General features: G+C 70.2%; 120 protein-coding genes and 6 pseudogenes (1 of these 126 running past the window's edge). 69 read left to right on the top strand and 57 right to left on the bottom strand.

Annotated features, from left to right (window positions below; all coding sequences use genetic code 11):
* From C6N31_RS16435 to C6N31_RS16420, 4 genes are all read left to right on the top strand, one after another.
* Positions 1 to 254, top strand: the end of a protein-coding gene (locus C6N31_RS16435) for an MOSC domain-containing protein (RefSeq protein ID WP_138352353.1). It extends 574 nt beyond the left edge of the window; the window shows 254 of its 828 coding nt (coding positions 575–828); its start codon lies beyond the left edge, outside the window; it ends in the stop codon at positions 252 to 254.
* 124 nt (positions 255 to 378) lie between these two features.
* Positions 379 to 684, top strand: a complete 306-nt coding sequence (locus C6N31_RS16430) for a hypothetical protein (RefSeq protein WP_138352352.1) — start codon at positions 379 to 381, stop codon at positions 682 to 684.
* The gene (locus tag C6N31_RS16425; protein WP_198357739.1) at positions 681 to 2,672 is read left to right on the top strand and encodes a hypothetical protein; all 1,992 of its coding nucleotides are present in this window, start codon (positions 681 to 683) and stop codon (positions 2,670 to 2,672) included. The genes C6N31_RS16430 and C6N31_RS16425 overlap by 4 nt, the downstream gene beginning before the upstream one ends.
* A 112-nt stretch (positions 2,673 to 2,784) precedes the next feature.
* A complete protein-coding gene (locus C6N31_RS16420; protein ID WP_198357738.1) occupies positions 2,785 to 3,348 on the top strand; it encodes a hypothetical protein in 564 nt (187 codons plus the stop codon).
* Here C6N31_RS16420 and C6N31_RS16415 read toward each other — a convergent pair.
* The 6 genes from C6N31_RS16415 to C6N31_RS16390 form a co-directional block, all read right to left on the bottom strand.
* Positions 3,339 to 4,184 (bottom strand): phosphotransferase, encoded by an 846-nt coding sequence (locus C6N31_RS16415; RefSeq protein ID WP_198357737.1) that lies wholly within the window; start codon positions 4,182 to 4,184, stop codon positions 3,339 to 3,341. The two genes, C6N31_RS16420 and C6N31_RS16415, sit on opposite strands and share 10 nt — an antisense overlap.
* 141 nt (positions 4,185 to 4,325) lie before the next feature.
* A complete protein-coding gene (locus C6N31_RS16410; RefSeq protein ID WP_198357736.1) occupies positions 4,326 to 5,048 on the bottom strand; it encodes a VOC family protein in 723 nt (240 codons plus the stop codon).
* A 172-nt stretch (positions 5,049 to 5,220) separates the two neighbouring features.
* Positions 5,221 to 6,507: a phosphatase PAP2 family protein gene (locus C6N31_RS16405; protein WP_198357735.1), complete on the bottom strand. Its 1,287-nt coding sequence runs from the start codon at positions 6,505 to 6,507 to the stop codon at positions 5,221 to 5,223.
* Between the two features lie 251 nt (positions 6,508 to 6,758).
* Positions 6,759 to 7,439 (bottom strand): class I SAM-dependent methyltransferase, encoded by a 681-nt coding sequence (locus tag C6N31_RS16400; RefSeq protein ID WP_138352346.1) that lies wholly within the window; start codon positions 7,437 to 7,439, stop codon positions 6,759 to 6,761.
* Between the two features lie 160 nt (positions 7,440 to 7,599).
* The gene (locus C6N31_RS16395; RefSeq protein WP_198357734.1) at positions 7,600 to 8,427 is read right to left on the bottom strand and encodes an alpha/beta hydrolase; all 828 of its coding nucleotides are present in this window, start codon (positions 8,425 to 8,427) and stop codon (positions 7,600 to 7,602) included.
* Positions 8,428 to 8,839: 412 nt separating this feature from the next.
* Positions 8,840 to 10,531, bottom strand: a complete 1,692-nt coding sequence (locus C6N31_RS16390) for a putative adhesin (protein WP_138352344.1) — start codon at positions 10,529 to 10,531, stop codon at positions 8,840 to 8,842.
* 178 nt (positions 10,532 to 10,709) lie between these two features.
* On the opposite strand from C6N31_RS16390, the gene C6N31_RS16385 reads away from it, so the two are divergent.
* A complete protein-coding gene (locus C6N31_RS16385; RefSeq protein ID WP_138352343.1) occupies positions 10,710 to 11,240 on the top strand; it encodes a GNAT family N-acetyltransferase in 531 nt (176 codons plus the stop codon).
* A gap of 38 nt (positions 11,241 to 11,278) precedes the next feature.
* Here C6N31_RS16385 and C6N31_RS16380 read toward each other — a convergent pair whose 3' ends face one another.
* A complete protein-coding gene (locus tag C6N31_RS16380; protein ID WP_198357733.1) occupies positions 11,279 to 11,536 on the bottom strand; it encodes a hypothetical protein in 258 nt (85 codons plus the stop codon).
* An 81-nt stretch (positions 11,537 to 11,617) separates the two neighbouring features.
* Complete coding sequence (locus C6N31_RS16375) at positions 11,618 to 11,836, bottom strand: hypothetical protein (protein ID WP_138352342.1); 219 nt, start codon at positions 11,834 to 11,836, stop codon at positions 11,618 to 11,620.
* A gap of 193 nt (positions 11,837 to 12,029) precedes the next feature.
* Between C6N31_RS16375 and C6N31_RS16370 the strand changes: the two genes are divergently transcribed.
* Positions 12,030 to 12,398, top strand: coding sequence for a MarR family transcriptional regulator (locus C6N31_RS16370; protein WP_138352427.1), 369 nt, complete (start codon positions 12,030 to 12,032; stop codon positions 12,396 to 12,398).
* A 58-nt stretch (positions 12,399 to 12,456) separates the two neighbouring features.
* Here the strand turns inward: C6N31_RS16370 and C6N31_RS16365 are convergent, their stop codons facing one another.
* On the bottom strand, positions 12,457 to 13,017 hold the full coding sequence (locus C6N31_RS16365; RefSeq protein WP_138352341.1) for a TetR/AcrR family transcriptional regulator: 561 nt from the start codon (positions 13,015 to 13,017) through the stop codon (positions 12,457 to 12,459).
* 90 nt (positions 13,018 to 13,107) lie between these two features.
* Between C6N31_RS16365 and C6N31_RS16360 the strand changes: the two genes are divergently transcribed.
* The gene (locus C6N31_RS16360) at positions 13,108 to 14,622 is read left to right on the top strand and encodes an MFS transporter (protein ID WP_138352340.1); all 1,515 of its coding nucleotides are present in this window, start codon (positions 13,108 to 13,110) and stop codon (positions 14,620 to 14,622) included.
* A 103-nt stretch (positions 14,623 to 14,725) separates the two neighbouring features.
* On the opposite strand, the gene C6N31_RS16355 is transcribed toward C6N31_RS16360, so the two are convergent.
* Entirely contained in the window at positions 14,726 to 15,526 is an 801-nt protein-coding gene (locus tag C6N31_RS16355) for a helix-turn-helix domain-containing protein (RefSeq protein WP_138352339.1), read from the bottom strand.
* Positions 15,527 to 15,614: 88 nt separating this feature from the next.
* On the opposite strand from C6N31_RS16355, the gene C6N31_RS16350 reads away from it, so the two are divergent.
* Entirely contained in the window at positions 15,615 to 15,983 is a 369-nt protein-coding gene (locus tag C6N31_RS16350) for a nuclear transport factor 2 family protein (RefSeq protein WP_138352338.1), read from the top strand.
* A gap of 41 nt (positions 15,984 to 16,024) precedes the next feature.
* On the opposite strand, the gene C6N31_RS16345 is transcribed toward C6N31_RS16350, so the two are convergent.
* On the bottom strand, positions 16,025 to 16,504 hold the full coding sequence (locus tag C6N31_RS16345; protein WP_138352337.1) for a hypothetical protein: 480 nt from the start codon (positions 16,502 to 16,504) through the stop codon (positions 16,025 to 16,027).
* Between the two features lie 91 nt (positions 16,505 to 16,595).
* Here C6N31_RS16345 and C6N31_RS16340 point away from each other — a divergent pair, with 91 nt between their 5' ends.
* Together C6N31_RS16340 and C6N31_RS16335 are read left to right on the top strand one after the other, a co-directional pair.
* Entirely contained in the window at positions 16,596 to 16,955 is a 360-nt protein-coding gene (locus C6N31_RS16340) for a MerR family transcriptional regulator (protein WP_138352336.1), read from the top strand.
* Positions 16,956 to 17,096: 141 nt separating this feature from the next.
* Positions 17,097 to 17,864 (top strand): maleate cis-trans isomerase family protein, encoded by a 768-nt coding sequence (locus C6N31_RS16335; RefSeq protein ID WP_138352335.1) that lies wholly within the window; start codon positions 17,097 to 17,099, stop codon positions 17,862 to 17,864.
* A 45-nt stretch (positions 17,865 to 17,909) separates the two neighbouring features.
* Here the strand turns inward: C6N31_RS16335 and C6N31_RS16330 are convergent, their stop codons facing one another.
* A complete protein-coding gene (locus C6N31_RS16330) occupies positions 17,910 to 18,101 on the bottom strand; it encodes a hypothetical protein (protein WP_138352334.1) in 192 nt (63 codons plus the stop codon).
* A gap of 278 nt (positions 18,102 to 18,379) precedes the next feature.
* On the opposite strand from C6N31_RS16330, the gene C6N31_RS16325 reads away from it, so the two are divergent.
* Complete coding sequence (locus C6N31_RS16325) at positions 18,380 to 18,637, top strand: SCO0607 family lipoprotein (RefSeq protein ID WP_138352426.1); 258 nt, start codon at positions 18,380 to 18,382, stop codon at positions 18,635 to 18,637.
* A gap of 70 nt (positions 18,638 to 18,707) precedes the next feature.
* Here the strand turns inward: C6N31_RS16325 and C6N31_RS16320 are convergent.
* The 3 genes and pseudogenes from C6N31_RS16320 to C6N31_RS16310 form a co-directional block, all read right to left on the bottom strand.
* Positions 18,708 to 19,037 (bottom strand): annotated as a pseudogene (locus C6N31_RS16320) (aldo/keto reductase); the annotation flags it as partial.
* Between the two features lie 11 nt (positions 19,038 to 19,048).
* Positions 19,049 to 20,224: an epoxide hydrolase family protein gene (locus C6N31_RS16315; protein WP_138352333.1), complete on the bottom strand. Its 1,176-nt coding sequence runs from the start codon at positions 20,222 to 20,224 to the stop codon at positions 19,049 to 19,051.
* A 119-nt stretch (positions 20,225 to 20,343) separates the two neighbouring features.
* On the bottom strand, positions 20,344 to 20,811 hold the full coding sequence (locus tag C6N31_RS16310) for a cupin domain-containing protein (RefSeq protein WP_138352332.1): 468 nt from the start codon (positions 20,809 to 20,811) through the stop codon (positions 20,344 to 20,346).
* 196 nt (positions 20,812 to 21,007) lie between these two features.
* Between C6N31_RS16310 and C6N31_RS16305 the strand changes: the two genes are divergently transcribed.
* A complete protein-coding gene (locus C6N31_RS16305; RefSeq protein WP_198357731.1) occupies positions 21,008 to 21,538 on the top strand; it encodes a GNAT family N-acetyltransferase in 531 nt (176 codons plus the stop codon).
* A 14-nt stretch (positions 21,539 to 21,552) separates the two neighbouring features.
* Here C6N31_RS16305 and C6N31_RS16300 read toward each other — a convergent pair whose 3' ends face one another.
* Positions 21,553 to 22,554, bottom strand: coding sequence for a zinc-binding dehydrogenase (locus C6N31_RS16300; protein WP_138352330.1), 1,002 nt, complete (start codon positions 22,552 to 22,554; stop codon positions 21,553 to 21,555).
* A gap of 224 nt (positions 22,555 to 22,778) precedes the next feature.
* On the opposite strand from C6N31_RS16300, the gene C6N31_RS16295 reads away from it, so the two are divergent.
* Positions 22,779 to 23,027 carry a hypothetical protein gene (locus C6N31_RS16295; protein ID WP_138352329.1) on the top strand — a complete coding sequence of 83 codons (249 nt, stop codon included), beginning with the start codon at positions 22,779 to 22,781 and terminating at the stop codon, positions 23,025 to 23,027.
* Positions 23,028 to 23,081: 54 nt separating this feature from the next.
* Here C6N31_RS16295 and C6N31_RS16290 read toward each other — a convergent pair whose 3' ends face one another.
* Positions 23,082 to 23,681, bottom strand: a complete 600-nt coding sequence (locus C6N31_RS16290; protein WP_138352328.1) for a sigma-70 family RNA polymerase sigma factor — start codon at positions 23,679 to 23,681, stop codon at positions 23,082 to 23,084.
* A gap of 78 nt (positions 23,682 to 23,759) precedes the next feature.
* On the opposite strand from C6N31_RS16290, the gene C6N31_RS16285 reads away from it, so the two are divergent.
* Complete coding sequence (locus C6N31_RS16285; RefSeq protein ID WP_138352327.1) at positions 23,760 to 24,587, top strand: alpha/beta fold hydrolase; 828 nt, start codon at positions 23,760 to 23,762, stop codon at positions 24,585 to 24,587.
* A 25-nt stretch (positions 24,588 to 24,612) separates the two neighbouring features.
* Here C6N31_RS16285 and C6N31_RS16280 read toward each other — a convergent pair whose 3' ends face one another.
* From C6N31_RS16280 to C6N31_RS16270, 3 genes are all read right to left on the bottom strand, one after another.
* Entirely contained in the window at positions 24,613 to 25,179 is a 567-nt protein-coding gene (locus C6N31_RS16280; protein ID WP_138352326.1) for an EF-hand domain-containing protein, read from the bottom strand.
* 141 nt (positions 25,180 to 25,320) lie between these two features.
* Positions 25,321 to 25,806: a TetR/AcrR family transcriptional regulator gene (locus tag C6N31_RS16275; RefSeq protein WP_138352425.1), complete on the bottom strand. Its 486-nt coding sequence runs from the start codon at positions 25,804 to 25,806 to the stop codon at positions 25,321 to 25,323.
* A gap of 246 nt (positions 25,807 to 26,052) precedes the next feature.
* Complete coding sequence (locus tag C6N31_RS16270; protein WP_138352325.1) at positions 26,053 to 26,571, bottom strand: GNAT family N-acetyltransferase; 519 nt, start codon at positions 26,569 to 26,571, stop codon at positions 26,053 to 26,055.
* On the opposite strand from C6N31_RS16270, the gene C6N31_RS16265 reads away from it, so the two are divergent.
* From C6N31_RS16265 to C6N31_RS16220, 10 genes are all read left to right on the top strand, one after another.
* Positions 26,570 to 27,163: a helix-turn-helix domain-containing protein gene (locus C6N31_RS16265; protein WP_138352324.1), complete on the top strand. Its 594-nt coding sequence runs from the start codon at positions 26,570 to 26,572 to the stop codon at positions 27,161 to 27,163. The two genes, C6N31_RS16270 and C6N31_RS16265, sit on opposite strands and share 2 nt — an antisense overlap.
* A 221-nt stretch (positions 27,164 to 27,384) precedes the next feature.
* The gene (locus C6N31_RS16260) at positions 27,385 to 29,373 is read left to right on the top strand and encodes an elongation factor G (RefSeq protein WP_232485268.1); all 1,989 of its coding nucleotides are present in this window, start codon (positions 27,385 to 27,387) and stop codon (positions 29,371 to 29,373) included.
* 365 nt (positions 29,374 to 29,738) lie between these two features.
* On the top strand, positions 29,739 to 31,946 hold the full coding sequence (locus C6N31_RS16255) for a HAMP domain-containing protein (RefSeq protein ID WP_198357730.1): 2,208 nt from the start codon (positions 29,739 to 29,741) through the stop codon (positions 31,944 to 31,946).
* 52 nt (positions 31,947 to 31,998) lie between these two features.
* The gene (gene pgsB / locus C6N31_RS16250) at positions 31,999 to 33,234 is read left to right on the top strand and encodes a poly-gamma-glutamate synthase PgsB (RefSeq protein WP_138352321.1); all 1,236 of its coding nucleotides are present in this window, start codon (positions 31,999 to 32,001) and stop codon (positions 33,232 to 33,234) included.
* Positions 33,231 to 33,713, top strand: coding sequence for a poly-gamma-glutamate biosynthesis protein PgsC/CapC (locus C6N31_RS16245; protein WP_138352320.1), 483 nt, complete (start codon positions 33,231 to 33,233; stop codon positions 33,711 to 33,713). Before pgsB ends, C6N31_RS16245 begins: the two co-directional genes overlap by 4 nt.
* A gap of 25 nt (positions 33,714 to 33,738) precedes the next feature.
* Positions 33,739 to 34,842 carry an NlpC/P60 family protein gene (locus C6N31_RS16240; protein ID WP_138352319.1) on the top strand — a complete coding sequence of 368 codons (1,104 nt, stop codon included), beginning with the start codon at positions 33,739 to 33,741 and terminating at the stop codon, positions 34,840 to 34,842.
* A 40-nt stretch (positions 34,843 to 34,882) separates the two neighbouring features.
* A complete protein-coding gene (locus C6N31_RS16235) occupies positions 34,883 to 35,839 on the top strand; it encodes a hypothetical protein (protein WP_198357729.1) in 957 nt (318 codons plus the stop codon).
* A 112-nt stretch (positions 35,840 to 35,951) separates the two neighbouring features.
* Positions 35,952 to 37,208 carry a glycosyltransferase gene (locus C6N31_RS16230; protein WP_198357728.1) on the top strand — a complete coding sequence of 419 codons (1,257 nt, stop codon included), beginning with the start codon at positions 35,952 to 35,954 and terminating at the stop codon, positions 37,206 to 37,208.
* Positions 37,209 to 37,355: 147 nt separating this feature from the next.
* Positions 37,356 to 37,934, top strand: a complete 579-nt coding sequence (locus C6N31_RS16225; RefSeq protein WP_164292419.1) for a carboxymuconolactone decarboxylase family protein — start codon at positions 37,356 to 37,358, stop codon at positions 37,932 to 37,934.
* Complete coding sequence (locus tag C6N31_RS16220) at positions 37,931 to 38,803, top strand: RNA polymerase sigma-70 factor (protein WP_198357727.1); 873 nt, start codon at positions 37,931 to 37,933, stop codon at positions 38,801 to 38,803. The genes C6N31_RS16225 and C6N31_RS16220 overlap by 4 nt, the downstream gene beginning before the upstream one ends.
* Before the next feature lie 225 nt (positions 38,804 to 39,028).
* Here C6N31_RS16220 and C6N31_RS16210 read toward each other — a convergent pair whose 3' ends face one another.
* Together C6N31_RS16210 and C6N31_RS16205 are read right to left on the bottom strand one after the other, a co-directional pair.
* The gene (locus C6N31_RS16210) at positions 39,029 to 39,277 is read right to left on the bottom strand and encodes a CBU_0592 family membrane protein (protein WP_232485287.1); all 249 of its coding nucleotides are present in this window, start codon (positions 39,275 to 39,277) and stop codon (positions 39,029 to 39,031) included.
* A 10-nt stretch (positions 39,278 to 39,287) separates the two neighbouring features.
* Entirely contained in the window at positions 39,288 to 40,202 is a 915-nt protein-coding gene (locus C6N31_RS16205; protein ID WP_198357726.1) for a cyclase family protein, read from the bottom strand.
* 70 nt (positions 40,203 to 40,272) lie between these two features.
* Here C6N31_RS16205 and C6N31_RS45175 point away from each other — a divergent pair, with 70 nt between their 5' ends.
* The 7 genes and pseudogenes from C6N31_RS45175 (at position 40,273) to cseB (ending at position 45,509) form a co-directional block, all read left to right on the top strand.
* A complete protein-coding gene (locus tag C6N31_RS45175; RefSeq protein ID WP_306664979.1) occupies positions 40,273 to 40,872 on the top strand; it encodes a LysR family transcriptional regulator in 600 nt (199 codons plus the stop codon).
* Entirely contained in the window at positions 40,796 to 41,191 is a 396-nt protein-coding gene (locus tag C6N31_RS45170) for a LysR substrate-binding domain-containing protein (RefSeq protein ID WP_307811415.1), read from the top strand. The genes C6N31_RS45175 and C6N31_RS45170 overlap by 77 nt, the downstream gene beginning before the upstream one ends.
* 32 nt (positions 41,192 to 41,223) lie before the next feature.
* A pseudogene (locus C6N31_RS16195) lies at positions 41,224 to 41,457 on the top strand (hypothetical protein); the annotation flags it as partial.
* A 314-nt stretch (positions 41,458 to 41,771) separates the two neighbouring features.
* Positions 41,772 to 42,998, top strand: coding sequence for a neprosin family prolyl endopeptidase (locus C6N31_RS16190; RefSeq protein ID WP_138352312.1), 1,227 nt, complete (start codon positions 41,772 to 41,774; stop codon positions 42,996 to 42,998).
* A gap of 1 nt (position 42,999) precedes the next feature.
* A complete protein-coding gene (locus tag C6N31_RS16185; RefSeq protein WP_138352311.1) occupies positions 43,000 to 43,257 on the top strand; it encodes a hypothetical protein in 258 nt (85 codons plus the stop codon).
* A gap of 47 nt (positions 43,258 to 43,304) precedes the next feature.
* The gene (locus C6N31_RS16180; RefSeq protein WP_138352310.1) at positions 43,305 to 44,555 is read left to right on the top strand and encodes a neprosin family prolyl endopeptidase; all 1,251 of its coding nucleotides are present in this window, start codon (positions 43,305 to 43,307) and stop codon (positions 44,553 to 44,555) included.
* A gap of 213 nt (positions 44,556 to 44,768) precedes the next feature.
* On the top strand, positions 44,769 to 45,509 hold the full coding sequence (gene cseB, locus C6N31_RS16175; protein WP_269283605.1) for a two-component system response regulator CseB: 741 nt from the start codon (positions 44,769 to 44,771) through the stop codon (positions 45,507 to 45,509).
* Positions 45,510 to 45,938: 429 nt separating this feature from the next.
* Here cseB and C6N31_RS16170 read toward each other — a convergent pair whose 3' ends face one another.
* Positions 45,939 to 46,604: a caspase family protein gene (locus C6N31_RS16170; RefSeq protein WP_138352309.1), complete on the bottom strand. Its 666-nt coding sequence runs from the start codon at positions 46,602 to 46,604 to the stop codon at positions 45,939 to 45,941.
* Between the two features lie 131 nt (positions 46,605 to 46,735).
* Here C6N31_RS16170 and C6N31_RS16165 point away from each other — a divergent pair.
* Positions 46,736 to 46,954: pseudogene (locus C6N31_RS16165) on the top strand (SidA/IucD/PvdA family monooxygenase); the annotation flags it as partial.
* A 54-nt stretch (positions 46,955 to 47,008) separates the two neighbouring features.
* On the opposite strand, the gene C6N31_RS16160 reads toward C6N31_RS16165, so the two are convergent.
* Positions 47,009 to 47,233, bottom strand: coding sequence for a hypothetical protein (locus C6N31_RS16160; RefSeq protein WP_187145374.1), 225 nt, complete (start codon positions 47,231 to 47,233; stop codon positions 47,009 to 47,011).
* A 69-nt stretch (positions 47,234 to 47,302) separates the two neighbouring features.
* A complete protein-coding gene (locus C6N31_RS16155) occupies positions 47,303 to 48,238 on the bottom strand; it encodes an SDR family oxidoreductase (RefSeq protein WP_164292428.1) in 936 nt (311 codons plus the stop codon).
* A 140-nt stretch (positions 48,239 to 48,378) separates the two neighbouring features.
* On the opposite strand from C6N31_RS16155, the gene C6N31_RS16150 reads away from it, so the two are divergent.
* Complete coding sequence (locus C6N31_RS16150) at positions 48,379 to 48,945, top strand: TetR/AcrR family transcriptional regulator (RefSeq protein ID WP_138352307.1); 567 nt, start codon at positions 48,379 to 48,381, stop codon at positions 48,943 to 48,945.
* Positions 48,946 to 49,039: 94 nt separating this feature from the next.
* On the opposite strand, the gene C6N31_RS43855 is transcribed toward C6N31_RS16150, so the two are convergent.
* Positions 49,040 to 49,378: a M55 family metallopeptidase gene (locus C6N31_RS43855; protein ID WP_307811443.1), complete on the bottom strand. Its 339-nt coding sequence runs from the start codon at positions 49,376 to 49,378 to the stop codon at positions 49,040 to 49,042.
* Between the two features lie 29 nt (positions 49,379 to 49,407).
* Positions 49,408 to 49,596, bottom strand: a complete 189-nt coding sequence (locus C6N31_RS43850; RefSeq protein ID WP_232485311.1) for a M55 family metallopeptidase — start codon at positions 49,594 to 49,596, stop codon at positions 49,408 to 49,410.
* 33 nt (positions 49,597 to 49,629) lie between these two features.
* Between C6N31_RS43850 and C6N31_RS47135 the strand changes: the two genes are divergently transcribed.
* Positions 49,630 to 49,881, top strand: a complete 252-nt coding sequence (locus C6N31_RS47135) for a Pycsar system effector family protein (RefSeq protein ID WP_307811442.1) — start codon at positions 49,630 to 49,632, stop codon at positions 49,879 to 49,881.
* A gap of 31 nt (positions 49,882 to 49,912) precedes the next feature.
* On the opposite strand, the gene C6N31_RS16140 is transcribed toward C6N31_RS47135, so the two are convergent.
* From C6N31_RS16140 to C6N31_RS16125, 4 genes are all read right to left on the bottom strand, one after another.
* The gene (locus C6N31_RS16140; protein WP_138352306.1) at positions 49,913 to 50,386 is read right to left on the bottom strand and encodes a DUF3291 domain-containing protein; all 474 of its coding nucleotides are present in this window, start codon (positions 50,384 to 50,386) and stop codon (positions 49,913 to 49,915) included.
* 32 nt (positions 50,387 to 50,418) lie between these two features.
* A complete protein-coding gene (locus C6N31_RS16135; protein WP_138352305.1) occupies positions 50,419 to 51,078 on the bottom strand; it encodes a helix-turn-helix transcriptional regulator in 660 nt (219 codons plus the stop codon).
* A gap of 443 nt (positions 51,079 to 51,521) precedes the next feature.
* Positions 51,522 to 51,824: a hypothetical protein gene (locus C6N31_RS16130; protein ID WP_232485267.1), complete on the bottom strand. Its 303-nt coding sequence runs from the start codon at positions 51,822 to 51,824 to the stop codon at positions 51,522 to 51,524.
* A 63-nt stretch (positions 51,825 to 51,887) separates the two neighbouring features.
* Positions 51,888 to 52,397, bottom strand: coding sequence for a MarR family winged helix-turn-helix transcriptional regulator (locus tag C6N31_RS16125; protein WP_198357725.1), 510 nt, complete (start codon positions 52,395 to 52,397; stop codon positions 51,888 to 51,890).
* 39 nt (positions 52,398 to 52,436) lie between these two features.
* Here C6N31_RS16125 and C6N31_RS16120 point away from each other — a divergent pair, with 39 nt between their 5' ends.
* Together C6N31_RS16120 and C6N31_RS16115 are read left to right on the top strand one after the other, a co-directional pair.
* Positions 52,437 to 53,384 (top strand): DMT family transporter, encoded by a 948-nt coding sequence (locus C6N31_RS16120; protein WP_138352303.1) that lies wholly within the window; start codon positions 52,437 to 52,439, stop codon positions 53,382 to 53,384.
* A gap of 138 nt (positions 53,385 to 53,522) precedes the next feature.
* Positions 53,523 to 53,933, top strand: coding sequence for a rodlin (locus C6N31_RS16115; protein WP_138352302.1), 411 nt, complete (start codon positions 53,523 to 53,525; stop codon positions 53,931 to 53,933).
* A 110-nt stretch (positions 53,934 to 54,043) separates the two neighbouring features.
* Here C6N31_RS16115 and C6N31_RS16110 read toward each other — a convergent pair whose 3' ends face one another.
* Positions 54,044 to 55,054 carry a hypothetical protein gene (locus C6N31_RS16110; RefSeq protein ID WP_198357724.1) on the bottom strand — a complete coding sequence of 337 codons (1,011 nt, stop codon included), beginning with the start codon at positions 55,052 to 55,054 and terminating at the stop codon, positions 54,044 to 54,046.
* A 495-nt stretch (positions 55,055 to 55,549) separates the two neighbouring features.
* On the opposite strand from C6N31_RS16110, the gene C6N31_RS16105 reads away from it, so the two are divergent.
* The 3 genes from C6N31_RS16105 (at position 55,550) to C6N31_RS16095 (ending at position 57,668) form a co-directional block, all read left to right on the top strand.
* Entirely contained in the window at positions 55,550 to 55,843 is a 294-nt protein-coding gene (locus C6N31_RS16105) for a chaplin (RefSeq protein ID WP_138352300.1), read from the top strand.
* A 171-nt stretch (positions 55,844 to 56,014) separates the two neighbouring features.
* A complete protein-coding gene (locus tag C6N31_RS16100) occupies positions 56,015 to 56,362 on the top strand; it encodes a TraR/DksA family transcriptional regulator (RefSeq protein ID WP_187144712.1) in 348 nt (115 codons plus the stop codon).
* 265 nt (positions 56,363 to 56,627) lie between these two features.
* Positions 56,628 to 57,668, top strand: coding sequence for a fatty acid desaturase family protein (locus C6N31_RS16095; RefSeq protein WP_138352299.1), 1,041 nt, complete (start codon positions 56,628 to 56,630; stop codon positions 57,666 to 57,668).
* 45 nt (positions 57,669 to 57,713) lie between these two features.
* On the opposite strand, the gene C6N31_RS16090 is transcribed toward C6N31_RS16095, so the two are convergent.
* The 3 genes from C6N31_RS16090 to C6N31_RS16080 all read right to left on the bottom strand — a co-directional run bounded on the left by C6N31_RS16090 (position 57,714) and on the right by C6N31_RS16080 (position 60,152).
* Complete coding sequence (locus C6N31_RS16090; RefSeq protein ID WP_187144713.1) at positions 57,714 to 58,460, bottom strand: GAF and ANTAR domain-containing protein; 747 nt, start codon at positions 58,458 to 58,460, stop codon at positions 57,714 to 57,716.
* Positions 58,461 to 58,465: 5 nt separating this feature from the next.
* Positions 58,466 to 59,203: a GAF and ANTAR domain-containing protein gene (locus C6N31_RS16085; RefSeq protein WP_138352297.1), complete on the bottom strand. Its 738-nt coding sequence runs from the start codon at positions 59,201 to 59,203 to the stop codon at positions 58,466 to 58,468.
* Between the two features lie 352 nt (positions 59,204 to 59,555).
* Positions 59,556 to 60,152 carry a TetR/AcrR family transcriptional regulator gene (locus tag C6N31_RS16080; protein ID WP_138352296.1) on the bottom strand — a complete coding sequence of 199 codons (597 nt, stop codon included), beginning with the start codon at positions 60,150 to 60,152 and terminating at the stop codon, positions 59,556 to 59,558.
* 164 nt (positions 60,153 to 60,316) lie between these two features.
* Here C6N31_RS16080 and C6N31_RS16075 point away from each other — a divergent pair, with 164 nt between their 5' ends.
* Positions 60,317 to 61,276: an alpha/beta hydrolase family protein gene (locus C6N31_RS16075; protein ID WP_138352295.1), complete on the top strand. Its 960-nt coding sequence runs from the start codon at positions 60,317 to 60,319 to the stop codon at positions 61,274 to 61,276.
* A 20-nt stretch (positions 61,277 to 61,296) separates the two neighbouring features.
* Here the strand turns inward: C6N31_RS16075 and C6N31_RS16070 are convergent, their stop codons facing one another.
* From C6N31_RS16070 to C6N31_RS16060, 3 genes are read right to left on the bottom strand one after another with little or no spacing between them, the layout of a single operon-like run.
* Positions 61,297 to 62,691 carry an extracellular solute-binding protein gene (locus C6N31_RS16070; protein ID WP_138352294.1) on the bottom strand — a complete coding sequence of 465 codons (1,395 nt, stop codon included), beginning with the start codon at positions 62,689 to 62,691 and terminating at the stop codon, positions 61,297 to 61,299.
* A complete protein-coding gene (locus C6N31_RS16065) occupies positions 62,688 to 65,312 on the bottom strand; it encodes a VWA domain-containing protein (protein WP_198357722.1) in 2,625 nt (874 codons plus the stop codon). The genes C6N31_RS16070 and C6N31_RS16065 overlap by 4 nt, the downstream gene beginning before the upstream one ends.
* Before the next feature lie 5 nt (positions 65,313 to 65,317).
* Positions 65,318 to 65,779, bottom strand: coding sequence for a hypothetical protein (locus tag C6N31_RS16060; RefSeq protein ID WP_198357721.1), 462 nt, complete (start codon positions 65,777 to 65,779; stop codon positions 65,318 to 65,320).
* A 314-nt stretch (positions 65,780 to 66,093) separates the two neighbouring features.
* Here C6N31_RS16060 and C6N31_RS16055 point away from each other — a divergent pair, with 314 nt between their 5' ends.
* From C6N31_RS16055 to C6N31_RS16045, 3 genes are all read left to right on the top strand, one after another.
* A complete protein-coding gene (locus C6N31_RS16055) occupies positions 66,094 to 66,306 on the top strand; it encodes a hypothetical protein (RefSeq protein WP_187144714.1) in 213 nt (70 codons plus the stop codon).
* 157 nt (positions 66,307 to 66,463) lie between these two features.
* Positions 66,464 to 66,910: an SRPBCC domain-containing protein gene (locus C6N31_RS16050; protein ID WP_138352291.1), complete on the top strand. Its 447-nt coding sequence runs from the start codon at positions 66,464 to 66,466 to the stop codon at positions 66,908 to 66,910.
* Positions 66,907 to 67,275, top strand: coding sequence for an ArsR/SmtB family transcription factor (locus tag C6N31_RS16045; RefSeq protein ID WP_138352290.1), 369 nt, complete (start codon positions 66,907 to 66,909; stop codon positions 67,273 to 67,275). The genes C6N31_RS16050 and C6N31_RS16045 overlap by 4 nt, the downstream gene beginning before the upstream one ends.
* A 55-nt stretch (positions 67,276 to 67,330) precedes the next feature.
* Here the strand turns inward: C6N31_RS16045 and C6N31_RS16040 are convergent, their stop codons facing one another.
* Positions 67,331 to 68,086, bottom strand: coding sequence for a metallophosphoesterase (locus C6N31_RS16040; RefSeq protein ID WP_138352289.1), 756 nt, complete (start codon positions 68,084 to 68,086; stop codon positions 67,331 to 67,333).
* A 115-nt stretch (positions 68,087 to 68,201) separates the two neighbouring features.
* Between C6N31_RS16040 and C6N31_RS45555 the strand changes: the two genes are divergently transcribed.
* The 5 genes from C6N31_RS45555 to C6N31_RS16020 all read left to right on the top strand — a co-directional run bounded on the left by C6N31_RS45555 (position 68,202) and on the right by C6N31_RS16020 (position 72,115).
* Positions 68,202 to 68,660, top strand: a complete 459-nt coding sequence (locus tag C6N31_RS45555; RefSeq protein ID WP_306664978.1) for a GntR family transcriptional regulator — start codon at positions 68,202 to 68,204, stop codon at positions 68,658 to 68,660.
* Positions 68,548 to 69,609 carry an aminotransferase-like domain-containing protein gene (locus C6N31_RS16035; RefSeq protein ID WP_307811441.1) on the top strand — a complete coding sequence of 354 codons (1,062 nt, stop codon included), beginning with the start codon at positions 68,548 to 68,550 and terminating at the stop codon, positions 69,607 to 69,609. The genes C6N31_RS45555 and C6N31_RS16035 overlap by 113 nt, the downstream gene beginning before the upstream one ends.
* A 41-nt stretch (positions 69,610 to 69,650) precedes the next feature.
* Positions 69,651 to 70,493, top strand: a complete 843-nt coding sequence (locus C6N31_RS16030) for an inositol monophosphatase family protein (RefSeq protein WP_198357720.1) — start codon at positions 69,651 to 69,653, stop codon at positions 70,491 to 70,493.
* Positions 70,490 to 71,539 (top strand): alpha/beta hydrolase, encoded by a 1,050-nt coding sequence (locus tag C6N31_RS16025; RefSeq protein ID WP_138354661.1) that lies wholly within the window; start codon positions 70,490 to 70,492, stop codon positions 71,537 to 71,539. The genes C6N31_RS16030 and C6N31_RS16025 overlap by 4 nt, the downstream gene beginning before the upstream one ends.
* Before the next feature lie 141 nt (positions 71,540 to 71,680).
* Positions 71,681 to 72,115, top strand: coding sequence for a DUF7144 family membrane protein (locus C6N31_RS16020; RefSeq protein ID WP_138354660.1), 435 nt, complete (start codon positions 71,681 to 71,683; stop codon positions 72,113 to 72,115).
* A gap of 101 nt (positions 72,116 to 72,216) precedes the next feature.
* Here C6N31_RS16020 and qcrB read toward each other — a convergent pair whose 3' ends face one another.
* The 4 genes from qcrB to C6N31_RS16000 all read right to left on the bottom strand — a co-directional run bounded on the left by qcrB (position 72,217) and on the right by C6N31_RS16000 (position 75,816).
* The gene (gene qcrB / locus C6N31_RS16015) at positions 72,217 to 73,662 is read right to left on the bottom strand and encodes a cytochrome bc1 complex cytochrome b subunit (protein ID WP_187144715.1); all 1,446 of its coding nucleotides are present in this window, start codon (positions 73,660 to 73,662) and stop codon (positions 72,217 to 72,219) included.
* Between the two features lie 237 nt (positions 73,663 to 73,899).
* Complete coding sequence (locus tag C6N31_RS16010; protein ID WP_198357719.1) at positions 73,900 to 74,934, bottom strand: iron-containing redox enzyme family protein; 1,035 nt, start codon at positions 74,932 to 74,934, stop codon at positions 73,900 to 73,902.
* On the bottom strand, positions 74,931 to 75,188 hold the full coding sequence (locus C6N31_RS16005) for a CDGSH iron-sulfur domain-containing protein (protein WP_138354657.1): 258 nt from the start codon (positions 75,186 to 75,188) through the stop codon (positions 74,931 to 74,933). Before C6N31_RS16005 ends, C6N31_RS16010 begins: the two co-directional genes overlap by 4 nt.
* A complete protein-coding gene (locus C6N31_RS16000) occupies positions 75,172 to 75,816 on the bottom strand; it encodes a HemK2/MTQ2 family protein methyltransferase (RefSeq protein ID WP_306664977.1) in 645 nt (214 codons plus the stop codon). Before C6N31_RS16000 ends, C6N31_RS16005 begins: the two co-directional genes overlap by 17 nt.
* A gap of 382 nt (positions 75,817 to 76,198) precedes the next feature.
* Between C6N31_RS16000 and C6N31_RS15995 the strand changes: the two genes are divergently transcribed.
* The 5 genes from C6N31_RS15995 (at position 76,199) to C6N31_RS15975 (ending at position 80,346) form a co-directional block, all read left to right on the top strand.
* The gene (locus C6N31_RS15995; RefSeq protein WP_138354655.1) at positions 76,199 to 76,390 is read left to right on the top strand and encodes a DUF6381 family protein; all 192 of its coding nucleotides are present in this window, start codon (positions 76,199 to 76,201) and stop codon (positions 76,388 to 76,390) included.
* Between the two features lie 197 nt (positions 76,391 to 76,587).
* The gene (locus C6N31_RS15990) at positions 76,588 to 77,292 is read left to right on the top strand and encodes a TetR/AcrR family transcriptional regulator (protein ID WP_138354654.1); all 705 of its coding nucleotides are present in this window, start codon (positions 76,588 to 76,590) and stop codon (positions 77,290 to 77,292) included.
* Positions 77,293 to 77,344: 52 nt separating this feature from the next.
* Complete coding sequence (locus C6N31_RS15985) at positions 77,345 to 78,496, top strand: FAD-dependent oxidoreductase (protein WP_198357718.1); 1,152 nt, start codon at positions 77,345 to 77,347, stop codon at positions 78,494 to 78,496.
* Between the two features lie 107 nt (positions 78,497 to 78,603).
* The gene (locus tag C6N31_RS15980) at positions 78,604 to 79,176 is read left to right on the top strand and encodes a GNAT family N-acetyltransferase (RefSeq protein WP_164292450.1); all 573 of its coding nucleotides are present in this window, start codon (positions 78,604 to 78,606) and stop codon (positions 79,174 to 79,176) included.
* 276 nt (positions 79,177 to 79,452) lie between these two features.
* A complete protein-coding gene (locus tag C6N31_RS15975; RefSeq protein ID WP_138354651.1) occupies positions 79,453 to 80,346 on the top strand; it encodes a helix-turn-helix transcriptional regulator in 894 nt (297 codons plus the stop codon).
* A gap of 74 nt (positions 80,347 to 80,420) precedes the next feature.
* On the opposite strand, the gene C6N31_RS15970 is transcribed toward C6N31_RS15975, so the two are convergent.
* From C6N31_RS15970 to C6N31_RS43840, 4 genes are all read right to left on the bottom strand, one after another.
* Positions 80,421 to 80,888 carry an NUDIX domain-containing protein gene (locus C6N31_RS15970; protein ID WP_244808955.1) on the bottom strand — a complete coding sequence of 156 codons (468 nt, stop codon included), beginning with the start codon at positions 80,886 to 80,888 and terminating at the stop codon, positions 80,421 to 80,423.
* A 26-nt stretch (positions 80,889 to 80,914) separates the two neighbouring features.
* Entirely contained in the window at positions 80,915 to 82,186 is a 1,272-nt protein-coding gene (locus C6N31_RS15965) for an MAB_1171c family putative transporter (RefSeq protein ID WP_138354650.1), read from the bottom strand.
* Complete coding sequence (locus C6N31_RS15960; protein WP_164292454.1) at positions 82,179 to 82,760, bottom strand: hypothetical protein; 582 nt, start codon at positions 82,758 to 82,760, stop codon at positions 82,179 to 82,181. Before C6N31_RS15960 ends, C6N31_RS15965 begins: the two co-directional genes overlap by 8 nt.
* 174 nt (positions 82,761 to 82,934) lie before the next feature.
* A complete protein-coding gene (locus C6N31_RS43840) occupies positions 82,935 to 83,738 on the bottom strand; it encodes a TetR family transcriptional regulator C-terminal domain-containing protein (protein ID WP_232485266.1) in 804 nt (267 codons plus the stop codon).
* Positions 83,739 to 83,850: 112 nt separating this feature from the next.
* On the opposite strand from C6N31_RS43840, the gene C6N31_RS15950 reads away from it, so the two are divergent.
* The 3 genes from C6N31_RS15950 (at position 83,851) to rox (ending at position 88,026) form a co-directional block, all read left to right on the top strand.
* The gene (locus C6N31_RS15950; protein WP_198357717.1) at positions 83,851 to 85,683 is read left to right on the top strand and encodes a phospholipid carrier-dependent glycosyltransferase; all 1,833 of its coding nucleotides are present in this window, start codon (positions 83,851 to 83,853) and stop codon (positions 85,681 to 85,683) included.
* Between the two features lie 65 nt (positions 85,684 to 85,748).
* The gene (locus C6N31_RS15945; RefSeq protein ID WP_138354646.1) at positions 85,749 to 86,534 is read left to right on the top strand and encodes an SDR family NAD(P)-dependent oxidoreductase; all 786 of its coding nucleotides are present in this window, start codon (positions 85,749 to 85,751) and stop codon (positions 86,532 to 86,534) included.
* Positions 86,535 to 86,592: 58 nt separating this feature from the next.
* A complete protein-coding gene (gene rox, locus C6N31_RS15940; protein WP_198357716.1) occupies positions 86,593 to 88,026 on the top strand; it encodes a rifampin monooxygenase in 1,434 nt (477 codons plus the stop codon).
* A gap of 151 nt (positions 88,027 to 88,177) precedes the next feature.
* Here the strand turns inward: rox and C6N31_RS15935 are convergent, their stop codons facing one another.
* On the bottom strand, positions 88,178 to 89,188 hold the full coding sequence (locus C6N31_RS15935) for an Lrp/AsnC family transcriptional regulator (RefSeq protein ID WP_198357763.1): 1,011 nt from the start codon (positions 89,186 to 89,188) through the stop codon (positions 88,178 to 88,180).
* A 153-nt stretch (positions 89,189 to 89,341) separates the two neighbouring features.
* Here C6N31_RS15935 and C6N31_RS15930 point away from each other — a divergent pair, with 153 nt between their 5' ends.
* Positions 89,342 to 90,808 carry an MFS transporter gene (locus C6N31_RS15930; protein WP_198357715.1) on the top strand — a complete coding sequence of 489 codons (1,467 nt, stop codon included), beginning with the start codon at positions 89,342 to 89,344 and terminating at the stop codon, positions 90,806 to 90,808.
* 52 nt (positions 90,809 to 90,860) lie between these two features.
* On the opposite strand, the pseudogene C6N31_RS43835 reads toward C6N31_RS15930, so the two are convergent.
* The 3 genes and pseudogenes from C6N31_RS43835 to C6N31_RS15920 form a co-directional block, all read right to left on the bottom strand.
* Positions 90,861 to 91,177 (bottom strand): annotated as a pseudogene (locus C6N31_RS43835) (hypothetical protein); the annotation flags it as partial.
* Positions 91,178 to 91,244: 67 nt separating this feature from the next.
* A complete protein-coding gene (locus C6N31_RS15925) occupies positions 91,245 to 91,739 on the bottom strand; it encodes an SRPBCC family protein (RefSeq protein ID WP_138354642.1) in 495 nt (164 codons plus the stop codon).
* A 59-nt stretch (positions 91,740 to 91,798) separates the two neighbouring features.
* Entirely contained in the window at positions 91,799 to 92,761 is a 963-nt protein-coding gene (locus tag C6N31_RS15920) for an SMP-30/gluconolactonase/LRE family protein (protein ID WP_198357714.1), read from the bottom strand.
* A 149-nt stretch (positions 92,762 to 92,910) separates the two neighbouring features.
* Between C6N31_RS15920 and C6N31_RS15915 the strand changes: the two genes are divergently transcribed.
* Positions 92,911 to 93,843, top strand: a complete 933-nt coding sequence (locus C6N31_RS15915) for a helix-turn-helix domain-containing protein (protein ID WP_198357713.1) — start codon at positions 92,911 to 92,913, stop codon at positions 93,841 to 93,843.
* Positions 93,844 to 93,887: 44 nt separating this feature from the next.
* Here C6N31_RS15915 and C6N31_RS15910 read toward each other — a convergent pair whose 3' ends face one another.
* On the bottom strand, positions 93,888 to 94,628 hold the full coding sequence (locus C6N31_RS15910; protein WP_138354640.1) for a TetR/AcrR family transcriptional regulator: 741 nt from the start codon (positions 94,626 to 94,628) through the stop codon (positions 93,888 to 93,890).
* Between the two features lie 93 nt (positions 94,629 to 94,721).
* Here C6N31_RS15910 and C6N31_RS15905 point away from each other — a divergent pair.
* The 3 genes and pseudogenes from C6N31_RS15905 to C6N31_RS15895 all read left to right on the top strand — a co-directional run bounded on the left by C6N31_RS15905 (position 94,722) and on the right by C6N31_RS15895 (position 97,064).
* A pseudogene (locus C6N31_RS15905) lies at positions 94,722 to 95,590 on the top strand (NmrA family NAD(P)-binding protein).
* 257 nt (positions 95,591 to 95,847) lie between these two features.
* Positions 95,848 to 96,279: an NlpC/P60 family protein gene (locus C6N31_RS15900; RefSeq protein WP_138354638.1), complete on the top strand. Its 432-nt coding sequence runs from the start codon at positions 95,848 to 95,850 to the stop codon at positions 96,277 to 96,279.
* A 143-nt stretch (positions 96,280 to 96,422) separates the two neighbouring features.
* Positions 96,423 to 97,064 carry a DUF4232 domain-containing protein gene (locus C6N31_RS15895; RefSeq protein ID WP_138354637.1) on the top strand — a complete coding sequence of 214 codons (642 nt, stop codon included), beginning with the start codon at positions 96,423 to 96,425 and terminating at the stop codon, positions 97,062 to 97,064.
* A 137-nt stretch (positions 97,065 to 97,201) separates the two neighbouring features.
* Here the strand turns inward: C6N31_RS15895 and C6N31_RS15890 are convergent, their stop codons facing one another.
* From C6N31_RS15890 to C6N31_RS15880, 3 genes are all read right to left on the bottom strand, one after another.
* A complete protein-coding gene (locus C6N31_RS15890) occupies positions 97,202 to 97,675 on the bottom strand; it encodes a carboxymuconolactone decarboxylase family protein (RefSeq protein WP_138354636.1) in 474 nt (157 codons plus the stop codon).
* A gap of 140 nt (positions 97,676 to 97,815) precedes the next feature.
* On the bottom strand, positions 97,816 to 98,409 hold the full coding sequence (locus tag C6N31_RS15885; protein WP_198357712.1) for an ester cyclase: 594 nt from the start codon (positions 98,407 to 98,409) through the stop codon (positions 97,816 to 97,818).
* Between the two features lie 72 nt (positions 98,410 to 98,481).
* Positions 98,482 to 99,513 (bottom strand): medium chain dehydrogenase/reductase family protein, encoded by a 1,032-nt coding sequence (locus tag C6N31_RS15880; protein WP_138354635.1) that lies wholly within the window; start codon positions 99,511 to 99,513, stop codon positions 98,482 to 98,484.
* A gap of 152 nt (positions 99,514 to 99,665) precedes the next feature.
* Between C6N31_RS15880 and C6N31_RS15875 the strand changes: the two genes are divergently transcribed.
* Entirely contained in the window at positions 99,666 to 100,313 is a 648-nt protein-coding gene (locus tag C6N31_RS15875; protein WP_198357711.1) for a TetR/AcrR family transcriptional regulator, read from the top strand.
* A gap of 49 nt (positions 100,314 to 100,362) precedes the next feature.
* Here C6N31_RS15875 and C6N31_RS15870 read toward each other — a convergent pair.
* Positions 100,363 to 100,695 (bottom strand): annotated as a pseudogene (locus C6N31_RS15870) (DNA glycosylase AlkZ-like family protein); the annotation flags it as partial.
* A gap of 487 nt (positions 100,696 to 101,182) precedes the next feature.
* Between C6N31_RS15870 and C6N31_RS43830 the strand changes: the two are divergent.
* Together C6N31_RS43830 and C6N31_RS15860 are read left to right on the top strand one after the other, a co-directional pair.
* Positions 101,183 to 101,398 (top strand): hypothetical protein, encoded by a 216-nt coding sequence (locus C6N31_RS43830; RefSeq protein WP_232485265.1) that lies wholly within the window; start codon positions 101,183 to 101,185, stop codon positions 101,396 to 101,398.
* A 126-nt stretch (positions 101,399 to 101,524) separates the two neighbouring features.
* Positions 101,525 to 101,911, top strand: coding sequence for a RidA family protein (locus tag C6N31_RS15860; RefSeq protein WP_138354632.1), 387 nt, complete (start codon positions 101,525 to 101,527; stop codon positions 101,909 to 101,911).
* Positions 101,912 to 102,086: 175 nt separating this feature from the next.
* On the opposite strand, the gene argG is transcribed toward C6N31_RS15860, so the two are convergent.
* Positions 102,087 to 103,532, bottom strand: a complete 1,446-nt coding sequence (gene argG, locus C6N31_RS15855) for an argininosuccinate synthase (RefSeq protein WP_138354631.1) — start codon at positions 103,530 to 103,532, stop codon at positions 102,087 to 102,089.
* 293 nt (positions 103,533 to 103,825) lie between these two features.
* On the opposite strand from argG, the gene C6N31_RS15850 reads away from it, so the two are divergent.
* The 5 genes from C6N31_RS15850 to C6N31_RS15830 all read left to right on the top strand — a co-directional run bounded on the left by C6N31_RS15850 (position 103,826) and on the right by C6N31_RS15830 (position 108,156).
* Positions 103,826 to 105,307, top strand: a complete 1,482-nt coding sequence (locus C6N31_RS15850) for an MFS transporter (protein WP_232485264.1) — start codon at positions 103,826 to 103,828, stop codon at positions 105,305 to 105,307.
* Positions 105,308 to 105,388: 81 nt separating this feature from the next.
* Positions 105,389 to 105,568, top strand: a complete 180-nt coding sequence (locus C6N31_RS15845; RefSeq protein ID WP_138354629.1) for a ribbon-helix-helix domain-containing protein — start codon at positions 105,389 to 105,391, stop codon at positions 105,566 to 105,568.
* A gap of 1 nt (position 105,569) precedes the next feature.
* The gene (locus C6N31_RS15840; protein WP_198357709.1) at positions 105,570 to 105,914 is read left to right on the top strand and encodes a VOC family protein; all 345 of its coding nucleotides are present in this window, start codon (positions 105,570 to 105,572) and stop codon (positions 105,912 to 105,914) included.
* Positions 105,915 to 105,941: 27 nt separating this feature from the next.
* Positions 105,942 to 106,799, top strand: a complete 858-nt coding sequence (locus C6N31_RS15835) for a class I SAM-dependent methyltransferase (protein ID WP_198357708.1) — start codon at positions 105,942 to 105,944, stop codon at positions 106,797 to 106,799.
* A 145-nt stretch (positions 106,800 to 106,944) separates the two neighbouring features.
* A complete protein-coding gene (locus tag C6N31_RS15830; RefSeq protein WP_138354626.1) occupies positions 106,945 to 108,156 on the top strand; it encodes a PP2C family protein-serine/threonine phosphatase in 1,212 nt (403 codons plus the stop codon).
* Positions 108,157 to 108,206 lie beyond the last annotated feature (50 nt).

Below are 108,206 nucleotides of genomic sequence, written 5' to 3'. Positions count from 1 at the left end.
ACCGCGCCCACCGCATCACTATCGGCGACAGCGAACTCGGCTACGCCAAGCTCGCCATCCGGTGCGCCGTCACCATGGTCGACCAGCAGGCCGGCACCAAGGCGGGCCCCGAGCCACTGCGCACCCTGGCCATCTATCGCCGGGCCGCCGAGGGCGGCGTCGCCTTCGGCACCAAGTACGCCGTACTGCGACCCGGAAAACTGTCCACCGGCGACGAGGTGCACGTCACCTCCTGGGGGGCATCGGAGCTGTGAACCGGGCATCGGATCGCCGGCCGGAGGCCCGCCGGTGGGACCGTCGCGAACCGGCCACCGGGATCCGCCCGTTCGCCGGGGCCGCTCTCCGGCACGGGACCGGTGTCCGGAACAATCCGGTGGCATGAGCGTGAGACCCTCCGACGACCTGGCCGCCGCCTTCGCCCGCCTGGGCGGTGAGGAGGACGGACAGGTCTGGAGCGACCTGTGGGACGACCTGTGTCACCAGGAATCCGTCTACGACGACAGCTTCCCCGCCCTCCCGTACCTGGCGGCCATCGCGACCGGCCGCTCCCCCGGGGAGCCGCAAGAGGCCGTCCTGATGGCGGGCCTCATCGCCTCGGCTGCGGACGACGACCGCCGCACGCGGTACGCCGAGGAGATCGCCGTCTTCGCGGTCGCGGAGCAGGTCGAGGAGAGCTACCGATGAGCGACGCGCTCGCGCGGCTCGACAACGTCGACTGGGCGGCGCTGAGGCACGCCTACGGTGCTGCCGGGGACGTGCCCGGCATGCTGCGGGATCTCCACCGGCCGGAGAAGGCCGCGGCCGCTGCCGACGATCTGCTCACGCACGTCCACCATCAGGGCGGCGCGGTCCATTCCTCGGCTCCGGCCGCTCTTGGGTACGTCATCGCGGCCGCCGCCGACCCGGCCATCGACGCGGACGTCCGCCAGGAGCTCCTGGACCTCGTCGGGGCGCTGGCCGACGCGGCGAACAGCGCAGCACCCCGCTTCGTCACCTCGGCCTGGCCCGCCGCGTGGGACCTGGCGGTGACGGACCTGTTGCCGCTGCTGGACGGTCCGCTGGCGGTGCACCGTACCGCCGTCGCTGACGCCCTCGCGCAGGCCCACCACCGGGCCGACGAGGTGACCGCGGGGCTGCGGACCCGGTGGGCCGTGGAGTCCGACCCACAAACGAGGATCCAACTCGTCAACTCGGTCGGCTCGTTGATCGCCCATGCTCGTGAACAGCGCGGCGCCTCGATCGGCTGGCTGCGGGAACTCATGGACGACGCCGAGCCCTCCGTACGCCTCGCTGCCGTGCAGGCCTTGCGCCGCGCGCTTCCGGGGCAGGACGACTCCGTGTACGCACAGACAGTGTCCAACGTGCTGTCCGGCAGCGAACCGGAGACATGGCGGCCGGGACGCGGCGCGGCCAAGCCCACGGTCGTCTGGGCCGTCGGCCTGCTGGGAGAGGACCGGGCGGCCCTGGCCGACGCAATCCAGAGACTGATCGGCCACCCCGACCCCTCCGTGCGCGCGGGCGCGCTGCAGGCGGCCGCCCAGGCGCTCAGCCGTCGGCGCTCCGCCGTCCCGGAGTTGCTCCCGGCTGTGGCCCGTTCACTGTCCGACCCCGAGCCCGACAACCGGCTCTTCGCCTCCCGGGTCCTCGGCATGTGCGGGCACGCCGCCCGTCCCTGGGCGGACGCGCTGGCGGCCATGGTGACGGACGAGGGCGAGCCGTACCTGCCCGCCCGGTCCCACGCGATCTGGGCCCTGTCCCGGCTCGGTGACGCCCGGTGCGTACCACCGCTGGTGCGGCGGCTGGCCCAAGCGCAGCTCGGGTTCGCGTACCACGCGTCCCACGCCGACGGCTGGTGGACGTACGAGCTGAGCCTCAACGAGGTCGCCGCAGGGCTCAGCGCCCACGCCGACGCACTGCTGCCCCCGCTGCGGGCCCGGCTCGCCGCCGCATCCACCCTCGACGAACGCCGCGAGCTCTGCCGCTTGCTGGAGTCCTGGGGCGCCGCGGCCGCCCCCGCCCTCCCGGAACTGCTGGGCCTCCTGGACACCCACGCCGTGGTGTGGGCTTTGGACGCACTCGCCGCGATCGGACCGGCCGCGGCCCGGGCCGTGCCCCGCGAGCGGCTGCGCGCCCTGCTCGACGCCCCGCCCGCGGACCAGCCGTTCGCGCCGCGCAGCCTGGCGCTCGCGTACGGGCGGCTGACCGGCGACCGGGAGCCCGCGCTGGCTCTGCTGGTCCCGCAGTTGGGCGAGCCGTACGACCAGGACAACGCCGCCGTTCTGCTGGCGGAACTGGGCACGCCGGGCGCCGCGTACGTCGGGCGGCTGCGCGAACTCCTCACCGTGCACCAGGAGGGCTGGCTACCGCTGCGTGTCGGCGAGGCGCTGTGGCGGATCACCGGGCGAACCGACGAGGTGGTCCCTGTCCTGGTCCGAGCGATCGCACCGTTCACCGAGCGGGGCGGCGTTCATCGGGCGGTCGTCGAGACCGTGAAGCTGCTGGCCGAGATCGGCACCGACGCCGCCCCGGCGGAGCCCGTCCTGCGGGCGTTCCTGGACGCCGACGTGCGCCCCGTCAGACAGGGAACCTGGCGCTCCGTCCCGGAGGACGACGACCTGTGCGACGCGGCGCGCGCCGCACTCCACGCCATCTGCGGACCTGGCGCCGCCTGACACGGCACGAGCCACGGCGCCCACCCGCCCGTACACGAGACCGGGCCGAGGCCCTGATCTTGACCCATGTGTCCCCCTGTTCGCACCGTTCCTCGATGTCATGATGGCGGGTGTGAGCTTCCCCTATACGGCACCCAAGGCCGTCCTCGTGCAGGACCGCTGGCGCGCCCGGGAGGCGCCTGACGGGGACTTCATCATGTTCGGCGACGGATCCCTGTCGGTCATGAATCTCATGCGGTTCTCCCCCGCCGACCGGCTCCATGACCGGCGGGCCGAGGACTGGCAGTGGTGGGAAGTTCTACGGGCCACCGCGTGGACCCCCAGTACCTGGATCGACGTCGATACGACCTTCGCCACCTGCGTCCACGCCGGAAGCCGCGCCCTGGCAGGGGAATCATCGGCCCACGGCAGCATCGGCTGGGTCGCCCTGACCCGGGACGACGACGACCACACTCTGCAATGGATCGCGGTCTCCTGCGACTCCAACCCGTTCACCGAAGTCACGCTGGACGCAACCACAGTGACCGCCACCAGCACCCTGGGCCGCATCTGGACCTTCCCCAGAGACAACCCCCAGCAGGTGAAGATCACCGAAGATCCGGCCTGTCCCTGGCCCAAGCCACCTCAGGCAGTGGTCCCGTCGGCTGGAGATCACCCAGGAGCGAACTACCCCTGAAGCGACGCCAACGTCGTCACCACAACGTCGGTTGCCCTCCTGTACCGCTCCGACTCACCCGGCTGAGCCCGTCCCGACGGCCCCACGCTCTCGCTGTGCGCGACGAGCCTGAAGATCAGTGCACGAATCAGCATCTGCTGCCAGGCCGGATGATCACTGACACTCGTCAGCAGATCGGACGGAAGATCGAACCACAGCAGACCGTCTGCGATCACGATGGCCTCGGCGAACACCGGTGGTCGCCAGTACGGCGAAAAGTCGATGACTACAGGCACGTCGTCTGCCGCGAAAAGCACATTCCCGGTGAGATCGCCGTGAATGAGCTGAGCCGCCTCCTGCTGCACCGGCCGCCTCAGCTCCAGCAGCGTCGAATACGCCGCGGAGAGGTCATCGATCACGTCGATGTCCTGTTCGCACCACGCGACCCGGTCGGCCACAGCCCAGGGATGGGCCCGCCGGTCGAGGAACTCGGGCCGGGGCAGGTTCCGCAAAGCGGCATGGAAGGAACGGCCGACACTGAGCACACCGTCCCAGTGTCCCCGCGGACCAGGCTCTCCGGTCAGGAACTCGCCGGCGGTCCAGCCGTCCACGACACTTCGCCCATCAGCCGCCCGCAGCGGCCGCGGGACGCGGAAACCACTGCCTGCCGCCAGCCCCTCGAGCAGGGAAGCCGCCCACTCGGTCTCGTCCTCAGGCCCCTCAGCAGGCTTGAACACAAACCCACCGACGAGAACGCTTCGCCCTTGCCCACCGGCCAACTGAACCGGACTGCCCCTCACCCCGAAGGCCTCAAGGACGGACGCGGACGGGAGTGCGTTGCTCAACTGCTCGGTCACGCCGCGCATCCTGCCGACACCGACCCACCCGGCGCACCTTCTTTTCGCCCACCCGTGGCCTTCGCACCGGCGGCTGGACTTCTGCACGGCAGGCGAGAGCGGGTGTGCCTCAGCAAAGCGCTCCGCCGGCCCCTGGCCGCGTTACCGGGGCGTCAGTACGCAGAACTCGTTGCCGTCGGGATCGGTCATCGCCACCGCGCCGAGCTCGCCCTGGCCGGCGTCGGTTCGGGTCGCGCCGTGGGAGAGCAGCTGGTCGACCTCTGTCTGCCGATCGCCGTCGGTGGATGGAGCGAGGTCGAAGTGCAGGCGGTTCCTGCCTGTTCTGGGAGCCACTGGTGGGCCGCCCCAGGTGATCTTCGGACCACCGTGCGGTGAGCGGATCGCGGTCTCCTGGTCCTGGTCCCAGACCAGCGGCCATCCCAGCGCTTCGCTCCAGAAGTACCCGACTTCCTGCGAACCGTCGCAGGCCAGGGCGCCGATGAATCCGCAGTCGGCGAGGAACTTGTTGCCCGGCTCGATGACGCAGAACTCGTTGCCTTCGGGGTCGGCGAGTACCACGTGACCGTCTTCCGGGGTCTGGCCGATGTCGATGTGCCGTGCGCCAAGACCGAGCGACCTGGTCACCGTCTGCTGCTGGTCCTCCAGGGATGTACTGGTCAGATCGAAGTGCATCCGGTTCTGGCCGGCCTTCCGATCCTGACTCGGCAGGAAACGGATGCGGAACCCGGTGTCATCACTGGGCAGGAGCATGATGCCGTCGTGTGGATCGTCGACCATCTCCCAGCCCAGGACCCCGGACCAGAACCTCGCGAGCCGCAGCGGCTCGCTCGCATCGAAACAGACCGCGAACAGTTGACACGTCATACCCTGCGCATCTCCGATCACTGACCGACCGCTGTCGACAGGGCGCCTTTGTCGGCCCCTCGAACGGGAGCCTATGGCGACCCCACGTCACCCGCATCCAGGTTTTCGCCCGCACGCCCTGGTGCAGCCGGGATGCTGAACGCGGTCAGCCCGCACCCTGGTGCGAAACGGCTCAAACCAGGACGGGTTGCGGTTCCGGTTGCTGCACCGGTGCGGCCTTCAGATCCCACAGCTTGGTGGTCCGCAGGTAGCCGTGCACCACCGACGCCATCGCGAGAACAAGAAGCGGTCCGGACAGCCACGCGTGTTCGGCCATTTCCATCGGCAGATAGCGATACGCCACCAGGAGCCCGGCGAAGACCGCTGCGCCGTGAGCGACCAGCCGTATTCCTGACCGTTCCCAGCCACGGTCGTGCGCGCGCAGCCCTGCCTCGATCGTGAAGGCGAACACCACGCCGGCAACGAGATCCGCACCGTAGTGATAACCGAATCCCAGCGTCGCGCAGAGCGTGGCGATCAGCCAGAACGTGCCCGCGTAACGCAGAGAGCGCGGGCCCTTGCGGGAATGAATGAAGATCGCGGTGGCCCACGCTGTGTGCAGGCTGGGCATGCAGTTGCGGGGGGTGACCGCGTCGAAGAGCACCGGGTGCGGGGCGGCGATCGGCGGCAGCGTGTTCGGCCACAGGTTGGCCAGCGCCCAGTGCTCGCCGCCGCCGGCGCCGATGCCGACGCCGTAGGCATAGATCGGTCCGACGACCGGGAAGAGCATGTAGATGGCCGGCCCGAGCAGGCCGATGACGAGGAAGGTGCGCACCAGATGATGGCGCGGGAAGCGGCGCTCGGTCGCCACATGGCGCAGCTGGTACAGCGCGACGAGGACAGCGGCCACCGCGAGCTGAATGTAGACGGCGTCGAGAAGATGGGTGCCGATCGGGCCGCTGGCCCTGACGATCCGGCCCATCAGCCACGACGGATTGCCCAGCGCGCGATCGGCGGTCGCCACGTACTGGTCGAGCACCATCGGGCGGGTCTTCGACGTGATGAGTAGCCAGGCATCGCCGGTCTTGCGGCCGGTCACCAGCAGCAGGCCCAGCCCGACGCCCTTCAGCAGCAGGACACGTTCCCGGCCGGTGCGATGCGTGACAGCGATGACCCCATAGCTCAAAAGCACCCACAACGCGCCGTTGCCGAAGGTCAGCCTGGAGTCGGCCGTCCACCGCACCAGGAAGAAGACGACGTCGATGCCGAGCGCGGCACCGAGCGCGATGAACCGTTGCCGCCAGGTGAGCACCAGCATCATCAACGCCATGCCGGCGTACAGCAGCGGCCCCGATTTGGGGCCGAATATCAACTCTTGCACCTGGTTGGTGATCGGCCCCCGCAGGCCGTAGCGGCGCGCGGTGATCTCCAGCGCGATGAGGAACGCGAGGGCCGCCACACTCACCGCGGCCCACAGCATCACCCGCGGTTGGCGCCATGCGGCGAACGCAATTCTGGAGTTAATTCGTGAAAACATGCGCGCTGCTATAGATATCAATTGTTTGGCCGATTTGTTAGATGTAAATAAAGACGCTCTTTGTGCTGGTCGGTATGGCTTTCTGGTGAATGAATGGGCGATCAGGGTGATCGTCGCGAGGTCGATCATCCTATCGGAGCGGGTGCGGGTGGGTTTCACCGGTCGCTGATGAAGCGAAGGTGGGCCAAGTGGTCTCAGCGCAGTCGGCGTGCGCGCAGCACCAGGTCGTCGGTGTGGTGCGCACCGGCACCGCCGTCGGGTGCGAGGCGCGGCCGCTGCTCATCCACCTCCACCTCCCAGTCGTCGTCGAGCAGGGCAGCGACCATCTGGGGCCAGACGTAGTCGGCCGGGTCGAAGCCGCTGTCGTCCGGGTGCTGGGTGTCCATGCCCGCGTGGTGCACGAGCAGCAGCACGCCGCCGGGCGCGACGGCCGCGAGCATCGCTCGCTCGGCCGCGGCGTCGGGGGTGCGCAGCAGGGCCGCGTACTGGGCGGAGACCAGGTCGAAGGAGCCCGGCGGGAGGGCCGCGTGCGCCAGTTCGGCGTGCACCCAGCGGACGGCGAGACCGGCGTCCCGGGCGTGGCCGGCCGCCCGCTCCAGCGCCACGCTCGAGACTTCGAGCGCGGTCACGTCCCAGCCGCCGCGTGCGAGCCAGAGCGCGTCGGCTCCCTCGCCGCAGCCGACGTCGAGGACCCGCCCGGGTGTGAGATCGGCGGCCTCCGCCACGAGCGCACCGTTGGGCCGGCCGCTCCACAACTGCTGCCGGTCGGCGTACCGGCTGTCCCACTCCTCCCGTACCGCGGGGTCCCCGGCATACCCGTCGGCGGGTGCGGGAGCGTCGGACGCGGGCGAACCTGTTGCGATGTCGTCGGTCATGCGCCCGCCGTCGCCCCTTGCGTCCCGCTCACGCCACTCCTGTTGCCGCCCCGGCAAAATTCCGGGCGCCCGGACCGTGGATCCCTCGGCCCGGGACCACATCGATCACCGTGAACCGCCGCGCCGCTCCTCGACCCTGCCGAGCGGCGCGGCGACGGCCTCATCCTCCTGCGCGCGGCGGCCGGGTCCCAGCGGTGGGCCCGGTGGTCGGGCAGGTGACATCCGCGGCGGGCAGCCTTCCGGTGCGCAGGTAGACGTTGACCGTGTTGTCGGCGCAGGTGTTGCCGTACGCGCCGTAGATACCGTGCCTGTCGGCACCGTCGACAGTGACCAGGCGCGAACTGGGCCACGCGCGATGCATCGCCGTGGCGCCGGCATAGGGCGTACGGGGGTCGCCCGTGGCGTTGACCATCAGCGCGGGAAGGTCGTGGCGTACGACGGTGGGGCGTTCGCGTGGCCGGTCCCAGAAGGCGCAGGGGCTGCCGGTGGGCCATCCGCAGTCCAGCGGAGTGCTGCGGCCGACGAACCGGGGATCCATGCCCACGATGTCGTAGCGACCGCCCGCGTCCTTCATCGCGTCGTGCACCCAGGGCGGGTCGCCGATGTCCTGTCCGCCGGGGCCGCCCGTGTTGAGCAGCAGGGAGCCGATGCGGTGAGCGGTGTCGGTGGCCTTGATCCGCGAGACGGCGACGGTGATCGTACGGCCGCCGTGATCGGCGTAGTCGAGTGGCACGATGACGTCCGCGCAGCGGGCCCCGGCCTTCTCCAGCTCCTGGCCGGTGTCGTCGTCGGGGCCGAGGACACAGCTCTTCCACGCCAACGACTGGTGTTCGTAGCGGTCGAGTCCGGCAGCGGTCGTCGGGGCGGCGGCCGGGGGGTGCGAGACGGCGGCGGGTGGGGCCGACGCTGACGCCGGAATACCCGCCGCCAGCACGAACGCGGCAGCAAGGGTCGCCGTCACTGTGCGCGGATTGTTCACAAGTCCCATGCACACGACGCTAGGCCGAGCCGGTCGCCGGCTCACTCCGGCCAGCTCCCGGCCGCACCTGGTGCCAACCCCACCGCCGTTGATCGGGACATCCCCCGGCAGGTGACCGTGGACTCCGCGGCACAACGCCGGCCCAGTCCGGTGGCCTGGGCCGGCGTTCACCTCACACCGGTATCGGCATCTTGAGATGAGCGGTGGTCACCTTGGCGGTCCAACCGGGCTCGGCGGTGACCATCACGCCGGGAATGGGGTGGTCGGCGGGAAAGGCCTGTGCCGTTCCAGCGCCTCGCCCCGCGGTGTCGACCGTGGCGGCGGTGTGCCGCTCGTGCGGGGACCGGCCAGGGTGCGGTCCGCCGGGACCGCACCCTGGCGCACGGCCCGGCCCATCGAAGGGCGCGCGCGGCCGGGCTGGCTACCGCACCGTGATGGTGGTCAGACGCGTCATCTCCGGCCGCGCGAGGTAGGCCCTGAACGCACCGAGGTCGATGGCACCGGCCGTCAGCTGGAGGGTGCCCCCTGAGAAGCCCAGTTCCTCCACCGAGAAGGTGCCCCACACGGCGGCGGGGAACGCGGCCGCCAGGGCCGTGGCCCGTTCGGCGAACTTGAACTGGCCGGCGAGTTCGATGACCTGGACCGGTTTCTCCTTGCTCCAGTCCCTGCAGGCCCGCCAGTTGTCCGTGTCCGCGTCGTCCCAGAAGTCCGCGAAGGGATCGGTCGCGAAGATGTCCTCACTCTCCGAGGACGACGAACTCGCCACGACTGCGGCCTTCGGCGCCGCCTCGACCGCGGTCTGCTGCGCCCGGCGCACGACGGCCAGCTCGGCGGCTCGGTGGTCGGCCAGCCAGGCGGCCAGCGGGTCCGCCTCGGTATCGGGTGTGACCTGCGCCTTCCAGGCCGCCGGGTCCTTCGTCCTGGTCATGATGCCCAGCAGCCGCTGGGCGTCCGGGTTGCCCTCGAGGCGCTTCCACAGCGCCAGGCAGGCCGCCGGGCCGGCGGTGTGACCGAACGCCATGCAGGCGTTGAAGGAGTCCACATAGCTCGGGGAGAGCTGGGCCTCCGCCTCGCCGAATTCGGTGAGCGGAGACCGGTAGGAAGCGCCCGTGAACCAGCCGACCGGCTGATCGTGGGAGTCCCAGCCCTGCTGGTACACGTCGATGACGGGCACGATGTGGGTCGACCAGAACTTGAGCAGGTGGTTCCCGGTGGCCTGCGCCCGCTCCTGCGAGGTGAGGGCCGCCCAGCCGGCGCGGCGCTCGGCCGTGCCGGCGGTGAAGTAGGAGGCGACGAAGCGGTCCAGCGCGGTCACGGGCGCGGGAACGGCGGCCGGAGCGGGTTCCGTCCGCAGTCGCTTGGTCACCCTCGCGCGCGACTTCTCCGTCAGACCGTACAGATAGTTGAGGAAGTCCCACGCGCTCAGCGAGCCGCGGTACTGGCGGGCGTCGTGCAGGATCAGCAGGGACTCCAGCTTCTTGGAGGAGGCCAGGATGAACGACGCCTCGCGGGCGCCCGGGGCGGTGGAGGCGAGCTTGTGGAACGCGGGGATCGCCACGTCCGGGGTCTTCGTCATCCGCTCGAACCAGACCTTGGCCTCGTCGATGTAGCGCGCCAGGTGGGCGTTCGGCTCCGCGTAGGTGTCGGTCGCCGGGAACGTGGTCGTCATCTTGCTCTGCCCCGACTCGCTCGCCTTCCCCACGCAGAAGGCGAGCCGGATGTCGGTGTCGTGGACCCGGCCCAGGATGCCGTCACACTGATGCCGGCCGCCCGTGCAGCCCTGGAGGTCCGTGCAGAGCTGGGTCTCGTTCCCGAACCCCTCGGTGAAGCCGATGTAGATGATCGTGTTCTTCGAGGAGTCGACGGTGCGCATCCGCTGGTACTCGGGATGGGTGAGCGGACCGATCCGGTAGTTGTGGACCTTCGAGGTCTTCCCGGCCGTCGCGTCGAAGGTGGTCGGCGGCTCGAAGCCCCCTTGTGTGGACAGGACCGCCATGCCGATGGTGATGGCCAGCAGGGTGTTGACCTCTGCGTAGATGCCGATTCTGCTGCCGGTCGGGACGAAAGTGTCGGGCTCGCTGTAATTCCCGTGGCCCATGATGAAGGTGGTCACCTGCTACTCCCCCGGTTTGTGACTACCGGCCCGCCGAGCGGGCCCACCACGGAGCAATGTGCGCGAACCAGCCCACAACGTACGGGAGTTGGAGCCAATTGACCGACTCCGCCCGGGTACGGGCCGTCCGGCGAAAGTGGTTTGCCGACCGGGTGTCGCGTGGGTAGCGTCGCCGCCCGTGACCCCTACGCTGCGCACCGAGCGACTGCTCCTGGAACCGTATGTCCCCGAGGACGAAGAGGGCTTCGTCGCACTGTTCCAGGACACCAGGGTGTCGCAGTGGATGGGTGACGGCCCCGCCTCCGAAGCGGCGGACCGGGCCCTGTTCGGGCGGATCTTCACGAAGGTCTATGCCCAGGAGTTGTTCGATGTCTGGGCCGTCCGTCGGAACGGGCTCCTGGTCGGGCATGCCGAGATCAAGCCGACCGAGGTTTCCGGAGGCCACGAGATCATCTACGCTCTGGCGCCGGCGGCCTGGGGGTCAGGCCTGGGAACCGAACTGGCGGAAGCGATCACCGCCTACTGCTTCGGCACCCTCGGACTGTCCAGGGTTCACGCCACCGTAGCCGCGACCAACAAGGCCTCACTGACCCTGCTGGACAGAATCGGCTTCGAGCATGTCCGGGACGTCACCGAGGACGACGCCAGCACCACCCGCGTGTTGGTCCGCCCTCTCCACGCGAGCGACACGTCGCCCGTCGCACGATAGCGACGGGCGAGCGCGCGGCCACGACCGCCTGCCCCGGTTCAGCCGACACCGACGGTCTGTCGCTCGGGCTCGATCACGGCCACGACGCGCTCCGGTCCTCGGGAGTACGGCGCACCGGTGTACTTCGTCGAGATCCGGTCGATGATCGTCCAGGCCGCATCGCCCTCGATCCATTCGACGACGCCACGGCCGGCGACAAGGCGACGGCCTCCGGTCCGAGCTGACGAGCGGCGTCCGGGATCGCGATAGGCCTCACCGCACGAGCGACGGCCCGCCTGCTGCCTCGGGATATCCACAGCTACGGCGGGCCGACGCTCGATCAGTACGGTCCCCGGCGTCGGGCCGGCTCCGCCGGCCACCTCGGGGATGCGGTCCCCTCAGTCGTCCTCGGACGTCTTCCCCGGCGCCTCGTCGGCGCGGGACCGTTCCGACTCGTCCCCCTCGTCGGCCAGGTCCGCCTGATCCGGAGGATCACTGGTCCGCGCGACAGGCGGCGTCGGCGCCGTGATCGTCTGCGGTTCATCGGAGCCCGGGCGCGTGCTCGGCTGGGAGCCGGGAGCGTGGGGCGTCTTCGTTTCGTCGTCAGGATTCGCCATGAATGACGTGTTCCCACTTTTTCCTGTTCAAACGCCCCGCGGTGCGCCGTCCCGGTGATGCAGCGGCCGGTGCCGCGACGACACGACCCAGGCCCGGCGGGCGTCGGCGAGCTGGGCGGGGACGGCACCGAACCACCAGGCCCTTGACCAGCTCGCCAGCGCCGCCTACGGCCTCAGTGCCGCCGACTCCCGACTGCGCGGTCGCGCCACGCGCACCCCCGGCGCGCTCTCCCTCACCCACGCGCGAGCCCTGCGCGTCCTCGCCGATCAGGGGCCGCTGCCGGTCGGCCGGCTGGCCGCCGCCAGGGAGACCACCGGGGCCGCCGCCACGCAACTGGTCAACGGCCTCGCCGCAGCCGGCCACGTCACTCGCGAACGCCCCGCGGGCGACAAGCGATCGGTCACGGTCGCCCTCACCGACAGCGGCCGCCTTCTGCACCAGGAGCGCCAGGCCGCCCTGACCCAGGACCTCGACACCGCACTCGCCCACCACGGCACCGTCGCCCTTGGCACCGCGACCGACGTACTGCGGGAGCTGGTGACCATCCACGACCGACTGTGACGACAACAACGCCTCCCGCCGAGGACCGTGGGCGAGAGGCGTGGCGCTGTCGCCGCGGTCAGCGCACCAGGGGGAGGAAGACCGTGTCGACGATCTCTTCGAGGACGTGGTCGGGTACGGGGGCGAAGGTCGTGAGGACCTCCTGGCGCAGCAGGTCGAAGGGAAGGGACTTGATGCGTTCGGTGAGGAGTTCCGGCTTGATCTCGCCGCGGTCGACGGCACGGTCGAAGAGCACGTCGACGGAGTTCTCACGCCCCGTCGCGAGGAGGTCCCGGGGGCTGGTTCCCGTCTCCTGGTAGTAGCCGGCCAGGTGCACGCTCATGACGGTGATGAACTGGACGCGGGTGGCGTTGATCTCCCGCATGAGGGTGAGGACGTCCCCCCGCAGGCTTCCCGTGTCGGGAACGTCGAGGCGGTTCTCCTCCAGGCTGCGGACGATGGTCGCCCGGACCAGCTCGTCGCGGTCGGACCAGCGGCGGTAGAGAACGGGCGGACTGGTGCCCGCGCGCTGAACGACCGCGTCCATGGTGAACCTGGCGTACCCGTTGGCCACCAGTTCTTCCCAGGCCGCATCGAGGAGCGCCTTCTCCAGTGCCGCTCCGCGGCGTCGTTCGGGCATCCATACCTCCTTGGATAGACTTGCCTATCTTATTCTAGCGCCCTACTCTGGCATCCGTAAGATAGACCTCTATATCTTAGGTGGCCGTTCATGAGTACTCCCCACGGGACCGGAACCGCACTCGCGGCGGCGGACCCCTCTCCTGGCTCGCCCCGGTCGTTGCGCGAGGCCTGGGTGGCCTTGGCCGGACTGTCGGCAGTGTTTCTGTTCGAGATGCTGGACAACTCGATCCTGAACGTCGCGTTGCCCACGATCGGACGCGATCTGCACGCTTCGACGATCGCGCTGCAGTGGGTGACAGGCGCCTACGCCGTCGTGTTCGGCGGGTTGATGCTGGCGTGCGGCGCGATCGCCGACCGGTTCGGCAGGCGACGGATCATGCTCATCGGGCTGGTTCTGCTCGGCGTGGCGAGCCTGGCGACCGCCTTTGTCTCCACTGTGGAGCAACTCATCGCCGTCCGGGTGGCGATGGGGGTCGCGGCCGCGATGACGACCCCGGGATCGATGGCGCTGGCATTCCGGCTGTTCGACGAGGACGGCCTGCGCGTCCGTGCGACCACCCTCATCTCGACCGTGGGTCTGGTGGGGCTCGCGATCGGCCCGACCGTGGGTGGCTTCGTGCTGGCGATCGCGCCATGGCAGGTCCTGCTGCTGGTGAACGTGCCGATCGCCGTGCTCGCATTCATCGGTGTGCGGTCCGGTATCGGCGCGGACGTCGCGGCCGATCTGCACCGCGATCCGGTGGACATCGCAGGTGCGGTGCTGGGTACGGCGACGATCGTGCTCGCACTCGTCGCACCGACGCTGTTCGTCCACCAGGGCGCCGCATCGTGGATCCCGTGGGCGACCACGGCAGCGGCCGTCGTGGCTGCGATGCTCTTCGTCCTCCGCGAGCGCTCGGCGCGTTACCCGCTCCTCGACCTCGAACTCGTTGCTCACCCTCTGGTGTCCAGCGGCCTGGCGTTCAAGGCCGCGGCCGGGCTGGCCACCGCCGGCCTCGGATACCTGGTGACGCTGCAGCTGCAGCTCGACTGGGGGTGGACGCCCGCACTCGCCGCTCTCGGAATGCTGCCGCAGGTCATCGTCCTCGTCGCGGGCGGCGCGTTCGTCAATCCGTTCGTGCAACGGGTCGGCCTCGAACGGGCCGCATGGCTCAGTGCCGCAGCGGTCGTGTTCGGGCTCGCCGTCTACGGTCTGCTGGGCAGGTTCGGATATGTGTGGGTCGCGATCGCACTCGTGCTCGTGGCAGCGGGAATGCGCGTGGTCGGCGTGGTCGCCGGAGTCAACGTGCTCCGTGGTCTGCCGAAGAATCGCACCACGATCGGCGCTGCCCTCGTCGACACTGCCACCGAAGTCACCTCCGGAATCGCCATCGCCGTCACCGGCACCATCCTCGCGGCCTTGTTCACCGGCAACCTCGCCACAGCGAACTGGAGCACGCAACAGACCGCGGAATTCCAGGAGGCGGTCACGATCGCGGGCCTCACGCTCACCGTCGTGGCCGCAGCACTCGTCGGCTGGGGAATCGTCCGTACGCGACGCGTCACGAACGGCCGGGCGACCACCTCCGCCGACGACGCGATCGGCGAGAAGGCCACGGCATGATGCGTCGATCGGGAGAACCGGCGCGGACCGACCGCCGCCGGGTCCTGGTCGCCCATCGATCCGTACGGCACGTTCCGACGCGACATCCTCCAGCGGGCCGTGCCTACTGCCCGTCGTCGCACCGGTCCCCCGCCGGACCGGCCATGCTGCGCAGGACGGCGGCGCTGTCGGCGTCCGCCGGATAGTAGGACTCGATCGAGATCTCTTCGAGCGTGATGTCCTGAGGGGTTCCGAACGTCGTGATGGTCGAGAAGAGTCGCACCTCGCCTCCGTCCAGCCGGAAGACCATCGGAATCGCCACCTCGGACTCCAGCCCAGGGGTTGATCCGGCAGGCTCGTCGTCCGCGAAGAACTCGTCGTACAGGGCGCCGATCACCGGATCACCGGTCCTGGCGACCTGGCGGGACAACCGGGCGCGAAAGAACGAGCGAACGTCCGCCAGGTTCACGATCCGGGAGGCGAGACCCCGTGGATCGAGCCCCAGCCGCACCATGTTGACCGGAGCGACAAGGAGTTGAGGGTTGACGTCGGCGAGGAAATGCACGACCGGTGCGTTGGTCATCAGAATGTTCCAACGCCGGTCCACGACCAGGGCCGGATAGGGCTCGTGCGCCTTCAGCACCCTGGCCACGGCGTCCCGAACGGCCGACATGTCCGGCTCGTCGAGCGGCCGTTCGCGATAGCGGGGCGCGAACCCGGCCGCCACCAGCAGCCGGTTGCGATGCCGCAACGGCACCTCCAGCTGAGCGGCGAGCCGCAGCACCATGTCGGCGCTGGGCCGGGATCGGCCGGTCTCGATGAGGCTGACGTACCGCGGCGAAACGCCCGCCGCCAGCGCGAGATCGAGCTGGCTCAGCCGTCGGCTGTGGCGCCACTCGCGCAACAGGCCACCTACCGTCTCCACAGCGCCGACCCTAGTCGTACCCTCCGACCACGTTCCATGAACTGCGAGTTCATCGACAGTCCCCGACCACCCCAGCACACTCGGGGACATGAGCACTGACTACAAGGAACTGGTCCTCACCTGCCTGGCGCGGTACGGCAAAGGCGACCTCGATGCCGTCGCGCCGCTCCTGCGCGACGACTACACGGATCACGGGCTGCCGTTCCGGACCACCACGAAAGCGGATTGGATCGCGGCAGCACGGAAGCTGCCCCTCACCGACATACGGATCGACATCCGCCGCCTTGTGGCAGAAGGCGACTACGTGACGATGTTCTCCCGGCGGTGGCTGCCCGGAGGCGGGCTCGACATCGCGGTGGCCGATGTCTTTCGCCTCCAGGACGGCCTGATCGCCGAGCGGTGGGAGATCGTCGAACCGATCACGGCAGATGCTCCAGATCCGGTGGCGACTTTGTAGCCTAGGGGGCCAGACCCGGTACAGGCCCGCAACCCCGTGCGTCACCGACTCGCGGCAGGGTGCGGGCGACCGTCGGCCGGGCCGGCAGGGGCATCCACCCGGTCGGTGCGCCGGTACCGCCACCACGGCGCGAGCTGTACGACGCCGAAGGCCACCTCGACGACGAAGAACAGCCAGAGCAACCGCATGGCACCGTGGGTCAGTGCGTACGCCTGCCACGCCGCGAACAGCGTGCGCGCGGCGCCGTCGAACAACCCGTGCACCGGCAGCGGCCGGACGATGCGCAGGACGGCCCAGACGACCACGACCGAACCCATCAGATTCGCGTACAGGGTCTGTACCGGGTCGAGTTCGGGCAGGTGGCCCATCCCGAGTGTGTCGCCCAGTGATGACAGCGCATTGTGCAGCAGCGCGTACGTCCACGGTGTCGCGAATCCTGCCGTGACGACGAGGTCGTACCAGGCGCTCGCCCGTACGACGTGAAGGTAGGACGGGCGTGCGGGGGTGAGGTAAGGGATCACGGTGAGGCTCCTGCTGTTCTTGGGGCAGCGACACCTCACGCTAAACAGTGGAGTACGGTCCAAGGTCAAGCCCATCGTGCGACGGAGGACCATGCGTATCGGAGAGCTGGCCGCGCAGGCGGGCATGACCAGGGACACCATCCGGTTCTACGAAAAGGTCGGCCTCGTCCAGGGCCGGCGGTTGCCCAACGGCTACCGCGACTTCCCGCCCGAGACGGTCGCCTGGCTGCACTATGTCCGCACCGCGCAGACGCTCGGGTTCTCCCTCGCGGAGATCGCACGGACCGGCGAGGAACTACGCGAGCACCCGGATACCGCGGAAGCGCTGTCGGCGCTGTTCGAGGAGAAGATCCACGTCGTCGACGCCCGCATGGCTGAACTCGCGGCCCTGCGGGACGAACTGGCCGCGCGCGTGGGCACCGGCTGCCCGCTACGGGCAGCACAGGGCTGATCCATCGCCAACCCTGCCCGCGGAAGTGCTGCCTTCCTCGATGGCACGACGAGGGAGCACCGCCGGGCCCAGGCGTCGCACTCCGGGCATGGAGCCCGCAGAATGGAAGGTGGAGAGCTCGCCGGTCGAGGAGTGAGCGCAATGTGGCGACCCGATGGCTGGGACGTACGGGTGCGCCTCGGCGTACTGACACCGCACGCCGACGTGGGACCGGAGTCGGAGCTGCGCGCGATGGCCCCACCCGACGTGGGCATTCACGCCGCCCGGGTGCCGTTCGGCGGTATACGGCAGGGCGGTGCCATGGACCCGACGATCCCGCTCGCCCCGGTCCGGGCCTTCGCAGATCCGCCGGATGTCGACGACGCCACCGAACAGCTCGCCACCGCGCCCGTTGCGGCGGTCGCTTTCGGGTTCACCAGCTCCGCGTACGTCATCGGTGCGGACGGCGAAGCAGCGATGCTCAGGCGCCTTTCGGCTCGTGCCCACGGACTGCCGGTGGTCGCTACCTGCGCCGCGGCAGTCGACGCACTGCACACCCTCGGTGCCACCCGCATCTGCCTGATCGATCCGCCGTGGTTCGATACCGAACTCGACGATCTCGGCCGGGCCTACTACCAGGACGCCGGATTCGACGTGGTGTTCTCCGCCCCCTGCGCGCTGCCCAGCGGACAGGCACTCATCCGGCCGGACGACCTGCACGACTGGGCGGCCGACCACGTCCCCGAGGGCGCCGAGGCCGTCGTCATCGGAGGCAACGGCTTCCGCGCCGTCGGCGCGATCGAAAACCTCGAGACCACCCTCGGCCGGCCTGTCCTCACCGCCAATCAGACACTGCTGTGGTCGGCCCTCCGCGCGGCCCGTACGAGCACCACCGAAATCACTGGCTACGGACAACTCTTCGCAGCCTGACGCCTCCCCAACTGTCCACACTGTGGCCGAATCAGAGCCGGATTCTCACCCGAGTGCGGGGTAACCGCGCGCCTCCCTCCCCTGTTGGGCACGTCGCACGTCGCTCCAGTCCAGCGCCGTCACCGCCTGATGCTGTACCTGTTGGGCGGCCTCCCGCGTCGCGGCCAGCACATCGCCGCGTTCTTCTATCAGGCGACCGTAGATCGGCGGGTGCTCTGTCACTTCTGCGTTGCTCATAGTGCTGGCTCCTGCCCGCGATCCGATGATCTAACGGACCGTACCCTGACGGATTCATTCCCCGCCGCGCACCTCCCACCGGGAGCACCGGTTCCGGCCCGTCCGGTCAGCCGTGCCGACTCGCGTGAGTAGCCGTACTCATGATCTCCCTCTTGCTTTCGGGCAGGCTGGGCGGACCAACCCATCGCAAGGGAGATCACGTGCGTACGACCAGCGGATCCCGTAAGACCGCGGCTGCGGGCGGCAACCGCCCGACGCGGTTCGTGCTCGGCCTCGCCATGGCCTGTGCGGCGGCCGTGGCCCTGACCGGCTGTTCCACCGAGGACGCGATCTGCGGTGGCGGCGAGTACCCGGTCCTGGCCGTGGGCACCACCGGTAAGGCCTGCGCGCCCAACGGCCAGGAGCCGCCGAAGGGGTACGTCCGTTATCCGGAGGGCAAGGTCCCCCAGCACGTCGGCGACACATGGGACACGTACTGGAACACCCACACGATCGACAAGAACGGCAACATCGTCGAGGCCTCCGCCACCGGATGACGGGGGCCACGGACCGCGCCGGCGGATCGGACGGCGCATCGGACGGGATCGGACGGGATCGGACGGCGGATCAGACAGCGGGCACCGGGGCGGTGGCGGCGATCAGTTGCTCGTCACGCAGGTCCTGCCAGAACGCGGCCGGGATCTTCTCGTCCAGGGCCGCCACGTCCTCGGCGATACGGCTCGGCCTGGTCGCGCCGGGGATCGCCGCGACCGTGGCGGGGTGGGCCGGCGAGAACTGGAGAGCGGCGGCCTTGATGCCGATGCCGTGCCGCTCGGTGAGCTTCTTGATGCGGGTCACCTTGTCGATGATCTCCGCGGGTGCCTTCTGGTACTCGAAGTGCTGACCGCCGGCGAGAATGCCTGAGCTGTAGGGCCCGCCGACCACCACGTCGACGTCCAGGGCTCACCTCAGCCCTCCGCAACCGCCCGGTAGGGGCGGAAGAACGCGCGCAGCTCCTCCGCGTAGAGCTCGGGCTCCTCGAAGGCGGCGAAGTGGCCACCGCGCGCCGGCTCGGTCACGCGCACGACGTTCGCCGTACGCTCCAGCCACGCCCGGGGAGGGCGCACGATGTCGCCGGGGAAGAGCGAGAAGCCCGACGGCACCTCGACCCGGCGGGCGAGCTGCGCCGGTGGGATCGCGGCGTTCGCGTGGTACATGCGCATCGACGAGCCGATGGTCCCCGTCAGCCAGTAGATCGTGAGGTTGGTGAGGATCTCGTCCTTCGTGAAGGACCGCTCGATGTCGCCGTCGCAGTCGCTCCACGCCCGGAGCTTCTCGACGATCCACGCGGCGAGACCGGCCGGCGAATCGGTGAGCCCGAAGGCGGCGGTCTGGGGCTTCGTACGGTGCATGGCGGCGTAGGCTCCCTCGGCTCCTCCCCAGGCCACAGCGCTGCCGAGCCAGGCGCGCTCCTCAGGGGCGAGGTCCGCCGGGTCCCCGGCGAAGACGGGGACACCCGCGTCCGTACGGTGGACGGCCACCACCCGGTCGGGGTGGTCGAGCGCTAGGTAGCGGCTCACATGGCTGCCGATGTCCCCACCCGCGGCGCCGAATCGCGCGTAGCCCAGAACGCTCATGAGTTCGGCCCACAGGCCGGCGACGGCGATGGAGTCGAGGGGCGGACCGGTGGGGCGGTCGGAGTACCCGTACCCCGGCATGTCGGGCACGACGACGTCGAACGCGTCAGCGGGGTCGGCGCCGTGCGCGCCCGGGTCCGTCAGGAGCGGGATGACCTTCGCGTAGCGCCAGAACGAGTCCGGCCAGCCGTGGCTGAGGACCAGCGGCAGGACGGGTCCGGCCGGCGCGACAGCGCGGACGTGAGCGAAGTGGATCCCGAGGCCGCCGAGCGGGACGTGGTAGCGGGCGAAGCGGGCGAGTGCCGCCTCCTGCGCCGGCCAGTCGAACCCGTCCGCCCAGTACGCGACGAGCTCACGGAGGTAACCGAGGTCGGAACCGAGCGACCACCCGGCGTCCTCGGGCGTGTCCGGCCAGCGGGTCACACGCAGCCGCGCCCGGAGGTCTTCGACCGCCCCTGGGGCGGTCTGCGGGATGAACGGCTCGGGGCGGGGCGCGGCGTCCGGCATGGGCGCATGCTAACGCGGCGGAGACGACCGGGACGGGCAGGCGGGCCGATGACGACATGGAGTTACCCACGCCCTTGAACCGGTGGGCCGGGCGCCCTGGGGGAAAGAGCCGCCCGGGGTCAGCGCGGGGGGCCGACGATGATCTGGCCGTAGGCGTCAGCGGCTTCGGCCAAGCGTTCCGGGGAGATCTGGAAGCCCTCGGGCCGGGGTGTGGACAGATCGCGTCCTGCGTGGCGGAACATGCCCTCGATGCCGCCAGGGGTGCAGATCATCAGCAGGTCGGCGGTGTCGGAGGTGATCCGGTAGCCGTGCGGGACGTTCTTGGGGAGATAGACGATGCCGCCTTCGGAGAGTTCCCATTCCTCGCCGTCGGACCACACCAGGGCTTCGCCCTTGAGCAGCATGAAGACCTCGTCCTCACGGGTGTGCAGGTGATACGGCGGCGCCTCGCCCTTGTTGACGGCGAATCGGCCGACGGTCAGTTGGCCGTCGGTGGCCGCGCTGTCCAGCAGAACGGAGAAGACTCCGCCGTCGAGCCATTCGAGCTTCTGCTGCTCATCGGGCTGCGCAAGGTAGGCCATGCTCATGAGGGCGTCCATTCGAGGGGGATCAGGGCGATGACGGGCTGACGCGTTCGGCCGTCCCGCCCCGAAATGATCGCACTCGGCGGCCTGCTCGGGCGGATCCGTGCCCACATGACCGCCGTCCCGCCCCGTTCCGCAGCCCCGCGCCGCAGAGCGGCACCCCCTGCATGATCCGTCCGACGGCCCCTAAGCTTTCGCCATGAACGACACCACACATGGCATACAGATCAGACCGGGCAGCCTGGCCGACGCACCAGCCATTCTCGACATGCTCGACGCGGCAGTGGCCTGGATGAACGCTCGCGGCAACACCGAGCAGTGGGGCACGACACCGTATTCGCGGCGGCCCGGCGGAGTGGCACGGGTCGAGCGGTACACGACGGAGAACGCCCCCTACATCGCGGAGTTGGACGGAAGACCGGCCGGAGCCCTGGTGCTGGGTTCCGGACCCAACCCACAGGTGCCGATCGCGCCGGCCGGCGAACCCGAGCGGTATGTGCGGCTGCTGGTCTCCGACCGCCGCTGCGCCGGTCTCGGCATCGGGGCGGCACTGCTGGCTCATGCCGCCGACGAAACCCGGCGGGCCGGTGTGGAGCTGCTGCGCGTCGACTGCTGGCCGGGCGGCGGGGGCGAACTGGTCGCGTTCTACGAGCGCAACAACTTCGAACCCACCGACCGATTCCTGTTCAAGGAGTGGCCCGGACAGGTACTGGCCCGTCGGGTCGGCTGACCACCGGATGCCCGCTAATGCCGGACGCGGACGACGAGTTTGCCCGTGGCGCGATCGTGTTCCATGTCGTCATGGGCTTGCGCCACCTGCTCCAGGCCGTCGTAGACGCGATCCACGGGGAAGGCCAGCTGCCCTGCCGCGACCGCGTCGAGGATCTCCTGGAAGGTTTCCCGGGGCAGATCGGCGGCGTCGCCGAAGTAGCCCGCCAGGCGCACGCCTCTGGGCAGGTACTCGTTCGGGGAGAAATCCCGCACCGTCCACTGGTTGGACAGGCTGCCGCCGAAGCAGGCCGTGCCGTGCACGCGCACCGCGCGCAAAGTGTCGGGCAGGGTCGGCGTGCCGACCAGATCAAGGGCGGCGTCGACGCCGTCCGGATACAGCTCGCGCACGGCGGGCGCGACCTCGCCGGTGTCGAGCAGAGGGTGGTCGACACCGTGCTCCTTCAGCGAAGTGAGGCGATCGGCCCGCCGGGTGGTGGACAGCACCGTGGCGCCGCGCCAGGCGGCCAGAGCGGCGGCGGCCAGGCCCACCGAGGACGTTCCGCCGCGGATCAACACGGACTGACCGGGCTTCAGGTCCAGGCCGATGGTGAGCGAGCCGTTGGCGGTCTGCACCATCTCCGGCAGAGCGCCCAGCACCTCCCAGGGGAGGTCGGTGTCGACGGGGATGACCTGCGACAACGGCACCGAGGTGTATTCGGCATAGCCGCCGTCGAAGGTGCGCCCCATGTCCCCCATCATGGCGACGACCTTCTGCCCAGGAGCCAGTCCGCTGCCGGCCGGTGCCGCGTCGACGGTGCCGGCGGCCTCGATACCCGGCACCCGGGGGAAACTGACACCCGTGCTCACACCCAGCCGCAGCTTCAACTCCGAGCGGTTGAGGCCGAACGCCTCGACGCGGATGCGCACCCAGCCGTCCCTCTCGGGTGGGAGGGGGAGCGTGGTCAGCCGCAGGTTGTCGACGGGGCCGGGGCCGGAGAGTCGAACGGCGCGCATAGTGGTCGGCGAGGACGTCATGAGCCTGCCTTCTTCCCGAGCTAGAAGAGTCGATCAGCGGTCATCAACATGCGGCCGCTGCGGCTTCATTCCCGACTCCCCCGGGTTTCCGCCTGTTGGGACCTGCCCTCGTCCGTTCGGGCGGGACTTCGGGCCGGCCGGCCCCAGGGGCGTACTGCCGCTCTGTCGGTGCTTTGAGGTAAGAAGGGAGAATCAAACAGACCTGGTCAGAGGGGGGTTCGAGAATGGGGCCACGGAATCGGCCGTTGCGGGCGCTGGAGCACGGAAGCGAAGCGGACGCTTTCGCGGGCCTGACGGTGCCGCTGCGGGTCGCCGCATCGCTGCTGGGGATCTCGACCTACACGCTCGACAAACTGATAGCCGACGGGGTGTTCGTCGTCGAGCGCGAGGACGGTTCGCCGCAACGGGTCATCGCCCTGCCGCGAGTCCTGGCGGTCCGCCGCTGGATGCTCGACGGCTCCGCCACGCACTGAGGCAGTACGAAGACCTCGTCCACGCGGGGGCATGGTCGCCCCAGCGTCAAGGGCTCAGACGTCGTTCCGGAGCCGGTCGCGCTGGATCTGGCAGGCGAGGGCGCGACGCACGGAGGCCGATCCGGTGGCGGTGACCTGCTCGGGGAGGTCGAGGCCGCGGCTGATCTCGTCGTACGCGTTCCGGTATCCGCCGGGCAGCTCTGCCCGGTGCAGCCTCAGGTCCTCTTCGACGAGGCGGCGCAGCTCGTCGACGTTCTGGGGCGTGAAGCGCTTCTTCCCCCTGGCGAGGGCGTTGACGTAGCGCGCGCTGCGGGCGGAGTCGACGGTCTCGGCGATCTCCTCGGCGAGGCCCCACAGGCGTCCTTCGAGCCATGGCACGTCGCGCTGGTCGAGGGAGAAGGTCGCCGCGGGCAGTGGGTCGCCCAACCTGTATTTCGCCACCTGCTTGGAGACAGCCGGCTGACTCATGTCGGTGAGCTGGGCAATCCTGTCCTGGGTCCAGCCGAGGTCCGCAAAGATCTTGATCATGTCGGCGCGCAGCTTCCGCATCTCCTCGCCCGCGCGGATGACCTCGTTCATGTCGGCGAGCATCCGTTCGGCCTGCGCCTCGGTCAGCCCCTCGGGGATCTGGTGCGTGTTCTCCTCGCCCGTCATGACCCGGTTATATACCCTGAGCACCAGGCCGTCATAACCGGGTTGTATAACGTGGTTATAAGTGTCAGGATCCACGGCATGCCCACCTTCTCCGCACATGACGGAACCCAGCTCTCCTACCGCGTCCTCGGGGACGGCGACCCGGTCGTCTGCATCCCCGGCGGTCCCACCGACTCCCGCTACCTCGGCGATCTCGGCGGCCTGTCCGGGCACCGCAAGCTGATCTTCCTGGACCTCCGCGGCACCGGCGGGTCGGCCGTTCCGCAGGACCCCTCCTCCTACCGCTGCGACCGTCTCGTCGACGACGTCGAGGCGCTGCGCGAACACCTCGGACTCGGCAGGACGGATCTGCTCGGCCACTCCGCCGGCGCGAACATCGCGACGCAGTACGTGACCCGGTACCCGCAGAACGTCGGCAGACTCGCCCTGATCGGCCCTGGCACCCGAGCTGTCGGGGTGGACATCAGCGGGGAGACGCGCCGCGAGCTCGCGCAGCGGCGGAAGAACGAGCCGTGGTTCCCGGCGGCCTTCGCCGCGTTGGAGGCGATCACCGAAGGTACCGGCAGCGACTGGGAGGCCATTGCTCCGTTCTTCTGCGGCCGGTGGGATGCCGCGGCGCAGAAGCACTATGCGGCCGGCCGGCCGAGCAACCAGGACGCCGTCGCCGGCTTCGCCGCCGAGGGCGCCTTCAGCCCGGAGGCCACGCGTGCGGCGCTCGCCACCTGCGACGTCCCGGTCCTGTTGCTCGGCGGCGAGTTCGACCTGAACAGCCCTCCTCGGCCGGTGGCGGAATTCGCGGCGCTGTTCCCCGACGCCACCCTCGCGGTGCAGCCGGGGGCGGGCCACTGTCCCTGGCTCGACGACCCCGACCGGTTCGTGGCGACCACTGCCGCGTTCCTGAGTTGAAGCACCGGCCGGTAGTGCTACCGGATCATGCCTCGACCGTGCTCCCGTGGCCCTGATGCGGGATCCGCCCGCAGACCAGGTTGCCGGGCTCGGCAGGGTCGTCACTGATCCAGAACTGGGACCACAGCACGGCGAACTCCGGGCGGCTGAGGTGACCGTCACCGTCCAGGTCGAGAAGGTCGAAGACCTCGTCGGTGTCGATGCTCTGCCCGTGCCAGGTTTCGATGAGGCGGCGGTGTTCGCTGCGGGAGATCCGGCCGTCCCCGTTCTCGTCGACGGCGTCGAAGATCGCGTCGGCGGTCGCCGTGACGGACTCGCGCATGGACGGCAGCCGGTCCACGAGCACGACGAGTTCGTCGAAGTCGACACTGCCGTCGTTGTTGGCGTCGCCGACCGCCAGCAGTCCCTCCCACCAGCCCATGACGACCGCCTCCACCCGGGCGCGCAGCTCCGTCCCCGGCCCCACTCCCGGGAGTCGGCCCCAACGGACCACGAGGGCCTCGAAGTCGTCCCTTCGCAGGTAGCCGTCCCCGTCCGCATCGAACGCCGCGAACATTCCCTTGATCTTGTTCCGCTGGAACACGCTGGCCATGAACAGCCCTCCCTCACGCCGACCACAAGAACGCCATCGCACCAGGCGATCCGCCATGCATGGTTCAACGAACGATCACGCCCTAGGAAACGACAGCCGCAACGGAGGTGACGTCGACGGGATGTACGGCCGGCTCGGCGATCAGGGACGGCAGATGCGCAGGACGAGCTCCTCCCAGCCCTGAGCCATGCGCTCCTCGACGCGGAGGGCGGCGTCGGCGTGCTCCGGCGCGGACAGGTACAGCAGGAATGGGCCTTCCAGCGCGGCCGTGAGCTGCACTGCGAGCATGTCGAGATCGGTGACGCCGAGGTCGGCCAGCCCCAGCAGCATGCGGATGTGGACCTGGGAGATCGTCCCCTCCCCGGCCGCGATCGGCCGGGTGCCGTCCAGGGCGGCGCGGGCGATGTCGTAGTGCCCGAGCTGGAAGGCGATCCGGGCCCGGCCGTAGGCGATCAGGCGGGCGGTCGGCGCGGCGCCCGGGCCCAAAGGGGCCGGCCCGGCCAGTACCTGCTCCTGGAAGGCCCGCTCGTCGTCGTCCAGGAGCGCGTGGAAGATGCCCGCGCGGCTGCCGAACCGGCGGAACACCGTGCCCTTGCCCAGCCCCGCCCGTTCGGCCAGACCGTCCATGGTCACGGCCTGCCGCTGATGATCGCCATCATCGGCGGTCCCATGGGCCGCTTCGCACCCCACGTCGACCTCACGGTCGCGAGGTGATTCCCCGGGTCCGGGAACTGCTGGCTGCTCCTCCGGACCGGCCTCTTCCGTCCGAGCAGGACGCGACCGCGAAGAGCGCGACCGTGAAGAGCGCGGGCTGAGCCGCGGGAGCCGTCAGGAAGCATCAGGAGGGCAGCGGCAGATCGGAGAAGATGTCGCTCAGGTCAGCGGAAGTCTCATGATCGTCAGGTCGAGCCACCGGCCGAACTTGGTGCCGGCCTCCGGCACGGTGCCCACGTGGCGGAAGCCGAACCGTTCGTGCAGCCGAATCGAGGCGGTGTTGCGCGCCTCGATGTCGGCGATCATCACGTGATGGCCGGTCTCGCGCGCCGAGTCGATGAGGGCCGTCATCAAAGCTGAGCCGATGCCGAGCCCGTGAGCGTCCTCGCGGACATAGACCGAGTTCCCCACCGTGTGGCGATATCCGTCCTTCGGCCGCCATGGTTCGTAGACCGCGAAGCCCGCGACCCCGCCCGCCTTCTCGGCCACGAACGCCGAGCCCCGCTCCAGGTGAACGGCGAGCCAGGCGGCCCCTTCGGCCGGGGTCTGCAGCGTCGTGGTCCACAGGGCCGTCGAGTGCTCGATCGCCTGGTTGCGGATGGCGAGAACGGCTTCCGCGTCCTTGGTCTGTGCCGGGCGGATCGTCACCGATCCAGAGTTCTCGTATATTGGATCCATGTCCAATATAGTAGACCCACTGGTGAGGCAGATCGCAGCTCGCATCCACACCGAACGGAACCGGCGGCAGTGGACCCTGGCGCAACTCGCCGCCGCCTCCGGTGTGTCCCGCGCCATGATCAACCGGATCGAGCGCGGAGAGAGCAGCCCCACCGCTGTGGTCCTGGGCAAACTCTCCGCCGCTTTCCAGCTCAGTGTCTCCTCCCTGCTGGCGCTCGCCGAAGGCGCGGCCGGCGAGAGCGGGGAGGCGACCGCGGGCGTGCGCCGCTCGGCCGACGCCGTGGAGTGGCGCGATCCGGCCACCGGGTACCGCCGGCGCCAGATCACCGGGCCGCACTTCCCCGCCGAGATCGCCGACGTCCGACTGCCCGCCGGTGCCCGCGTGCCGTATCCGGCCGCGGCCTTCGTCTTCATCCGGCAGGTCGTCTGGGTGCTGGCGGGCCGGCTGACGTTCCACGAGGGCGACGCGGTGCACGAACTCGACGCGGGCGACACGATCGAACTGGGCGAGCCCGCCGCATGCGTCTTCGCCAACAACACCGAAGCCGAGTGCCGTTACGCCATCGTCCTCGCCCGGGGCGAAACGCCGTGAAGGGCATCGGCCGCGCCATCGGCCGGGGGACCACACCGGCCCCGGCCACCGGCCGGGGCCCGGAAAAGGAGCGGCGCCGTACGGGCGGAGTGCAGTAACGTGCGGGCGGCACGTCCACCGTGTCCTGCACGAACGTCCTCGCAGCAAGGAGAGAGACATGCGCCGTCATCTCGGAGCAGTCGCGTCGCCCCACGCCCTCTCTCTGCCTCCCGAGGACCACCTTGACCTCCACACCCCTGAATCTGGGCATCCTCGCCCACGTCGACGCCGGTAAGACCAGCCTCACCGAGCGGCTGCTGTTCGAACACGGAGCCCTCGCCGCGCTCGGCAGCGTCGACAAGGGCAACACCACCACCGATACGGGCGAGCTCGAACGCGAACGCGGGATCACCATCCGCACGGCGGTGGCGCCGCTCATCATGGCCGGCCGCCACGTCAATCTCGTCGACACCCCCGGCCACCCCGACTTCATCGCGGAGGTCGAACGCGCCCTCTCCGTCCTCGACGCGGCCGTCCTCGTCGTGTCGGCGGTCGAGGGGATCCAGGCCCAGACCCGGGTCCTGATGACGTCACTCCGCCGGCTGCGCCTGCCCACAGTGATCTTCGTGAACAAGATCGACCGCCGGGGCGCCCGTGATACCGCGCTGCTGGCGGAACTGCGCCGCGCGCTGGCGCCCCGCCTCGTTCCGCTCGTGTCGACGGTCGGCGCCGGCACCCCGGCCGCCCGCGCGGTCCCGGTCCCGCTCACCGGCGAGCGGGGCGGGTCTCCGGCGGCAGAAGTACTCGCCGAGCACGACACCGCCCTGCTGTCCCGGCTCCTCGACGGTCCGCCACCCACCGAGGCGGAGATCCGCGAGCAGTTGCTCCAGCAGACGGCCGCCGCGCTGGTGCAGCCCGTCTTCTTCGGCTCGGCCCTCAGCGGAGCGGGCATCGCCGAACTCGCCGAGGGCATCGCGACCCTGCTGCCCGCAGCGCCCGCGGACGAACTGGCCCCCGCCCGCGGCACGGTGTTCGCCGTCGACCGTGCGGAAGGCGGGGAGAAGAGGGCGTACATCCGGCTGTTCTCCGGCCTGCTGCGCGAACGGCAGCGTCTCGCCCTGCACCGGGACGAGGCGGAGGGAACGACGACCGTCACCGGGCGGATCTCCCGGCTCGACGTCGTGACCGCGAAGAGCAGCGACGACGCGCAGCGCCGGGGGGTGCTCACCCCCGGCGGGATCGCGGTCCTGCGCGGCCTCCCGGGCGTCCGGGTCGGCGACCGCGTCGGTGCGGCCCGCGGCGACCGGCCGGCTGCCCGGCTCGCCCCGCCGGGACTGGAGGCCGTCGTACGTGCGAGCCACCCCGGGCAACGCGGCGCCCTGCACGCCGCGCTGAGCGCGCTTGCCGACGAAGACCCGTTCATCAGGACGCGAACCGCCTCCGACGGGACGCTCTCGCTGCTGTTGCACGGGGCGGTCCAACGCGAGGTCCTCGCGGACCGCCTCCAGCGGGAGTTCGGTATCGCGGCGGAGTTCGCCGCGGTCACGCCCGTCTACCGGGAGCGGCCGGCCGGCACCGGCGTCGCAGTGCAGGAACTCGGCCCCGGACCGGGTGAGTTCTTCGCCACGGTCGGCCTGCGCGTCGAGCCCGCCCCCTACGGTTCGGGCGTCCGGTACGCGCGGGAGACCGAATGGGGCGCGCTGCCCCGCGCGTTCCACCGCGCAATCGAGGAGACAGTGCGCCTCGGCCTGCGGCAGGGGTTCCTCGGCTGGGAGGTCACCGACTGCACCGTCACCGTGATCCGCACGGGCTGGGCCTCCCCGATGAGTACCGCGTCCGACTTCCGCAAGCTCACGCCGATGGTGCTGATGCACGCGCTGAACAGCGCGGGAACGCGGGTCCACGAGCCGTGCAGGGAGGTGGAGGCGGAGATCCCCGAGGACACCCTGGGACCGGTCGCCGCCAGGATCGCCGAACTCGGCGGGACCATCGGTGCCACGGAGGAGAGCGGCGACCGGTGGACCCTCCATGCCGAGCTGCCGACCGCGAGGATGCAGGAGCTCGGCGACGCCCTTCCCGGCCTCACCCGCGGGGAAGGCGCCTTGTGGTCCCGCCCCGGCACGGACCGCCCGGTACGCGGTGTCCCTCCTCGCCGCCCCCGGACCGACGGCAATCCACTCGATCCGGAGGAGTACCTGCGGTTCCTCGCGGACCCTTCCCTGGCACGGTGAACGGCCGAAAGGGGCATTGCCCCCGCAATATTGCTGGACTCGGCGAAATACCCCGAAGGGGACAATCGCCCCTCCGGACTCGCGCCGCCCGCCGGGGACATGGAGGACATGGAGGACATCCGAGAATGTTGTGAGAGATTCCTAACTCTCTCATTTGCATTCTTAGACCATTTGACACTTAAACGTGATCAGATTCGGCACTTGGTCAGGGACAATTCGACGTCGAACAAAGTGCCCCACCGCACCTTGACGAACTGAACGCCGTCCAGCCGATTTGTGCGCGAAGCGCGCCCCAGAGGGAGCTCCACGTGGTCAGCGCTTCGCGCGCACCGGTCCGTCGCCACCGCATCAGGCGACGTGCGGACATGCCCCTGCTCGGCGGAATTCGGCCGCCGGTCGCGGCGTTGCTGGTGCTCCTGCTGTCGGTGGCGGGTGCGACCGCCCTGATCCTCGGCCGTACCGACGCCTCCGGCGTCTCCCGGGCGGTCCTCGCCTCACAGCAGCATGTGGCTGAGGACGGGGCGACCGCACTGCGTGCCTCGCTCGACGAATCCACCAGCGACCTGCAGCGCGCCGCGGCGCTGGCCAACGCGGCCGCTCCCGTCACTCCTGACGAGGTGCTCTCCACGCTCGGTGCCGTCTACCAGAAGTGGCGCGGCACAGCGGTGGTCGACCCGTCCAGCGGAGCCCTGCTGGCCGCCCGCGGCGAGAACGTTCCGCTGTCCGCCATCGACGTCAACGCCCTTCCCGAGGGACTGCCGCCACGACTGGTCACCACCAAGTCCGGTGAGACCCGGCTGCTGGTCTTCGCGGTACTCAGCCAGCCCGCAGGAAAGCGGCTCCTGGTCGCCTCGGACACCTTGAGCGTGCCGAGCATCACCACCGGCGACGGCCGTTCGCTCATCGTTCTCAACTCCTCAGGCACCATCCTCGCCTCCGACGGACCCGACGCACGGGGCAAGGCGGCCCGGCAGCTCTCCGTCGACGCCGCCCGCACCGCCCACGGCAAGCGACCCTCCGAGACCGCCGCCTCCGGCGGATTCGACAGCCCCAGCGGCAGCCTGCTCGGTGAGACGGCCAACGGGCGCCGCACCGTCGCGGGGTACGCCTCCATCACCTCCGGGATCGACGCCAACGGCAAGACCACACAGCAGAAGGCCGCGAGCTCGGGAGAGCTCGGTCTCAGCGTCCTCACCACGGTGCAGGTCGCACAGGACGCGGCGCCGGGCAACCACCGGCTCTTCGCCGTCATCGCCGCCGGCGTGCTGCTCCTCCTGGCCGCCCTGGTCACCTGGGTGCTGTACGTCGTGCTCCAACGGCCCCTGCTGCGGCTGCACCTCGAAGCCCGCCGGCTGAGCAACAGAGAGCTGTCCCGACCCGTGGACGTGCCGCGGTTCGCCGAATCCGGCCGCATCGGCGCCGCTCTGGAGTCAATGCGCCGCGAGCTGACCGGGCAGGCGCCCGCTCCTGAGGCGCGGGGCAGGAAGGGCCTCGGCGGGACCAGGGCCGTCCTGATCGTCTGCGCCATCGTGCTGCTCTCGTGGGCCGCACCCCTGCTGTTCCTCTTCAACCGGGCCGAGCAGGTGGCCGTCGTGCCGCAGCAACTCGTCACCGACCAGCGGCAGCGCACCGAGACCGCCGCCGACCGGGTCCGCGAAGGACTCAACGAGGGGTACGCCGACGTCGCCGCCATCGCCACCGTGGTCGGTGACGGAGCCGGCGCCGAACAGGCGCACAGCGTCCTGGTGAGCACGCTCGCCGCGCATGCCCGCTACCGCTCCCTGTACGTGGTGGACAAGGACGGCACCGTCGTGGCGCGTGCCGGCGACTCCCCGCACACACCGACGGCGCTGCGGACGAAGCGCGGCGTCGGTCTCGTTGACGACACCCTCAACCAACCGGTCATCGCCGCCCGGGCGCCGGTCGCGGGCAAGACCCAGCGAACGGTCGTCGGAGAGTTCGACATCCCCTACCTCGGCGCCATCATGGACCGCCCTGGTCTCGGCAGAGTGTGGCTGGTCGACACCGGCGACCGCATCGTCGCCTCCAACCAGGGATTCCGCGCCTTCGAGGGCCTGCACGCGGCCCGGCTCGAGAACCTCGCGAAATCCGCCGCCAGCAAGTCCTCCGGAGCGCTGCTGAGCAACGGCGAGCACGCACTGGCGGCCGCCGCGCCGCTCACCGGCGGTGGTGAGGCGAACGCGCTCAAGACCTGGCATGTGGTCTCCGAGCAGCCCGCCGGCTGGCTGGACCTGCCCGAGTACGTCGCCCAGCGGCGCACCATGCTGGCCGGAATGCTGGGGCTGGCGGCGGCCGCGACCTGTCTGGGTTGGCTGCACATCGTGATCGTCCGCCCGCTGCGGGCCATGGCCGACAGCGCCGAGGCCCTCGCGCACGGAGACCGCAAGACCGTGCTGTACCCCGCCAACCACGACGAGGTCGGCTCGGTCGTCCGCAGCCTGGAACTGATCAGGCAGCAGCTCGTTGACCGGCACCGGGCCCACACCGCCCAGTTCGTCCCCGGGCAACGCGGCCCCCAGAGCCGCCGTCATCTGCGCAGGCCGCACACGTAGCACCGGCCCGCCCCGCCCGCCCAGACCTCACTGAGAAGACACCGAGACCCCTGTGCTGTTCCTCTACTGCGTCCTGCTGATCTGCTGCGCCGTGCTGCTCGTGGCCGGCGTCGTCGAGCAGCGGCGGCACTTCGTCAACCTCGACCAGATACCTACCCGGGTGTTGGTCAACGGCATCCGCGGCAAGTCCTCCATCACCCGCTTGTGCGCGGGGGCGCTGCGTGGCGGCGGCCTGGTGACCGTCGCCAAGACCACCGGTACCGCGGCCCGGTTCATCCACCCCGACGCGACCGAGGAGCCGGTCTACCGGAAATTCGGGATCGCCAACGTGGTGGAGCAGATCGGAATCGTGCGCCGGGCCGCGAGCTACCGGCCGGACGCCCTGGTCATCGAGTGCATGGCCGTCATGCCGGCGCTTCAGGAGGTCAACCAGACCAAGCTGATCCGCTCGACGATCGGCGTGCTGTGCAACGTCCGTGAGGACCATCTCGCCGAGATGGGTCCGACCCTGGACGACGTCGCACGCTCGCTGTCCCGCTCCATGCCGGTCGGCGGGATCTGCGTGACCGCCGAACGCGACCGCCTCCACATCCTCCAGGAGGAGGCCGCCGACCGGGACTGCGAACTGATTCTCGTGGAGCCGGAGACCGTCAGCGACGCCGAGCTGCGCGGGTTCTCGTGGTTCACCTTCAAGGAGAACGTGGCGATCGCTCTCAAGGTGGCCGAACTGCTCGGTGTCGATCGGGACGTTGCCCTGCAGGGGATGTACGACGCCCCGCCGGACCCGGGCGTGCTGTCGGTGGAGCGCTACGCGACGGTGGACGGCAAGCGGCTGCGCTTCGCCAATGTCTTCGCCGCCAACGACCCCGAGTCGACGCTGATGAACGTGAACCAGCTGCTGTCGCTGGGAGCGATCCACCGGCCGCTGCATGTGGTGATCAACTGCCGTCCGGACCGTGTCGAGCGCAACGGTCAGATGGGATCGATCATCCCGCAGCTGGACCCCGACACCGTCTTCCTCATCGGCCACCCGACCAAGAGCGCCCGCGACGGCATCCCGGCCGGCTGGTCGGGACGCGTCGTCGATCTCGGCGGTGACCGGCGCGACCCGGCAACCCTCACCCGGGAACTGCTGGCCGAGCTCGGCCCGGAATCGTCCATGGTCGCCATCGGCAACATCCATGGCCAGGGCGAGCTGCTGCTCGAGCACCTGGCGGAGCTTCCCGCGGACGTCCCGGCCGGGCCGACGGTCGCAGCGGACTCGTACGCCTACGGAGAGAACCAGTGATCCCCACCATCCTCACCCCCGAGATCGCCGCCATCGGCATCGCGCTGGGGCTTCTCTTCTCGCTGGTCTGCTATCTGACGACCAATCTCTCACCGGGCGGCATGATCACCCCGGGCTGGCTGGCACTGACCCTCATCGAGGACCTCCAGCGTGCCGCCATGGTCGTCGGCATCACGCTGCTGACCTACCTGTGCACCCGGCTGCTCCAGCGCAACGTCATCCTCTACGGCAAGCGGCTGTTCGCCGCGGTGGTGCTGACCGGCGTCGTGCTCCAGGCCGGCGTGTACCTGGTCATGCAAACGCAGTTCCCGCTGATGTACGCCAACCAGACGCTCGGTTTCATCGTGCCGGGCCTCATCGCCTACCAGCTGGAGCGGCAGCCCAAGGGCGCCACCTTGCTGTCGGTGTCCACCGTCACCCTCGCGAACTACGTGGTGCTGATGTCCGGGCTGCTGCTCGGCCTGCTGCCCAGCGCGTGATCGTCCTCCGGACAGGAGTAAGCCGATGAGCCCGAAGAAACGCCGCAGCAAGATCCGCACCGCGCTCAACACAGCAGTCCTCGTCGCCCTGCTCGCGACGAGTGGCTGGCTGACGGTGGAGATGCGGCAGCGCACCGACAACGGGCGGTTGCCCGCGCTCGGCTCGCTGCAGGCCGAGCCCACCACGCCGGACGACACCGCAGGCGCCAAGGCCGCAGTGGGCCGGATGACGTATCTGCGACTGGCCCATCCGGCGCGCACCGTGGTGCGCGACACCGACGGCGAGGTCGTGGCCACCTTCACCGACGGTGCCCGCACGGCCGTCCTCACCGGCCCCGGCCGCACCTTCGCCGAGCCGCGGACCACCCGGGCGACCGTGGTCACGGACAGCTGGGTTCGGCTGCTGCCGCGCGCCTGGGCCAAGGGCGCCGAACAGCAGAAGTGGTTCGCCAGCTGGTTCCACCAGTACCGGGGCAGTACGGCCGACGACGTCTTCGCGATCGCCCTGCAGTACGGCGACGGCGCCAAGCCGGCGAAGAACGCCCTGGGCCAGCGTTTCCGGGGGGACTCCCAGTTCGGTCCCGTGGACGTGGTGAACCAGCGCAAGGAGCAGTCCGACTTCTACGACTACCTCGGCACGAGCTGGAAGTTCAAGGACGGCCTGCGCGAGACCCCCGAGAAGAACAAGTACGGCGCCCTCGACTGTTCCGGCTTCGTCCGCATGGTCTACGGCTACCGCAGCGGCTACCTCCTGAACGCCACCGACACGTCGACCGGCGCCGGACTGCCCCGCACCGCGAACGGCATCGCCACCGGTAAACCCGGGCTGCCGATTCTGCCGCTCGTCAAAACCGGCAACACCCGCAATCCCCTCTACTACTACGCCCGGCCCTCCTCCATCGACGCCCTGCAACCGGGCGACCTCGTCTTCTTCGAAATGGACAAGCGCACCGGGATCCGCCTCGACCACATGGCCATCTACCTCGGCCTGGACACCGACGGGCACGCCCGTTTCATCTCCAGCCGCAAGGAGGCCAACGGACCCACGCTGGGAGACCTGGGCGGGGATTCACGGCTGGACGGCGACGGCTTCTACGCCAAGTGGCTGCGCAGCGCCAAACGGATCTGACGATGTGGCGGCGCGCACCCGCCGCCAAGGATGGGACCACATGCCTCCCTGGAACCGAACTGCCGAACCGCGCCGCACGGCCCTGCTGTCCGGCCTGGCGCTGCTGGCGACGACCGCCGTCGCCCTCGCCGTCGCCGTGCTGCCCCGTTCGCACGGAACACCGTCGCCCGGCGTCATCGGAAGCCCGCCGCCGGTCGATCTGATCGACCGGATCGGCTCCTTCGTCGCCGGATTCTCCGGGACCGACGGCTATCGCACCCCCGACGCCGCCGAGCGCGCACACCTGAGCCGGGGGGTGGAACTCGTCCTGAACGGCAGGGCGAGCGCGGCGCGCAAGGAACTGTCGGGTGTCGGCTTCACCGTGCGCGTCCTGCGGCTGACAGGATCGAACCGCCAGGTCGCCGAGGTGTCCGAGGAACGGTCCACGGCACGAGGCTGGGGGCGGGTCTACGTGGATCTCAGCCGCCCGGCCCGGTGGAGCGTGCAGGTGCCCCACCCGCGCTCCGACCTGCGCAGCGAGCTGATCGGAGCGGACCTGTTCAGCAGGGTGCCGGGTGGAGTCCTGGTACTCGCCGGCGCGCCGCGTGACGTCGGCCAGGGCAACGCCGCGGACGTCGCGCACCGCCGGGGCACCACCTTCAACGCCGTGTGCGACATGCTCGTCGCGCGCGGCTTCCCCGCCGTCCAGGTGCACGGGTTCGCCGACGAGAGCTCACCCGGCCACGATGTCGTCGTCTCGCCGGGAGTTGCGGCCGCGAATTCCGACGTGCGGCGCGCCGCCGACCTGATCGCAGCGGCAGGACAGCGTGTGTGCCGCGTCTGGGAACAGTCGTGCGGCCGGCTCGAAGGCACGACCAACATACAGAGCGCGTCCGCCGCCGAACGCGGCGTCCCCTTCCTGCACATCGAGAACAGCCGCGGTGTGCGCGACTCCGCAGCTGCCCGCGCAGAAGTCGCCGGTGCGCTGGCCGAAGTGGCCCGGCACTGGAACCGGTAGAGACCTCGGACGTGCGCCCCGCTGGGGCGGATTCGCCTCAACGGTGCCGGTCCGGCGGGACCGCCCGCGTTTCCCAGGGTGGTGCGCGGCCGGTCCCGCGATACTGCACAGCATGCGCATCCTGATCGTCACCGCCGGGTCCCGAGGCGACGTGGCCCCGTACACCGGCCTCGGCGCACGGCTGCGCAGGGCGGGTCATGAGGTGTCGGTGGCCACGCACACGGGGTTCGCGGCCTCCGTCCGGGAGGCGGGGCTCGGCTTCCACGCCCTGCCCGCCGACCCACGCGCCGAGCTGTCGTCCGCCGCTGGGCAGCGGCTGCTGCACGCCGGCACCGGCGCTCGTGCCGTCATCGAACTGGTGCGCATGGGGCGGGCCCTCATGCCCGCTCTGGGACAGGGCATTCTCGCCGCCGCCTCGCACGGCACGGACCTGCTTCTCCTGTCGGCCACCACAGCGCCCCTGGGCCGGGTCGTCGCCGAAGCACTCGGACTGCCCAGCATGGGCGTCTTCCTCCAGCCACTCGCCCCCACCGGTGCCTTCGCGCCTCTGCTCGCAGGGAACCGCGTCCAGGGCGGAGAGCACGTCAACCGGCTCGTGGGCCGGACAGTCCAGTCCGCCACCGACCACCTCTTCGCGCCAACCGTCCGCACGCTCCGCCGGCAGCTCGGGCTCCCTGCCCGCAGCGCCCTGGCCCAACGACGGCACGACGTACGGCAGCTCTGGCCCGTCCTGCACGGCTTCTCCCCCAGCGTCGTCCCGCGGCCGGCCGACTGGCCGCCGGGGATGCGAGTAGCCGGCTACTGGTGGCCGTCCCCGGCACCGGACTGGCACCCTTCGCCGCAGCTGGCCGACTTCCTGCGGGCCGGGCCACCGCCGGTCTACGTAGGGTTCGGCTCCCTGGTCGTCGCGGACGCCGCGCGCCTCGGCAACATCGTCACCACCGCCCTGCGGAGCGCAGGACTGCGGGCCGTCGTCCAGCCCGGCTGGACGGGACTGAAGGTGACCGGTGACGACGTCCTGACCGTGGACGAGGTCCCTCACCACTGGCTGTTCCCGCGCATGGCGGCCGTCGTCCACCACGCCGGCGCCGGCACCACCGCGGCGGGGCTGCGTGCGGGCGTACCCGCGGTCCCGGTACCGGCCCAGATGGACGCTCCCTTCTGGGCCGCCCGCCTCACCCGCCTGGGCGTCAGCCCCGGGCCCGTCCCCCTGCGCGACCTGTCCGCCGACCGACTGACCGCCGCCTTGCGACAGGCAACCGACACTCCCGCCTTCCGCGGCCGCGCCCAAGCCCTCGCCACCCGGATCGCCGGCGAGGACGGAGCGGGTGCCGTCGTGGCCGCGGTCGGCCGGCTCTCCGGCGGCTGACGACGCCGGCTCTCGAGACGGCCTCCGTCGACCGGGCGCGTCGACCGGGCGCAGGGGCGATCCCTGCGCGATCGCGTTGGCGGATGTCACATCCGCGCGCCCGGCGGTGTCTTCATGCCGAACAGGCAGACGTCCAAGGAGGACACCATGGCGCTACGCGCTCCGAAGGCTGAGCTCCCCACCGAGCTCAGCGAAAACATGATCAAGCAGTTCGGTGCCGTGCCCGAACCCTTCGAGGTGACGGCGCACAACCCCAAGGTCGCCCAGGACTCCGCGGAGATCGGGGGCAAGGTGAGCGAGTGGGACATGGCCGACGAGGGTCTCAAGACGTTCGCGCACATGGCGGTCGCGGCTCAGGTCGGGTGCAGCTGGTGCCTCGACATCAACTACTTCCAGGCGCTGAACAAGAACCTGGACCTGGCCAAGGCGAGCCAGGTGCCGCGCTGGCGGGAGTCGGAGGTGTTCACACCGCTGGAGAGGGACGTGCTCGAGTACGCCGAGGCCATGACCAGCACGCCCCCGACCGTCACCGATGAACAGTACGCAAGCCTGCTCGACCGGCTCGGCCCGGCGGCGATGGTCGAGCTCACCGCGTCCATCGGCTTCGCCAACATGGCGACCAGGAACAACTCGGCGCACGGGATCACCTCGCAGGGCTTCTCCGATGCCTGCGGGATTCCGCTGGCCAAGCGTCCTGAGAAGTCCCGGGCAGCGTCGACGGCATGACCGAGGACCCGTTCGTCGCCCATCGCAGCCTGCTGTTCACGGTCGCCTACGAGATGCTCGGGTCGGCGGCCGACGCGGAGGACGTGGTGCAGGAGTCCTGGCTGCGGTGGGCCGACGTCGACCGCTCGCAGGTGCGTGACCCGCGGGCCTACCTCGTACGGGTCGTCACACGTCAAGCGCTCAACCGCCTGCGGTCGTTGTCGCGCAGCCGCGAGGAGTACGTCGGTGAGTGGCTACCGGAACCGCTCTTGACCAGCCCCGATGTCGCCGAGGACATCGAACTCGCGGAGAGCGTGTCGATCGCGATGCTGACGGTGCTGGAAACGCTCGGACCGACGGAGCGGGCGGTGTTCGTGCTCCGCGAGGTCTTCGACATCCCGTACGGCGAGATCGCCGAAGCCGTGGGGAAGACCGCGGCCACGGTGCGGCAGATCGCGCGGCGGGCCCGCGAGCATGTGGCGGCCCGGCAGCCGCGGGTGCAGGTGAGCCGGTCGGAACAGCAGGCCGTGGTGGAACGGTTCCTGGCAGCGTTGCGAACCGGGAAGTTGCAGGAGCTGGTGGAGGTCATGGCACCGGACGTGGTCCTCATCGCCGATGGTGGCGGGTTCGCGGCCGCCGCTCTGGCTCCGGTCCACGGGGTCGACCTGGTGGCGCAGGTGCTCGCGCGCGCGAACCGGGTGGACGTGGCCTCGCTCGGGACAACGGCCGTATGGCTCAACGGCGCGCCCGCGGTCCGGATCGAGATCGACGGCGAGTTGGCGGCGACGCTGAGCGTCGTGGTGGAGAACGGGCAGGTCACACGGGTCTACCTGGTGAGAAACCAACGGAAGCTGACGCGGCTGGACGAACCGGCCGAACTCTCCAGGTAAGCCGGCTTCCGCTCTGTCGCTGTGGCGTTCCGGGCGGTCGGCCGGAACGCCACGCGGCATCCGCACGACCGTCCGATCGTTGGCGGAAATCAGTTTCCCCGAGCCGGTCCCGCTCGTGCAGATCTTCCGCATCCGGGACGGGAAGATCGCCCGACTGCGTGACTACTTCGCGCCGGAGCTGATGAGTTGAGGACGCCACCGGTGTCCCGGCAACCGGGCTGCCCCCTACCGCAATTGGGCGTGAGCGCGGGCGTGTGTCGTGATCGCGGCCGTGCCGATGACGATCCAGATCAGGTTGAGGACCGCTGAGGGCCACGCCCGGTGGTACGCGGAGTTGGCGGTCAGGGCGGCGGCGCCGAACAGGTTGAGCAGCTGGAAGGCGACGCCGCCGGCACTGATCCGTTCGGCCGAGACCAGGGCGTAGGCCGCCAGCAGGAAGGCCGCTCCCGCCCAGCCGATGGCCGCCAGGAACATCTCCACCGAACTACCGGTCCTGGTCCACGAGCGCGAAGGCCCGTACGGGGAAGGTGCCCAGGCCCTCGACCGCCGGCGGTGCGGCGGTGAAGCGGAAACCGTGGGGCGGCAGCTGCTCCAGCCCCCGCAGGTGCTCGACCACGGGGATGCCCGCCGCGAGCAGCAGGGTGTGGGCGGGCCGGGTCCCGTCCGTCGTGCTGTCGATGTTGAGTGAGTCGATCCCCACGAGGGCCGGCCGCTGGTCGGCGAGCCAGGCCGCCGCTTCGGCGGTCAGGAAGGGGTGACCGACGCCGTACTGCTCGGTGCTCCAGTGCCGGTCCCAGCCGGTGTGGATCAGCACGGCCTTTCCGGTCACCTCGTGCGGCAGCAGGAGCGCCCGGTCGACCGCGGGCCCTTCGGTGCCCGTCACGCGGATCACCACGCCGTCCAGGTCGGTCAGCCGCTCCAGCGGCAGCGCGGCGAGGTCGTCCCCCTCAGCAAAGCGGTGGAAGGGGGCGTCGACGTACGTACCCGTGTTGGCCACCATCGCGATGTGTCCGATGGAGAACTCGGTACCCGGCGCATAGGTGCCGCGAGAGGCCTCCCGGGACAGGTGCTCGCCGATCTCGGGTCCTGGCACCCCCGGAAGGGTCACCATGCCCTGACGGATCGGATGGCTCAGGTCCACGGTCCGTCCCCCGGAACGAGCGCTCCCCTCGGTGCCGCGCGATCCCTTGTGGGGTTCGCGCAGCAGCTGCCGCTCGCTGATCCGCACCTCGCCGACCATGAGCAGGCCGAGGTGGCGCACGAGCAGCTCCCCGACCTCCTGGTCACTGAGGTCCGGACCCGGCACGTCCAGCCGGAACCCCTGGGTCTGCAGGCCTCCGCCGTTGGCGAAGACGACATCGGCGTCGAACTGCACACGCCATTCCTCACTGGTTTCCATGCTCCGATGATCAGTGAAGCCCTGCTTTATTTCAATCACGATTTTCTGAAGTGCCACTACAGTTCTGCTTATGGAACTCGACCCCCGGCGGCTTCGCGTCCTACGCGCGGTCGCTCTGCGCGGGGGCGTCATGGACGCGGCCCAGCTCCTGCATCTGTCCCCGTCCGCCGTCTCCCAGCAGCTCGCCCAGCTGGAGCGGGAGGTGGGGCTGCCGCTGGTGGACCGCTCCCGCCGCAGAGTCGGGCTCACTCCCGCAGGACACCTGCTCGCCGCCCGCGCGGAACGCATCGAACAGGAGCTGGCCGAGGCGCGACGCGAGCTGACGGAACTCAGCGGCCGGGTGGCCGGGCCCGTCACGATCGCCGCGTTCTCCACCGCGATCTGCCACCTGGTGGCGCCGGCGCTGCGCGCGATCGTGGAGGCGTATCCCGAGCTGGAGCCACGGGTGGTCGAGCTGGAGGGCGCCGCGGCCCTCCGCGAACTGCGCACCGGCGGTTGCGACATGGTCGTCACCGAGCACGACGGCGACGGTGTCGCGTCCTCCGACGGGCACGATCTGGCCTCCTCCCCCGGTGGCCGACGACGAGTACCGCGTGGTCACGCCCGTCGGCTGGCCGCGGCCGGCCTCGATCCGGGACCTGGCCGGCCGCCCCTGGGTCGCCAGCCCTGACGACACCGCCTGCGGCCGGGCGCTGCTGCGGATCTGCGCCGACAACGGCTTCACCGCCCGCCGCGACCACACGTGCCGAGAGTTCCCCACCGTTCTGGCCATGGTGGCAGCCGGTGCGGGAGCGGCCGTCGTGCCCACTTTGGCGCTCGGCTCGACACCGCCGGCGCCGGTCGCGGTGCCCGCCGTTCCGGTCGTCGGCCACCGCAGGATCACCGCGCTGTTCCGCCGCTCGGGACCCGATCCCGTCGCCTCCGCCGTCGTCCAGGCCTTGCGGGAGTCGGCCGACCAGGCCGGGTTGATCCCGGTGCGGGTGCCGTGACCGCACAGGTCTGCCGGGTTGGCCGACGCCGGCCACGGGCGGTCCTCGAGCATCCGGCGGTCGACATCGAGCTGCGACTCGGCACCGGCAGAGCCCAGATCACGGTGCCTCGCGACGCGATCGCCGACGTCGAGGATCTGCACACCGGGTGGAAGGACTCGCGCTACAAAGCCCCGCAGCACTCCCCCCGCCCCGGTGGGCCAAGGATCCGGATCTCGGGGACCATGGGCTTCGGACGGTTGAAGATCCGCCACGCGCGGCGTTGAGGTCCAGGACTCACGCCTCGTGGGCCCGATCGCAGCGACCCGCGCCTGACCGGGCAACGCAGCGTCGGAAACAACCCTGATCCACGCCAGGACCACCCGAATGGCCCTATCTGTTGGCGCGCCCCCAAGCGTCGTGATGCGCTGGTGAGTGCCCTACCGTGCGCCACCGCAACAGGTGATCACGACGCAGCAGACCGTCGACGCATGGGCGCTCGGAGCCGGGCTCGTACAGGGGCCGACGCGGCCGGAGTCATCGTTGCCGCGGTCGTCGATTGCCTGACCTGACCCGCGAGCGCGGGTGGAAGGTGAGCACGATGGAAACAGGAAGAGTCCAGCGGAACCCCGAGGCGCCGGAATCGCCGCAGCAGCCGAGATCCGGCCGGGATCTGGACCGCGAAGCAGCCGAGCGGCTCGATGAGATCCGGCAGCACTTCAAGGACCTGTACGCGCGCCGCGACGTCATCGCCCGTACGACGACGGCCTCCGGTCAGGAGCTCGACTGGATTCCCGCGGAATCCCAGGCAGCCGGCGCCCTGGCCGAGCCACCCGCGCTGGAGCACACAGAGCTGGTGCGCGACGCCGACCGTCCTTCGCAGTCCCCGCCTTTCGAGCTCGCAGCACCCGGCAACGAGCCGGGCCCGCCCGGAACGGTCCCGGTCCTGCGCAAGCCCCTGGACCGGGTCTCCCCCGCCGGCACCCTTCAGGACTACCTCGCGAAGGGGATCCGGGCCAAACGATCCACGCCGCCCGACGATCCGGGCCCGGCCACGCCCAGCGCCTCCGACGCGGTGCACAAGTACGCCCATGCCAGTCAGTCGGTGGTGAACTTCGGCACCGAGGGGATCATCAACACGTGGCGGCCCTACGTCCAGTGGTCGAACGAGTTCTCCCTGGGGCAGCTGTGGGTGGTGCGCGGCGGCGGAGCCGGACTGCAGACCGTCGAGGTGGGCGCGCAGACCTACTTCGACCTCTACAACGACTGGAACCCGCATCTGTTCATCTTCTTCACGACCAACGGCTACACCCAGGGCGGCAATGATCTCGGCGGCTACAACACCGATGTGACCGGCTGGGTGCAGCGGTCGTCGGTGGCCTATCCGGGCATGCGGCTCGCCGAGAGCATTCTGGGCGGGGATCAGTACGAGCTCTCCTTGAAGGTCACTCTCTCGCTGGGCAACTGGTGGGTCCGGGTGGGCAACGAATGGATGGGCTACTACCCCAACGGCCTGTTCAACTCCGGCGGGCTGCGCGACCAGGCGGCGACGGTGGACTGGGGTGGTGAGATAGTCGACGACGTGGCCAACCACCCGGAACCCACGGCCACATGGATGGGCAGCGGTCACTTCCCCTTCGAGGGGTGGCAGCACGCGGCCTACATGCGCAATCTGGCCTATCAGACCGATGCGGTGGGCACGATGGCCGCGATGCAGGGGTACCCCTCGGTAACCAATCCGAACGCCTACCAGATCGCGGCGGACTTCAGCGGAGCGTCCACCTGGGGATCGTATTTCTACTGGGGCGGACCGGGCGGAGTTGCCTGACATGCCAACCGAGGACAACCGTCCCGACATCATTCCCTCCGAGGTCGATCCCGATGTCGAATGCGTCCGGATCGACGATGCGGGTGACCTCGCGGAACCCCCGGAAGCACCCGTGCCCGCCGACGCCCAGGAGCCGAAACTCTGCCCGGACGGCTATCTCCCCCGGCGGCGCAGCCGCGGTGACCACCCACTGGCGGGCAAACGTGTCATCACCGACGAGCCACCGATCCGCAACCCCGACGATCCGGCCACTTACTAGCCGGGCCAGCCGGGCCACCGCTTTCCTCCGTCCGAGGGGGTCTTCCCGTGACCGCTCACATCTCCCCGCAACCGTTCGACCGGTTCCTCGAATCCGTGGCTTCGACCCGGTACGAAGACTTCCGCCGACTGCCCGGGTCCGGAGTGGAAAGCTCGGCCGCCTTCGAGGAGATGCAGGCGTATGTGCTGGAGCTGTACCGGGGTGTGAAAGCCGTCGAGAGCTCCGTCGAGACCGACGGACAGGTCATCGACCACATCGTCGCGGACACGCATCCTGCCGCGCGGCGCTGGGGCGGTCTCGCCGTCGCCCCGGCCGACGGCCCGCCGCAGGTTCCCGAACCCGACGAGCCGACCCCGCCGGACCCCAGGTCGCAGGAGACCGTGCGCCCAGGGCCGCAGAACCCGGCGCCTGCCCGGACCTCTCCTGCCGACACCACGCCCCTGTACCGCACCACCTTGTCGGGGCTGTGCCGCTTCCCGAATCTGGCGGCCTTCTCGGCGAAAGAGAAGCCGTTCGGCCTCGCAGCGCCCGCCGCCGAGTCACCGGTGGCCCTGCTTCCGAACAAGAGATACGCGACCGGGGAACTGGACATCGACTGTCTGGGCGGGTCGAGCAGGGTCAATGTGTGGAGCCCGTTCGCCGCGCCCTCCTTTCAGTCGACCTTCAGCCAGCAGTGGTACCTCGCAGGGCACGACGGCACCCTCCTGCAAACCGTCGAATGCGGATGGCATGTCGACATCGCGCGGTATCACGACGCCAGACCGCACCTCTTCGTCTTCGCGAACCGGGACAACTACGAGGACGGCGATCGCGTCTACAACCTGGACGACGGTGTGTTCCGTCCCGTTACCAACCCGTACGTGAATCCGGGAAGCCCGTTGTTCGTTTCCCAGAGCGGCGGATCCCAGGTCGAGCACCGGATGGGCTTCTTCCTCACCGACAACGCGTGGTGGTTCTACTTCGACGACCATCCGATCGGCTGCTTCCCGGTGTCCTGGTTCAACAACGGACCGCTGACCACCAAGGCCACCCGGGCCCGATTCGGTGGTGAGGTCGGGTCCGCGGTCAGCACATGGCCCCCGATGGGCTCCGGCCAACACGCCACGGCGGGCTTCGGCCAAGCCGCGTACCAACGGACAGCGACGGTCTTCCCGGTGGGCGGCGGCGCGGTGTACCCGAACCTTGCGCAAGCGGGCTCGGTCACCGGAACGTGCTACTCACTCCAGATCACCAACAACTCGGTGTCGTACGACTGGGGCACCTACCTGTTCTTCGGCGGCCCGGGCGGGAACTGCTGACGTCACGGCGTCGGTCGTCAAGCGACGCGCCGACGTGGCGGGTTTGTATCGGGCCGGTATCAGCGAGCGCTTCGTTGTCCATCGAACCGATGCGCCGGGCCGTGGCGAAGAGGAGGCACGGAGGGCCTGACATATCGTTCCTTCCAGGTCGCCGGCCGCGTCAGCCCACCCGGGACCTCTGCCACCCGTCGTCCGAACAGGAGCCAGCTGCCCGTGTCCCCCGCTAACCCGGCCCCGGCCGCTCCGCGGCCTGCGCGCGTGCTGCTGGTGGAGGACGACGACCTGATGCGCCGGTCCTTCACCGTCGCCCTCGATCGCTACGGCTACCGGATGAAGGCCGCGGCCGACGGGCTGACGGGGCTGGAGCTCTTCCGCGACGACAGCTTCGACCTGCTGATCCTGGATGTGATGCTGCCCGGCCTGGACGGCGTCGGCCTGTGCCGCAAGGTCCGGGAGACCAGCCTGGTGCCGGTTCTGATGATGTCCGCCCGCGGCGACGGGCTCGACGTCGTCGCCGGTCTGGAGGCCGGGGCGGACGACTACGTGGTCAAACCCGTGGAGACCGGCGTGCTCGTGGCACGCATCCGTTCGCTGCTGCGCCGGGCGACCTACCCGCCCGCCCCGGCACCCGGGCAGGCCGCGGGCGACGAGCCGCTCCTCTCCGAGGGGGAACTGCTGGTCCTAGGCGACCTGACCATCGACACCGGCGGCCTGGAGGTGTTCGTCGCCGGCAGCCCGGTGGCGCTGACTCCGACCGAACTGAAGCTGCTGCTGGAGTTCGCCGCCCACCCGGGCATCGTGCTGGAGCGGCACACCCTGCTCCGGAACGTGAGGGAGTACGGCTGGGACGGCGACAGCCGGGTCGTGGACCTGTGCGTGCAGCGGCTGCGCAGGAAGCTGGGCCGGGACAGGATCGAGACGGTCCGCGGCTTCGGCTACAAGCTCAGGCGTTGAGGCCGGTGCACCCGTTCCACCGCCTGCGTCCGGCCCGCGTGCCCCTGCGCTGGAAGATCACCGCACTGGCCGCGGCCACGGCCTGCCTGGTCGCGGCCGCGGTAGGCCTGCTGGTGCACGCATGGACCGCGCAGGACATTCTGGGCAGAGCCGAAATGCGGGCCTCCAACGGTGTGTACTCGGCCGTGGACACCTACCGGCGTACCGGAACTCTCACCGACGGTGCCGAGCTCGATCCGGCCGAACTGCCCTACACGCTACGGAACCCGGCCGACGGTGACCGGCACACGGCCTACGACGGGAGCGTCCACGGCAATGTGGGACCCAGCGTTTGGGCCGCCCAGCGAGTCGACGGCCCGGGCAGCCCGGTGCTGGCCCTGCAGGTCAACATGAGCACGGAGCGCCACGAACTGTTCCGGCTCGACGTGGTCATGGTGGTTGCCTCGCTGATCGCGCTCGCGGCGGCCACGCCCCTGGCGGTCTACGGAGCCGGGCTGATCGGCCGCCGGCTGGGGCGGGTCTCCGAGACCGCGGGCCGGATCTCCGCAGGTGGGCCGATGGTGGTGTGGTCCGGGCGGGCTGCCAGCGGGCCGTCAGCAAACCGTCCCCCGGTCCCGCCGCCGCGTCACCGCCCGCCCGGGTGGAGCTGTCCGAGTGGCAGCAGTCCATCACCGCCACCAGGTGCACCCCGCGCGCCGCCACCTCCGCGATCAGCGTCGCGAGTTCCTTGTCGTAGAGGTCCGCGGTCCCGTCGTGCCGGCTGTCCACGCACAGCACCGTCTGGAGCATGCCGCCCGGCTCCAGCCGTGCGAGGTGGGCGGCTTCGTCCGGCGGCGTGGCCTGCGACCCGTGGCCGCAGAACCAGAACACCGCGCTGTCCCCGGCTCCGGCCCGCCCCAGGTGGTCCCGGAAGCCGTCGACCACCGCGGCCCGGGTCGCGTCCTCATCCAGAAGGCACAGCGGGAAGTACGTGTCGGGCGGCACGCTCGCGGCCAGGAAGGCCTGCGCTGCCGCAATGTCGTTGCGGGCGCCGTTCAGCCGTTGGACCGGAGCCTCGTACGCGTCGACGCCGACCAGCAGTGCGTACAAGGCCATGGTTCCCCCTCATTCAGACATGACGACCCGCATGGTGGTTCCCTCCGACGCCGTTATGGCAAGGCAAGCCTTACCTTATTTAATATGAGCGTCGTTGAGGGAGTCGATGCATCGGTGACGCACCGCGCAGTATGCCCGACATCATCCACGATGTCCTCGGGATCGGCTTCGGCCCGTCACATCTGGCTCTCGCCATAGCCGTTGAGGAACACAACGCACAACTCCCCGAGGACCAGAGGCTGAATGCCCCATTCCTGGAACGGCAGCCACGCTTCGGATGGCATCGGGGCATGCTCATCGACGATGCGACCATGCGGGTGTCCTTCCTGAAGGACCTGGTCACGATGCGCACCCACCGGGGAACATCAGATCCTCGAATCGGACATCCTCGTCCACGCCACCGGCTACCGCTCCCAGGACATCGGCACTCTGCTCGGCGAGTCGGTGAAGCTCTGCCTGCGCGACGACGGGGACGCGGTCCGCGTCGGCCGCGACCGCCGCGTCACCGCCTGCTCACCACGGGCGGCCCGGCGCAGACGTATGCAGGGGCGCAGCAGCGCGGTCCGCCGCTCGGCGAGATCGTCGGGGAGATGTTCGGCGGCAAGCCGGGAGAATCGCTCATCGTTCACAACGACCATGACCCGACCTGCCACTGACATCTCTTCCGCCGGCCAGGCGACGCCTCCTGGAGCGGACGGTCAGGAGGAGGGAGTGGCGAAGTAGTGCCCCTTGTCGAGGTCGTCTATGAGGCCCGGCTGCGTCGGCTGCCATCCCAGCAATTCGCGGGTATGCGCACTGGAGGTGGGACTGTCCATGCCGAGGAAAGCGGCCAGCCAGGTGAAGTGTCCGGCCGCGTCGTCGCGGTGGACCGAGGCCACGGGCAGGGCGAGGTGCCGTCCGATGACCTCGGCGACGGAACGGATCGGCACGCCCTCGTCCGCGACCGCGTGCAGTGTGGAGCCGGCCGGAGCACTCTCCAGCGCGAGGCGGAAGAGGTGGGCGGCGTCGGATCGGTGCACGGCGGGCCAGCGGTTGGCGCCGTCGCCGATGTAGCCGGAGACTCCCTTCTCGCGGGCGATGGCGACCACGGCGGCGAGGAAGCCGTGATCCCCGTCGCCGTGCACAGTCGGCGGAAGCCGTACGACCGACGAGCGGATGCCGCGCTCCGCGAGGGCGGCCGTCGCGTGTGCGTTGGCCACCCGCTTGGCCAGGCCGCCGGTCCAGTGGTCGCCGACCGGGGCGGACGCCTGGCCGTCCTGCTCGGTGGCGACCTGCCCCGGCGCCAGCCCGAGGGTCCCGGAGGCGATGAGGAACGGGCGGTCGGAGCCGGCGAGCGCCTCGCCGAAGGTGTCGATGGCACGCCGGTCCGCGTCGGCGGCGTCCTCGAAGCCGCCACTGAACGCGATGTCGTGCTTGAAGGCGAGGTGGATCACGCCGTCGGATTCGGCGGCCGCGCTGCGCAGGGTGTCGAGATCGTCGATCGTGCCGCGCCGCACCTCGGCGCCGGCCGCGGTGAGGGCGGCGGCCGAGGCGTCCGAGCGGGCGAGCCCGACGACCTGATGGCCGGCGCCGATGAGCTCCGGCACCACGGCTGAACCGATCCAGCCGGACGCGCCGGTGATGAACACACGCATGAGGAGAACCTCCGGATAGGTCGACCGTCCTCGCCGCGCGGTACCGGGACACGGAATGTGCGGCGATCGAGCCGATGTCAGTGACTGACATCAACCGTAGCACCCGATGTCAGTCACTGTCATCACGTAAGATCTCGGATATGGGCCGATGGGAACCGAACGCGCGCGGACGACTGGAACAGGCGGCGCTGGACCTCTACAGCGAGCACGGGTTCGAGCAGACAACCGCCGCGCAGATCGCCGAACGCGCCGGGCTCACCGAGCGGACGTTCTTCCGGCACTACGCCGACAAGCGCGAGGTGCTGTTCGGGGGTGCGCACGCCCTGGAACAGGCCTTCGTGGACACGCTGGCCGACACCCCGGCCGCGGCCGCACCGATCGACGCGATGGCTTCGACGCTGGAGACCGTCGCCGCCTTCTTCCTGGAGCGCCATGAGTTCGCCCAGCAGCGCCAGGCCGTCATCATGGCCAACGCGGAGCTGCGCGAGCGCGAGCTGATCAAGCTCGCCTCGCTGTCCGCCGCGCTCGCCGCCACCCTGCGCCGGCGCGGCGTCAAGGACCCGGCCGCGAGCCTCACCGCGGAGGCGGGCATCGCCGTGTTCAAGGTCGGCTTCGAGCGCTGGGTGGCCGACACCGGGCAACGCACCCTGGCGGAGTACCTACGGGAGTCGCTCGACGAACTCAAAGCCGTGACCTCGGGCGAGTGACCGCAGGCCCCGGCCGGTGCGGGACGGTCCAGGACGCGTGGATCGAAGCCGTTGCCGGACTCCGAACTCCACCTGCCGGATTCGGGCGCTGCCGTCACTCGGCGATGGCCCGGGTGAGCATGAACACGGCGACGAAGCCGCGGTACAGACGGATCGGGTCAGCATCGGTGAGACACACGGTCAACGCGTCCTCGCGCACCGCACCGTTGATCCACGTCGCCATCTCGGCCAGGTCGGCGTTGCGGAACCGGACGGTGAGGGTGGCGGGGAGTTCGATCGTGGGTGGTGCGGCGTGCGCCAGGTCCTGGACCGCCTCATGGGCGGCGTCCCGGATCACCTCTCGAGCCTGCGCCGGGTGCATGCCGTCGGCGGCGAAGCGCGACACCGAGGCCTTGACCACAGCAGCACGAATACCGGGGCAGAACGGCTCGATCTCCTCGGCCGTGGTCAGGTCACCCGTGATCAGTACCTCAGGTCACCCGTGATTAGTACCACCGGCACCCCGTGCCCGAGTGCGACCAGGCCGTTGATGCCGCTCTCCAACTGCAGCAGCCCGTACGCGAACCCACGGCGGGGCTCCTTCGCACCGCAGCGCTCGTTGCTGTAGCCGAGCGCCGGGGAAACTGGTGGGCCGATCGTCCTAGACCGCAAGGCCGCCCGGACTCTCCGTCGGGTTGCCGGACAATCCCGGCACGGGGAAGTCTGCTGATAAGGAGAGGACACTTCGATGACATCCACCGCACCGAACCCGCAGCACGACACGGGGCAGGAGCGGATCGCCGCGACGGTCGCCTCTCTTCAGGCCGACTGGAGCACTTGAGATTCATGGCCGCCCTCGCCACTCGGAAGTTCCGTCTCATCCGGGCTGCCGTCGACTGCATGCTCGGGGGGCCGGCTTTGCTGGTGCTCGCCGCTGTCCGCGTCGCAACGGCCTGACCTCGGCGCACGGTCAGTTGTCGTCCTCCAGCTAAGCGGGCAGGACCGCGGAGGCCGGTGCGGGTTGGGGGTTGCGGAACGTGAACGCGAGAGGCCCGTCGCCGCGTTCCCGCAGCAGGGCGATGCGTTCCATGGCCTCGGCGGTCGTCGGGCGATGGCCGACAGGCACCCACCACAGCGCCTGATGGTGCTCCGACATCCTCTCGAACCACTCCCGCCGGCGGCTGAGCACCTTCAGGTGTTCACTGCGGTAGGTGAAGTCCCTCAGCGCCTGGACCGATTCCCAGACCGAGCAGTTGATCAGGAGCAGGTCGTCCTCCCCGTCGGGCCGCAGGCTCGTCGAGTCCTCGCCGTCGTCGTCGACCATGCGCCAGACGAATCCGGCGGCCTGGTCGGCCAGGGCGTTGATCTCGGGCAACTGCGCTACGAAGTCGGCCAGTACGGGACCGTCGAGCGGGCCGAGGATGCGTCCGATGTTGACCTGGGCCAGGTGGAAGTTGGTCATGGTGTCAGCATGACCGGACCAGGCTTCTATCGTCAAGCATCATTAGTTTTAGAAAGAGTGACACAACACCCTTCCGGCGGTGGGTCCATGGCGGCCGTCCAGTCCCCGCCACCGGCGCATCCGGGAAGCAGGCCCTCGATGAAGGCCAGGTTCATCCCGCAGACGAGCGCCGGGAACTCGTCGGCCAGCGAGTGGAACGGGCAGTTGTTCAGCCGGACCGTCGCCCCGTCCCCGTACGGCTCATAGCCACGCGACCGCAGCGCCGCGACCGGATCGGCATCGCTGCCCAGTTCCGCGCCCTCGGCGGCGCCGGCCGCCCGGGCCGCGGACTGCAGTTCCCGGTCATGTCCGGCGCTGTCGACGACCTTCGCGAGCAGCCGGCCGACGGCATCGTAGGAGCGGGGCGGCAGTGACACCGCCCGCTCGCCCGGCGCCCGCAGGTACAACTTCGCCGGACGCCCCGCCCCCGGCCCGCTGCGCCCCGACAGCCGCTGATAGGTGACGGCCAGCAGGCCCGCCTCGACAAGCTTGTCCAGATGGAACGCGGCGAGCGAGCGAGAGATCCCGACCGCCGCGGCCGCCGCATCGCGGCCGACGGCACCCGGCGTCGCCGCCACGTGCCGATACAGACCACGGCGGACCGGGTCCGCCAGGGCACCCACCGCCTCGAACACTTCATCCTCACTGTTCACGAGGCGATTCTATAACCAATGACTGCTGTCACTAGTGGGGCTCCGCGTCGATCCCGCGAGGGTCTGATCAGGGGTGCCCGCCCAGGCGTTGACACCTGCACGGAGTGGCATTGTCGTCGCCCATGGACAGTTGACTTCTGCAAGCAGGCACTGGAGCGCGGTTCGGCTGGGGAACCGTCGGCGCGCAACGGCTGGCGGCGGACGTGGCATGCCTGGTGGTCGTCGACGTGCTGCGCAATGCAACGGCGGTAGGCCATTGGCTCGCTCGGCACGGCTACGGAACGCTCGACCGTCCCGTCGCCGTGATCGCTTCCGGCGTACGATGCAACGGGACGCCCGCGACACCGTTCCCCTCCTCACCGACGGGGCTTTCACGGCAGCCGAATGACCCCCATCGGGTGATCCGACGTCAGGGATCCAAGTCCAGTACGGCAGGCAACTGTTCAGGCCGGAGAGGTGTCGCCAACCGGCACCATCGACTCGGGGACATCGACAGAGGCAGCGACCGCCCCACCCCGCACCGTCCAGAGCGCCGTGCCCCCCAGGGCCAGTGCGGAGATCAGGCCCACCGCCAAACGCACGGTCTTGTCCGGGCCGTCCCCGAGCCACACCGCCACAGCTGCCGCTCCGGCCGCGACCAGCAGGGCCGCCGGCACCCTCAGCCCGGGCTGCTCGAACACCGCGGCCAAGGGCAGGAAGTGCAGCCCGACCACGACCGCGACCAGCCCCACCCCTGACTTGAACATGATCAATACCTTAGACGGCGGAGCAACACCTGAGCAGGCCCCGCCCGCAGCCCGTTGGGATCTTCACGAGCCGAGTGGCGGCTCGACGCGGGAGAGCCACGCGGTGAGGAGCACTTCAAGGTGCGCCGCCTCCTGCGGGGTGAGGCGGTCCATGAGGCGTCGCTCATTGCCCATGTGCTCGGCGAACGCGGCGTCGATCAACTCCCGCCCCGCGGGGGTGAGGGCGACCACGCGCCCACGGCCGTCACTCGCGGCGCGGCGGCGGGTGACCAGCCCTTCGCGTTCGAGGCGGCCGATCCGCTTGGTCATCGCGCCGGTGGTCACCATGGTGTGCGCGGCCAGTTCGCCAGGGGCCCGCTCGCACGGCCCTCCCGCGCGGCGCAATGCGGCGAGGACGTCGAACTCCCCCTCGCTCAGCCCGTAGCGCCGATAGACGGTGCACAGCTCCTCGGTGAGCAGCCCGGCGAGACGGTGCAGGCGCCCGATCACCGCCTGGGGGGCCACGTCGACGTCGGGACGTTCGCGGGCCCACTCGGCCTGGATGCGGGCGACGTGGTCGAGCGGTGGTGACATGACTTCATTATACCTTCCAAGGAAGATATAATGGCTTCCATGGAAGGTAATCTGCGGTGGACCCTGATCACGATGATCGCGCCGGTCGCGTGGGGTACGAACTACTACGTCACCCGCGCATTCCTGCCCGCCGACGAGCCCCTGTACGGCGCGGCTTTCCGGGCGCTGCCGGCCGGACTGCTCCTCCTGGCGGCCTGCCGGGCGCGACCGCACGGGTCGTGGTGGTGGAAGTCCCTGGCCCTCGGCATCCTCAACATGGGCGGGTTCTTCGCCTTGATCTACATCGCGGCGCAGCGGCTGCCCACCAGCGTCGCCTCCTCCGTCATGGCGACCTCGCCGATGGTCATGATGCTGATCGCCTGGGGACTCATCGCCGAGCGGCCACGCCCCGCTCACCTGATCGGCGCGGGGGTCGGCATCGGCGGCGTCTACCTCATGCTGTTCACCGGAGCCACCTCGATCGATCTTCTCGGCGTCGGCGCCTCCATCGCCGCCATGCTCATGTCTTCCTGCGGCTACATCCTCGCCAAGCGCTGGAGCACCGAGGTCGAGGTGCTCGCCTCGACGTCCTGGCAGCTCATCGCCGGCGGTCTTCTGCTGTTCCCGCTCGCCGTCGCCGCCGAGGGGGCGCCGCCGCACCTCGACGGGGCGGCCGTCCTCGGCTTCGGCTACGTCACCGTCGTGGCGACCGCACTGGCCTTCGCCGCCTGGTTCGCCTGCCTGCGCCACCTGCCCGCCGCCACTGTGGGCCTGGTCGGTCTCCTGAACCCGGTGACGGGCGTACTGCTCGGCACCGTGATCGCCGGGGAGGCGCTCACGGTCAAGCAGTTCTGCGGACTCGCCCTGGTGACCATCGGCATCCTCCTGGGCCAGCCGGTGCTCCGACGATGGGGGCGCTCGCACGGCGCGACATCCACGGCTCGGAACCAGGGCGGTCGGCCGGGCGTACGTGCCCCGGAATCCGCCTGCAAGGTGCCCCCTGCGTGATCTCCTCAGGACTTGGGCGACCGAGCCACAACTTGGCGGCGCCACCGTTCGGGTGAAACGACGGAACTACGTCGGCGATCGGTAGTTGAGCAGCATGTTCTTCCCTGTGCTGCCCGCTTCATCTCCAAAGGATTGCAAATGCTCAAGAAGTTCCTCGGCACCGCCGCGGTGGCCGCCTCCATCGTCGGCGTCTCCGCTGCGTTCGTTTCCCCGGCCATGGCCATCGGCAACGACGAAGGCGCGTCCACCACCAACGGCAACGGCGCCGAGCAGTCGTACGGCAACACCCACACCGGCGGCACCCTCAGCCCGCAGGTCGGTCTGGTTCAGGGAACGCTGAACAAGCCGTGCATCGGCCTGCCCGTCAAGGCGAACGTCGGTTCCCTCGTCGGCGCCGTCCCGATCACGGTGCAGGACATCAACGTCCTGTCCTCCCCGCAGAACCAGCAGTGCGCCGAGAACTCCTCGCAGATCAAGGGCGACGAGCCGCTGTCGCACATCCTGGACCAGATTCCGGTCCTGTCCGGCAACGGTGTCGCCAACCACTGACACTCACGTCCGGCAGTACCCCAAGGGCCCCGAAACCGCACAGGTTTCGGGGCCCTTGGGGCGCTTAGGGCGCTTGTGGACGGAGCCGGTCGGCTGGGACCGGAACACCGTCAGGATTCGTCGGCGACCGTTCGCGGCTTCTGCCTGCGCATCAGCACCGCTCCCGCAAGGACGGCCGCGATGACACCGCAGGCCACCGCGAGCGCGGCCGCGCCCGCGAACAGGTTGCCCAGGCTGTCCCTGAGCAGATGCACGGAGTTGCTTCCTGCGGCGATGGAGTGCACCGCCACGATGCCGACGGCGGCGGCCGCGGCGGCCGCCCAGATCCACACCGTGTCCCGCGCGGCCAGCAGGTACGCCAGCGCCAGGCAGAGGACGGCGATGACCGTGGACGCGACTGCCGCCGGTCCGCCGGAACGGAGGCCCGCGATGTCGGTCGGCAGGTGGAGCGCGCCGATCATCAACAGCGCCATGGCGGCGGGCCAGCGCAGCGGGGATCGCAGGGACGACGACGCCGAGCGCTCCGGCGACACACCTTCGAACCCGACGGTGGCCGCCGGGGCTCGTCGGCTGACGGCCTGCGCGGCGCGCGGGACGGCGGCACTTGCGGCAACGGTGGCACTCGCGGCGCTCGGAGTGGCGCTCTCCGAAGCGCCGACGACGGTCCCCTGCCGCTGCGGCCTGTCCTCGACCGGGCCGTACTCCTTACCCGGGCTGTTGTCCTTGCCCGGGCTGTTGTCCTCTCTGGGGCCGTTGTCCTTGCTGGAGCCGTTGTCCTTGTCCGGGCCGAAGACGGCCACCAGCTCGGCCACGTCCTCGATGGGCCGACCCATCGCTGCCGCGAGCAACGCCGTATCGGCGTCGGCGATCGTGTGAGGGGGATTCTTCAGGAGGGTGACCAACTGAAGGACCTCGTCCACCGGGCGGGAGACGGCGGCCATGCGCAACGCCTCGTCCCCCGGGCGTGGCGACTCACCGGTCCGGTTGAGCAGGGCCACCAGTGAGGCGACCTCGTCCAGCGGCCGGGCGGTAGCGACCGCCCGGAGAAGGGTGAGCCTGGGCTCATCGTCTGGGCCTATGTGGCTGGGGTCGTGCTGGGTGGTGCTGAGATCAGATGTCATGACGCGACTTTCTTTGCCGAACCTTCGAGGCCGGGCTCTTTCCCGAAGGTCACCGTGTGTCACAGATGGCACACTGTTGGTCCCATCTCAGCCGATAGGTGCGCCTTCCGCCATTCGGAGCCCCGCGCCCGGTCCGATCACGACCGAGGGTGGAAAGCCGGCACCGATGGAGCGCGAGGACACGCACCCTGTCGCGAGATGATGCGGCCGGACCTGGCAGAAGAAAGGCGAACTGCCAGGCCCGACCGGACCTCGATGTCGCACTTGGGCAACGAAGGCGCACGGCCCAGGACACGGACGACGCCCCCACCGCGGACCCGTATTCACCCGGACGGCCCCTCCGGCCGGAGTCCCCGGCGCGCGCGGTACGGAAGGCCGGTCGGCCGTCGGGGCGTCCGTTCGGTGGAACACCCGTGACCTGCCGAGGAGCAGACCCGTTGGTGGGGTCAACGCCGTGATCCCTACGGCGGACTCAACCCTTCCAAGGAGACTTCGATGTCCCGTATTGCCCAGGCAGCCGCCATCACCGCCGCCGCCGGCGCCGTCCTGGCCGCCGGCGCCGGTATGGCCGCCGCCGACGCCGGAGCCCACGGCGCAGCCGTCGGCTCGCCCGGCGTCCTGTCCGGCAACCTCCTCCAGGTGCCCGTCCACGTGCCGGTCAACGTGTGCGGCAACACCGTCGACGTCATCGGGGTCCTCAACCCGGTGTTCGGCAACACCTGCCAGAACATCAGCGGTCACCACGACACCGACGACGACAAGGGCTACGGGGCCGGCGACAACGGCTGACCCGCACCCCACGACCCCCGGGCCGCCGCGGCCAGGACGCCAGCCCGCACAGGATCAGGCACGTGAGACGCCCTGATCCTGTGACGCGTCCTCCCGGCGGCCCGGGTTTCGCCCGTACAGGCCCCTGGCGTGCTCGTTCCCCGAAGGGGCCGGGTGCGCGACCATAGTGCGATGCCCGACCACAGCACAGCGCCCGTTCCGCAGCCGGTACAGATCCCTGAACGGGCTGACACGGTGGGGCCTGGCTGGCAGGAGTTGCTGGGCCGCCTGCACCGCCAACTCCGCGCGATGGCCCCCGGATACCGTCTCGTGGACCTCGGGGAGAAATTCGGCGGCCTGCGCATTCACGTCGAGTCCGTGGGCCACGACGGCAACTCGGCGCGCGCCCTGATCACTGCCGCAGAGGCGGAGTCGATGCGCACCTGTGAATTCTGCGGCGCTCCCGGCCGCGTCCGGACCCGCGAAGACACTCCGCGAGGGTGGCGCAAGACCGTGTGCGACACCTGCCACGGCCCGTAGTCCGCCCACCACCTCATGATCGTCAATGGTGTGGTGCGCGGCCGACCGCATGAGGCGTGACCTTCCGGTGCGGCGCCGGGCGCGGAGACAGGAAGTCCCCACCGGGAAATCAGCAGCGTTGTGACAGATTTGCCAAGTTCACAAACCGGGCAGGCGCGCATACTGGGAGGACCTGTCAGTCAGCCTGCCTGAATGCTCGGTCAGTCCAGACCCTGCCGGTCCTGCGATCCGTCTCGCTGATGTCGTCCGTGGCGAGGAGAGAGTCATGACCGAGCTCGGGGTCGCGCCCGCGACCCGATCCCAGGGAAGCGACTACGCGGAACTCATGAGGCAAGTACGGGGCGCCGGACTGCTGGAGCGCCGGACCGCGTACTACTACGTCAAGATCGGTGTGACGGCGGCGCTGCTCGCCGCCGGGATCGCCGTGTTCGTCGTCATCGGCGACTCCTGGTGGCAGCTGGGCACCGCAGCGTATCTGGCCGCGGTCTTCGCCCAGCTCGGCTTTGTCGCCCACGATGCCGGGCACCAGCAGATCTTTCGCCGCCGACCGGCGAACGCGGTGGTCGGCCTCGTCCACGCCAACCTGCTCATCGGGTTCAGTTACGGCTGGTGGGTGAGCAAGCACAATCTCCACCACGCGCATCCGAACGAACCCGGCCGCGACCCCGACGTCGCCCCGGGCGCCGTCGTGTTCACCCCGCAGGAGGCCCGCACGCTGCGGGGCCCGGCCAGGCTGCTGGCCCGCTGGCAGGTGTGGCTGTTCTTCCCGCTGCTCCTGCTGGAGAGCGCCAATCTGCACGCGCTGAGCGTGGGATCGCTACTGCGGCGGCGGAACAGGCACAACAGCCTGGAGTTGGGATTGCTGCTGCTCCACGCCGCGGGATTCCTGGCCGTGGTCCTGCTCGTTCTGCCGCCCGTGAAGGCCCTGGTGTTCGTGGTCGTGCAGCAGGGTCTGTTCGGGCTCTATCTGGGATGCGCGTTCGCCCCGAACCACAAAGGCATGCCGATGCCGGAGTCGGGCAGCGCGGACTATCTTCGCCGACAGGTCCTGACCTCGCGCAACATCCGCGGCGGCACGGTCACCGACTGGCTCCTCGGCGGGCTGAACTACCAGATCGAGCACCACCTGTTTCCCAGCATGCCCCGACCCAACCTCTCCCGAGTGCAGCCGCTGGTACGGGAGTTCTGCGTGCGGCACGGGATCGACTACCTCCAGTGCGGCGCCGTGGACTCGTACCGCCAGGCGCTGCGCCACCTGCAGAGCGTGGCGAACGCGACGCTGCGCGTCCCCGTCACGACGACGTGACGGTCACGTCGGGGCGCGGGGCCGGCGTCGCGGCATGATCGTGCTTCACATCGCGGTGCCGGCGACGCCATGGGGGATGGCGTCGGTGTCGAAGGTGCCGTCGGTGATGTCGCGAGCCAGGGCGGCGAGCTTCAGGTTGTGGTTGCGGGCGTAGCGGCGGAACGCGGCGAAGGCGTCGTCGACGGAGAGCTGCCAGCGTTCGGCAAGGATGCCCTTGACCTGCTCCAGGACGATGCGGCTGGTCAGCGCGTATTGCAGTTGGCCGCGTTCGGTCTCGCTCTGGGCCAAGGTGCGCTGCTGCAGGATCGCGATGGTCGCGATGTCCGCCATGGCCTGGGCGAGCGAGACGTCCTGATAACTCAGGGGGGCGGGATCGGTCTGGAACAGGCTCAGGGCGCCGATGATGCGCCCACGCAGCCGCAGCGGCAGCGCGTTCGTGGCCACGAAGCCGATGTCCTGGGCCTGGGTGGCGAACTGCGGCCAGTCGTCGGTGATCCGGGAAGCGGTGAGGTCGATGTTGGTGCGGGGCTGCCCGCTCTGGAAGCACTCCACGCACGGGCCCTGGTCGTGCTGCGTGGCGAAGAACTCCAGCAGCCGGGTGCGCTCGTCGGAAGCGGCCAGGACCCGCAGGATGCCGTGTTCGTCCGCGAGGAGGATCCCCACGGCGGCCACGTCGAGGAGTTCCATGCAGCGGACGGACAGCTGCTGCAGGAAGTCGATGACGTCGAAATCATCGATCAGGGAATCGGCGATCTCGACGAACACCTGGGAGAGTTGCTGTTCGCGGGGCATGGCGATCAGTCCTTGTCTGCGACAGCAGGCTCAGTGCCGTCGGTGTTGGGGTCCAGGCGCAACCGCCGGGCCACGATCTCTCGGGAAATGTCGGTGATGGTGCGGCCACTGCCATAAGCATGACCCCGCAGTCGCAGCAGAGCTTGGGGCAGGGACAGGCTGAGCTGGACGCTGATCATGCCGGTCGCCTGGTGCACGACGGCCTGCTGCAGTTCGTGGGCGGAATCCCGGGAGACGCGGTCGTCGGGGTCCTGTCGGCGGGGTTCGCCGCCCCCCAGACAGCGGGCGGTCAGTGCGCGGGCCAGGACCAGGGCATCGTCGGCCTGTCCTGAGCTCAGGGGGCCCGGAGTGCGGCGCACCGCGGTCAGCACGCCGACACGGATGGCGCCCAGGCCGATCGGGAAGCAGAACACCGCCCGAACCGCCAGGCCCGCGCTCTCCATGGCCAGGGCGGGCCAGCGGTCGGGGCGCACTCCCGCCAGATCCGGCACCCACACCATGATGCCGGCGCGCACGGTGTCGGGGCCCGGCCCTTCCCCGAGGGTGAACTGCAGATCCTCGAAGGTCTGCGCGCTCTCGTCCGAGCAGGCCACCAGTTCGATACCGGAGTCCTCCATCAGCAGGGACACCGCGAGGCCGTCCACACCCAGCGCGACCGCACCCGCCGTCATGGCATGCGCGATCCCGCCGGGCCCGTCGTCGCGCAGCCGGCGCAACACGTTCGCCATGCGATCACTGATCACCCGGGGTCACCTGGCGCCGTGCCGCCCAGGCCGGAGTCGCCCGCTTGCCGGCAGGACAGGTCGCCTGAGGGTTGGTGCGCGTTCCACGGTGCTGATGTGGTCACAAGACCGACTTTAGAGGTACGGAGAGTGCTCTTTGCGGAATCCGCCGGACCACGCAGCAGATGGCTGCTGCCGGCCAGGGGTCACCCCGGACGTGGGGTGGCTCAGGCGAAGTTGCTTTCCGGCCGCTGTGGCGTACTGGCTGACGGCGAGGAAGAGGTTCAGACCGCTGACGTCGCAGAAGGAGACCGCCGTCAGGTCGATGTCGGCATGCCCGCGAAGGCGAACACCACGGGTGCGCAGCGGCACCTCAGGACGACTGCGGTCGCTGCAGTCCCGCAAGGAGCAGTCCGACCAGTCGTCGGGGGTCGTAGCGGGGGTCGCTGTCCCGACCGATGCAGAGGTTGCCGATGCCGCGCATCAACTCGTAGGCCTGCATACCGGTTCTGATCTCGCCGGCGTCGGCCGCGGCGTCGAGCAACTGCGCGCAGACGGGTACCAAGCGGTCGAGGAAGTAGCTGTGCAGCGCCTCGAAGCCGCTGCTGTCCGATTGCAGCGCGTTGGCGAGTCCGTGCTTCGTCACCAGGAAGTCCACGAAGAGGTCGACCCACTGGCGGAGTGCCGTGAGCGGGGAGTCGGCACCGGCCAGCAGGCTCGGGCCGGCCTCGGCGCATGCCTCGACCTGGTGGCGGTAGACGGCGACGACGAGATCCGCCCGGGTCGGGAAGTGGCGGTAGATCGTCCCCATCCCGACGCCCGCTCTGGCCGCGATCTCGCGGATCGGCGCATCCACGCCGGAGGTGACGAACACCGCGGCGGCGGCGGTGAGCAGCGTCTGACGGTTGCGCTGCGCGTCGGCCCGCTTGCCTCGGGCCGGCACCTCCCCGGAGGGGCTTGTCGTGGGCACCACGCTCTCCTTCCGGCCGCCGTTGACAAAACGGAACACCGCTCCGTATATTAATCGGAACGTCGCTCCGTTTTCAGTGTAGCTGAATCGGACGCTCCCGACCGCCTCCCCCGCCGCTGTCCGAAGAGACCGGCGGCAAAGGCCATTGAAGGGACCTACGCAGCATGAACGCATCGGCTCACCCCACCGACACCCTCAGCTCACCCACTCCGGTCCTCTCGGTCGCCCCGGTGGTGCTGCCGGCTCCCGGCCGGGTCGTGGACCTGGAACTGCGCGTCTCCGCGCCCGTGACCGGGAGCGAGCTGCCGGTCATCCTCCTCTCCCACGGCCAGGGCTACTCGAACCACCTCTCCTCGCTCAACGGCTACGCCCCCCTCGTCAACTTCTGGGCGGCGCACGGCTTCGTCGTGATCCAGCCCACCCATCTGAGCTCCAGGACGCTGACCCTGGATCCCGCCACCCCCGGCGCACCGCTGTTCTGGCGATCGCGCGCCGAGGACATGAAGCTCGTCCTCGACCGGCTCGACGCGATCGAGGCCGCCGTCCCGCAGCTCCGCGGGCGCCTGGACCACAGCAAGGTCGCCGTTGCCGGGCACTCGATGGGCGGGCACACCGCGAGCCTGCTGCTGGGCGCCCGGCTCACCGATCCACAGGACGGAACGGAGGTGAACCTGGCCGAACCCCGGATCAAGGCCGGTGTGCTGCTTGCCGCGCCCGGCCGGGGCGGCGATGCCCTCACCGAGTCCGTGGCCGAGAATCTCTCCTTCTTCGTGACCACGGACTTCTCCGCGATGACGACGCCCACACTGGTCGTCGCCGGTGACAAGGACGCCTCTGCCCACCTGACGGTCCGGGGCCCGGACTGGCACGCCGATCCGTACGTCCTCTCCCCCGGCCCCAAGGCCCTGCTCACCCTGTTCGACGCGGAGCACGGGCTCGGCGGGGTCTCCGGATACGACGTCGCCGAGACCACGGACGAGAACCCCGAGCGCGTGGCCGCGGTCCAGCGGCTCACCTGGGCCTATCTCCGCACCGAGCTCTACCCCGGGGATTCCGCCTGGAAGACGGCGTGCGACGAGCTGACGGCCGGCCCCGACCCGCTCGGCCGCGTCGAATCCAAATGAACGGCCACGGCACGAAGCCGTCAGTGGCCGGACAGCGCGGCGCTGAGTGCGGCGTCGAGCTGGGCGGCGGTCGCATCGACATCGGGTCGGTCCGCGGTGAGCCAGGCGTGGACGGACGACTGGAGAACCTGGGTGAACGCGCCGTAGTACGGGGTCCGGGGCCGCTGGACCGCGCCCTGCAGCGCCTTGAGCACGGTCGCCCGGTACGCGGCTCTGTCCTGCGTCGACGGGGTGCGCGCCGGGTCCTCGCCCGCCGTCGCCGCGCGGTGCAACGTCTCGGCGACCTTCGGCCAGCAAGGGCGGGCGCTTCCGTCGTAGGCGGAGACGCGGGTGGCGGCGAACCCGGCGTCGAGCAGGCAGCTTTCGCTTTCCGGGGAGGTCAGGAAGTCGATCAGCGCGCGGGCGTGCGCCGCGCGCGGGGAGTCCGCCGTGACAGCGAGGTTCTGGCCGCCCAGGACCGCATTCCCGGGCAGGCGCGTCACGCCGTACGAGGTGGGCGGCAGCAGCGCGGCCAGTGAACCGTAGCCGTACGGCCAGAAACGCAGGAAAGCCGTCTGGCCCGCGCCGAACTGGGTGAGGCTGGCGCTCTCGTCCGAGGACCTTGCCGCGGGCAGTACGTGCCCCACGCGGGCACCGAGTTCGACGAGCCCGGCCTTGAGCTGCTGCTGGTCCGCCGTGTAATGCCCCTCTTCGTCGGTGAGATGGACACCCACCGACTCGAACGCCTCGATGACGTTGACGGTCAGCCCTTCGTACGCGGCGAGCTGGGTGGTCCAGCCGCCGAGGTACCCGCTCTTGCGGGGGCCGGAGGGCGAGGCACTGTCGAGCTCCTCGATGATGGCGCCGAGGGTGGACCACTGCCATGTCGACACGGCCGACGGGGACAGGTCCACCCCGGCCTGCCGCAGGTAGTCGGGCCGGTAGAAGAGCAGTCCGACGTCGCTGTTGAAGGGTTCGGCGTAGGTACGGCCCTTCCAGTCGGCGGTCTTGGCGACCTGCCCGATCAGGTCCGGGTCCTTGGCCTCCGTCGCGGGGACGGCCCGGATCAGACCGGCCGCCGCGAACTCCGGTATCCAGGTGATGTCCAGGTTCACCACGTCGTAGTGGGCGCTGCCGGACTGCAGCGCGCCGAGCAGCTGGCTGCGCTGCTGATCGGCGGCGCCCGGCAGTTCGACCAGCTCGGCCTGGAGGTCGGCGGAACCCGCGTGCCGCCGATTCCACTCCTCGATGAGGTGCTGGCGCACCCCGCCGGATCCGGTCACGTCCAGACCTGAGGCGACGACGATCGGACCGCTCGCCCCCACGGCGTCGTCGTCGGGCGGCGGTCCTGGTGATCCTCCGGACGAGCAGGCGGCGGCCGCACAGACGAGTAGGGGAAGGAGTGCGGCGAGGGCGCGCCGCCCGGTCCGGCTCATTCGGCGTCTCCTGTCCCGGTCTTCGCGACCTCGGCCGGCAGCTCCGTCGCGAGTTCGACGGCCGGGTCCAAACAGCGGCCACCGGTGGCCGCCGTGATCTGCTGGTTGAGCGGGACCGCGGTGCAACCGCCGCTGTGCAGCGAGACGGTGACGACGCGGCTGGGGGCGCCGGCCACCGCGTCCTGGACCAGCGATGTCAACGCGGCGGGCGGGATGCCCGTCGAGTCCTCGTCGTCCGTGATGAGGACGATCAGCTGGGGCCGGTCGCCGTCCTTCGCCCGGCCGCGCAGTTCGGCCAGTGCCTCGTGCAGCGCGAGGTCCGGTCTGGCGTCCTGGGGGACGGTTCCGGCCTCCGCCACCTTTGCTTCGGCGGCTTTCCGGTCGTGGGTGCCGAACGACAGCAGCTCGCGATGGTGCGCGCTGCCGTCCTCCACGACGGACCAGACCCCGTACTCGTCCTTCGCCCCCAGCGAGCGCAGCGACCGGGCGAGCAGATCCTTGGCGCGGCCCGGGCCGGTCCAGAAACCGTCCATGGACGAGGAGCTGTCGAGCAGGTACAGGACACGGCCGGGACCCAGCGCCTGGCGATACCTCTGCAAGGTCTTGTCGAGCGCGGCGGTGGAGACCTCCGGCGCGACCGACGGCAGGAGGTCGGTGCGGACGGCACGGGAGTTGGCGGGGTCGGTGAGCAGCGATCCGGGGCCGGGGGTGGCGGGATGCCCGTCGCTGACGCCGCGATAGCCGTCGCCGGTGAAGAGTTTCTGGGCGTCGGGCCGTGTCAGCCAGGTGTAGAGATCTCGTACCGCCTGGGCCCGCTCGTCGCTGTGCCGGTCGGCGCCCTTCCATGTGACGTGGATGAACGGCAGATCGGCCATGGGCAGGTCGGCGGGATAGTTGGCGATCCGCTTCGACAGCGTGGCGGACGTGCACGTGGGGTGTCCGGGGTCGGCCGGTCCGAGGTTGAACTGGGCCATGGTCTGCTCGGGGACCAGCACGGCGGCCCGGTCCTCCAGGGCGTTGTTCGTCCCCCGCGCCAGGGCGCACATCAGGTCGTGGGCCGTCGAGGGGGACGGGCTGAGCGCCTGCACCATGCCCTGCTCGATCTCCGCGGGGGACTGTCCCGAGCCGCCGAGCGATGTGTACAGCGCGACCGTGCCGAGCAGTGCGGCGTCGGTGTACTCGGGGTCGGGGCGCAGCAGCGCCGCCTGGGACTGGGGCGCGCGCAGATGGCCGATGATCGCGCTGAGCGCCGTGCCGGTCTGGTCGGCGGCCGGCAGCGAGACGGTCCCGGGGACGGCGAGCACCAGCGGGGAGTAAGCGACCGGGCCGAGCCGGTCCAGGGTGACGGCCTGTTTGCCTGCCTCCCTGGCGCGCTCCCAGGTGCTGCTCGCACCCGGAATCCAGATGTCGGGCTGCGCCCCGAGGTCGCGCTGCGGGCGCAGGCAGTCGCCGGTGGCGGGACAGATGGCGGGCGGGGACTGCCAGACCGCGGAGTTGCGGAAAGCCGTGACGGCGTCCGTGCCCTTCCCCGCGTACACCGTGATGCCGACCGCCCGGCAGCCCCCGGGCCGTTGGAGGTACGCGTCGACGGCCTTCTGGACGGTGGGCAGCGCGTCCGGGTCGGCGAGCAGTCGCAGCTCCGTCGGGGGCGCGCAGGCAGCGGCCTGACCGGAGGTGAGGGCGTACACACCGCCCGCGGCGGCCAGGGCGAGAACCGTGAGGACGACGGCCGCGGTGCGGGTGAACGCACGGTTCTTCAGCCGGTGCCTCAATCGACCGCCGGACCGGGCAGGCGCCGGGACCGGAGGCGGGCCCTGCACCGGCGGCGGGGTGGCCGGGGGCGCAGCTGCCGGGAGATTCGCGGACGCGGCGTGGGAGAGCACCACGTCGTCACCGCGGCGGCGCTCGTCCGGGAGCCAGCGGTGTTCGTCCACCGCGCGGACCGGTTCCATCGCCTCCCGGACGGCGGCCACCAGTCCGGTGAAGGTGACCATCGGCTGCCCGGGAATGCCGTTGGTCAGCAGCCGGTGCACTTCACGGGTGAAGGGGGTGCCGTCCGCCGGACTGCCCTCGGGGATCTCCACCCCGGCCTCGGCGGCGGTGAGCACCGCGAAGTTCTGTTCGCCGTCCGGGGTGAAGTCGCGCAGGGCGTTGCCCGCGTAACAGCAGTCCAGGATGACGACGACCCAGTCGGCCTTGGCGTGGATGAGCGAGCCCATGACGTCGTGCTGCCAGGAGATGGCGTCCACGAAGGGGTGCTCACGGTTATGGGTGACGCGCGAGCCGCTGACCATCAGGTGCAGGTCCGTACCGTTGCTGCGGACCAGGCCGTGCCCCGCGAAGTAGACCAGCAGCAGTCCCTCGGCCTGGTCCCTGGCATCCGAGAGCGCGGCCCGGAACGCGGTATGGCCCAACTCCCCCTCGGGCACGATGAGATCACCCGGATCCAGTACCCCGGTGTCTCCGGCCGTGAGCGCCTGCCGCATCAACTGCACACTGCGCGCAACGGGAAGCAGCGGAGGCAGGTGCTCGTAGGTGTCGACGCCGAGCAGTACGGCACGGTGCCGTTTTCCGCCGGCCCCAGCGTCGTTCCCCCGGCCGCGCGGATCGTACGGCGGCACAGCGGCTACGCCTCCTCCACCTCGTCGGTCGCACCGGAGGTATCAGGATTCTGGTCGCTGTCCAGGCGGATCTCCCGGCCGGGGCCGAGGTCGCCGCCGTCCAGGGTGACACGGGGCTCCTCACGACGGTCCGCGAGCCGGCGGCGGTTGCGTACCCAGGTCAGCACGGACCGCCAGGCGCTCTCGGCGACCGGGCGCACGGCCTCGGCGACCACGACCAGGATGATGTCCTGCAGGATCTCGCCCGCCATGGAGTCGCGCTGGTCACGGGAGGCTCTTCGCACGACGGTGAACTCGCCCCGGTCACGGGCCTCCTTGAGGGAGGAGGACGTGTCCAGCCACTCCTGGAGCGCTTCGAGGTCGAGGTGCCGGTTATGGGTACCGGTGACGCTGATGCGCAGTTCCGTCCGCTCCGCGCCGCCGGAACCGTCCGCGTCACGGGAACCGTCCGCGATACCGTCTGCCATTGCTCTGCCTCCGTCGGGCGCCGTTGCCCATCACCGCAGTGCCGCTCCCTGCCGAAGTGCCCATTCTTTCATGGTCGTTGGCGCCCGGTGGGGGATTGCCGAGGATCCCGGTCACCGCCGGAGACTGTGCGCGCACCGTACGGAGCGCAACCGTCTGTGGCAGCGGGTATGCGAGGGGGTCGCGGGATGGTGCCTGAGGAACCGGAACCGGCGCCGCGGCGGCGGCTCTCGGTTCGGCCCGCGCCGACACTCCACTGCTCCTGGTCACCGCTGTCGCGCTCGGCTGTCTGATCCCGCTGTGGTACCGGTCCACCGTGGTCGCCGTCGACGAATGGGCCGCAGCCGTACGCGCCCTGGTCAACGTCGGGCGCAAGCCGCTCGCGGAATCGCTCGGGCTGGCGCCGCCTTCCGGCCTCGAGGCGGAGCGCACCATGTGGGGGCTGGTCACCAAGCTCTCCCGGCTGCCCTGCAACGAACGCCGCGCCGCCCTGGACCCCTACCGGAGCGGCGGCGGCCCCGGCGCATGACCGGCATCCCGCCGGTCACCCGAGGAGTGGCTGGGGGCAGCCGGTTCGCGGCGACGCCGAGCCGAAGTGCAATCTGCGGGTTGCACGTCATGAGATGTCGTGCAACCCTGGAGTTGCAAGTCAATGGCAGCGATGCAGCGATGAACGGAGTCACCTCATGAGCGAGGACCGGATCGAGCGCGAAACCCTGATCTCGGCACCACTGGGGCGCGTCTGGTCGCTGGTGGCACAACCTGGTTTCTGGGTGGCCGACAAGGCGAGCCTGCCCGGCACCGTGGCCAAGGAAGGTGAGTCGATGGTGGCGAAGAACTCCGAGCACGGCGACTTCCCGGTCCGGGTGGAGAAGGTCCAGCCGCCGACTTACCTGGCGTACCGCTGGACCAGCGCTTTTCCCGGAGAGGAACTGCGCGAGGACAACAGCACCCTTGTGGAGTTCACCCTCACCACGGAAGGCGACCAGACACGGCTGCGCGTCGTCGAGAGCGGGTTCGCGACGCTCGCCGGGTCCGAGGAGCTGCGCAGTGAGAACCACAAGGACCACAGCCAGGGCTGGCCCCTGGAACTCGACGCGCTCAAGAAGCGCGCCGAAGAGCCCTCCGCATGACAGAAGGACCTCCCGGCGCCGCCGAGGTCGTCGACAGCGTCCTCGGGGCGCTGGCCGACCCGACACGGCGGCAGCTGCTCGATCTGCTCGCCGCGCGAGGAGAGGCCACCGCGACGACGCTCGCCGAACGCCTTCCCGTCTCACGGCAGGCCGTGGTCAAGCACCTCGCCGTCCTCGACGCCGCCGGGCTGGTTTCCGGCGGCCGCGTCGGACGCGAGGTGCGGTACACGGTGCGGCCGGCCGCGCTCAACGCGACGGCGCGGTGGATGTCCGCGCTCGCGGCCGACTGGGACCACCGGCTGGCGAACATCAAGCGCGTCGCAGAAGCAGCGGAACGGGATGCGGATTCGGCACGACCCGACTGACGCGGACGACGCCCTCTGTTGTCCGTCGGTCAGTTGTCGACCTGTTGCCCGTCGATCAGCGGTCGACGTTCCGGTAGTGCGTCGTCAACCGTCCGTCGTCGTCCAGGACATGGAAGGCGAGGGCGGGCGGCTGGTCCAGGTGGACGTGGTCCTGGGGGTGCGACCGGTGCTCCCAGGGGAGGCGCAGCGTCGAGACGACTCCTGGTGCCACCAGTACCGGGCGCCCGGCGAAGGTGGTCGCCGCCGGTGTGTGGGCGTGCCCGCACAGGAACGCCGTGATGCCGGGGTGCCGGTCCGTCAGCGCGGCCAGCCGCTCTGCACCGAACTGGCGGATGCCGTCGACGAAGGGGACGTGCAAGGTGGTCGGTGGGTGGTGGAACCCCACCAGGACCGGCACCCCGTCCGGGGTCAGGGTCAGGGTCTCCTCCAGCCACGCCAGCGTCCCGTCGTCCAGGAAGCCCTCGTCCTTGCCGGGCACCGAGGAGTCGCACAGGGCGATGACGACACCGGCGGCGCGGCTCACCTGGTTGACCGGTGCCGCCGAGCCGGGTTGCCCGAGCAGGTGCTGCCGGAACGCGGTGCGCTCGTCGTGGTTTCCGGGGCAGACCATGACGGGGTGCCGGGAGGTCAGCAGCCGGCGGGCCTGCTCGTACTCGGCGGGCAGGGCATGGTCGGCGATGTCCCCGGTGACCAGGACCGCATCGAGGTCGTACGGCAGCTCCTCGAGATAGTCCATGACAGCCCTGGTGCGCTCGACGCTCCGCTGTCCGCTGTCGATGTGGATATCGCTGAGGTGGGCGATCACGATCACGGCTGTGGTCCCTTCGTCGCTGCGTACCGGAGAGGAACGAGAACGGCCAGGGGGTGCTGGCCGGCCCGCCCCTCGAACCTAGAGCGCCATCGGACCAGGAATAAGATCCGGTCTCATGCCGAATTCTTGGTCCAGTTCCCGGCTCGATCTGCACATCGACCTCGACGCCGCCGGTGGGCGGCGCGCCGGCCTGGAGTCGGCTCTCCGGACGGCGATCCGGCAGGGGCGGCTGCCCGCCGGGGCGCTCCTGCCGTCGACCCGCGGGCTGGCCCAGGAACTCGGGATCGCCCGGGGCACCGTCAGCGCCGCCTACGACCAACTGGTCGAGGAGGGCCACCTGACCACCCGCCCGGGATCGGGCACCATCGTCGCCGACACGCCGCACCACACCCCGGCCCCCACGCGCCCCGAACCGGCGCCCACGGCCCCCCCGCCACGACCTCCGCCCCGGGCTCCCCGACATCAGCGCCTTCCCCACCCGGGCCTGGCTCGCCGCCACCCGCCGGGTTCTGACCCACGCCCGCCCCGACGTCTTCGGCGCCGGCGACCCGCAGGGCCGGATCGAACTCCGTAGCGCGCTCGCCGAGTACCTGGGGCGCACCCGTGGGGTGATCACCACCCCGGAGCGCATCGTGATCACCTCCGGGTACTACCAGGGCCTGGGTCTGCTCTGCCGGGTGCTGGCCGCGTCCGGCATCACCACCGCGGCCGTCGAGGACCCGGGCCACAACGTCTTCCGCGCAGTCGTGCAGCGCGCCGGGCTCGCCACTCTCCCGCTGCGCGTCGATGCCCACGGCGCCCGCGTGGAGGCGCTGACATCGCACATCGGGGCCGCGGTTCTCACCCCCTCGCACCAGTACCCGACCGGCGTCCCGCTGCATCCCGGCCGCCGCCAGCAGCTGTGCGGATGGGCCCGCTCCACCGGTGGTCTGATCGTGGAGGACGACTACGACGGTGAGTACCGCTACGACCGCCAACCCATCGGCGCCCTCCAGGGCATCGCCCCCGACCAGGTCGTCCACTGCGGTACCGCGTCCAAGACCCTCGGGCCCGCGCTCCGCCTGGCCTGGATCGTCCTACCGCCCCATCTCGTGTCACCGGTGGTGCGGGCCAAACAGGAAGCCGACCTGTACACCGAGACGCTCGGCCAACTCGTCCTGGCCGACCTGATCACCACCCACGCCTACGACCGCCACGTCCGGGCCACCCGGCTGCGCTACCGGCGCCGACGCGAACTCCTCCTCGACCGGCTGACCGCCACCCCCGGCCTCACGGCCCACGGCGTCCCGGCCGGCCTGCACACCCTCCTCACCCTCCCGTCCGAGGGCCCCACCGAACACGAGCTCCTGACCCACTGCGCCCGCCACGGCCTCGCCCTGCGCGGGCTCACCGAACTCCACCACGAACCGGCCGACCGCCCCCAGGGCCTCCTGATCGGCTTCGCCGCCCCGTCCGAACACACCTACCCGGCCGCCCTCGACGCCCTGTTCACCCACCTGACCACGAGTCGTGGTTCCAGCTGACCCACCGCGTCGGTGAGAGTGCCGCCGGTATCCTGCACGGCATGATCAACTCATCCGCGAGCCTTGACGATGCCGAAGTCGCGATAGCCGCGGCACGCGCCGGCGCGGACGTGGTGCGTGACATGTACGGCCAACGGCTCACCCGCGTCGACAAGGGCGCCGGGGACTTTGCCACCGCCGCCGACATCGAGGCCGAGAAGGCGATTCTCCACGTCATCCGGTCCGCCCGACCCGAGGACGCGGTACTGGGCGAGGAAGGCGGGCAGCAGGGGGCCGCCGAGGCTGCGCGCCAGTGGCTGGTTGATCCCTTGTGCGGGACGCTGAACTACGCCGTCGGCAACATGCTGGTGGCCGTCAACGTGGCGCTGCGTGACGGGGCGGCCGCGGTGGCCGATCCGTTCAGTGGCGAGGTCTTCTTCACCGACGGTGAGACGGCCAGGGTGCGGCACGACGGCGCCGATGTGCGGCTGGCGCCCACGTCCGCCACGCAGTTGGTGGACGTCAACCTGGATCCGCCGTTCCCGAGCGCGCCCGGCTTCCGGGCCGTGGACCTGCTGGCCCACGCCGGGTTCGTCGAGCGGTTCCGGCCGCGGGTCGTGTCCACGACGCTGGCGCTGGCCTGGGTCGCCGCCGGCAAGCGTGCCGCGTACGTCACCGATGGCGGCGACCTGTCGGGGAGCGTGCACTTCGCCGCCGGCATCGCTCTGTGCCGTGCCGCCGGTTGTGTGGTCACCGGGATCGACGGCGCCCCGATCGGTGAGGCGGGCCGCGGACTTGTCGTGGCTGCCGACGCCGGGACCCACGGGCTGCTGATGTCGATGATCCGGAGCCGGGCCGGGGATGCCGGGCAGCGTCCCACCGGCCGGCCGGAGGCCGGGTCATGAGTGTCCACCGCACGCCGTCAGGGTCCGGCCGAGCCCCGACGCCGCAAGCCGCTCCCCCATTCGACCCTGAACTGAGCGTCGCACTGGCCGCCTTGGGCAAGGGGCCGAGGGAGCCGGTCACTCCGGACAATCTTGCGGCCCGGCAGGAGCGGGATGCCGTGACCCGGCCCAGACCGACGGCCGAGGACCTGCGCGCCGACGGCCGTTTCGAGGTGACCGAGTTCTCCGTGCCGGGACCGCCGGACGGACCGGACGTCACGCTCGTGAGCGCGCGGCCGTCCGGACTCGTCGGACCCCTGCCGCTGCTGTACTACCTGCACGGCGGCGCGATGGTCATGGGCAACGCGTGGTCCGTGCTTCCACGGATTCTCCGCGAGTGGGCACTCCCGCTGGAGCTGGCCGTCATCTCGGTGGAGTACCGGTTGGCGCCCATGACGCGCTACCCGGGACCGCTGGAGGACTGCTACGCCGGCCTCGTCTGGGCAGCCGCGCACGCGGCAGAACTGGACATCGACGCGGACCGCATCATCATCGGAGGGAAGAGCGCCGGCGGCGGACTCGCCGCGGCCCTCGCCCTGCTGGCCCGTGACCGGAGCGGCCCCGGGGCACTCGGACAACTGCTGCTGTCCCCGATGCTCGACGACCGCGGCAGCACCTTCTCCAGCCATCAGATGACGGGCCTGGGCGTATGGGACCTCACCTCCAACGCGACCGTGTGGAAGGCGCTGCTGGGTGACCGCTACGGCGCCGCGGACCTGCCGCCCTACGCGGCCCCCTCCCGCGCCACGGACCTCTCCGGACTCCCCCCGGCCTATGTCGAGGTCGGCTCGGCCGAGATGTTCCGGGACGAGGACGTGGCGTACGCGAATGCGATCTGGCAGGCCGGCGGCCAGGCCGAACTGCATGTATGGCCCGGCGCCTACCACGGCTTCGACGGCTTGGCACCGCGAGCGGCCCTCAGTCAGGACGCCCGCAACGCCCGCACCCGCTGGCTCCAGCGTCTTCTCACGCAGTCCGGCACGAGAAACCCGCGGTCAGGGGCGTAACCGGAGGGTGCGGGAACCTCCGGTGGCACGGTTGGACCGAGCGGTTGACCATGGAAGAGGAGCCGGCTGGACGATTCGACTGGATCGGCACGCGAAGGACCCCGGTTCGCAGTCCCGGAACGTCGGACAACGGAGGTTCTGATGACAGCCCAGCCGTCGGGTGGAGTACCCCGCACCAGCGGGCGAACGGACCACGCCAGGGCGCCGGCACCGCGAGGAGCGGCGTTCGCCGGGGTGGTCCTGGCGATCAGCGGCGTCCTCGGCATTCTGCAGGGTGCCTCCGCCATCGCGAAGAACGACCCCTACACAGCGGTCGTCAACTACGCCTACGGGTTCAATGTCACCGCCTGGGGATGGATCCACCTGCTCTTCGGCGCGGCTCTCGTCGTGGTCGGCCTGTGCCTGCTGATCGGGATGCCATGGGCCAAGGGCGCCGGTGTGCTCCTCGCGGCCACGACCATGGCGCTGCAGTTCATCTTCCTGCCGTACTACCCGGTATGGGCGCTGGTTGCGATCGCACTGGATGTCCTCGTGCTGTGGGCGCTGCTCGTCTACTCGAACGAAACCGCCGGCTGACGAGCTTGGGCCTTGTGCCGGTAGACGATCAGGTAGGGCACATTGCCCTCTGTGTGGGCGAAGACACCGACCCCGCCGAAGTCCGCGATCGGTACTGACCACTACTGGTGCAGGTCGGCCCGTGGGCGGGATCCCGTCGGGCGTAGGCCACTTGAACCGGGCGGGTCGATGGAGGCGGGCTTCCGCCTGTCCCGGACCGGTTCCATGATCTCGATGTAGCCGCCCTCCGGGGTTCTGACGATCCGTCCGGTCTCGCGGCCGTGCGCGGCCTCGTCGCCTGCTCGCTCCAGCAGTCCGAGGCAGAACCAGCGGGTGAGAACGAACGCGAGTACCGGTCCGGCCAGAACGGCTACCCGGAAGAACTGGGTGACGTCGTTGAGGGACAGATGGAAGTGGACAGCGATCTGGTCGTTGGCAGCGGCAGCCCACAGGAGTCCGTAGAAGGCGAGGGCCCCCGCCCCGACCGCCGTGCGGGTCGCCGCGTCGCGGGGGCGATCCAGCTCGTCGTGCAGTTCCCTGTCACCGGTCAGACGACGTTCGATCAGCGGGTACGCCGCCAGGAAGGTGAAGAACGCGCCGGGGATGATCAGCGCGGGCACCAGCACCGCGAGGGTCAGCGTGCGGCCCGCCACCTCGAACTCCCAGCCCGGCATGAGCCGCACCGCGCCGTCCAGGAAGCCCAGGTACCAGTCCGGAACCGCCCCCGCGGTGATCTCTCCGGGACGATAAGGGCCGAGCAGCCAGATCGGGTTGATCTGGGCGAGTGCGCCGAGCAGCACCAGCACCCCGCAGGTTCCGAAGAACAGCGCCGGTCCGGCGGTCACCGGGAGCGGCCCCAGCCACCGAGGACGGCGGGTGGCTGCCGCCGGCAGCCGGGGGTGGCCGTGCTTCCGCACGAGCCGGTGCCGCAGGACGAACAGGCCGATGATCGCGACCGGCAGCACCACCGCGTGCAGCCAGTAGAAGCGGGGAATGATGGCCTCGCCCGGGAACTCGCCGTCGAACAGCCAGAAGGTCAGACGGGTTCCGATCAGCGGGATCGACTGGAGGATGCCCTGGACGAGCCCCAGGCTGCCGCCGGACAGCATGTCGTCCGGCAGGATCGTGCCGGTCAGTCCGGTTGCCATGGCCAGCACGAGCAGCATCACCCAGATCGACCAGAGCGGCAGGCGTGGCCTGCGGAACGCCCCGGTGAAGAACATGCGAACCAGCTTGAGGCAGATCGCGGCGACGAATATCAGCGTGGCCCAGTGGTGCACCTGCCGCAGCAGGAGGCCGCCGCGCACCTCGAGACTGAGGCGAAGGGTCGACGCGTAGGCGTGGCTCACGACCACCCCGTGCAGCGGGCGGTAGGAACCTTCGTAGCGACTGCGCGCCATGTCCGGCCGGTAGAACAGGGCCAGAAGGATGCCGGTGACGACGAGTACGACGAACGTGTAGGCGGCGATCTTGCCGAACAGCGTCGACCAGGGGTCCGCCGGTGTACGCCGCCGCGACCACCGCCGCGCCGGCCCGGCCGGGGATACCGCAGCGAGCAGTCTCGTCATGGTGCGTCCTCCGGCGGGTGTCCGCTTGCCCATGCCAGCGCCCTCCTTGGCGGTCGCCGGGCGCCGGCCTCCCGGTCGGCAGCGTCGGCTGTTTTCATGCCTGCGCTACTAAGACACCGGGGGACGAAGAAATGTGACACGACGGCCCGTGAGAAATTCTCGAGTTCTCACGGGCCGATGTCGTGGGTGGCGCGGGGGCTCACTACCGTTCCTGGTGCCGCCCGAAGACCCCGGCCTTCATGGCGTGGGCAGGACGCTGTTCAGCGGCCTTCGCAGGGCGCTGCGGTTGCCGCGCCAAGCGTGCAGGAGGTGGGCGCCGAGGCGGTCCTCCAGGAACTTCGTGCTCTCGATACCGAAGGCGATGTCGGCTTCGAGCTGGGGTTCATCGGCCAGCAGACCGCCGATCACGTCGCGGCGCACGATTTGTTCGTGGACGGCGTCGGCTTCGACGTGCTCGTCGTAGAACCGTTCCGCGGCCGGTCCCGCCCCCGTTCGCCGCATCGCCTGGGCCAGGCGGCGGGAGCCCGGTGACGAGGTCGCCTCGACCGCGGCGAAGTGACCTACCAGAGCTCCGCGCAGGCTTCGGTGCAGGCCGAACAGCGACATCTGGTTGACCGTCGCGAGTTCCTCGGCGGGGGCCGCGTCGAGGTAGCGCCCGTATCCGATGTCCAGGGAGAGGTCCTCCATGAGATCGGCATAGAGCCGGGCATGGAGGTCCTGCGCGCGGCCGGCGCCGAACTCGTCGAACTCGACGGCGGCCATCGCTGCCTTGGCACGGCCGTACAACCGGGGAAGCACCCAGGCGTGCGGGTCCGCCTCCTTGAGGTGGTAGAGGGAGCGCAGGGCCGCGTACTCCCGCAGGTTCTCCAGCGAGCCCTCGCGCTGCAGATGGTGGCTGACCCCGGCATCCTCGTGGTCTGCGACGACAGGCTCGACCAGGAGGGCGGCCAACGCTTCCTCCAGGCTGGATGCGGAACGGACCTGGCAGCGAAGGGATTCGAGGAAACGCTGTTCGAGCACGCGCCGGAACTCCAGCAGTTCCGGGTCCCATTCCCGCTCATCGTCCACGCCCGCGAAGCCCTGGTAGTGCAGTTCGTACAGGACGTAGAGGGCGAGTTGCAGATCGTCGCCATAGGGATCCGCCCGCACGGTCTCCGTACCGGCCGCCAGAGGTCGCCCCCCGGCCAACGCCGCGATCACCGCATGGGACAGTTCACCTCGCCCTACCGGCAGGACGGGCCGCACGCTCCGCGACTCCTGATAGGCGGTCATCGCCCGACCCCGCCGGCGGCGGGTTCAGCCGCACCCTCTTGGTCGACCTTCTCGTCCGGCCTGGTGCGGCGCCGGTGACTGGTGTCGCACCAGGGGTAGATCCGGCTGCGCCGACAGGTACAGATCGCGGCGACGAAACGATGTGACGTGGAGACGCTGCCGTCGTCCGCGACGACCTCCACCGGCCCCTCCACCAGGAGTGGTCCTTCCGGGTCGACGGTGATGCGGCGGGGCCGTTCAGGCGTGTTCGGCACGGATGATCACCAGCTCTTCCCGGTCCTGGCTGTCGGCTATCAGTCCCCGTTCGCGCAGCCACGGCAACCGGGAACGCAGCACCGGCCCGAAGGGCACGAGCGCGCGCTCGCTCACCGTTGCCCGCATTCCCGCCAGCGACAGGCGCCGCAAGGTGGCCTCGGTGCCGCACAGATCCGAATGCACCAGGAGCAGCACGCCCTGGGGACGCACGACAGCGGGTGCCACGTCGCAGATGCGGTCCACAAGGGCCCGGCCGTCGCCCCCGGCGTCCCAGGAGCGCGCCTGCCCGCGCCCGGGCGGCAGCCCGCTGGGAGCGGGCACGTAGGGAGGGTTGCTGAGCACGATGTCGTAGGAGCGTCGGGATACCGACGCTGTGAGATCTCCACGCCGGACGGTGACCCGCTGTCGGCAGAGGAAGGCGTTCAGCCGTGCGGTGATCACCGCACGCCAGGCGATGTCGACAGCCGTGACACGCCCGCCCAGTTGTGCGGCCCGCACCGCGAGCGCCCCACTGCCCGTGCCCAGATCCAGGACGTCGCTGCCAGGGCGCATCTCTTCCTGGTCCAGCGCCGCCATCAGGAACTGTGTGTCGTACTGGGGGACGTAGACGCCCGGCAGGGTCAGCATGCGTGCAGGAGGGCCCTGGGCCGGCCGTGGCATTTCGACAGTCATGAATATCCTCCGCTCAGGGAGACCACGAGAGCGAAATCCAACTCGCCATCAACTCTCCGCGCACTCATCCCGGACCGCCATGGGAGCCATGACACTCCGTGACGATATGGTGCGCTCGTGCTACGGCGGGGCTCGTGGCCACCGTGATTCCCGGCGCGGAACCCGCGCGGAACCGGCGCGGGGCGGGCCGCCGCCGATCCGGGAGGTTCTCATCCCGGGTACGACGGGAAGGCTCCCCGTGGAGAGGGTGTTCCGTGACGCGGTCCTCGACGTGCGGAGGAGCACCGGCACTGCCCTGTCGGCAGGGCCCGCTCGGCTACCCAAGGGAGTGATCACCATGAGCGTCGCAGAAGAGTCCAACGGCCGGATACGGCAGATGCGAACAAAGGCGCAGGAGCTGGAACAGGCCGCGGAGCGGGCCACTGATCCGGAGCACCGCCAGCGGCTGAAGGACAAGGCCCGTCGGCTGAAGGATCAGAGCGAGCAGGAAAGCAGCATCGCCCGCAGGGACAGCGACCCGATGATGTAGCGCAAGAACAGCGCCTTGCGGCGGCGGCCCCGGACGCGCGGCCACTTCGCCGAAGGCCAGTTCGGTCGGCGGCGTGACGAGCCGGGCTCCCGCCGCGAGGACCTTGTCGACCGCCTCCTGGGCGTCCATGGTGCAGATTCGCAGGCGCGACGGCACGACGAACTTGTTCGTAACGAACATGTTCGTTACATGGTCGGGTGACCCCGCGAACCCCCGCACCCCGCAGCCGCCGCGAGCGGCCCGCCAAGCCCGCCCTCACCTACGAAGGCATCGTCGAGACCGCGGTCCGTCTGATGGAAGCCGAAGGGCTGCAGCGCGTCACGATGCGACGTCTTGCCCAGGAGCTCGACACCGGCCCTGCGTCGCTCTACGTGTACGTGGCCAACACCGCCGAGCCGCACGCGGCGATCCTGGACGAACTGCTGGGCTCCGTGGACCTCTCGCCCACTGCCGGCGAAGGCGATGGCGATGGCGACTGGCGCGACCGGCTGACGCAGGTGCTGATCTCCTACACCCGCGTGCTTCTCGAGAATTCCGCGCTGGCCCACTCCGCCCTGGTCGCCCGGCCCTCAGGCAGCAATAACCTGGCCCTGGTCGAGGCCATCCTCACCCTGCTGCACGAAGGCCGGGTGCCCGGACCGCAGGCCGCCTGGGGAGTGGACGTGCTGCTCCAGACAGCCACTGCCACCGCCGCCGAACACTCCACCCGAGCCCACGCCGTCGACAGCGCGGACGAACACAACGCCCTGGTCACCGCAGTGCGGGGGGCCTCCCCGGGCACGCATCCGCGCATTGCCGCACTTGCCGACGACCTCGTCTCCGGAACCCCGGAACAGCGCCTCACCTGGATCTTCCACTCCGTCATCAACGGCACCCTCACCACGGAGCGGCCCGCGCCCTGACCGGCCCGACCGTCCGGCCTCACCCCTCCCCCGAAGAGAATCGAGCTCCGCCATGAGCACCCCTCCGCACTACCCCATCGCCATCATCGGCGCCGGTCTCGGTGGCCTCCCCCTCGCCCGTGTCCTGCACGTCCACGGCATCGAAACGGCCGTCTTCGACCTCGAAGCCTCCTCCCGGACCCGCGCCCAGGGCGGCATGCTCGACATCCACGAGGAGACCGGACAGGCCGCATTGCACGCCGCGCACCTGCACGACGCGTTCCTCGCCAAAGTCCACCGGGGCGGCGAGGCCACACGCGTCTTCGACAAGAACGCCCGCCTCCGGCGCGACGAGGCGGACGACGGCACGAACGGCCGGCCCGAGATCGACCGCGGCGACCTTCGCGACCTGCTGCTCGGCTCCCTCCCGGCGGGCACCGTCCGCTGGGGCACCAAGGTCGCCTCGACCCGCTCCCTGGGCGACGGGCGGCACGAGGTCACCCTCGCCGACGGAACCCTGTTCACCACCGGCCTGCTCATCGGCGCCGACGGCGCCTGGTCCCGCACCCGCCACCTGCTCTCCGACGCGACCCCCGCGTACACCGGGATCTCCTTCGTCGAGGTGGACCTCCTGGACGCCGACGCCCGCCACCCCGGGGCCGCGCAGCTGATCGGCGGCGGCATGTTCTTCGCGCTGGGCGACGACAAGGGCTTCCTCGGTCACCGGGAGACCGACGGCGGCCTGCACATCTACACCGCGCTGCGTGCCGCCGAGGACTGGCTGTCGACCATCGACTTCACCGACACGGCCCCCGCCAAAGCAGCCGTGCTGGAACACTTCGCCGACTGGGCACCCGAGCTGCGACAGCTGGTCGCCGACGCGGACGGCTCACTGATCCCCCGGCTGATCCATGCCCTGCCCATCGGCCACCACTGGAAGCGGGTGCCGGGAGTGACCCCGCTCGGCGACGCGGCCCACTTGATGTCGCCGTTCGCCGGCGAAGGAGCCAACCTCGCCATGATCGACGGCGCGGATCTGGGGCGCTTCCTGGCCGCACATCCGGACGACGTCGAGACAGCTCTCGCCGCCTACGAGGAGGTCCTCTTCCCCCGCAGCGAAGAGACGGCTCAGCAGTCCGCGGAAGGCCTGGACGTCATCTTCAACGACCGCGCCCCGCAGCCGCTGGTGGACATGTTCGCCTCTTTCGACGTCCGGACGGCATGAGCGCCGCCGGTCGCGCCGCCCCGCGGAACCCGTGCCCGGCGATGGCCGGTCCCCGCTCGTAGAGAAGTCTGGCGGCGTGGCCCCGTCCGCCGTGGCAGTGTGGTGTCGTGACCATCGAGGTGCGCCCGGCTTCGGCCTTCGACGATGTCCGCGCCGTGATCGGCCCGAAGTCGCCGACAGCGAACGTCTGCTGGTGCCTGAGCTACCGGATTCCGTCCAAGCTCAACAACGAGCTGCGCGGGCCCGCGCGCGGTGAGTACGTCGCCGAGCTGTGCCGGGCCGAACCCCCGCCCGGTGTCCTCGCCTATGACGATGACGAGCCGGTCGGCTGGGCCGCCGTGGCACCGCGCTCCGACACCTCCTTCGCGCGCAACCGCAAGATCCCGCACGTCGACGAACTGCCGGTCTGGGCGCTGTGGTGCGTCCGGGTCCGCCCCGGCCACCGGAAGAAGGGGATCTCGCACTCCCTCATCGCCGGCGCGGTCGAGTTCGCCCGCGCCCACGGCGCACCGGCTATCGAGGCATACCCTCTCGACAACGGGGATGCCAGGGTCGACCTGACCATGGCGTACGCGGGGATCCGGAAGAACTTCGAACGCGCGGGATTCGCCCACGCCGCCGACACCACCTCGGTACTGGCCGGCCATCCCCGGATCCTGATGCGGCTCGACCTGCGCTGACACGACGCGCTCGGCGTCCTCGACGCCGGGCGTGGGTAGGACACCCACCTGGTGACGACCCCCGTACGTCACCAGGTGGGTAGCTTGTGTGTGCTGTGCCGTGCTGAGCCGTGGACGCGGCGCCGTTCAGGGCGGGCCGGGACCACGCCGGCGACGCCCGGACGAGAGGTCGCCCCCTCGCTCGGTTCGTCGAATCGAAGTTATCTTGATTCAATGAACGGATCAAGTGGTTAAGGTTTTCCTGTCCACGACAACCAGCAGCCGGGGAGCAGCTGAATGCCTTCGCGTCACTTCGACGGCCGCCGCGTCCGCGCGGTGCGCCGTGCTGCCGATCTGACGCAGAGCCAGGTCGCGAAGGCCCTCGGCATAGCCGATCCGACCGTGGCCAGTTGGGAGACCGAACAGTCCTCCCCGGACGGGGACAAGCTGCCCTCCCTGGCCACCGCCCTCAGGGCGGATCTGGACGAGCTGTTCCCGCGTGAGGGGCTGCCCGATCTCGCCGACCTGCGGTGCGATGCCGGCTACTCCCAGTACCAGACCAAGGACATCCTGGGGACCAAGAGCGCCGGGCCCGTCGCCAACGCCGAACGGGGCGTACGCCGCCTTCAGACGGCCTTCGCCGAGGCCCTGGCCGCCGCGTACGGGGTGAGCGTCCAGGAGTTGCTGGCGGCACAGGAACGGTCCTTCGGCAACGACGCCCCCCTCCCCCAGCCGCCGTCGGACGATCGTCGCCGCGACCCGCGCACCCTGTCCGAGAAGATCAGCTTCATGGTCGAGCACACGTACCAGGGTGGGCAGACACCGCCCACCGACGCGGAGATCGCCCGGGTCATCAACGCGCAGGCCGGCAGCACGGTGGTCTCGGAGAGCAGCGTGCGCGACCTGCGCACCGGCGCCCGCACGGACGCGTCACCGCAGATCCTGGACGGCCTCGCGGCGGCCTATCACGCTCCGCCGCAGTTCTTCCGGCCCGACGACGAAGCCGTGCGCGAGCTCGCCGCGAACCTGGAGCTGATCGCCTCGTTCCGGTGCGGCGAAGTCGGCAACATGGCGACACGCGGTGGCGGGGGTGCCCTGAACACCCGGCTGGTGTCCTTCCTCAACGATCTGCTGGACGACATCGAGGACGGCAAACTGCCGGGCGTGGGCACCGACACGGATCTGGACTGACCCGCCGGGCCGACAACGGAAGGGGGGTGACACGGACCCCCGTGGCACCACCCCCTCCGGAATCCGGCCACCGGTCAGACGCTGACCTCCAGGTACGCCACGCCGCCCTCGGTGCGGGCGCGCAGGGCACTCTGCAGGAGGCCGAGCAGGTGCGGCGGAGCCACAGCCGGATCGATGTCATCCGTGGGGAAGAAGGCGTGCTCGCTGAGTTCGCTCTCCTGGACGGTGATCGCCGCCTGCTGTTCGGGGCTGAGTTCCCCACCGTCGAAGACGAAGAGCACCTGCTCGCCGCGGCCGGGGACGGTGATCCAGGCGGTGGCGAGCAGCGGCCCGAGCTCCACGTCGATGCCGAGTTCTTCCCGGCCCTCCCGTACCGCCGCGATTGCCGGGGTCTCGCCCTGCTCGACGTGCCCGCCGGGCAGGTTCCAGAACGGCTTGTAGGTCGGGTTCACGAACAGGGCGTGCCCGTGCTCGTTGAAGCACAGCAGACCAGCGGAAACGGTGGGGCGGGCGTTGTTGTCGGTCATGTCGGTGCTGTTCACGCTTTCTCTGACGGTCGGAAGGTCGGCTACACGGTCACGTCGGTCTGGAGCAGGTCCCGGGCGGTCTCCGGGTCGGTCCGGCCGTAGGCCGCCTGGGCCCGCACGAACCGTTCCACCTGGATGTCGAAGTCGTCATCGGCGGGAGGTACGTCGACCGGAGCGCTGTGGGCCACCGCACCGGAGGCCATGGCAACCAGCGCGCTCTTGATCCAGTAGGCGTCGGCGACGGCGCGGGCCTCGTCCTCGGTGTGGCCCTGACCGTCGGCGAGTGCCTTGGCCCGCGTGTACAGACCCGGCGACGCGTAGTGGCTCAAGGTGCGCTGCACGTCGCTGATCTCCGTGATGTAGCGCTCCAGCAGCAGGTAGGGCGGCGGGGAGAGCTTCATGAGGTCCCGGGCCCGGTTCAGACGCGCGGCGAAGCGGTGGCCGGGCAGCAGGTTGCTGGGGGCGCGGAGAACGACCGAGGGGACGGCCAGGGCCAGTTCGCGCCACAGGGGGTAGAGCGCGGTCAGCGTCCGCTTCGCCCTCCTGCGGTCGATGACGGACTGGGTGGCCGGCGCGATCGCGCCCAGGACCCACAGCAGGAACACCAGGTACAGCACGGTGTCCGTCACGTTCTCCTGCAGGTCGACGAAGCTCATGGAGACCGTGTGGACCGTGATGAACGCGCAGTAGGCGGTGCGCAGGAAGGCGTACAGCACGGCCAGGGCCATCGCGACGGCCATCATCGTCAGGCCGATCCTGAGCGTCCAGCGCTGCGCCCGGCGGGCGGAACTGCCCCACTGGTAGGCGCAGACCGCGGCTGCCGCGGCCGTGTAGAGGTAGAACAGGCCCATGTAGAGCGCCAGTCCCACCTCACCGGCATGGCGGGCCATGAAGTACGGGCTCTCGGTGCGCGTGCGGTCCAGGACGATGAAGAACACCGCGGCCATGACCAGCATGGTTGCTATGGAAGCTCTGGTGGCGATGCGGTGCACGGCCGCGGTGATGCGGACGCGTCGCAGGACGGCGCCGTCGGACGCGGCTACGTCGCCGTCGACCGCCGTGACGTATCGGAGCAGCACACAGATACCGGCGATCGTGATGACGTGCTTGAGCAGGGTCGCGAGGTCGACGACACCGAGACGGTCGATGACGGCCCTGCCCAGGCCGGTGCGCAGCAGCCACGCGACGGCGAGCGCCGCGAACGCGCCCCACAGCGACCGTTCCCGGGACTGCCCGCGCAGTGCGGCCGGTACCCGCCACACCGCCTGGAAGAGCAGCAGAGCGATGATTGCGTAAGCGATGACGTCAGTCATGAGGCAGCACCTTCTTGCGGCGCGGGCCCGCGATGGGCCGCGACAGGCTTTCGTCGAGATTTCGCAGGGTCACGTCACCGGTGATCCGGGCGTGCCGGGTCTCGTGATGCAGCAGATCAGCCAGCGTTTCGGCCCGGGCCTCGGCGTGCGTGGCATAGCCGCTGCGGGCCATGACCTGACCGGTGGACAGCAGCCTGTCGATCATTTCCGGGGGCATGCCGGGGAAGAGCAGCGTGAGCTGCTCCCGCTCCGCGCCGGAGCCGTCCTCGCACCACAGATGGCACAGCTCATGGAAGATGATCTTTTTTCGGTGGAACTTCGTCGTCCCCTGCACGTGCAGAATCAGGTCCAGCGGACGCTGACGGTGCTTCACCCACAGGCCGCAGGCTCCGGTCTGGCCCGGCACATCTGCGGGCAACTCGACCAGGCGGATCTCACGGCCGCGCTCCGCCTCGATGTTCTTGATGAACCCGGCCACGGTGAAGGGGTCCGGCACCGGCATCTCCCGCAGGATGCGACGGCACTCCCGGCGCAGCGCGCCCGGCGCCATGGGATCGCGGCGATGCCACCGCATGGCTGCTCCTCCTCGCATGTGCCGTGGGCAGGAGTGGTCGGATCCTGTCGGCGGGCACGCTCAGGTCGCAGCGGCCGTTCGGTTCGCCTGTTCGAGCAGTAACGGTACGCCACCCCACGGACACCCCACGCACCGGCCGCCCTTGCGGCGACTCGGGGATGCGACCCGTCGCGTTCAGATCTTCGGGAAGGCCGGTGCGATCCCCAGCGCGGCGGCGATCGCCCGCCAGACGGCGTCCAGCGCGCTGTCGGAGGTGACCTTCGGATCGCTGAGCATGAGGCGGATGCCGTAGCCGTCGCACAGGGCGAGGACGTGGGTGCTGAGCGCGGCGACGTCGGTGTCGGTGAATTCGCCCGCCTGGATTCCCCGGTTCAACGCGCCGGAGACCCACTCCTGGAGCTGGTCGTACAGGTCGACGGCGAACCGCTGCGTCTCCTCGTCGCGCAGCGCCCGCACCCACAGTTCCCGCCACAGCCGCCAGTCCTGGCGCAGCTCGGGGTCCATGGGGAGCAGACTCCGCACGATGCGGGCCAGGATGACCGACGGTGCCACCGAGTCCGCGTCACGCTCGAGGTCCACAGTGGTGGTGGCGAACGAATGGGTCAGGGCGGACGCCTTTCCGAGCGCGAGTGCGGCCAGGGCGCCGGCGAGCGCCTGCGTACCGGAGACGCAGACGCCGCACTGGCGCGTGCTCTGCGCGGCGAGGAAACCGGCGGCGTCCGCCGCCGCTCCGACCGGGCAGTCCTCTGGGAACAGGAACCGGATCGCGCCGCAGCCGAGCGCCGTGCCCGCTGCCGCGAGTTCGTCGTGGTCGAGCCGCAGGTCCTGCCAGCCGTCGCCGTACAGCCCGCCGAACAGGCCGCCCCAGCCCCGGGCCGCCAGGTCACCGCCTCGCCGGCCCGGGGAGCGCGCGGGCCGCTGAGCCCTGACTCGCCTTCTGAGCGCCGGGTGAACGGGAAACGAACGTTCGTCGCTCAAGGGCGGGTATCCCGCGCGGATGTCGTTCCCGGGCCGTCATCGGCTCCTAAGCTCACGCATGGCCGGCGCCGAAAGCCGCCCTCTACCCGCCGCCAGGAAAAGGTCACTCCCCATGCAACTGCGAAGCGCCGTCGCCACTTCGCCCGTGGGGCTGCAGCCGGAATCGCAGAGAGCGCCGTCGGCCAGGGGGACCGCCGACCGGCTCGCGCGACTGGTGCGGGCGAGCTGGTTCTGGCCGGTCGCCGTCGCGGCCGGCTACGTCGGGCAGGTGGTCTTCCGGCTGGCACTCGTCACCGGCCAGAACTATCCGACGGTGGGCCCCGACGAGCACATGTACCTCGTTCTGGCGCGGCTCCTGGCGGGCGGCTCCGCGACCGAGATCCCCAGCGACATGGTGATCCCCGGCGGCTACCCGCTGTTGATCTCGCCGGCACTGCGGATCACCCACGATCCCGTCCACGCGTACCACCTCGTCCTGGGGATCAACGCGCTGCTGAGCTGCCTGGTACTGCCGCTTGCCTACGTCGCGCTGCGAAAGCTGGACGTACCGCGTCCGGTGTCGTACGTGCTGGCGACCGTGGTGGTGATGCTGCCTCCGGTGGTCTTCTACTCGCAGTTCGCACTGGCCGACACACCGCTCCCGGCGCTGGTCCTGGCCTGGCTGATCGGTGTTCACGGGCTGCTCTCGGAGGGTCCGTTCCGCCGCAGGTGCGGCTCGGGGATCCTCGCCGGAAGCGCGGCCGGATTCAGCATGATGGTCCACGACCGTGGTGGTGTGGTCGTCGCGCTCACGTGCCTGGTGCTGCTGGTGGCCTTCGCGCGGAACTGGGCGCCGCGCCCGGCGACCGCCGCGACGCTGTCGGCCCTCGCGCTCATGTACGCCACACAGCGGGAGTTGGACCGGTGGCTGCTGTCCCGCCTCGACGGCACCCACCCCAGCCAGGTGGGAAACGCCGTATGGCAGACGCTGCGCACCCCGGAGCTGTACCAGCGCACCGTCATGCGGTGGATCGGTCACACCTGGTACTTCGTCACCTCGACCTGGGGCATGGGCGCCCTGGGCCTGGTGGTCTGCTGCGCCTGCCTGGCCGGCACCAAGGCACCGCGCGCGGACCGCGTGGTCGCCTTCCTGACCGTGGCACTGCTGCTCGGCGTATCGCTGGCCGCCGCGGCCGCCCTGCCCACGGACCGCCGTATCGACACGATCGTCAACGCCCGCTATCTGTCACCCCTGGTTCCGGCACTGTTCCTGGCCGGCACCGTTGCTCTCCACCGGATCAAGGGCCGCAGAGCGCTCGTTCGGGCCACGGTGGCGGCGATCGCGCTGACCGTGGCGCTCACCGCGGCGCTGACCGTCCTCGCGGGAGATCGCTTCCACAAGCTGAACTTCATTCTGTGGGCCCTTCCGGACACCACGTTCCTGTCCAGTCGCTGGTCCGGCGACTGGGGTGTCTTCTCGGTGCCGCTGACCACCGCGACAGCCCTGACGGTCTTCACCGCCACCGTCCTGCTGAGAGGGTTGCTGAGCATTCGGCGTCCCGCTGTGGCGATGATCGCGGTCGGCATGGCGCTGACGCTGTTCGCCGGATGGGCGACGGTGACGATCGCCCAGCACGTCTCCCGGCCGACTGCCGCACACGGGTACCCGGACGCCACCGGCTTCATGGAACAGGCACGGATCCGGCCGGGCGACCGGCTGGTGATGGATCTGGGCCTGGGATGGCGCACCCGGTTCACGATGGCGTACATGGTTCTCGACGGCCGGGTCTGGACGCGCGACCTGACCGGCCCCGACACCCCGCCGGACGGCGCGAACGTCGCCGTGACGACCGTTCGCACGGCGTCCGCCCCCGCTACGGACAGCTGGCCGAAGGCTCCATCGGGCTGGCATGTCGCGGTGGTGATCCCTCAGCGCGACCTGGTCATCTGGCGCCGCGACGGCTGACCCTCCACTCGTCCGCCCCACCGATGGCCGTTCAGCTCCGGGGGTAACCGGGTAGTCAGCCGTCCATGAGACGTTTCGAGGGATACGGAGCACTGATCACGGGTGCGGGCCGCGGCATCGGCGCGGCCACCGCCCGCCGGCTGGCCGATGAGGGCGCACAGGTGCTGGTCACCGATCTGGAGGGGGACCGTGCCGAGAAGGTGGCGGCCGGGATCCGGGAGTCCGCAGGCTTGGCCGAGGCGCTGCCCTGCGACGTGGCCGACCGCGCCTCGGTCGAGGCGGCCGTCGCCTACGCGGTCCGGCGCTTCGGCACGCTGGACGTGCTGGTCAACAACGCCTGCGCCTGCCATCCGGACGCCCCGTTCTTCGAGGACGAGACGGACGAGGCCTGGCACCAGGACCTCGACATCACCCTCACCGGCGCCTATCGCTGCGCCCGCGCGGCCCTCCCCCACCTCGCGGCCGCCCCCGACCGCCGGGGCGCGATCGTCAGCATCGGGTCGGTCAACGGCGAGCAGGATTTCGGCAACCACGCCTACAGCGCGGCCAAGGCGGGCCTGGCCAGCCTGACCCGCACCCTCGCCGGTCACGCGGCACCCCGTGGCGTCCGTGTGAACCTGGTCGTCCCCGGCACGGTCCACACCGAGGCCTGGGCGGGGCGCGAGTCCGCCTTGCGGGCCGTCGCCCCCCACTACCCGCTCGGCAGGGTCGGTCTGCCCGATGACATCGCGGCCGCTGTAGCGTTCCTGGCGTCCTCGGACGCCGCCTGGATCACGGGCGTGACGCTCCCGGTCGACGGGGGCATCCTCATCGGCCAAGTGGGCCTGCGCCGCGCGCTGAGCGGGGAATGACAGGTCCGCGAGATGGACGTGGCCGGCCGAAATCCAGTTTCGTTGAACGGGTGTGGTGATGATTGACGTGATCGTGGTCGGCGCCGGGCCGACCGGTTTGATGCTGGCCTGCGAGTTGCGGCTGCACGGCGTGCATGTGGTCGTGCTGGAGAAGTTGACCGAGCCGACCAAGGAGTCCCGCGGACAGGGCCTGCACACGCGCAGCGTCGAGATCATGGACCAGCGCGGCCTTCTGGACCGGTTTCGCGCGGTCAGTGAGACGTTCCAGGCCGGCGGTCTCTTCGGCGGCATCATGAAGCCGTGGCCGCACGGGCTGGACACGGCACACCCGTACGGCCTGGCTACTCCGCAGCCGGTCAGCGAGCGGCTGCTCAGCGAGCGTGCCGTCGAACTCGGCACCGACATCCGACGCGGTTGCGAAGTGGTCGGGCTGAGCCAGGACGAGGACGGCGTGACCGTCGAGATGGCCGGTCGGGGCGCGCACCTTCGCTCGCGCTACGTCGTCGGGTGCGACGGCGGCCGCAGCGCAGTGCGCAAGCTGCTCGGCGTCGGTTTCCCCGGCGAGCCCGCCACGATCGAGACGCTGATCGGTCAAATGGAGGTGACCGAGGATCCGGCCACGATCGCCGCCGCCGTCGAGGAGGTCCGCAGGACCCAACTGCGATTCGGCGTCAGCGCCCCCGACGAGGACGGAGTATGCCGCATTGTCGTGCCCGCCGACGGAGTGTCCGAGGACCGTGCGACCGGTCCGACCCTCGACGAGTTCCAGCAGCAGCTGCGGGCCATCGCCGGCACCGACTTCGGCGTGCACTCGCCGCGTTGGCTCTCCCGGTTCGGCAACGCCACCCGGCAGGCCGAGCGCTACCGGGTCGGCCGGGTGCTGCTGGCCGGCGACGCGGCGCACATCCACCCGTCGGCCGGCGGGCAGGGGATGAATCTCGGCGTGCAGGACGCGTTCAACCTGGGCTGGAAACTGGCTGCCGCGGCCAACGGCTGGGCTCCGGAGGATCTGTTGGACAGCTATCACACCGAACGGCACCCGGTGGGCGCCCGCGTGCTGAACAACACCCGCGCGGGGATCACGCTCCTGGGGACCGATCCGGGTACAACCGCGCTGCGGGAGCTGTTCGGGAAGCTGATGGACTTCGAGGAGGTGAACCGGTACGTGACCGGGCTCATCACCGCCGTCGACATCCGCTACGACTTCGGCGAGGGCCACGAACTGCTCGGCCGCCGGATGCGGGACGTCGAGCTGAAGCAGGGGCGCCTGTACGAGCTGATGCACGACGGCCGCGGGCTGCTGCTCGACCGGACCGGCCGGCTCTCGGTGGCGGGCTGGGCGGATCGGGTCGACCACGTGGTCAACGTCAGCGAGGAACTGGACGTGCCTGCGGTGCTGTTGCGGCCCGACGGCCATGTGGCGTGGGTCGGAGACGATCAGCAGGCTCTGCTCGGCCCGCTGGCCGAATGGTTCGGCACCGCCGCCGACTGAGCGACCGGTTGCGGCTCGATGGAAAGTGGGCCGGCCGCTCGACGAGCGGCCGCTGACCGCCGTCGGCCGGAGGCGCGTGGGGCATCCTCGGCCCGAAGTCCAGCGCGGCCCTGGCCAACACCCGGTGGGCGAAACGGTAGTGGTGCGCCCGTCACCCGATGCGCAGCGTCGCGGCGGCCTTGTAGGTGCGCAGGACCGGCGCGGTCTCGATCCGTGCGATCGCGTCCAACGCCACCTTGCGGGTCAGGTAGTGGTGCAGTTCCTCCGCGTCCCGGCACAGCGCGTGCGCGACCAGGTTCGTCGGTCCGGTCGTCGCCGCGACCACCGCCAGCTCCCGGTGTCCGGCCAGCTCGGTGGCGACCGTGTCCAGCTGCGAAGGGGCGACCTGCATCCAGAGAAACGCCGAGACGGTCACGCCCAGCAGCGACGGGTCGATGTCCACGTCGAAGAACAGCGCGCCGCGAGACCGCAGTTCGGCAAGCCGGCGGGACACCGTGGACGCCGTCGAACCGGTCGCCGCGGCCAGCTCGGCGTAGCTGAGGCGGGCGTCGTCGCGTAGCGCGTCCAGCAGGAGGCGGTCCGCGTCGGTGAGCAGATACGCGGGGTCCTCCGATGCGGTTCCCGTCGTGCTCGTGTCCCTGCCCGGTCCTGTTCCGGTGGCGCTTTCTGCGCGCAGTCGTGCCTGCTGGGCGGCGTCGAGGGTGTCGACGCGTCCGCGCCACGCGGTCGGTCCGCCGAGGTAGGTGTGCAACAGGTAGTGCGCGGACACGGCGGTGATCCCGGCGGTGCGCGGGATGTCGCGCAGCAGCAGCGCGTGCGCGTCGGGGCCGGTGGGCGTGGTGTGGATGATCGCGACGATCTCGGTGCCACCCGAGGTCAGCCGCACCCACGACGTGTCGGGGCGGCGGGCGAGCGCGACCGCGATGTCGTGCGCGGTGCGCGTCGCGGCGGTCAGCCGCACGAACCACTGGTGCGTGCCGGAGCTGCGCGGCGCGGGCAGCGCGACCACGCGAAGGCCCGCTTGTGCGGACAGCCGGCGGTAACGGCGCACCACGGTCTGGGTGGAGGAACCGAGGATGTCGGCGACGAGCGTGAACGACGCCCGTGCGTCCACTTGCAGGGCATGGATCAGGCCACGATCCAGATCGTCCAGTACGAGCATATTCACCACGCTAGCCCACCTCGATGGCAGTAATCAGCGAATCCTGCCGCAGGAATGGAACCCAGCACTGGACGAGCGGGACCTTGGTCACAGGTCGCCCGCTCGGCGGGCCCCACACCCCAAGCCGCACACCGCACATCCAGGGGGAGACTCATGTCCCACAACACCGGCCACAGCACGCCGATCGACACCGACCCGAATCAGGCGGCGGGCGGGTCCGCGGCGCCGCCCGCATACCGATGGCGGTGGCCCGCGTTGGCCGCGCTGCTGGTCGCCGAGGCGATGAACCTGCTGGACGCCACGATCGTTCAGGTCGCGGGCCCGGTCATCCACACCGATCTGGGCGGCTCGGCCGCCGCCATCCCGTGGTTCAGCGCCTCCTACACGCTCATGTTCGCGCTCGGGCTGCTGACCGGCGCCCGGCTCGGTGACATCGCGGGACGCCGCCGTGTCTTCCGCATCGGCGTCGCGGCGTTCGCCGTCACGTCCCTGGCGTGCGCGCTCGCGCCGACGGCTGAGACGCTGATCGGGCTGCGCGCCCTGCAGGGCGCCGCGGCGGCGCTGGTCATCCCGCAGACGTTCGGTCTGATCCGGGCGATGTTCGACGGTGACGAACTGCCCAAGGCGCTGGGCACGATCGGCCCGGTCATGGGCCTGTCGGCGGTCCTGGGCCCGGTGCTCGGCGGGGTCCTGACGCACGCCGACCTGTTCGGCTCGTCGTGGCGCGCGTGCCTGCTGGTCAACCTCCCCCTCGCCGTCGTCGTCCTGGTCGTCGCACGGCGGCTGCGCGAGGACCGCGCGCCGGTCCGGCCGCGGCTGGACCCGGTGGGGACAGCGCTGGCGATGGCCGGCACCGCACTGGTGGTGTGCCCGCTGGCGACCGGCACGCCGGGACCGGCGGGTTGGGCGGCGGCGGGCGCGGGTGCGGCCGTCCTGGTGCTGTTCGTCGCCCACCAGCGCCGCACCGCGCGCCGCGGCCGGGCTCCGCTGATCGAACCGGCTCTGCTGCGCGGCCGCGCGTTCCCCGCCGCGCTGGCCACGTCCACGCTGTTCTTCGCGGTCATGAACGGCGTCATGATCACCGTGGTCCTGCATCTGGAACTGGGCCTGCACCGCGGCCCGCTCACCGCGGGTCTGACCCTGCTGCCGTGGTCCGCCGGACTGGCCGCCGGGTCGTGGGCCGCGGGCGCATACCTCGTGCCGCGACTGGGGACCCGTGTCATGCACGCCGGGATCGCCGCCCTCGCCGTCGGGCTCGCCGCCGCGGTCCTCGCCTACCGCACCGCCGCGCCCGACGTGTATCCGACGGCGCTGCCGTTCGCGCTCGTCGTCGCGGGCCTGGGCACCGGTCTGTTCACCCCGCCGTTCTTCACCACCGCGCTGCGCGGTGTCGGCCCCCAGGAGACCGGCTCGGCGGCCGGGCTCCTCAACGCCGTCCAGCAACTCGGCGGCACGCTCGGCGTCGCGGTGATCGGCGGCGTCTACCTCGCCGGAGACGGCACCCCGCGCGGCGCCGCTCAGGCCGCGCTCGGCACGGCCGGGGCGATCCTGGTGGCGACCGCGATCGCCGCGGCGGCAATGACGGCACGGCCCCAGGACCAGGACCGGGACCGGACGTGAAACCGACAGGCGTGACGCGATGGGCCGCCGGTGCCACTCCCCCGGTCGACCGCTACGGGCGGCGGCCCCCCGCGGACACCAGCGGGGCCGTTGCCAGGTCCAGAAGTCCGGTGTTGACGTTGGCCAAGTGACGGTCGATTTCCTCATCGGTCGCGAGGCCGGCCGCCACGAGCTGACCGCGGATCTGCCGCAGGTCGAAGCCGCCGGCGGGTGGCGGGTCGGCCGCGACGTCGTGGCGCAGTACCTCGACGACGTCGTCGGCGATGCCCTGGGCCCAGGAGACACGTCGATGTCGGTGGCGACGACCGTTCCGCCGGGCCCGGCCCGCGCGGCGAGCCCGGCGGCAACGGAGGGGCCACCGGCACCGATTCCTCAGCGCCTTTTCGCTGGTGCCGGCGCGTGCCGCCTGGTCGTCAGCATGCCGACCGCACCACGGTCAGCGGTTGTCGCCGCCCTCGGCCACCCAGCGTCCCAAGGACACCAGCGTGGTCTCCACGCTGTCCGCCATACGCGCGAGCAGCGTCTCGAGGTCTGCGCGATTGCTGCCCAGCACCGGGTCCAGGCCCAGCAATTGCCAGGTCTGCTCCGCCACGGTGCCGGTGCCGAGCGGACGGAACGTCCAGCACCACCGAACGAGCCCGTCCACGACGAAGGCGAACGTGTCGCCGGGCTCGGCCCGCACCACCTGCGAGCGGCTGGTCCACTCCCGATCGCCGCGCCGGTTGCGTCCCGTGAACCAGGCGCCGGCCTGTGGGCCGGCGCCGTCGTCATAGCGCACGTCGCTCACGTTCGGACTCCAGGCGCTGATCATCGACACGTCGCTCACCAGGTCGTAGACCTCCGGTGGGGTGGCCGCGATCCAGGCCTTCCTGCTGAAGTGGAAGTCCTCGGGGTTGAGGTGTTCGAGGGTGTTCTGGTTCGGGGTGGTCATGGCATCTCCCTTGGCGCTGGGGGCCCGGCGACTGCCGGACCCCCAGCTGTGACGGATCGTCAGCAGTGCGGCTGAATGCGCACGGTGAGCAGGTTGGGGTCCTGCTGAGTGAGGTAAGCGGCCGAGGTCACGTACACGGTGTCACCGCGTACGGCGACGGCCGTGGGGTTCTGCAGGCCGTCCTGAGCACTGAGCACGATGGTGTGAGTACCGTCGGGCTCCACCAGGGCGACCTGGTCGGACTGGTCGAGGGCGGCGAGAATCCGGTCGCTGCGCCCGATGAAGGCGAAGTCGTCGATTCCGGGCAGCTGATCGGCCATGATCTCGGCAGGACCCGCCGTGCCGTTCTTCTTCAGCGGGAAGCGGAGCACGGTGCCCTTGTCCATGTTGGACGCCCAGACGGCGCCGTTGTGCACCTTCAGGCCGTTGGCGCCGAGGAAGCCGGTCGAGGCCAGCTCATTGCCGCTCGCCCAGACCGTCGCGTCACCACCGCTGGTCGGTATGCGCCAGATGACACCACGGACCGAGTCGGTGACGTAGAGCCTGCGGTCGTCCAGAGCCAGCCCGTTGGGCAGGCCGTCGGCCGGCAGCGCGGCGATCCGCTCAGGGGTGCCGCCCGGGGTGAGCCGCCAGACACCGGTGAGATCGCTGGTGCCGGTGGCGTACAGGAAGTACAGCGTGCCGTGTGCGTCCCTGACCAGGCCGGTGACCAGCGGAAAGCCAAGAACCGGAGTGTGCACGCCGCCGTCGGCCGGTGCGGGCAGGGTTGCCAGCACACGGACCGCGCCGTGGCGGGTGACCTGGGCTATCTGGCGAGCGGCGGAGAACGACACGTCGACGCTGCCGTTCGGTTCCCAGGCGATGTTCTCCGGCATCTGGCCGCCGGCCAGATCGAAGTGCTGAGCGATCCGGGCGTGGGACAACGGCGCTGTGGCCGCTGTCGCCGAGCCGGGCCAGCCGACGGAGAGGGAGGCCACCGCGATGGCGGCGACCAGGATGTTCCTTGCGAACTTCTTCGACACGTTCTTCCCTGCGTCGTGGGTGGTGTTGCAGGTCTGCCCTGCACCAGGCCTCACTGTGGGTGCGGTCGGCAGTGGGCAACCAGCCCCGGCTCTGCCTATCCCTGGCTGGGGCAGGCTGCTTGTGGCGTAGGCGCCGCATACTCGGGGCCATGGACGCACACGGACAGCTCGGCACCTTCCTGCAGGCGCGTCGGGCCCAGCTGCAACCGCAGGACGTCGGCCTGCCGACCTACGGCGACCGCCGCCGGGTTCCGGGCCTGCGACGTGAGGAACTGGCGCTTCTGGCGGGCGTGAGCTCCTCCTACTACACGCGTCTGGAGCAAGGGGCCTCCTGCCACGCCTCCGTGGAGGTGCTGGACGCCATCGCCCGCGCGCTGCGCCTGGAGGAGACGGAGCGGCTTCACCTGCGTGACCTGGCCACTGCCTGCCGACACCGGCGCACGGTCCGCCGCCCTCCCGCCGAGCGGCTCGCCCCGGCCGTCCGCGACCTGGTGAGTGCCCTGGACGAAGTACCCGTCGTCGTCACCGGGCGCCGCAGTGACGTGCTGGCCTGGAACACGCTGGGACACGCACTGCTGGCCGGGCATGTGGACCCGACCGGTCCCGAGCGCCCGGCGGACCGTCCGAACATGGCGCGGCTGGTCTTCCTGGACGCTCACATCCGCGAGCTGTACGTCGACTGGCCGGCGAAGGCCCGAGCCGTGGTCGGCAATCTCCGGCTGGTGGCGGGACGGCATCCGCAGGACACCCGGCTCACCTCGCTCATCGGTGAGCTGACCACGCGGAGCACCGAGTTCGCGGGCATGTGGGCCGACCACCGGGTGCGCGCCTGCGACACCGCCGAGTACGAGCTACGGCATCCGCTGGTCGGCACCCTGACGGTCAGACAGCAGACCCTGACCGGGGCATCCGAACCCGAGCAGTCCGTGGTCATGGTCACCACCGCCCCCGGCTCGGCCTCCCAGGCCGCCCTGAAGCTCCTCGCCCAGGCCACCGCGGCCGAAGCCAGGGAAGTACCCTCACGGCGAAGCGCCCTCGCGAGCTACCGGCCGGATCCGGACGCCAACAGGTTGGACCCGTAGCCGATTCCGAACTCCCGAAACCAGGCCCCCCACCTGGGTCCGGGTCAGCCCTCCGAGGCCAGGCGGTCCAGCCACTCGCTCAGGAGATGCTGTTCCCCGCTGCTGAGGGTCGTCTGTTCGGGGAGCGCGGCGCGCAGGGCGCGGGCGGCGCCGGCTGGGCCGGCGTCCTGCACGGCCGGCTCCTGGTTGGTCACGGCGGCGACCACGGACTCCCGCAGGGTGGTCAACAGAGCGGGATTGCGCCGGTCTTCGGGCAGGGAGAGCCACGTCAGAACAGCTCCGCGTGCCGTGGCGTGGATGAGTGTGGCCGCGAGTTCCTCATCGACGCGCAGCCAGCCGCCGGCGGCGAGCCGGCGGATCCGGCCCATGAGGATCTCCATACCGGCCTTGAAGGCGGCCGACGTGGCTCTGGTGGGCTCGCTGTACATCAGCGTGTACAGCGCGGGATTGTCCAGACCGAACTCCACCGCCAGGTCCCAGCCGGACCGCAGGTCCTCGATGAGGTCCGGCGGATCGGGGTCGACGTGCTTGGTCGCGAGGAACGCGGCGAAGCCGTGCTCGGCCACCGCCTCGAGCAGCCCGTCCTTGTCGCCGAACAGCCGATAGATGGCCGGTGGCTGCAAGCCTGCCGCGACCGCGACCGCGCGGGTGGTGACCGCGTCGCGGCCCTCGCGCGCCAGCAGGTCGGCGGCGGCCTCGATGACCCGCTGCCGGGGCTCCGCTGCGGCTGCGGTGTCGGGTTCGACGGCGGGAGCGCTGTTCCGGGCGCGTGGAGGCGGTGGCATATATCAACGATACACCACTGATGGTTCCGTCGTTATTATCAGTGATACGCTCAGTGTGATTCCACTGGAACCACATCACACTGGGAGTGCATCATGATCATCGTGACCGGAGCCACCGGACAGCTCGGCCGTCAGATCGTCGAGAGGCTGTTGACGCGCGTGCCGGCGGCCCGGATCGGCGTCAGCGTCCGCGATCCGCAGAAGGCACAGACGTTCGCCGACCAAGGGGTACGGGTACGGCACGGCAGCTTCACCGACGCCGACAGCCTCGCCCACGCCTTCGAGGGCGCCACCCAGGTACTGATCGTCTCCGTCGACAAGATGGGAGAGGAGGCCGTGCGGCAGCACCGCCCGCGATAGACGGGGCCGTCGCGGCCGGTGCCCGCCGCATCCTCTACACCAGCCACATGGGCGCCGGCGCCGGATCGCAGTTCCAGCCCTGCCGCGACCACGCCGCCACCGAGGAAGCACTGCGCGCCTCCGGCGTGCCGTTCACCTCGCTGCGCAACGGCTTCTACACCGCCAATGCGTTGCAGTTCCTCGGCCAGGCGCTGGAATCCGGCCGCGTCGAACTCCCGGCGGACGGGCCGGTCAGCTGGACCGCGCACGCCGACCTCGCCGACGCGGCCGCCGCGATCCTGGCTGACGAAGGCTGCTTCGACGGCCCGACGCCGCCGCTCACCGCGGCCCAGGCGCTCACCTTCGACGACATCGCCGGCATCGCCACCGATGGCACGGGCCGCACCTTCACCAGGATCACCGCGACCGATGACCAGTTCCGGGAGCAGTTGTCGGGGCACGGCGTCCCCGCCGAGGCGGCGGACCAACTCCTGGGCGTCTTCACCGCCAGCCGCGCCGGCGAATTCGCCGCCGTCGACCCCACATTGGCCACCTTGCTCGGCCGCGAACCCGTCGCCCTGAGCACGGTCCTGCACGAGCAACTGGCCGCCACCGCGCGCTGAGCGCTTCGACGGCCAACGCGAGCCCCTCCGGGTCAGCTCGTGGCCGGGACGGATCCGTCCAGGCCGCCAACGTTGATCGTGCAACTGTTATCGACCGGAAATCTTGTGGCTCATCGCGAGCACCGGGGCACGTCGGTCGGCGACCCCGCCACCGCGCTCTCGCCGCCCGAGCCCTCCTCGGGGCCCGACGTCGTACTCTGCGCTACGAACCCGACTCCCCAGGTTCGCTCTTGGTCCGATCGTCTGAGGTGGACACCATGGGACCGCTCCTCCCCCGGCTTCCGGCCCACTTCTGGACGGTTCCGTACGTGGGCTCCCGCTTCCCGGGATCGACGGCCGTCGCCCGCGAGCCCGGCCTCGCGGCCGGCGCCAACTGCCAGTTGTTCGCCTACGAGGTACTCCGGCACTTCGGCCTGACCCCGCCTGCGCTGCGCTCCAGCGACCTCTGGGACGACACGGAATCCACCGTGCGCGCCCAGATCGTCAAACCGCTCGACCTGCTCCTCTTCAACGGGACCGACGATCCCTACGGCGCCCACGTCGGCGTCTGGATGGACGAGGACACGGTCCTGCACCTCTGCGCGGAGGTCGGCCGTCCGGCCGTTTGGAGCCTGGCCGACTTCGCGGCCCGGGAGCGCTACCGAATCCTCATCGGGGCCAAGTCGGTGACCGCCCCGCACCGCGCTTGAGACCGCTGCACGGCGTTCTTGATGCGACGCGCCGGCAATCGTCGTCGAGTCGGCAAGACACCGTCACCAAGCTGTGAAGGTTCTGCGGGAGGGTTGTTCTCAGCCAAGCGCACACTCGCGCTTCTCATCGGGGGGAACACCACATGAGCACCGTTCGCAGAGCCGCCGTCGTCCTCGTCGCCGTATCCGCGCTGGCTCTGACCGCCTGTGGGCCCAGCGACGACGACGCGGCGGGTGGAGCCGACGGGCCCAGCGCGAGCCCGACGAAGGCCGCGAGCCCGACGAAGCCCGCGACGCCGTCCAAGCCGGCGAAGCCCGTTGCGTCCCCGAGCAAGGGCTCGACCGGCGGCGGCTCGTCGTCCGACCCCGATTACGACGTCTTCCCGTGCAGCACGCACGACCTCAAGTTCACCGCGACCCTGGCGGAGCCCACGACCAGCAGCTACCTGCTGAAGATCACCAACAAGGGCACCAAGGCCTGCAAGGCACTCGGTCACCCGAGCGTGACCTTCGGCGAGCTGGACGGGCAGGCCAACCAGCGCGGCACGGCCCCCGCCATCGAGAAGGCGATCCGGCTCGAGCCGGGCAAGTCCGCCTACGCCGGGCTCATGGGCGGCGCGAACGACGGCAAGGGCAAGACCGTCAACTCGATCGCGATGACCATGGACACCGAGTCGGATGTGGCACAGACGCCGCTCAAGGCAGCGACTCCCAAGCTGTACGTCTCACCCAAGAACTCCGTGACCGCGTGGATGGACAACGCGGAGGACGCGCTCAGTCTGTAAGCACGCCGCGCTCAGGGAAACTCTGTGCGGCGGTGGATTCCACGAGCGGCCGCACCCAACAGCACGCGGCCGGAGCCCCCCGTTGGGGCTCCGGCCGCCGGCCTTCGCGCTGACCGGTCCCGGCCAGGCAGTCCCGACTATCCGAACTGGCCGGGCTGGTAGTCGCCGGCGGGCTGCTGGACGAGCACGTTCACGCGGTTGTAGGCGTTGATGAGGGCGATGAGGCACACCAGTGCGGCGAGCTGGTCCTCGTCGAAGTGCTTGGCGGCATTCGCCCACGCGTCGTCCGGCACGCCTCCGGCCGCGTCGGCGATGCGGGTGCCCTGCTCCGTCAGCTCCAGGGCGGCGCGCTCGGCATCAGTGAACACCTTCGCCTCCCTCCAGGCCGCGACCAGGTTGAGACGGGTCGAGGTCTCCCCGGCGTGCGTGGCGTCCTTGGTGTGCATGTCGGTGCAGAAACCGCAGCCATTGATCTGACTGGCACGGATCTTCACCAGTTCCTGCGTCGCGCCCGGCAGCGTCGAGTCCGAGATCGCCTTGCCGGCCGAGTTGATGTACTTGAAGAACTTGGCCGCGCCCGGGTTGCCGTAAAGGTTCAAGCGAGCATCCATGATGCACTCCTATGCCGTTCCTGCTGGTGACAACTACTTGACGGATCAGCTCGGCCGGATGTGACAGGGCCGAACGTGACGTGCGTCACTTACCTTGTGCGCGGCGAGGGGGCGGCGATGACAGGGGGCCGGCATGCGGTTCAGAGCGCCTGGAGCTGAGTGAGCCAGAGCAGGGTGTCGGTATTGACCCAGTACTCCACGAACTTGCCGTCCTGCATGCGGAGCGTGTCGGTGCCGGTGAAGGTCACCACCGTTCCGGGTTTGGCCTTGGCCCCGGGGAAGCCGCCGGCATAGGTGCCCGTGGCCTTCCAACGCACGGAACCGTAGCGGCCGTCGACCAGCGGGCCGACCTCCGTGGTGAAGCGCAGATCCGGGAACGCCGCGCGCGTCTGCGTGATCCAGTTCACCAGGCCGTCGACGCCTCTGATGGAACTGCCGTCACCGCCGTCGAGCAGGGCGGCGTGCACCCGGAGGCGAGGAGAGATGATGCGCGGCGCCTGTGCGAGATCGCCGTTCCAGAGGCGCAGCCATGCGTCGAGCATCACCTGTGGCTTGTTCGCGGCCCCCCGGTGGTCCTGGGCGGAGACGGTCCGCTCGGCCGCGGTTGTCGGCGAGCTGTCCGCGGCGGCGGCCGTGGCGGTGAAGGCCAGCGCGGCGACCGCCGCGGGTATGAGCAGCCGCGCCCGGCGGAGCCTGGTGGTGGAGATGTGCGTGCGGGTCGGCGTGGTGGTCATGGCGGTTCCTCGCGTTCTCTCTTGGGTCTGCAGGGACGGCGGCGTGCGATCAGTGGCGGCGGACCGGATGCGTCAGGGGTTCAGCACGATCTTTCCGGCGACGGTGCCGGATTCGGCCAGCCGCATCGCGTCGGCGGCCCGGGAGAGGGGCAGTTGGGCGGCGATCTGAGCGGTGATGTCGCCGCGCTGCAGGGCGGCGAAGACCTGAGTGAGGTCGGTGTGCAGCCGGGCCCGGAACCGGTTCTTGGACAGGGCCCGGCCGGCCCAGACGTTGAAGAAGTAGGCGCGGCGGCGGTTCGGCAGCGCGTTCCACAGCCACACCCGGCCGAGCAGCTTGAGCACGGGCCACTGCTTGGATCCCTCGTCGTCCCGGGTGGAGGCACTGCCGTAGGCGACCAGCGTGCCGCCGGGTGCGAGAAGGCTCCAGGAGTCGACAACGCTGCGGCCGCCGATGTGGTCGAAGACGGCGTCGACCCCGCCGGGAGCGAGTGCGCGGACCCGCGTCGCGACGTCCTGGTCGCGGTAGTCGATGGGGGTGACGCCGCGTTCCCGCAGGGCGTCGTGGTGGCGCGCGGAGGCCGTACCGATCACCTTCACGCCTGCGGCGAGGGCGAGTTGGACCAGGACCGAGCCGACACCGCCGTTGGCGCCGTGCACCAGAACGGTCTGTCCTGAGCGGATGCGTGCCGTGCGGTGCAGCATCTGCCAGGCGGTGATGCCGTTGACCACCACGGTCTCCGCCTCCGCCGCGTCGATCCCGTCGGGCACCGGCACCGCGTCCGCCGCGTCGACGAGCACGTGACTGGCCCAGCCGCCGACCTTGACCAGTGCGGCCACCCGGGTGCCGGCCAGGCCCGGCTCGACGCCTTCGCCGGTCGCGAGGACGGTGCCGACCAGGTCGTAACCGGGCACGAACGGGAAGGGAGGCTGGTCGTAGTACCGGCCGCGGCGCATCTGCTGCTCGGCGAAGGAGATCCCGGTGGCCTCCATCCGGATCAGGACCTGGCCCGGACCCACGGTGGGGACGGCTCCGTGCCGGATCTGCAGCCCTTCCGGCTCGACCTTGCCCGGCAGCACTACTTCGACGAGTCCCTGAGCGTTCATGACGACCTCCACTGCGCTTCGGTTGGTTACGCTGTTTCGCGTTCGTTAGACGTTGTAACGCAGATCGAGAGGGAACGTCAAGAGCTTTCGTGATAGGTTCTCACTAAACATTGAACATATAACCTCGGCAGACAGTGCGGACGGTGGCAGGCATGACGGAAACGAGCACGACGACCCCGCGCGAGCGCTACCGCGCCCAAGTGCGTGCGGACATCAAGAAGCACGCGTGGGAACAGATCGCCACGTCAGGCGCGACCGCGCTCTCGCTCAACGCGATCTCCAAACAGATGGGCATGAGCGGACCCGCGCTCTACCGGTACTTCGCCAGCCGCGACGAGCTGATCACCGAGCTCATCCGGGACGCGTACCAAAGCCTCGCGGACACCCTCCGCACGGCCTCCCGCCCCGGCCCCGACGCGGCCACGCTGGCCCAGGTCCTCCGCGGGTGGGCGCTCGACGACCCCCACCGGTACTTCCTCATCTACGGCACACCCGTGCCGGGCTACCACGCGCCCGACGACATCACCGCGATCGCGGCTCTCACGATGACGATGGTGCTCGACGCCGTCAGCGCGCTGCCCGCGAACGGCCCCGCGACCTCGTTCGACACGCACCTCGAAGAGCACCGGCAGTGGGCCGACGGCCACCCCGCCCCCGCCGCCGCCCTCCACCGCGGCCTGAGGTTCTGGACGCGGCTGCACGGCGTCCTGTCCCTCGAACTCGCCGGCCACTTCACCGGAATGGGATTCGACCCCGCGCTGCTCTACGCCGCTGAGCTGGACGACCTGCTGAACCGCTGAGCACGCCTCCTACCGGCGCGGTCCCGAGCAGAGCGATCCGGTGCCCTGCTCAGTGGGACGACGCGGCGATCCGTACCCGGTCGCTGTCGTCGTCGGAGAGGAACGACGCCAGCGCCTGCCCCTGTTCGGCGACGGCGGTGCGGTCCGCTCGGGCGAAGCGGCCCAGCGGGGTGACGACCACGGTGCCGGCCTCGACGCTCCAGGTCGCTGCGGCCCGGCCGTCGACCAGGACGACGCGAGCGCCGGTGACCGACAAGCCGCGATGGACGTCATCGATGATCCGGCTGCGGTCGTGGTAGCCGAGGATCACGTTGTCGAACGCCGGCAGGAACCGTACCGGGGCCGGTGTGCCGGGATCGGGGAAACGGCACCGACGCGGCGCCCCCGTGGTCAAATGAGTGATCATTTCACTCAGGGGGCAGCTCGATGACCACGTTGCGGACGGATGCCACCGCATCCGCACCCGGCCTGCTCCTGCGCCCCTGGAACGACGGTGACGTCACCTCCCGCGACGCGAACCGAGCACGAGACCGCCCGCAAGAGCGGACCAGCTCACAACGAACGGACACCCCGTGCCCCAGTACCGGCGCCGACGTACCCCCGCCACAGTGGCGCTGCTCCTGAGCGTGCTTGCCCTGGCCTCCTGCTCCGCCGGCCCTGACAAGCCCGCAACTCCCATACCAGCGGCCACCAGCACCGGTGCAGGGACAACCTCGACTCCCCCGGATTCACCGGCCCAGCAGCCGGCCGATCCGGGCACCGCCTCATCGGAACCACAGGCCGAGAAGGTTCGCGACGCCTTCGCGGGACTCCAAGCCACCTTCCAGGACGGCTGCACGCCAGGGAACTGCGCCTACTTCCTGGGCCGCGTGAACGACGAACTCACCCGCATGGAAATGGCCATGAAGGCGGACCCCCAGGGCCCCGGCCATTTCACCGCACCGCTCGCCCGGACCAAGGAACTCTGGGACACGCTGGGCACGGACCGCTCCTACGCCAACCTCAAGAAGCACCAGGCCCTCCTCCTGGCCACCCGCGACAAGATCAACACCTGGATGCAGGGCCACCCCGAGGACTACCGATAACCCCACTTCCCCACCATCCGGCGGCCCTTCTCAGCGCGGCGCTCCGACCAGTAGGTTCGTTCCCAAGTGTGAGTCGGCAGGTCCTGGACCGGGCGCGACTCCCAACGTCGACTCCAGGGGGATCCCATGCAGCAGCACCATCTCCGACCGGACGGTCTGCCACCGGTCAACGGGTACAGCCACGCCGTCTCTTTCAGCGGGCGCATGGTCGTCATCTCCGGTCAGGTGCCGCTGGACGGGAAGGGGCAACTGGTCGGGGACGGCGACCCGGAGGCCCAGGTACGGCAGGTTTTCGAGAACCTCAGGACGGCTCTCGCTGCGGCCGGCGCCGATATGGAGCAGCTCGTCAAGCTGACGTACTTCTTGACCGATCTCGCGGACCTGGACGTTGTGAGGCGGGTGCGTGACGAGTACATCTCGCTGGAGAATCCGCCGGCCAGCTCGCTGGTACAGGTCAGCGGTCTGGTGAATCCGGCATTCCGGGTCGAGATCGAGGCACTGGCGGCGGCCTGATCAGGCGGGGCCGCCGAGGTTGAGGCCCAGCGCCTGCGACCCTTCCTCGCCACAAGGGCACGCACAACGGGACAGGCCGGCCCGACGCCCTTGGCGCCTGGCCGGCCTGTCCGGTGGTGCATGCCCCTCACGTGCCGAGCCTTCGGCTCGATGGCCCTCCGCTTGACCGGACCGGTTAGTCCGTGCCGAACTCCATCGCGGCGCGGTCCAGCATCTCGTCGTCGTCGGAGACCTCGCCGCGGGAGGCGATGGCCTCGGCGCCGCCCTCCGGCATGCTGCCGATCAGCCCGGTCGCGGCCGCCTGGGCGGCACCGATGGCGGGATTCGCCGTACCGATCAGACCGAGCGCGGCGTACTGCTCCAGCTTGGCGCGCGAGTCGGCGATGTCGAGGTTACGCATGGTGAGCTGGCCGATCCGGTCCACCGGGCCGAACGCGGAGTCCTCGGTGCGCTCCATGGACAGCTTGTCCGGGTGGTAACTGAACGCCGGTCCCGTGGTGTTGAGGATCGAGTAGTCCTCACCGCGCCGCAGTCGCAGCGTCACCTCACCGGTGACGGCCGTGCCGACCCAGCGTTGCAGGGACTCACGCACCATCAGCGCCTGCGGGTCCAGCCAGCGGCCCTCGTACATCAGCCGGCCGAGGCGCCGTCCCTCATTGTGGTACTGGGCGACGGTGTCCTCGTTGTGGATCGCGTTCACGAGGCGCTCGTACGCCGCGTGCAGCAGCGCCATGCCGGGCGCCTCGTAGATACCGCGGCTCTTGGCCTCGATGATCCGGTTCTCGATCTGGTCCGACATACCCATGCCGTGCCGGCCGCCGATGGCGTTCGCCTCCATGACCAGGTCGACAGCGGAGGTGAACTCCTTGCCGTTGACCGTCACCGGGCGGCCCTGGTCGAAGCCGATCGTCACGTCCTCGGTGGCGATCTCGACCGTCGGGTCCCAGAACCGCACGCCCATGATGGGCTCCACGGTCTCCACACCGGTGTCCAGGTGCTCCAGCGTCTTGGCCTCGTGGGTGGCACCCCAGATGTTGGCGTCGGTGGAGTACGCCTTCTCCGTGCTGTCGCGGTAGGGCAGGTCGTGGGCGACGAGCCACTCCGACATTTCCTTACGACCGCCGAGCTCGGTCACGAAGTCCGCGTCCAGCCAGGGCTTGTAGATCCGCAGGTGCGGGTTGGCGAGCAGGCCGTAGCGGTAGAACCGCTCGATGTCATTGCCCTTGAAGGTCGAGCCGTCGCCCCAGATCTGCACGTTGTCGTCGAGCATCGCCCGGACCAGGAGCGTGCCCGTGACGGCGCGGCCCAGCGGCGTGGTGTTGAAGTAGGCACGCCCGCCCGAGCGGATGTGGAACGCCCCGCAGGTGAGCGCGGCCAGGCCCTCCTCGACCAGCGCGGCGCGGCAGTCGACCAGGCGCGCGATCTCGGCACCGTAGGTCTTCGCACGACCGGGCACCGAGGCGATGTCCGGCTCGTCGTACTGACCGATGTCGGCGGTATAGGTGCAGGGGACGGCGCCCCTGTCGCGCATCCACGCGACCGCGACCGAGGTATCGAGGCCGCCCGAGAAGGCGATGCCGACGCGCTCGCCGGCGGGGAGAGAGGTGAGGACCTTAGACATAGGAAGATTATGCATCATCCCGCATGGCCATGCAAGAACGGCCGGGATCCCGTCTCCCGACCGGTGTGGCGGCGGGGCGGCGGGCCGGCCATGGGGGTCGGACGAAGATCACCTTCGCAACATTCCCCGCGGGGCGCACGCCCGACCCGAGCGCCGGCGCCCGCCAGGCGCGACCTGGGAGGAAACCGCACAATGGGAAACTGAGCCGAGGGGTGATCATGGTTGTTTCCGGTGCCACGAACGGCGGCAGAAGCAAGAATCTCGTTCTCACAGCGATGATTTTCGCTGTGGCGATGACGTTCATCGACCAGACCATCGTGTCCATCGCGGTGCCCGAGATCCAGAGCGAACTGGGGCTGACCAGCACCGGGGTGCAATGGGCCGTCAACGCCTATCTGCTCTCCCTCGCGGCGCTGTTCGCCTTCGGCGGCCGGCTGGCGGACACTCTGGGCCACCGCAAGATGGTCGTGCTCGGCGTGATCATCTTCGCCGGTGCGTCGGCCATGTGCGGGCTCACGCCGAAGGGCGGGGCGGCCCAGACGTGGATCGTCGTCTTCCGGGCCCTGCAGGGCGCGGGCGGAGCGATCATGTTCCCTGCCGCGCTCGCGATCGTCGTCCAGACGTTCCCGCTGCGCGAGCGCGGGCGCGCGCTCGCGTTGTTCTTCGGCATCGCCGGCGGGCTGACGGCCATCGGGCCGATCCTGGGCGGATACCTCACCGAATGGACCTGGCGGGCGATCTTCTGGGTCAACATTCCGGTGGCGCTGATCGCCCTCCTGCTGATCCTGTGGTCCCGCCCGCAGACCGATCACCGCCCGGCGCCGATGGACTACCGCGGCCTGGTGCTGATCGCGAGCGGTGTGGCCCTGAGCGTGTTCGGCTTCCAGCAGGCGCCTATCTGGGGTTGGGGCAATCCCGGCATCTGGCTGTGCATCGTCGGTGGCGCCGCACTGCTGGTGATCTTCGTCCAGGTGGAGCGTCGGACCGAGTCGCCGCTGATGCAGGTGCGGATCTTCCGCATCCGGGCGTTCCTGGTGGAGAACCTCGTTCTGGGCATCTCGATGCTGGTGTTCGTCCCGGTGTTCTTCTTCGCCAGTGAGTACGCCCAGATCTCGCTGGGAGAGTCGTCGCAGCAGACGGGTCTGTACCTGCTCTACTTCTTCCTCGGCTTCGCGGTCGCCGCACAGCTCGGCGGGCGGATGCTGGACCGGGGCGGCGCCAAGCGCCCGGTGGTCCTGGGGTGTGTGCTGGCCGCTGTCGGCTTCTACTGGTGGGCCGGAAAGGTCGTCGACCTGCACTTCGGCTCGCAGGTGTGGAGCGTGGTCCTGGCGGGCGCGGGCATGGGATTCATGCTCGGCCCGGCCAGTACGGACGCGGTGAACCGCGCATCACGCCTTTCGTACGGCGAGGCGACCGGCATCACGCAGACCGTGCGGAACTACGCCGCCAGCCTGGGCCTCGCCATCCTCGGCACGACCCAGGTCTCCCAGTTCCGCTCGCACATCACGTCCTCCCTCGTCGCGCAGGGCACGCCGCACGATCAGGCGACGGCGCTAGCAACGAAGTACTCGCAGTCCCAGGGCCCGGGCACCGGAACCATCCCGGCCTTCATCCGTCTGGACTTCGCCTACTCCATTCGCACGGTCCTCTACTCCATGTCCGGGATCATGGCCGTCGCGGCAGTCGTCGCCATCCTGGGTCTGCAGCGCGGCCTGCAGCACGACCCGGACGAGGACGTGGCGGCCACGGAGACCTCGAAGACGCCACTGTCCTGACGAACCGCACGGGCGCGGTTCCGGGATGTCTCGTATCGGCGGTGCTGGCAATTCAGTGACCTAGCTTGCTAGCATACTCATGTGGGAGACGAGGATGTGAAGCAGTTCAACGTGTACCTGCCCATCGGGTTGATCAAGCAGGTCAAGCACCGCGCCATCGAGTCGGAGCTGTCGCTGTCGGCGCTGGTGGCCGAGGCACTGCGCGCCTACCTCGATGGCCCCGATCCACGGCAAGAGCGACCGCCCGACAAGGAGAGCTGACATGACGACCGAAGGCATCGAAGCCGTGTTCATCGAGACCCACAACTGGGGCAGGTCGGCGAAGTTCTTCCAGGAACTGGGCTACGAGTTGGACTTCGAGACGGATCACAACTCCGGCCAGCTGCGCAACGGCGACGGTCCCTACCTGTTCATCGCCGAGGTCCCCCAGGACAAGGAGCCCGAGACGCGGCTCGTGCTGAAGGTGCCCGACGCGGAGGCGTTCCAGCCCGCCCCCGGTGTCGAGGTGGTCACCCCGTTCGAGGACACCCACTTCGGGACCAGGGAGATGACCGTCCGCGACCCCGACGGGCGCCTGTGGAGCCTCCAGGCCCCGGCCCAGCAGTGATCATGGGACACGGAGCGGGAGTGCGTCATGGCTGACGAACAGACGGCGGCGCCGGACAGCACGGCAGTGCGGGTGGCTTTGTGGCGGGCCCTGCACGTCCAGGTCGATCCGCCGCCTCATGTCCTGGAGGACGAGATCGGCCTGCAGTTGGCCGACCCCGGAGACGGGTGGCGCCACCGCGGGGACATGGACGCCGACGCGACCAGCTGGTTCCGGGCGTCGATCGTGGCCCGGGCCCGCTTCATCGAGGATCTGGTCGTCGAGCAGGCCGGCAACGGCGTCGGGCAGTACATCGTCCTGGGTGCCGGCCTGGACACCTTCGCCCAGCGCCGGCCGGAGATAGCCTCCCGCTTGCGGGTGTTCGAGGTCGACCGGCCCGAGCCCCAGGCCTGGAAGCACCGACGTCTGACCGAGCTCGGCTTCGGCGTCCCGGACTGGCTGCGACTCGTGCCGTTCGACTTCGAGGCGGGCGGGTCATGGTGGGACCGGCTGACAGCCGCCGGATTCGACCCGGACCAACCCGCGGTGGTCGCCTCCACCGGAGTCGCCCTGTACCTGACGAAGGAGGCGAACGCGGCCACGCTGCGCCGGCTCGCGTCGCTCGCCCCGGGCTCCACGCTGGCCATGACGTTCCAACTGCCCCTGGAGCTCCTCGAAGAGGAGAACCGCCCAGGACTCCAGGTTGCGGTGAACGGGGCCAGAGCTGCCGGGACGCCGTTCCTCAGCTTCTACGCGCCGCAGGAAATGCTGGCGCTGGCCCATGACTCCGGATTCACCGAAGCCCGGCACGTGTCGGCGTCCCAGCTCAACCAGCGGTACTTCGCCGGCCGGGAAGACGGCCTTCACACGTCGAGCGGGGAGGAGCTGCTGGTGGCGACCACCTGACCCGGCCCCTGACCCTTACCCTTCTCAGCCGGGGCCGGGGCCGGAGCCGGGGCCGGAGCCCGGTCCCAGGTGCCTCAGGCGGTCCGGTCCCGGACGGCCGAGGCAGTCCCCATGCGCCGATCCGAGGGCCACCGATAATGGATGCATGGGTGTCCGGCACTGGTCGGGGAACCGCCTGCTGGTGGAGCCATGGAGCCGCTGCCTGGTGGCGATTCCACTCGCGCTGATCTTCGTGATCACCGTGGTGGACCTCCAGGCTCCGACGGAAGTCCATCTGGGCCCGCTGCTGGTGATCGCCCCCGCCCTCACCGCCTCCCTGGCCGGGGCCCGGCTCACCGCGGTGGCCGGGGTCCTCGCGGTGGCCGCTCAGATCGTCATCGCCGTGTTCCACGGCGGACTGACCACTACGAACCACATCGCCCAGCTCATCGCCCTGACGGCCCTTTCCACCCTGGTGGTCTTCCTCCGCCACATTCGCGAGCGGCAGGAACGTGCGCTGGTCCAGGCGCGCTCGGTGGCGGAGACAGCGCAGCGGGTTCTCCTGCGGCCCCCGCCACGCCGGGTCGGGCCCTTGCGGATCGCGTGGCTGTATCTGTCCGCCGAGGAGGAGACGGAGATCGGGGGCGACCTGTTCGCCGTCGCCCGCGCCGGACATGCCGCGACCCGGGTGGTGATCGGCGATGTCCGAGGCAGCGGTCTGGCCGCCATCGGTGAGGCGTCACTGGTGCTCGGTGCCTTCCGTGAGGGAGCCCACCGCTACGGCACCCTGCCCGAGCTGGTGGCCGTCCTCGAGGACAGCGTGTACCGCAACGTGGACGACGTCGCGGACACCGAGCACGATCCCGGCGAGCACTTCATCACCTGCCTGGTCCTGGAGATCCCCGACGAAGGACCGCAGGGCGAGATGATCAACTGCGGGCATCCCCCGCCGCTGCTGCTGCACGGCGGGCAGGTCACCGCGATGTACGCCCGCCACTCAGCACCCCCGCTGGGCATGTGCGAACCGCCGGTCCCGGTCCACCCCACCGACCCCTTGACCTTCGAGGCCGGCGACATCCTCGTCCTGTACACCGACGGGGTGATCGAGGCCCGCTCACCGGCCGGAGCGTTCTATCCGCTCGCCGAACGCGTCGCCTCCTTCCCCGCCGGCAGCCCCGACGCACTGTTGGACCGCATCCATCGCGATCTGCTCAGCCACGTCGGCGGTAACCCCCTCGACGACGCGGCCATCCTGGTCATCGAACACACCGCGTCCCACCACCCCCACTTCGCCCCCGGAAGCATCAACGGCTTCTCCAGGCTGCATCCCGGCGAGACACGTCGGCCCCAGCCCCAGTCCCAGCCTCCGGTGAGCTAGTGTCCTGCGCCAGTAGTTGATCGTTAGATGCTGTGTGACTTCTACTGCTG

The sequence above is a fragment of the Streptomyces fildesensis genome (assembly GCF_016107395.1).
Lineage (GTDB): Bacteria > Actinomycetota > Actinomycetes > Streptomycetales > Streptomycetaceae > Actinacidiphila > Actinacidiphila fildesensis.
The sequence above is the reverse complement of the archived record's forward strand: the minus strand, read 5'-3'. Positions and strand labels throughout refer to the sequence as shown.

Excerpts from the sequence above, each read along its gene's own strand:
- C6N31_RS15835 (WP_198357708.1), top strand. The coding sequence starts at position 105,942 with ATGGCTGACGAACAGACGGCGGCGCCGGACAGCACGGCAGTGCGGGTG.
- C6N31_RS16255 (WP_198357730.1), top strand. The coding sequence starts at position 29,739 with ATGCCCCTGCTCGGCGGAATTCGGCCGCCGGTCGCGGCGTTGCTGGTG.
- C6N31_RS16280 (WP_138352326.1), bottom strand. The coding sequence starts at position 25,179 with ATGGCCAGCGTGTTCCAGCGGAACAAGATCAAGGGAATGTTCGCGGCG.
- C6N31_RS16310 (WP_138352332.1), bottom strand. The coding sequence starts at position 20,811 with ATGAGCATGGCCTACCTTGCGCAGCCCGATGAGCAGCAGAAGCTCGAA.
- C6N31_RS16210 (WP_232485287.1), bottom strand. The coding sequence starts at position 39,277 with ATGTTCCTGGCGGCCATCGGCTGGGCGGGAGCGGCCTTCCTGCTGGCG.
- C6N31_RS16115 (WP_138352302.1), top strand. The coding sequence starts at position 53,523 with ATGCTCAAGAAGTTCCTCGGCACCGCCGCGGTGGCCGCCTCCATCGTC.
- C6N31_RS16285 (WP_138352327.1), top strand. The coding sequence starts at position 23,760 with ATGCCCACCTTCTCCGCACATGACGGAACCCAGCTCTCCTACCGCGTC.
- C6N31_RS16290 (WP_138352328.1), bottom strand. The coding sequence starts at position 23,681 with ATGACGGGCGAGGAGAACACGCACCAGATCCCCGAGGGGCTGACCGAG.
- C6N31_RS15975 (WP_138354651.1), top strand. The coding sequence starts at position 79,453 with ATGCCTTCGCGTCACTTCGACGGCCGCCGCGTCCGCGCGGTGCGCCGT.
- C6N31_RS15850 (WP_232485264.1), top strand. The coding sequence starts at position 103,826 with ATGACGTTCATCGACCAGACCATCGTGTCCATCGCGGTGCCCGAGATC.
- C6N31_RS16295 (WP_138352329.1), top strand. The coding sequence starts at position 22,779 with ATGGGGCCACGGAATCGGCCGTTGCGGGCGCTGGAGCACGGAAGCGAA.
- C6N31_RS16045 (WP_138352290.1), top strand. The coding sequence starts at position 66,907 with ATGACAGAAGGACCTCCCGGCGCCGCCGAGGTCGTCGACAGCGTCCTC.
- C6N31_RS15900 (WP_138354638.1), top strand. The coding sequence starts at position 95,848 with ATGGGACCGCTCCTCCCCCGGCTTCCGGCCCACTTCTGGACGGTTCCG.
- C6N31_RS16205 (WP_198357726.1), bottom strand. The coding sequence starts at position 40,202 with ATGGAAACCAGTGAGGAATGGCGTGTGCAGTTCGACGCCGATGTCGTC.
- C6N31_RS15960 (WP_164292454.1), bottom strand. The coding sequence starts at position 82,760 with ATGCGGTGGCATCGCCGCGATCCCATGGCGCCGGGCGCGCTGCGCCGG.
- C6N31_RS16325 (WP_138352426.1), top strand. The coding sequence starts at position 18,380 with ATGGCCTGTGCGGCGGCCGTGGCCCTGACCGGCTGTTCCACCGAGGAC.
- C6N31_RS15915 (WP_198357713.1), top strand. The coding sequence starts at position 92,911 with ATGGACGCACACGGACAGCTCGGCACCTTCCTGCAGGCGCGTCGGGCC.
- C6N31_RS16265 (WP_138352324.1), top strand. The coding sequence starts at position 26,570 with ATGTCCAATATAGTAGACCCACTGGTGAGGCAGATCGCAGCTCGCATC.
- C6N31_RS16155 (WP_164292428.1), bottom strand. The coding sequence starts at position 48,238 with ATGCGTGTGTTCATCACCGGCGCGTCCGGCTGGATCGGTTCAGCCGTG.
- C6N31_RS16410 (WP_198357736.1), bottom strand. The coding sequence starts at position 5,048 with ATGACGTGTCAACTGTTCGCGGTCTGTTTCGATGCGAGCGAGCCGCTG.
- C6N31_RS16030 (WP_198357720.1), top strand. The coding sequence starts at position 69,651 with ATGATCAACTCATCCGCGAGCCTTGACGATGCCGAAGTCGCGATAGCC.
- C6N31_RS16230 (WP_198357728.1), top strand. The coding sequence starts at position 35,952 with ATGCGCATCCTGATCGTCACCGCCGGGTCCCGAGGCGACGTGGCCCCG.
- C6N31_RS16315 (WP_138352333.1), bottom strand. The coding sequence starts at position 20,224 with ATGCCGGACGCCGCGCCCCGCCCCGAGCCGTTCATCCCGCAGACCGCC.
- C6N31_RS16225 (WP_164292419.1), top strand. The coding sequence starts at position 37,356 with ATGGCGCTACGCGCTCCGAAGGCTGAGCTCCCCACCGAGCTCAGCGAA.
- C6N31_RS16105 (WP_138352300.1), top strand. The coding sequence starts at position 55,550 with ATGTCCCGTATTGCCCAGGCAGCCGCCATCACCGCCGCCGCCGGCGCC.
- C6N31_RS15985 (WP_198357718.1), top strand. The coding sequence starts at position 77,345 with ATGAGCACCCCTCCGCACTACCCCATCGCCATCATCGGCGCCGGTCTC.
- C6N31_RS15965 (WP_138354650.1), bottom strand. The coding sequence starts at position 82,186 with ATGACTGACGTCATCGCTTACGCAATCATCGCTCTGCTGCTCTTCCAG.
- rox (WP_198357716.1), top strand. The coding sequence starts at position 86,593 with ATGATTGACGTGATCGTGGTCGGCGCCGGGCCGACCGGTTTGATGCTG.
- C6N31_RS16365 (WP_138352341.1), bottom strand. The coding sequence starts at position 13,017 with ATGCCCGAACGACGCCGCGGAGCGGCACTGGAGAAGGCGCTCCTCGAT.
- C6N31_RS16395 (WP_198357734.1), bottom strand. The coding sequence starts at position 8,427 with ATGGGACTTGTGAACAATCCGCGCACAGTGACGGCGACCCTTGCTGCC.
- C6N31_RS15860 (WP_138354632.1), top strand. The coding sequence starts at position 101,525 with ATGCAGCAGCACCATCTCCGACCGGACGGTCTGCCACCGGTCAACGGG.
- C6N31_RS16305 (WP_198357731.1), top strand. The coding sequence starts at position 21,008 with ATGAACGACACCACACATGGCATACAGATCAGACCGGGCAGCCTGGCC.
- C6N31_RS15930 (WP_198357715.1), top strand. The coding sequence starts at position 89,342 with ATGTCCCACAACACCGGCCACAGCACGCCGATCGACACCGACCCGAAT.
- C6N31_RS15995 (WP_138354655.1), top strand. The coding sequence starts at position 76,199 with ATGAGCGTCGCAGAAGAGTCCAACGGCCGGATACGGCAGATGCGAACA.
- C6N31_RS16400 (WP_138352346.1), bottom strand. The coding sequence starts at position 7,439 with ATGACCGACGACATCGCAACAGGTTCGCCCGCGTCCGACGCTCCCGCA.
- C6N31_RS16350 (WP_138352338.1), top strand. The coding sequence starts at position 15,615 with ATGAGCACTGACTACAAGGAACTGGTCCTCACCTGCCTGGCGCGGTAC.
- C6N31_RS15945 (WP_138354646.1), top strand. The coding sequence starts at position 85,749 with ATGAGACGTTTCGAGGGATACGGAGCACTGATCACGGGTGCGGGCCGC.
- C6N31_RS16025 (WP_138354661.1), top strand. The coding sequence starts at position 70,490 with ATGAGTGTCCACCGCACGCCGTCAGGGTCCGGCCGAGCCCCGACGCCG.
- C6N31_RS16130 (WP_232485267.1), bottom strand. The coding sequence starts at position 51,824 with ATGTTCAAGTCAGGGGTGGGGCTGGTCGCGGTCGTGGTCGGGCTGCAC.
- C6N31_RS16430 (WP_138352352.1), top strand. The coding sequence starts at position 379 with ATGAGCGTGAGACCCTCCGACGACCTGGCCGCCGCCTTCGCCCGCCTG.
- C6N31_RS16185 (WP_138352311.1), top strand. The coding sequence starts at position 43,000 with ATGCCAACCGAGGACAACCGTCCCGACATCATTCCCTCCGAGGTCGAT.
- C6N31_RS45555 (WP_306664978.1), top strand. The coding sequence starts at position 68,202 with ATGCCGAATTCTTGGTCCAGTTCCCGGCTCGATCTGCACATCGACCTC.
- C6N31_RS16335 (WP_138352335.1), top strand. The coding sequence starts at position 17,097 with ATGTGGCGACCCGATGGCTGGGACGTACGGGTGCGCCTCGGCGTACTG.
- C6N31_RS15890 (WP_138354636.1), bottom strand. The coding sequence starts at position 97,675 with ATGGATGCTCGCTTGAACCTTTACGGCAACCCGGGCGCGGCCAAGTTC.
- C6N31_RS16240 (WP_138352319.1), top strand. The coding sequence starts at position 33,739 with ATGAGCCCGAAGAAACGCCGCAGCAAGATCCGCACCGCGCTCAACACA.
- C6N31_RS16100 (WP_187144712.1), top strand. The coding sequence starts at position 56,015 with ATGCCCGACCACAGCACAGCGCCCGTTCCGCAGCCGGTACAGATCCCT.
- C6N31_RS15935 (WP_198357763.1), bottom strand. The coding sequence starts at position 89,188 with ATGCTCGTACTGGACGATCTGGATCGTGGCCTGATCCATGCCCTGCAA.
- C6N31_RS15885 (WP_198357712.1), bottom strand. The coding sequence starts at position 98,409 with ATGACCACCACGCCGACCCGCACGCACATCTCCACCACCAGGCTCCGC.
- C6N31_RS16060 (WP_198357721.1), bottom strand. The coding sequence starts at position 65,779 with ATGGCAGACGGTATCGCGGACGGTTCCCGTGACGCGGACGGTTCCGGC.
- C6N31_RS16010 (WP_198357719.1), bottom strand. The coding sequence starts at position 74,934 with ATGACCGCCTATCAGGAGTCGCGGAGCGTGCGGCCCGTCCTGCCGGTA.
- C6N31_RS16340 (WP_138352336.1), top strand. The coding sequence starts at position 16,596 with ATGCGTATCGGAGAGCTGGCCGCGCAGGCGGGCATGACCAGGGACACC.
- C6N31_RS16375 (WP_138352342.1), bottom strand. The coding sequence starts at position 11,836 with ATGGCGAATCCTGACGACGAAACGAAGACGCCCCACGCTCCCGGCTCC.
- C6N31_RS16125 (WP_198357725.1), bottom strand. The coding sequence starts at position 52,397 with ATGTCACCACCGCTCGACCACGTCGCCCGCATCCAGGCCGAGTGGGCC.
- C6N31_RS16170 (WP_138352309.1), bottom strand. The coding sequence starts at position 46,604 with ATGGCCTTGTACGCACTGCTGGTCGGCGTCGACGCGTACGAGGCTCCG.
- C6N31_RS16270 (WP_138352325.1), bottom strand. The coding sequence starts at position 26,571 with ATGGATCCAATATACGAGAACTCTGGATCGGTGACGATCCGCCCGGCA.
- C6N31_RS16000 (WP_306664977.1), bottom strand. The coding sequence starts at position 75,816 with ATGCTGACCCTGCCGGGCGTCTACGTCCCCCAGTACGACACACAGTTC.
- C6N31_RS15925 (WP_138354642.1), bottom strand. The coding sequence starts at position 91,739 with ATGACCACCCCGAACCAGAACACCCTCGAACACCTCAACCCCGAGGAC.
- C6N31_RS16190 (WP_138352312.1), top strand. The coding sequence starts at position 41,772 with ATGGAAACAGGAAGAGTCCAGCGGAACCCCGAGGCGCCGGAATCGCCG.
- C6N31_RS16300 (WP_138352330.1), bottom strand. The coding sequence starts at position 22,554 with ATGACGTCCTCGCCGACCACTATGCGCGCCGTTCGACTCTCCGGCCCC.
- C6N31_RS15910 (WP_138354640.1), bottom strand. The coding sequence starts at position 94,628 with ATGCCACCGCCTCCACGCGCCCGGAACAGCGCTCCCGCCGTCGAACCC.
- C6N31_RS16235 (WP_198357729.1), top strand. The coding sequence starts at position 34,883 with ATGCCTCCCTGGAACCGAACTGCCGAACCGCGCCGCACGGCCCTGCTG.
- C6N31_RS16140 (WP_138352306.1), bottom strand. The coding sequence starts at position 50,386 with ATGACCAACTTCCACCTGGCCCAGGTCAACATCGGACGCATCCTCGGC.
- C6N31_RS16050 (WP_138352291.1), top strand. The coding sequence starts at position 66,464 with ATGAGCGAGGACCGGATCGAGCGCGAAACCCTGATCTCGGCACCACTG.
- C6N31_RS16090 (WP_187144713.1), bottom strand. The coding sequence starts at position 58,460 with ATGCCCCGCGAACAGCAACTCTCCCAGGTGTTCGTCGAGATCGCCGAT.
- C6N31_RS16275 (WP_138352425.1), bottom strand. The coding sequence starts at position 25,806 with ATGGACGGTCTGGCCGAACGGGCGGGGCTGGGCAAGGGCACGGTGTTC.
- C6N31_RS15895 (WP_138354637.1), top strand. The coding sequence starts at position 96,423 with ATGAGCACCGTTCGCAGAGCCGCCGTCGTCCTCGTCGCCGTATCCGCG.
- C6N31_RS16095 (WP_138352299.1), top strand. The coding sequence starts at position 56,628 with ATGACCGAGCTCGGGGTCGCGCCCGCGACCCGATCCCAGGGAAGCGAC.
- C6N31_RS16120 (WP_138352303.1), top strand. The coding sequence starts at position 52,437 with ATGGAAGGTAATCTGCGGTGGACCCTGATCACGATGATCGCGCCGGTC.
- C6N31_RS15840 (WP_198357709.1), top strand. The coding sequence starts at position 105,570 with ATGACGACCGAAGGCATCGAAGCCGTGTTCATCGAGACCCACAACTGG.
- C6N31_RS16150 (WP_138352307.1), top strand. The coding sequence starts at position 48,379 with ATGGGCCGATGGGAACCGAACGCGCGCGGACGACTGGAACAGGCGGCG.
- C6N31_RS16070 (WP_138352294.1), bottom strand. The coding sequence starts at position 62,691 with ATGAGCCGGACCGGGCGGCGCGCCCTCGCCGCACTCCTTCCCCTACTC.
- C6N31_RS15875 (WP_198357711.1), top strand. The coding sequence starts at position 99,666 with ATGACGGAAACGAGCACGACGACCCCGCGCGAGCGCTACCGCGCCCAA.
- C6N31_RS15950 (WP_198357717.1), top strand. The coding sequence starts at position 83,851 with ATGCAACTGCGAAGCGCCGTCGCCACTTCGCCCGTGGGGCTGCAGCCG.
- C6N31_RS16075 (WP_138352295.1), top strand. The coding sequence starts at position 60,317 with ATGAACGCATCGGCTCACCCCACCGACACCCTCAGCTCACCCACTCCG.
- C6N31_RS16020 (WP_138354660.1), top strand. The coding sequence starts at position 71,681 with ATGACAGCCCAGCCGTCGGGTGGAGTACCCCGCACCAGCGGGCGAACG.
- argG (WP_138354631.1), bottom strand. The coding sequence starts at position 103,532 with ATGTCTAAGGTCCTCACCTCTCTCCCCGCCGGCGAGCGCGTCGGCATC.
- qcrB (WP_187144715.1), bottom strand. The coding sequence starts at position 73,662 with ATGACGAGACTGCTCGCTGCGGTATCCCCGGCCGGGCCGGCGCGGCGG.
- C6N31_RS16360 (WP_138352340.1), top strand. The coding sequence starts at position 13,108 with ATGAGTACTCCCCACGGGACCGGAACCGCACTCGCGGCGGCGGACCCC.
- C6N31_RS45175 (WP_306664979.1), top strand. The coding sequence starts at position 40,273 with ATGGAACTCGACCCCCGGCGGCTTCGCGTCCTACGCGCGGTCGCTCTG.
- C6N31_RS16330 (WP_138352334.1), bottom strand. The coding sequence starts at position 18,101 with ATGAGCAACGCAGAAGTGACAGAGCACCCGCCGATCTACGGTCGCCTG.
- C6N31_RS15830 (WP_138354626.1), top strand. The coding sequence starts at position 106,945 with ATGGGTGTCCGGCACTGGTCGGGGAACCGCCTGCTGGTGGAGCCATGG.
- C6N31_RS16405 (WP_198357735.1), bottom strand. The coding sequence starts at position 6,507 with ATGCTGTGGGCCGCGGTGAGTGTGGCGGCCCTCGCGTTCCTCATCGCG.
- C6N31_RS16425 (WP_198357739.1), top strand. The coding sequence starts at position 681 with ATGAGCGACGCGCTCGCGCGGCTCGACAACGTCGACTGGGCGGCGCTG.
- C6N31_RS16110 (WP_198357724.1), bottom strand. The coding sequence starts at position 55,054 with ATGACATCTGATCTCAGCACCACCCAGCACGACCCCAGCCACATAGGC.
- C6N31_RS16220 (WP_198357727.1), top strand. The coding sequence starts at position 37,931 with ATGACCGAGGACCCGTTCGTCGCCCATCGCAGCCTGCTGTTCACGGTC.
- C6N31_RS15880 (WP_138354635.1), bottom strand. The coding sequence starts at position 99,513 with ATGAACGCTCAGGGACTCGTCGAAGTAGTGCTGCCGGGCAAGGTCGAG.